General features: G+C 70.5%; 107 protein-coding genes and 3 pseudogenes (1 of these 110 cut by a window edge). 71 read left to right on the top strand and 39 right to left on the bottom strand.

What is annotated here, in order from left to right:
- The first annotated feature begins 43 nt into the window (after positions 1-43).
- Entirely contained in the window at positions 44-1,213 is a 1,170-nt protein-coding gene (locus tag OHB21_RS32920; protein WP_067513892.1) for a phosphotransferase family protein, read from the top strand.
- Positions 1,214-1,399: 186 nt separating this feature from the next.
- Here the strand turns inward: OHB21_RS32920 and OHB21_RS32915 are convergent, their stop codons facing one another.
- A complete protein-coding gene (locus OHB21_RS32915) occupies positions 1,400-3,064 on the bottom strand; it encodes an alkaline phosphatase D family protein (RefSeq protein ID WP_324191864.1) in 1,665 nt (554 codons plus the stop codon).
- A 174-nt stretch (positions 3,065-3,238) separates the two neighbouring features.
- Here OHB21_RS32915 and OHB21_RS32910 point away from each other — a divergent pair, with 174 nt between their 5' ends.
- The 6 genes from OHB21_RS32910 to OHB21_RS32885 all read left to right on the top strand — a co-directional run bounded on the left by OHB21_RS32910 (position 3,239) and on the right by OHB21_RS32885 (position 10,723).
- Positions 3,239-4,585: a replication-associated recombination protein A gene (locus OHB21_RS32910; protein WP_195124486.1), complete on the top strand. Its 1,347-nt coding sequence runs from the start codon at positions 3,239-3,241 to the stop codon at positions 4,583-4,585.
- Between the two features lie 56 nt (positions 4,586-4,641).
- Entirely contained in the window at positions 4,642-7,308 is a 2,667-nt protein-coding gene (alaS, locus tag OHB21_RS32905) for an alanine--tRNA ligase (RefSeq protein WP_195124485.1), read from the top strand.
- Positions 7,308-7,865 (top strand): Holliday junction resolvase RuvX, encoded by a 558-nt coding sequence (gene ruvX, locus OHB21_RS32900; protein ID WP_195124484.1) that lies wholly within the window; start codon positions 7,308-7,310, stop codon positions 7,863-7,865. The genes alaS and ruvX overlap by 1 nt, the downstream gene beginning before the upstream one ends.
- Positions 7,862-9,379: an endolytic transglycosylase MltG gene (locus OHB21_RS32895; protein ID WP_328436203.1), complete on the top strand. Its 1,518-nt coding sequence runs from the start codon at positions 7,862-7,864 to the stop codon at positions 9,377-9,379. Before ruvX ends, OHB21_RS32895 begins: the two co-directional genes overlap by 4 nt.
- Entirely contained in the window at positions 9,369-10,190 is an 822-nt protein-coding gene (locus OHB21_RS32890) for a shikimate dehydrogenase (protein WP_067509674.1), read from the top strand. Before OHB21_RS32895 ends, OHB21_RS32890 begins: the two co-directional genes overlap by 11 nt.
- A 77-nt stretch (positions 10,191-10,267) precedes the next feature.
- Entirely contained in the window at positions 10,268-10,723 is a 456-nt protein-coding gene (locus OHB21_RS32885) for a B-4DMT family transporter (RefSeq protein ID WP_067509673.1), read from the top strand.
- 72 nt (positions 10,724-10,795) lie between these two features.
- Here OHB21_RS32885 and OHB21_RS32880 read toward each other — a convergent pair whose 3' ends face one another.
- Both OHB21_RS32880 and OHB21_RS32875 read right to left on the bottom strand, forming a co-directional pair.
- Entirely contained in the window at positions 10,796-11,455 is a 660-nt protein-coding gene (locus OHB21_RS32880; protein WP_067509671.1) for a response regulator, read from the bottom strand.
- On the bottom strand, positions 11,452-12,642 hold the full coding sequence (locus OHB21_RS32875; protein ID WP_084537706.1) for a sensor histidine kinase: 1,191 nt from the start codon (positions 12,640-12,642) through the stop codon (positions 11,452-11,454). The genes OHB21_RS32880 and OHB21_RS32875 overlap by 4 nt, the downstream gene beginning before the upstream one ends.
- Before the next feature lie 413 nt (positions 12,643-13,055).
- Between OHB21_RS32875 and OHB21_RS32870 the strand changes: the two genes are divergently transcribed.
- On the top strand, positions 13,056-13,337 hold the full coding sequence (locus tag OHB21_RS32870) for a hypothetical protein (protein WP_067509669.1): 282 nt from the start codon (positions 13,056-13,058) through the stop codon (positions 13,335-13,337).
- Positions 13,338-13,349: 12 nt separating this feature from the next.
- Here OHB21_RS32870 and OHB21_RS32865 read toward each other — a convergent pair whose 3' ends face one another.
- From OHB21_RS32865 to OHB21_RS32830, 8 genes and pseudogenes are all read right to left on the bottom strand, one after another.
- On the bottom strand, positions 13,350-13,817 hold the full coding sequence (locus OHB21_RS32865; RefSeq protein WP_195124483.1) for a hypothetical protein: 468 nt from the start codon (positions 13,815-13,817) through the stop codon (positions 13,350-13,352).
- Entirely contained in the window at positions 13,814-14,314 is a 501-nt protein-coding gene (locus OHB21_RS32860; RefSeq protein ID WP_067509664.1) for a DUF1772 domain-containing protein, read from the bottom strand. Before OHB21_RS32860 ends, OHB21_RS32865 begins: the two co-directional genes overlap by 4 nt.
- Before the next feature lie 252 nt (positions 14,315-14,566).
- Positions 14,567-15,688, bottom strand: a complete 1,122-nt coding sequence (gene aroB, locus OHB21_RS32855) for a 3-dehydroquinate synthase (RefSeq protein WP_067509662.1) — start codon at positions 15,686-15,688, stop codon at positions 14,567-14,569.
- 1,136 nt (positions 15,689-16,824) lie between these two features.
- Positions 16,825-17,343: pseudogene (locus OHB21_RS32850) on the bottom strand (shikimate kinase); the annotation flags it as partial.
- Positions 17,340-18,548 carry a chorismate synthase gene (gene aroC, locus OHB21_RS32845; RefSeq protein WP_067509660.1) on the bottom strand — a complete coding sequence of 403 codons (1,209 nt, stop codon included), beginning with the start codon at positions 18,546-18,548 and terminating at the stop codon, positions 17,340-17,342. The pseudogene OHB21_RS32850 and the gene aroC, both read right to left, overlap by 4 nt.
- A 524-nt stretch (positions 18,549-19,072) precedes the next feature.
- Entirely contained in the window at positions 19,073-19,519 is a 447-nt protein-coding gene (locus OHB21_RS32840) for a prepilin peptidase (RefSeq protein WP_067509659.1), read from the bottom strand.
- 548 nt (positions 19,520-20,067) lie between these two features.
- Positions 20,068-20,682: an acyl-CoA-like ligand-binding transcription factor gene (locus tag OHB21_RS32835; RefSeq protein ID WP_067509657.1), complete on the bottom strand. Its 615-nt coding sequence runs from the start codon at positions 20,680-20,682 to the stop codon at positions 20,068-20,070.
- A 16-nt stretch (positions 20,683-20,698) separates the two neighbouring features.
- Positions 20,699-22,870 (bottom strand): MMPL family transporter, encoded by a 2,172-nt coding sequence (locus OHB21_RS32830; protein ID WP_195124482.1) that lies wholly within the window; start codon positions 22,868-22,870, stop codon positions 20,699-20,701.
- Positions 22,871-22,970: 100 nt separating this feature from the next.
- Here OHB21_RS32830 and OHB21_RS32825 point away from each other — a divergent pair, with 100 nt between their 5' ends.
- The 4 genes from OHB21_RS32825 (at position 22,971) to OHB21_RS32810 (ending at position 25,532) form a co-directional block, all read left to right on the top strand.
- Complete coding sequence (locus OHB21_RS32825) at positions 22,971-24,092, top strand: M24 family metallopeptidase (protein WP_228788483.1); 1,122 nt, start codon at positions 22,971-22,973, stop codon at positions 24,090-24,092.
- A gap of 33 nt (positions 24,093-24,125) precedes the next feature.
- The gene (efp, locus tag OHB21_RS32820; RefSeq protein ID WP_067509651.1) at positions 24,126-24,689 is read left to right on the top strand and encodes an elongation factor P; all 564 of its coding nucleotides are present in this window, start codon (positions 24,126-24,128) and stop codon (positions 24,687-24,689) included.
- Between the two features lie 73 nt (positions 24,690-24,762).
- Complete coding sequence (nusB, locus tag OHB21_RS32815; protein ID WP_195124481.1) at positions 24,763-25,272, top strand: transcription antitermination factor NusB; 510 nt, start codon at positions 24,763-24,765, stop codon at positions 25,270-25,272.
- Positions 25,269-25,532: a YciI family protein gene (locus OHB21_RS32810; RefSeq protein ID WP_113974906.1), complete on the top strand. Its 264-nt coding sequence runs from the start codon at positions 25,269-25,271 to the stop codon at positions 25,530-25,532. Before nusB ends, OHB21_RS32810 begins: the two co-directional genes overlap by 4 nt.
- Before the next feature lie 182 nt (positions 25,533-25,714).
- On the opposite strand, the pseudogene OHB21_RS32805 reads toward OHB21_RS32810, so the two are convergent.
- Positions 25,715-25,927, bottom strand: a pseudogene (locus tag OHB21_RS32805) (S16 family serine protease); the annotation flags it as partial.
- Between the two features lie 92 nt (positions 25,928-26,019).
- Between OHB21_RS32805 and OHB21_RS32800 the strand changes: the two are divergent.
- Positions 26,020-26,571 (top strand): DUF4334 domain-containing protein, encoded by a 552-nt coding sequence (locus OHB21_RS32800; protein WP_195124480.1) that lies wholly within the window; start codon positions 26,020-26,022, stop codon positions 26,569-26,571.
- Positions 26,572-27,491: 920 nt separating this feature from the next.
- Here the strand turns inward: OHB21_RS32800 and OHB21_RS32795 are convergent.
- The 3 genes from OHB21_RS32795 to OHB21_RS32785 form a co-directional block, all read right to left on the bottom strand.
- Positions 27,492-28,397, bottom strand: coding sequence for an NAD(P)-dependent oxidoreductase (locus OHB21_RS32795; RefSeq protein ID WP_195124479.1), 906 nt, complete (start codon positions 28,395-28,397; stop codon positions 27,492-27,494).
- Between the two features lie 652 nt (positions 28,398-29,049).
- Positions 29,050-29,751 carry an HD domain-containing protein gene (locus tag OHB21_RS32790; RefSeq protein WP_228788482.1) on the bottom strand — a complete coding sequence of 234 codons (702 nt, stop codon included), beginning with the start codon at positions 29,749-29,751 and terminating at the stop codon, positions 29,050-29,052.
- A gap of 500 nt (positions 29,752-30,251) precedes the next feature.
- The gene (locus OHB21_RS32785) at positions 30,252-30,878 is read right to left on the bottom strand and encodes an alpha-ketoglutarate-dependent dioxygenase AlkB (protein ID WP_067509645.1); all 627 of its coding nucleotides are present in this window, start codon (positions 30,876-30,878) and stop codon (positions 30,252-30,254) included.
- Positions 30,879-30,977: 99 nt separating this feature from the next.
- Between OHB21_RS32785 and OHB21_RS32780 the strand changes: the two genes are divergently transcribed.
- The 5 genes from OHB21_RS32780 to OHB21_RS32760 all read left to right on the top strand — a co-directional run bounded on the left by OHB21_RS32780 (position 30,978) and on the right by OHB21_RS32760 (position 34,771).
- Positions 30,978-31,577 carry a chloramphenicol phosphotransferase CPT family protein gene (locus tag OHB21_RS32780; RefSeq protein WP_195124478.1) on the top strand — a complete coding sequence of 200 codons (600 nt, stop codon included), beginning with the start codon at positions 30,978-30,980 and terminating at the stop codon, positions 31,575-31,577.
- A gap of 734 nt (positions 31,578-32,311) precedes the next feature.
- Positions 32,312-32,770, top strand: a complete 459-nt coding sequence (locus OHB21_RS32775) for a VOC family protein (protein ID WP_228788481.1) — start codon at positions 32,312-32,314, stop codon at positions 32,768-32,770.
- Between the two features lie 63 nt (positions 32,771-32,833).
- On the top strand, positions 32,834-33,043 hold the full coding sequence (locus OHB21_RS32770) for a hypothetical protein (RefSeq protein WP_067509643.1): 210 nt from the start codon (positions 32,834-32,836) through the stop codon (positions 33,041-33,043).
- A 215-nt stretch (positions 33,044-33,258) separates the two neighbouring features.
- Positions 33,259-34,260: a CPBP family intramembrane glutamic endopeptidase gene (locus OHB21_RS32765; protein WP_195124477.1), complete on the top strand. Its 1,002-nt coding sequence runs from the start codon at positions 33,259-33,261 to the stop codon at positions 34,258-34,260.
- Between the two features lie 73 nt (positions 34,261-34,333).
- A complete protein-coding gene (locus tag OHB21_RS32760) occupies positions 34,334-34,771 on the top strand; it encodes a VOC family protein (RefSeq protein ID WP_067509639.1) in 438 nt (145 codons plus the stop codon).
- 219 nt (positions 34,772-34,990) lie between these two features.
- On the opposite strand, the gene OHB21_RS32755 is transcribed toward OHB21_RS32760, so the two are convergent.
- On the bottom strand, positions 34,991-35,806 hold the full coding sequence (locus OHB21_RS32755) for an aminotransferase class IV family protein (RefSeq protein WP_067509637.1): 816 nt from the start codon (positions 35,804-35,806) through the stop codon (positions 34,991-34,993).
- 64 nt (positions 35,807-35,870) lie between these two features.
- Between OHB21_RS32755 and OHB21_RS32750 the strand changes: the two genes are divergently transcribed.
- The 14 genes from OHB21_RS32750 to OHB21_RS32685 all read left to right on the top strand — a co-directional run bounded on the left by OHB21_RS32750 (position 35,871) and on the right by OHB21_RS32685 (position 52,444).
- The gene (locus OHB21_RS32750) at positions 35,871-36,224 is read left to right on the top strand and encodes a MerR family transcriptional regulator (RefSeq protein ID WP_067509634.1); all 354 of its coding nucleotides are present in this window, start codon (positions 35,871-35,873) and stop codon (positions 36,222-36,224) included.
- A gap of 182 nt (positions 36,225-36,406) precedes the next feature.
- On the top strand, positions 36,407-37,045 hold the full coding sequence (gene pyrR, locus OHB21_RS32745; RefSeq protein WP_228788480.1) for a bifunctional pyr operon transcriptional regulator/uracil phosphoribosyltransferase PyrR: 639 nt from the start codon (positions 36,407-36,409) through the stop codon (positions 37,043-37,045).
- 44 nt (positions 37,046-37,089) lie between these two features.
- Positions 37,090-38,046 (top strand): aspartate carbamoyltransferase catalytic subunit, encoded by a 957-nt coding sequence (locus OHB21_RS32740; RefSeq protein ID WP_067509632.1) that lies wholly within the window; start codon positions 37,090-37,092, stop codon positions 38,044-38,046.
- A 31-nt stretch (positions 38,047-38,077) separates the two neighbouring features.
- Entirely contained in the window at positions 38,078-39,385 is a 1,308-nt protein-coding gene (locus OHB21_RS32735; protein ID WP_067509630.1) for a dihydroorotase, read from the top strand.
- A gap of 63 nt (positions 39,386-39,448) precedes the next feature.
- Positions 39,449-39,946, top strand: coding sequence for a PH-like domain-containing protein (locus OHB21_RS32730; RefSeq protein ID WP_067509628.1), 498 nt, complete (start codon positions 39,449-39,451; stop codon positions 39,944-39,946).
- Entirely contained in the window at positions 39,943-41,055 is a 1,113-nt protein-coding gene (carA, locus tag OHB21_RS32725) for a glutamine-hydrolyzing carbamoyl-phosphate synthase small subunit (RefSeq protein ID WP_067509626.1), read from the top strand. The genes OHB21_RS32730 and carA overlap by 4 nt, the downstream gene beginning before the upstream one ends.
- Complete coding sequence (carB, locus tag OHB21_RS32720; RefSeq protein ID WP_067509624.1) at positions 41,055-44,387, top strand: carbamoyl-phosphate synthase large subunit; 3,333 nt, start codon at positions 41,055-41,057, stop codon at positions 44,385-44,387. The genes carA and carB overlap by 1 nt, the downstream gene beginning before the upstream one ends.
- Complete coding sequence (gene pyrF, locus OHB21_RS32715) at positions 44,384-45,208, top strand: orotidine-5'-phosphate decarboxylase (RefSeq protein ID WP_067509622.1); 825 nt, start codon at positions 44,384-44,386, stop codon at positions 45,206-45,208. Before carB ends, pyrF begins: the two co-directional genes overlap by 4 nt.
- A gap of 611 nt (positions 45,209-45,819) precedes the next feature.
- Entirely contained in the window at positions 45,820-46,140 is a 321-nt protein-coding gene (gene mihF, locus OHB21_RS32710) for an integration host factor, actinobacterial type (RefSeq protein WP_011210150.1), read from the top strand.
- An 8-nt stretch (positions 46,141-46,148) separates the two neighbouring features.
- Entirely contained in the window at positions 46,149-46,730 is a 582-nt protein-coding gene (gene gmk, locus OHB21_RS32705; protein ID WP_067509620.1) for a guanylate kinase, read from the top strand.
- A gap of 102 nt (positions 46,731-46,832) precedes the next feature.
- Positions 46,833-47,108 (top strand): DNA-directed RNA polymerase subunit omega, encoded by a 276-nt coding sequence (gene rpoZ / locus OHB21_RS32700; RefSeq protein WP_067509618.1) that lies wholly within the window; start codon positions 46,833-46,835, stop codon positions 47,106-47,108.
- Between the two features lie 81 nt (positions 47,109-47,189).
- Complete coding sequence (gene coaBC, locus OHB21_RS32695) at positions 47,190-48,419, top strand: bifunctional phosphopantothenoylcysteine decarboxylase/phosphopantothenate--cysteine ligase CoaBC (protein WP_328436202.1); 1,230 nt, start codon at positions 47,190-47,192, stop codon at positions 48,417-48,419.
- Positions 48,420-48,654: 235 nt separating this feature from the next.
- The gene (gene metK / locus OHB21_RS32690; RefSeq protein ID WP_067509613.1) at positions 48,655-49,866 is read left to right on the top strand and encodes a methionine adenosyltransferase; all 1,212 of its coding nucleotides are present in this window, start codon (positions 48,655-48,657) and stop codon (positions 49,864-49,866) included.
- A 67-nt stretch (positions 49,867-49,933) separates the two neighbouring features.
- Positions 49,934-52,444, top strand: coding sequence for a primosomal protein N' (locus OHB21_RS32685; protein WP_324191866.1), 2,511 nt, complete (start codon positions 49,934-49,936; stop codon positions 52,442-52,444).
- A gap of 390 nt (positions 52,445-52,834) precedes the next feature.
- Here the strand turns inward: OHB21_RS32685 and OHB21_RS32680 are convergent, their stop codons facing one another.
- Positions 52,835-53,032, bottom strand: a complete 198-nt coding sequence (locus OHB21_RS32680) for a hypothetical protein (RefSeq protein WP_067509611.1) — start codon at positions 53,030-53,032, stop codon at positions 52,835-52,837.
- Between the two features lie 39 nt (positions 53,033-53,071).
- Here OHB21_RS32680 and OHB21_RS32675 point away from each other — a divergent pair, with 39 nt between their 5' ends.
- From OHB21_RS32675 to OHB21_RS32640, 8 genes and pseudogenes are all read left to right on the top strand, one after another.
- The gene (locus OHB21_RS32675) at positions 53,072-53,188 is read left to right on the top strand and encodes a TetR family transcriptional regulator (RefSeq protein WP_228788479.1); all 117 of its coding nucleotides are present in this window, start codon (positions 53,072-53,074) and stop codon (positions 53,186-53,188) included.
- Positions 53,189-53,227: 39 nt separating this feature from the next.
- Positions 53,228-53,608 carry a TetR family transcriptional regulator C-terminal domain-containing protein gene (locus tag OHB21_RS32670; RefSeq protein ID WP_084537700.1) on the top strand — a complete coding sequence of 127 codons (381 nt, stop codon included), beginning with the start codon at positions 53,228-53,230 and terminating at the stop codon, positions 53,606-53,608.
- Between the two features lie 155 nt (positions 53,609-53,763).
- Positions 53,764-54,435, top strand: coding sequence for a PadR family transcriptional regulator (locus tag OHB21_RS32665; RefSeq protein WP_067509609.1), 672 nt, complete (start codon positions 53,764-53,766; stop codon positions 54,433-54,435).
- 104 nt (positions 54,436-54,539) lie between these two features.
- Positions 54,540-55,538 (top strand): esterase/lipase family protein, encoded by a 999-nt coding sequence (locus OHB21_RS32660; RefSeq protein ID WP_067509685.1) that lies wholly within the window; start codon positions 54,540-54,542, stop codon positions 55,536-55,538.
- Positions 55,539-55,621: 83 nt separating this feature from the next.
- Complete coding sequence (gene def, locus OHB21_RS32655) at positions 55,622-56,179, top strand: peptide deformylase (RefSeq protein ID WP_067509607.1); 558 nt, start codon at positions 55,622-55,624, stop codon at positions 56,177-56,179.
- Positions 56,179-57,102 carry a methionyl-tRNA formyltransferase gene (gene fmt / locus OHB21_RS32650; protein ID WP_195124475.1) on the top strand — a complete coding sequence of 308 codons (924 nt, stop codon included), beginning with the start codon at positions 56,179-56,181 and terminating at the stop codon, positions 57,100-57,102. The genes def and fmt overlap by 1 nt, the downstream gene beginning before the upstream one ends.
- Positions 57,103-57,868: 766 nt before the next feature.
- Positions 57,869-59,293: pseudogene (locus OHB21_RS32645) on the top strand (RsmB/NOP family class I SAM-dependent RNA methyltransferase); the annotation flags it as partial.
- Positions 59,294-59,396: 103 nt separating this feature from the next.
- Entirely contained in the window at positions 59,397-60,236 is an 840-nt protein-coding gene (locus OHB21_RS32640; RefSeq protein ID WP_195124474.1) for a DUF4253 domain-containing protein, read from the top strand.
- A gap of 24 nt (positions 60,237-60,260) precedes the next feature.
- Here OHB21_RS32640 and OHB21_RS32635 read toward each other — a convergent pair whose 3' ends face one another.
- Complete coding sequence (locus tag OHB21_RS32635; RefSeq protein WP_198161748.1) at positions 60,261-60,851, bottom strand: TetR/AcrR family transcriptional regulator; 591 nt, start codon at positions 60,849-60,851, stop codon at positions 60,261-60,263.
- A gap of 83 nt (positions 60,852-60,934) precedes the next feature.
- Between OHB21_RS32635 and OHB21_RS32630 the strand changes: the two genes are divergently transcribed.
- Together OHB21_RS32630 and OHB21_RS32625 are read left to right on the top strand one after the other, a co-directional pair.
- Positions 60,935-61,639: an alpha/beta fold hydrolase gene (locus tag OHB21_RS32630; protein WP_195124473.1), complete on the top strand. Its 705-nt coding sequence runs from the start codon at positions 60,935-60,937 to the stop codon at positions 61,637-61,639.
- 85 nt (positions 61,640-61,724) lie between these two features.
- Positions 61,725-62,072: an MmcQ/YjbR family DNA-binding protein gene (locus tag OHB21_RS32625; RefSeq protein ID WP_195124472.1), complete on the top strand. Its 348-nt coding sequence runs from the start codon at positions 61,725-61,727 to the stop codon at positions 62,070-62,072.
- Here OHB21_RS32625 and OHB21_RS32620 read toward each other — a convergent pair.
- Both OHB21_RS32620 and OHB21_RS32615 read right to left on the bottom strand, forming a co-directional pair.
- A complete protein-coding gene (locus tag OHB21_RS32620; RefSeq protein ID WP_084537698.1) occupies positions 62,069-62,941 on the bottom strand; it encodes an RNA polymerase sigma factor SigF in 873 nt (290 codons plus the stop codon). The genes OHB21_RS32625 and OHB21_RS32620 overlap by 4 nt on opposite strands.
- Positions 62,941-63,363 (bottom strand): ATP-binding protein, encoded by a 423-nt coding sequence (locus OHB21_RS32615; RefSeq protein WP_067509595.1) that lies wholly within the window; start codon positions 63,361-63,363, stop codon positions 62,941-62,943. Before OHB21_RS32615 ends, OHB21_RS32620 begins: the two co-directional genes overlap by 1 nt.
- 113 nt (positions 63,364-63,476) lie before the next feature.
- Here OHB21_RS32615 and rpe point away from each other — a divergent pair, with 113 nt between their 5' ends.
- On the top strand, positions 63,477-64,130 hold the full coding sequence (gene rpe, locus OHB21_RS32610; RefSeq protein WP_067509679.1) for a ribulose-phosphate 3-epimerase: 654 nt from the start codon (positions 63,477-63,479) through the stop codon (positions 64,128-64,130).
- Positions 64,131-64,191: 61 nt separating this feature from the next.
- Here rpe and OHB21_RS32605 read toward each other — a convergent pair whose 3' ends face one another.
- Complete coding sequence (locus OHB21_RS32605) at positions 64,192-64,662, bottom strand: hypothetical protein (protein ID WP_195124471.1); 471 nt, start codon at positions 64,660-64,662, stop codon at positions 64,192-64,194.
- Positions 64,663-65,323: 661 nt separating this feature from the next.
- Here OHB21_RS32605 and OHB21_RS32600 point away from each other — a divergent pair.
- The 5 genes from OHB21_RS32600 to OHB21_RS32580 all read left to right on the top strand — a co-directional run bounded on the left by OHB21_RS32600 (position 65,324) and on the right by OHB21_RS32580 (position 68,873).
- Positions 65,324-65,947 carry a riboflavin synthase gene (locus tag OHB21_RS32600; protein ID WP_067509591.1) on the top strand — a complete coding sequence of 208 codons (624 nt, stop codon included), beginning with the start codon at positions 65,324-65,326 and terminating at the stop codon, positions 65,945-65,947.
- A gap of 83 nt (positions 65,948-66,030) precedes the next feature.
- Complete coding sequence (locus tag OHB21_RS32595; RefSeq protein ID WP_067509589.1) at positions 66,031-67,275, top strand: bifunctional 3,4-dihydroxy-2-butanone-4-phosphate synthase/GTP cyclohydrolase II; 1,245 nt, start codon at positions 66,031-66,033, stop codon at positions 67,273-67,275.
- Between the two features lie 28 nt (positions 67,276-67,303).
- Positions 67,304-67,783, top strand: coding sequence for a 6,7-dimethyl-8-ribityllumazine synthase (ribH, locus tag OHB21_RS32590; RefSeq protein WP_067509587.1), 480 nt, complete (start codon positions 67,304-67,306; stop codon positions 67,781-67,783).
- A 3-nt stretch (positions 67,784-67,786) separates the two neighbouring features.
- Positions 67,787-68,296, top strand: a complete 510-nt coding sequence (locus OHB21_RS32585) for a PH domain-containing protein (RefSeq protein ID WP_067509585.1) — start codon at positions 67,787-67,789, stop codon at positions 68,294-68,296.
- 37 nt (positions 68,297-68,333) lie between these two features.
- Positions 68,334-68,873, top strand: coding sequence for a GNAT family N-acetyltransferase (locus OHB21_RS32580; RefSeq protein WP_067509583.1), 540 nt, complete (start codon positions 68,334-68,336; stop codon positions 68,871-68,873).
- A 50-nt stretch (positions 68,874-68,923) separates the two neighbouring features.
- On the opposite strand, the gene OHB21_RS32575 is transcribed toward OHB21_RS32580, so the two are convergent.
- Positions 68,924-70,876 carry a gamma-glutamyltransferase family protein gene (locus OHB21_RS32575; protein WP_067509581.1) on the bottom strand — a complete coding sequence of 651 codons (1,953 nt, stop codon included), beginning with the start codon at positions 70,874-70,876 and terminating at the stop codon, positions 68,924-68,926.
- A 227-nt stretch (positions 70,877-71,103) separates the two neighbouring features.
- On the opposite strand from OHB21_RS32575, the gene OHB21_RS32570 reads away from it, so the two are divergent.
- From OHB21_RS32570 to whiA, 6 genes are all read left to right on the top strand, one after another.
- Positions 71,104-72,315, top strand: a complete 1,212-nt coding sequence (locus OHB21_RS32570; RefSeq protein ID WP_147265717.1) for a WD40/YVTN/BNR-like repeat-containing protein — start codon at positions 71,104-71,106, stop codon at positions 72,313-72,315.
- A gap of 10 nt (positions 72,316-72,325) precedes the next feature.
- The gene (locus OHB21_RS32565; protein ID WP_067509677.1) at positions 72,326-73,021 is read left to right on the top strand and encodes an HAD family hydrolase; all 696 of its coding nucleotides are present in this window, start codon (positions 72,326-72,328) and stop codon (positions 73,019-73,021) included.
- Between the two features lie 49 nt (positions 73,022-73,070).
- Positions 73,071-75,098, top strand: coding sequence for an excinuclease ABC subunit UvrC (gene uvrC, locus OHB21_RS32560; protein WP_067509578.1), 2,028 nt, complete (start codon positions 73,071-73,073; stop codon positions 75,096-75,098).
- Positions 75,099-75,214: 116 nt separating this feature from the next.
- Positions 75,215-76,141: an RNase adapter RapZ gene (rapZ, locus tag OHB21_RS32555; protein WP_067509576.1), complete on the top strand. Its 927-nt coding sequence runs from the start codon at positions 75,215-75,217 to the stop codon at positions 76,139-76,141.
- The gene (locus OHB21_RS32550; protein WP_067509573.1) at positions 76,138-77,184 is read left to right on the top strand and encodes a gluconeogenesis factor YvcK family protein; all 1,047 of its coding nucleotides are present in this window, start codon (positions 76,138-76,140) and stop codon (positions 77,182-77,184) included. Before rapZ ends, OHB21_RS32550 begins: the two co-directional genes overlap by 4 nt.
- Positions 77,175-78,158: a DNA-binding protein WhiA gene (gene whiA, locus OHB21_RS32545; protein ID WP_067509571.1), complete on the top strand. Its 984-nt coding sequence runs from the start codon at positions 77,175-77,177 to the stop codon at positions 78,156-78,158. Before OHB21_RS32550 ends, whiA begins: the two co-directional genes overlap by 10 nt.
- A gap of 39 nt (positions 78,159-78,197) precedes the next feature.
- Here the strand turns inward: whiA and OHB21_RS32540 are convergent, their stop codons facing one another.
- A complete protein-coding gene (locus OHB21_RS32540; protein ID WP_067509569.1) occupies positions 78,198-78,917 on the bottom strand; it encodes a class I SAM-dependent DNA methyltransferase in 720 nt (239 codons plus the stop codon).
- Positions 78,918-79,232: 315 nt separating this feature from the next.
- Here OHB21_RS32540 and gap point away from each other — a divergent pair, with 315 nt between their 5' ends.
- Genes gap through tpiA form a run of 3 tightly spaced genes read left to right on the top strand, consistent with a single transcriptional unit; the run spans position 79,233 to position 82,258 of the window.
- Positions 79,233-80,249 carry a type I glyceraldehyde-3-phosphate dehydrogenase gene (gene gap, locus OHB21_RS32535; RefSeq protein WP_113974904.1) on the top strand — a complete coding sequence of 339 codons (1,017 nt, stop codon included), beginning with the start codon at positions 79,233-79,235 and terminating at the stop codon, positions 80,247-80,249.
- A 5-nt stretch (positions 80,250-80,254) separates the two neighbouring features.
- Entirely contained in the window at positions 80,255-81,469 is a 1,215-nt protein-coding gene (locus OHB21_RS32530; protein WP_195126420.1) for a phosphoglycerate kinase, read from the top strand.
- Between the two features lie 3 nt (positions 81,470-81,472).
- The gene (gene tpiA / locus OHB21_RS32525; protein ID WP_067509551.1) at positions 81,473-82,258 is read left to right on the top strand and encodes a triose-phosphate isomerase; all 786 of its coding nucleotides are present in this window, start codon (positions 81,473-81,475) and stop codon (positions 82,256-82,258) included.
- Positions 82,259-82,325: 67 nt separating this feature from the next.
- Here tpiA and OHB21_RS32520 read toward each other — a convergent pair whose 3' ends face one another.
- Positions 82,326-83,123: an META domain-containing protein gene (locus OHB21_RS32520; RefSeq protein WP_067509549.1), complete on the bottom strand. Its 798-nt coding sequence runs from the start codon at positions 83,121-83,123 to the stop codon at positions 82,326-82,328.
- A 460-nt stretch (positions 83,124-83,583) separates the two neighbouring features.
- Between OHB21_RS32520 and OHB21_RS32515 the strand changes: the two genes are divergently transcribed.
- On the top strand, positions 83,584-84,102 hold the full coding sequence (locus OHB21_RS32515; RefSeq protein WP_232331757.1) for a hypothetical protein: 519 nt from the start codon (positions 83,584-83,586) through the stop codon (positions 84,100-84,102).
- 591 nt (positions 84,103-84,693) lie between these two features.
- Here OHB21_RS32515 and OHB21_RS32510 read toward each other — a convergent pair.
- Complete coding sequence (locus OHB21_RS32510) at positions 84,694-86,853, bottom strand: protein kinase domain-containing protein (protein WP_195124470.1); 2,160 nt, start codon at positions 86,851-86,853, stop codon at positions 84,694-84,696.
- A 521-nt stretch (positions 86,854-87,374) separates the two neighbouring features.
- Between OHB21_RS32510 and OHB21_RS32505 the strand changes: the two genes are divergently transcribed.
- From OHB21_RS32505 to OHB21_RS32495, 3 genes are all read left to right on the top strand, one after another.
- Entirely contained in the window at positions 87,375-88,973 is a 1,599-nt protein-coding gene (locus OHB21_RS32505; RefSeq protein ID WP_228788474.1) for an MFS transporter, read from the top strand.
- Positions 88,974-89,042: 69 nt separating this feature from the next.
- Entirely contained in the window at positions 89,043-89,276 is a 234-nt protein-coding gene (gene secG, locus OHB21_RS32500; RefSeq protein WP_067509540.1) for a preprotein translocase subunit SecG, read from the top strand.
- A 101-nt stretch (positions 89,277-89,377) separates the two neighbouring features.
- The gene (locus OHB21_RS32495; protein WP_067509538.1) at positions 89,378-90,352 is read left to right on the top strand and encodes a LysR family transcriptional regulator; all 975 of its coding nucleotides are present in this window, start codon (positions 89,378-89,380) and stop codon (positions 90,350-90,352) included.
- On the opposite strand, the gene OHB21_RS32490 is transcribed toward OHB21_RS32495, so the two are convergent.
- Genes OHB21_RS32490 through OHB21_RS32470 form a run of 5 tightly spaced genes read right to left on the bottom strand, consistent with a single transcriptional unit; the run spans position 90,287 to position 95,418 of the window.
- Positions 90,287-91,111 (bottom strand): carbohydrate ABC transporter permease, encoded by an 825-nt coding sequence (locus OHB21_RS32490; protein WP_067509536.1) that lies wholly within the window; start codon positions 91,109-91,111, stop codon positions 90,287-90,289. The two genes, OHB21_RS32495 and OHB21_RS32490, sit on opposite strands and share 66 nt — an antisense overlap.
- Complete coding sequence (locus OHB21_RS32485; RefSeq protein WP_084537688.1) at positions 91,101-92,045, bottom strand: carbohydrate ABC transporter permease; 945 nt, start codon at positions 92,043-92,045, stop codon at positions 91,101-91,103. Before OHB21_RS32485 ends, OHB21_RS32490 begins: the two co-directional genes overlap by 11 nt.
- A 4-nt stretch (positions 92,046-92,049) precedes the next feature.
- On the bottom strand, positions 92,050-92,898 hold the full coding sequence (locus tag OHB21_RS32480; RefSeq protein WP_067509534.1) for a metallophosphoesterase: 849 nt from the start codon (positions 92,896-92,898) through the stop codon (positions 92,050-92,052).
- Positions 92,895-94,268, bottom strand: a complete 1,374-nt coding sequence (locus tag OHB21_RS32475) for an ABC transporter substrate-binding protein (protein WP_067509532.1) — start codon at positions 94,266-94,268, stop codon at positions 92,895-92,897. Before OHB21_RS32475 ends, OHB21_RS32480 begins: the two co-directional genes overlap by 4 nt.
- Before the next feature lie 46 nt (positions 94,269-94,314).
- Positions 94,315-95,418, bottom strand: a complete 1,104-nt coding sequence (locus OHB21_RS32470) for an ABC transporter ATP-binding protein (protein ID WP_067509530.1) — start codon at positions 95,416-95,418, stop codon at positions 94,315-94,317.
- Between the two features lie 191 nt (positions 95,419-95,609).
- Between OHB21_RS32470 and OHB21_RS32465 the strand changes: the two genes are divergently transcribed.
- Entirely contained in the window at positions 95,610-96,302 is a 693-nt protein-coding gene (locus tag OHB21_RS32465; RefSeq protein ID WP_067509528.1) for a hypothetical protein, read from the top strand.
- Between the two features lie 99 nt (positions 96,303-96,401).
- The gene (locus OHB21_RS32460) at positions 96,402-97,253 is read left to right on the top strand and encodes a LysR family transcriptional regulator (RefSeq protein WP_067509526.1); all 852 of its coding nucleotides are present in this window, start codon (positions 96,402-96,404) and stop codon (positions 97,251-97,253) included.
- 1 nt (position 97,254) lies between these two features.
- On the opposite strand, the gene OHB21_RS32455 is transcribed toward OHB21_RS32460, so the two are convergent.
- Positions 97,255-98,103 (bottom strand): SDR family NAD(P)-dependent oxidoreductase, encoded by an 849-nt coding sequence (locus tag OHB21_RS32455; protein ID WP_067509524.1) that lies wholly within the window; start codon positions 98,101-98,103, stop codon positions 97,255-97,257.
- 53 nt (positions 98,104-98,156) lie between these two features.
- Between OHB21_RS32455 and OHB21_RS32450 the strand changes: the two genes are divergently transcribed.
- Positions 98,157-99,143: an alpha/beta fold hydrolase gene (locus tag OHB21_RS32450; protein ID WP_067509522.1), complete on the top strand. Its 987-nt coding sequence runs from the start codon at positions 98,157-98,159 to the stop codon at positions 99,141-99,143.
- 7 nt (positions 99,144-99,150) lie between these two features.
- Here the strand turns inward: OHB21_RS32450 and OHB21_RS32445 are convergent, their stop codons facing one another.
- The gene (locus OHB21_RS32445; RefSeq protein ID WP_067509520.1) at positions 99,151-100,299 is read right to left on the bottom strand and encodes an acyl-CoA dehydrogenase family protein; all 1,149 of its coding nucleotides are present in this window, start codon (positions 100,297-100,299) and stop codon (positions 99,151-99,153) included.
- 284 nt (positions 100,300-100,583) lie between these two features.
- On the opposite strand from OHB21_RS32445, the gene OHB21_RS32440 reads away from it, so the two are divergent.
- Genes OHB21_RS32440 through OHB21_RS32410 form a run of 7 tightly spaced genes read left to right on the top strand, consistent with a single transcriptional unit; the run spans position 100,584 to position 107,089 of the window.
- Complete coding sequence (locus tag OHB21_RS32440; protein WP_067509518.1) at positions 100,584-101,558, top strand: LLM class flavin-dependent oxidoreductase; 975 nt, start codon at positions 100,584-100,586, stop codon at positions 101,556-101,558.
- A gap of 29 nt (positions 101,559-101,587) precedes the next feature.
- Positions 101,588-102,118, top strand: coding sequence for a cupin domain-containing protein (locus OHB21_RS32435; RefSeq protein WP_067509516.1), 531 nt, complete (start codon positions 101,588-101,590; stop codon positions 102,116-102,118).
- Positions 102,118-102,546, top strand: coding sequence for a Zn-ribbon domain-containing OB-fold protein (locus OHB21_RS32430; protein ID WP_195124468.1), 429 nt, complete (start codon positions 102,118-102,120; stop codon positions 102,544-102,546). The genes OHB21_RS32435 and OHB21_RS32430 overlap by 1 nt, the downstream gene beginning before the upstream one ends.
- 4 nt (positions 102,547-102,550) lie before the next feature.
- Positions 102,551-103,714, top strand: coding sequence for a thiolase family protein (locus OHB21_RS32425; protein ID WP_195124467.1), 1,164 nt, complete (start codon positions 102,551-102,553; stop codon positions 103,712-103,714).
- Entirely contained in the window at positions 103,693-105,297 is a 1,605-nt protein-coding gene (locus OHB21_RS32420) for a long-chain-fatty-acid--CoA ligase (protein ID WP_324191870.1), read from the top strand. The genes OHB21_RS32425 and OHB21_RS32420 overlap by 22 nt, the downstream gene beginning before the upstream one ends.
- Positions 105,294-106,502, top strand: a complete 1,209-nt coding sequence (locus OHB21_RS32415) for a TetR/AcrR family transcriptional regulator (RefSeq protein WP_067509509.1) — start codon at positions 105,294-105,296, stop codon at positions 106,500-106,502. The genes OHB21_RS32420 and OHB21_RS32415 overlap by 4 nt, the downstream gene beginning before the upstream one ends.
- Before the next feature lie 23 nt (positions 106,503-106,525).
- Positions 106,526-107,089: a hypothetical protein gene (locus OHB21_RS32410; protein WP_113974902.1), complete on the top strand. Its 564-nt coding sequence runs from the start codon at positions 106,526-106,528 to the stop codon at positions 107,087-107,089.
- On the opposite strand, the gene OHB21_RS32405 is transcribed toward OHB21_RS32410, so the two are convergent.
- The 7 genes from OHB21_RS32405 to tkt all read right to left on the bottom strand — a co-directional run.
- A complete protein-coding gene (locus OHB21_RS32405; RefSeq protein ID WP_067509505.1) occupies positions 107,086-107,562 on the bottom strand; it encodes an SRPBCC family protein in 477 nt (158 codons plus the stop codon). The genes OHB21_RS32410 and OHB21_RS32405 overlap by 4 nt on opposite strands.
- A gap of 150 nt (positions 107,563-107,712) precedes the next feature.
- Positions 107,713-109,992 carry a thiamine pyrophosphate-dependent enzyme gene (locus OHB21_RS32400; RefSeq protein ID WP_195124465.1) on the bottom strand — a complete coding sequence of 760 codons (2,280 nt, stop codon included), beginning with the start codon at positions 109,990-109,992 and terminating at the stop codon, positions 107,713-107,715.
- Between the two features lie 43 nt (positions 109,993-110,035).
- On the bottom strand, positions 110,036-110,824 hold the full coding sequence (pgl, locus tag OHB21_RS32395) for a 6-phosphogluconolactonase (RefSeq protein WP_084537686.1): 789 nt from the start codon (positions 110,822-110,824) through the stop codon (positions 110,036-110,038).
- Positions 110,817-111,725 (bottom strand): glucose-6-phosphate dehydrogenase assembly protein OpcA, encoded by a 909-nt coding sequence (gene opcA, locus OHB21_RS32390; protein ID WP_195124544.1) that lies wholly within the window; start codon positions 111,723-111,725, stop codon positions 110,817-110,819. Before opcA ends, pgl begins: the two co-directional genes overlap by 8 nt.
- Positions 111,722-113,290, bottom strand: a complete 1,569-nt coding sequence (gene zwf / locus OHB21_RS32385) for a glucose-6-phosphate dehydrogenase (protein WP_067509498.1) — start codon at positions 113,288-113,290, stop codon at positions 111,722-111,724. The genes opcA and zwf overlap by 4 nt, the downstream gene beginning before the upstream one ends.
- Positions 113,291-113,294: 4 nt before the next feature.
- Positions 113,295-114,428 carry a transaldolase gene (gene tal, locus OHB21_RS32380; RefSeq protein ID WP_067509496.1) on the bottom strand — a complete coding sequence of 378 codons (1,134 nt, stop codon included), beginning with the start codon at positions 114,426-114,428 and terminating at the stop codon, positions 113,295-113,297.
- Between the two features lie 4 nt (positions 114,429-114,432).
- Positions 114,433-115,343, bottom strand: partial view of a transketolase gene (gene tkt, locus OHB21_RS32375; protein ID WP_067509494.1) — the 3' end only. 1,231 nt of this gene lie beyond the right edge of the window; the window shows 911 of its 2,142 coding nt (coding positions 1,232-2,142); its start codon lies off the right edge, out of view; it ends in the stop codon at positions 114,433-114,435.

Here is a 115,343-nt window from a genome sequence, read left to right as displayed (position 1 = left end):
ACCGCTCGCTAGAAGTGACCAGATGCGAGTAGCTTGAGAGGCGATGACCGCACTATTGGCCGAACGCGCCGCCGAAGTCGTGTCCGCAGCACAACAGTTGCTCACAAAGCGAATGGGTGCTCCGGTGAAGCTGAGCGATCCGATGGAACTCAGCGGTAGTGGTAGGACGACAGTCCTGCGTGTCCGTGTCGCGGAGAACGCCTTCTCGCTACCGCGCACCCTGATCGTGAAGCAGGTCCGCGGGGCCGACAAGGACCGCCGCGAGGCCGGCCCGGCGCCGGGCGTCGCCAGCATCGACTCGGCGTTCCTGCGCGAGGCGGTCTCCTACCAGTTCACCACCGCGCTCAGCCGCGAGCAGCGGCCCGGTGCGTACCTCATCGCCTACAGCCTGCCCGAGCGCCTGCTGATCCTCTCCGACCTCGGCGAGAACACCCGGATGACCGACGTGCTGAGCTCCGGCGCGGAACCCGCCACCCGCCACGCGCTGATGGCGTTCGCGCAGGCGATGGGCCGCATGCACGCCGCCACCGTGGGTCGCGAGGCCGATTTCGTCGCCCTGCTGCGCCGGGTGGAGGTGGTGCACCGGGTCGACGGCATCGCCCAGCAGGCCGAGACCGCCATCGCCGAGGTGCCGGGCCTGTTGCGGCGCGAGCTGGGCATCGAGGTGCCCGGTGAGATCGCCGAGCGCATCGTGCGCGGCAACCGGCTGTTCGCCTCGGGCCGCTTCCGCGCCTTCAGCCCGTCGGATCTGTGCCCCGACAATGTCATACTCAACGAGGAGGGCGCCCGCTTCCTCGACTACGAGTGGGGCGGTTTCCGCGACGCCACCCTCGACATCGCCTACGCGCTGGTCTCGTTCCCGGGCTGCCTGTGCGATATGGAGCTCTCGCGCGAGCGCGCCAAGCAGATGGTGGAGGCGTGGCGCTCCGAGGTGGTCGGGGTGTTCCCGGCGCTGGCCGACGACGACGTGCTCGCCGAACGCATCCTCGAGGCGCGGCTCATCTGGGTCTGGCTGTCGACCTACTGGTTCCTGCCCGCCGACCACGCCCGCATCGCCGCCGCCCGCGAACACGGCCTCTCGGTCCCGCGCTCGGCCGCCCTCATCAACCGCTGGGCCGCCCTCGGCGAGGACGCCCGCTGCACCGGCGACGACGCCATCGGCGATTTCGCCGAACAGGTGTCGGCGCTGCTCGAGGAGCGCTGGGCGGAGTAGTCGCGCCATGCCCGCCGTCGCCGGGCCGGCGACGGCGGGCGAGCAGGCAGTCGGTGTGGGTCGATACCGCGCCGAACTGGAGGACGAGACCCGGGCGCGTGAGATGCGTCCGCGCATCCACGCTCGCCATCGCGGACCTAGAAGCCGCGCCCGCACGGTCCGCCGACGCGATCGTCGAGCCCCGGATCAGGCGGGTGGGCGGGGTTCCAGGCGTCCGCCGCTGCGCACCGCGAACGCCGCACCGTGGCGCACACCGGTGTTCGGGTCCTCCACGTCGAGCACGTAGAACCAGTCCATGCGGGTCTCGGCCTCGGTCACCTCGAGCACGCCGTAGCCGTGGGACTCCACCTCCACGTAGCGCAAGTGGTGGTTGAACGCCTTGATGGACTCCTCGACGGGCACCGCGGCCGTGCGGGGCGGGGCCTTCAGAAGTTCGCCGATGCTGGCCGAGGTGATCGAGGGGACCACGAACTCCGCGCCCACGGTGGGTCCGCCCGGGTAGTTCGCGGGGTTGACCGGCAGGTCCGCCGCCCATGAGGAGTGGATGTCGCCGGTCAGGAACACCACGTCGCCGACCTGCCCGTCAGTGATCGCGCGGAACAGGCGCTGCCGGTCGGCGGTGTACCCGTCCCACTGGTCGGCGTTGGCGGGCGCGCCCGCCTGCGGTACGCCGAGCACCCCGGTGATCGCGGCGGTGGTCGCCGGCTCGAGCGGCGGGAACACCAGCGGCGCGATCATCACCGAATTGCCCACCAGCTTCCATCGCACCGGCGCGGACTCCAGGCCGGCGGTCAGCCACTCCATCTGCGCCTTGCCTGTCAGCGTGCGGTCCGGATCGTCGATCTCGCGCCAGTGCGCGCCCGGCGCGACCTCCTCGTCGCGGTAGCTGCGCAGATCCAGCATGGACAGTTCCGCGAGCGTGCCGAACCGCAGCCGCCGGTAGATCCGCACGTCGGCGCCCGAACCCGCCGCGCGCACCGGCATCCACTCCAGGTAGGCGCGGGCCGAGGCGGCGCGGCGATCCGCCCAGCTGCCTCGCGCCGCCGGGTCGTGGTACTTCGACCCACCCGACCAGGAGTTGTCGGCGGATTCGTGATCGTCCCAGGTGCAGATGAACGGCACCAGCGCGTGCAGGGCCGCCAGATCGGGATCGGTCTTGTACTGGGCGTGCCGGATGCGGTAGTCGGCCAGGCTGACGATCTCGTGCGGCGGATCGTGCGGCCGGACGGTGCCGGTGCGCCCGCCGTACTCGCCGCGCCCGTACTCGTAGATGTAGTCGCCCAGGTGGATGACCGCGTCCAGATCCCCGCGCGCCGCGAGATGCCGGTAGGCACCGAAATACCCGGCCTCCCAGTTGGAGCAGGACACCACGCCGAAGCGCAGGCGGTCGGGGGAGTCGCCGGGCGCGGGCGCGGTGCGGGTGCGCCCGACCGGCGAATCCTGGCCGAACGCGGTGAACCGATACCGGTACTCGCGGCCGGGATGCAACCCGGTGACGTCGATCTTGACGGTGTGATCCGAGTCGGCCGACGTGGTCACCGTGCCCGACGCCGCGACATCCTCGAACTCCGCGTCGGCCGCGATCTCCCAGTGGACCGCCGCGGGTGCGCCGAGCCCGGAGCCGGGTGCGGCCTCGTCGGACACGGTCACGCGCGTCCAGAGCACGATGCCGGTCGGCAGCGGATCACCCGAGGCCACCCCGTGCCGGAACACCGGACCCGAGGCCCGCGCGGGCGCGCCCGCCGTGAGCAGCGCGGTCGCCGTCGCCGCCGCGGCGCCGCCCTTCAACAGGGCGCGCCTGCCGATCGATTCGGCGCGGACGGCATCTGAAACGACCTCGTTTGCAGCCACGGGAGATGATCTCAGCACCACCGCGCGGGGCTGGCAAATCGACGCGGCACTCGTACCCGATCCGTGACCCGCGCGGGCTTGTCGGACGGGCGCGGTACGGTCGGAAACGATGAATCCCTGTGGTGAGCGCACCCCTCCGGGCGAGGGTTCGGTGCGGCGCGGCGAGGCCCGCCGATGACCGACGGACTGTTCGAGGTCGCCGGGGCCGACCCGGAACCGTCGAGCGCGAACGTCGATTTCCGCGGCCCCGGCGACGCCGCGCCGCTTGCCGTGCGCATGCGTCCCGCCTCGCTGGACGAGGTCGTCGGCCAGCGCCACCTGCTCGGGCCCGGTTCCCCGCTGCGACGGCTGATCGAGGGCTCGGGCGCCGCCTCGGTGCTGCTGTACGGGCCGCCCGGCACCGGCAAGACCACCCTCGCCTCGCTCATCTCGCGCGCCACCGGCCGCCGCTTCGAGGCGCTCTCGGCGCTCTCGGCGGGCGTCAAAGAGGTGCGCGCGGTCATCGACCTGGCCCGCAGGCGCCTCACGCACGGTGAACGCACGGTCCTGTTCATCGACGAGGTACACCGCTTCTCCAAGACCCAGCAGGACGCGCTGCTGGCCGCCGTGGAGAACCGCATCGTGCTGCTCGTCGGCGCCACCACGGAGAACCCGTCGTTCTCGGTGGTCTCGCCGCTGCTGTCGCGCTCGCTGGTGCTGCAACTGCAATCGCTGACCGACGACGACATCCGCGAGGTGCTCGGCCGCGCGCTCACCGACCCGCGCGGTTACGACGGCGCCTACACCGTCACGGAGGAGGCGATGGCGCACCTCGTCCGCATCGCGGGCGGCGACGCGCGCCGCGCCCTCACCGCGCTGGAGGCCTCGGCCGAGTCCTCCCTGGACGGCACCGTCGACCTCGCGCTGGTCGAGGCGAGCGTGGACCGCGCCGCCGTGCGCTACGACCGCGCGGGCGACCAGCACTACGACGTGGTGAGCGCGTTCATCAAGTCGATCCGCGGCTCCGATGTCGACGCCGCCCTGCACTACCTGGCCCGCATGCTGAGCGCGGGGGAGGATCCGCGATTCATCGCCCGCAGGCTCGTCATCTCGGCCAGCGAGGACATCGGCTTGGCCGATCCGATGGCGTTGCAGACCGCCGTCGCGGCCGCCCACACCGTGCAGCTCATCGGCATGCCGGAGGCGCAGCTCACCCTCACTCACGCCACCATCCACCTGGCCACCGCCCCCAAATCGGGCGCGGTCCCGGCCGCGCTCGGCGCGGCCATGGCCGACATCTCGGCGGGCAAGGCGGGCGCGGTGCCCGCGCACCTGCGCGACGGTCACTACGCTGGCGCGGCGAAACTCGGCAACGCGCAGGGCTACAAGTACCCGCACGACGATCCCGACGGCGTGCTGGCCCAGCAGTACCCGCCCGACGAACTGGTCGGCGCGGATTACTACCGGCCCACCGACCACGGCTACGAACGCGAGGTCGGGCCACGCGTGGACCGGCTGCGGCGCATCGTGCGCGGGAAGTGACGCGTCGGGGCGGGCGATGAAAAACCGGGTGCGCCGCACCGGTAGGCTGGATACCTGTGCAGACCCACGAGATTCGACGGCGTTTCCTGGACCATTTCGTCCGTGCCGGACACACCGAGGTGCCCAGCGCCTCGCTGATCCTGGCCGACCCCAACCTGCTGTTCGTCAACGCGGGCATGGTCCAGTTCAAGCCGTACTTCCTGGGCCAGGAGGCGCCGCCGTACCCGCGCGCGACCAGCGTGCAGAAGTGCGTGCGCACCGGTGACATCGAAGAGGTCGGCGTCACCACCCGGCACAACACCTTCTTCCAGATGGCGGGCAACTTCTCCTTCGGCGACTACTTCAAGGAAGGCGCCATCACCTTCGCGTGGGAGCTGATCACCAAGTCGCAGGAGGACGGCGGCTATGGGTTCGATCCGGAGCGGATCTGGGTCACCGCTTACGAATCCGATCCCGAGGCGGCCGAGATCTGGCACCGCGTCGCGGGAATTCCCAAGGAGCGCATCCAGTTCCGCGACGGCAAGGACAACTACTGGGACATGGGCGTGCCCGGTCCCGGCGGCCCGTGCTCGGAGATCTACTACGACCGCGGCCCCGAATACGGCAAGGAGGGCGGGCCCGTCGCCGACGAGGACCGCTACCTCGAGATCTGGAATCTCGTCTTCATGCAGGACATCCGCGGCGAGCTGAGCCCCAAGCAGGGCCACCCGCCGGTCGGGTCGCTGCCGAAGAAGAACATCGACACCGGCATGGGCGTGGAGCGCGTCGCGCTGCTGCTCCAAGGCGTGGACAACGTCTACGAGACCGATCTCATGCGCCCGATCATCGACAAGGCCGAGGAGCTCACCGGCCGCTCCTACGGCGTCGAGCACGCCGACGACGTGCGCTTCCGCGTGATCGCCGACCACGCCCGCACCGCCGCCATGCTCATCTCCGACGGCGTCAACCCCGGCAACGACGGCCGCGGGTACGTGCTGCGCCGCCTGCTGCGCCGCATCGTGCGCTCGGCCCGCCTGCTCGGCGCCGAGAAGCCGGTGATGGCCGAGCTGATCAAGGTCGTCAGCGACCTGATGGCGCCCTCCTATCCGGAGCTGGCCACCGATTTCCGCCGCATCGAGACCGTCGCGGTGGGCGAGGAGACGGCCTTCCTCAAGACGCTGAACACCGGCTCCACCCTGTTCGACAACACCGCCGCGGCCGTGAAGGCCAAGGGCGGCAAGACGATCGCCGGGTCGGACGCGTTCACCCTGCACGACACCTACGGCTTCCCGATCGACCTCACCCTGGAGATGGCCGCCGAGGCGGGCCTGTCGGTGGACGAGGACGGCTTCCGCTCGCTGATGGCCGAACAGCGCCAGCGCGCCAAGGAGGACGCGGCCGCCCGCAAGCACGCCCACGCCGACCTGAGCATCTACAAGGAGCTGGTCGACCGCGGCGCCACCGAGTTCACCGGCTTCGACGAGCTCACCTCCGAGGCGCACGTGCTCGCCCTCATCGCCGACGGCGTGCGCGTCCCGGCCGCGACCGCGGGCCAGGACGTCGAGGTGATCCTCGACCGCAGCCCCCTCTACGCCGAGTCGGGCGGCCAGATCGCCGACCGCGGGTCCATCACCGCGTCGGGTGTGAAGCTGCGCGTCAACGACGTGCAGAAGATCGCCAAGAAGCTGTGGGTGCACAAGACCACCGTCGAACAGGGCCAGATCACCGAGGGCGACGTGGTGCTCGCCCAGGCCGATCCGGCCTGGCGGCGCGGCGCCACCCAGGGCCACTCCGGCACGCACATGGTGCACGCCGCGCTGCGGCAGGTGCTCGGCCCCAACGCCGTGCAGGCGGGTTCGCTGAACAAGCCCGGCTACCTGCGCTTCGACTTCAACTGGCAGGGCCAGCTCAGCGAGCAGCAGAAGGCCGATATCGAGGCCGTGTCCAACGACGCGGTGGGCGCCGACTTCCCGGTCAACACGTTCGTCACCGATCTGCCGAAGGCCAAGCAGATGGGCGCCCTGGCGCTGTTCGGCGAGAACTACGGCGACGCGGTGCGCGTGGTCGAGATCGGGGGCCCGTTCTCGATGGAGCTGTGCGGTGGCACGCACGTGCAGCACTCCTCGCAGATCGGCCCCATCACCGTGCTCGGCGAGTCGTCGGTGGGGTCGGGCATCCGGCGCGTCGAGGCGTTCGTCGGCCTGGACTCCTACAAGTACCTGGCGAAGGAGCGCGCGCTGCTGGCCGGCGTCGCGTCGTCGCTGAAGGTGCCCTCGGAGGAGGTGCCCGCGCGCGTCGAGCAGCTGGTGGAGCGACTGAAGGTGGCCGAGAAGGAACTCGAGCGCACCAAGATCGCCGCCGTGCTCTCCTCGGCGGGCACGTTCGTCGAGCAGGCCGAACGGGTCGGCGGGGTGCTGCTGGTCGCGGCCGCCGCGCCCGAGGGCGTGTCGGCGGGTGATCTGCGCACGCTGGCCACCGACATCCGCGGCCGTTTCGGCAGCGAACCCGCCGTGGTGGTGCTGCTCGGCAACGCCGACGGCAAGGTGCCGTTCGTCGTCACAGTGAACAAGGGCGCCCAGGAGCTCGGCTTCAAGGCCGGTGACCTGGTCGGCAGCTTCGGCCCGAGCATCTCCGGCCGCGGCGGCGGCAAGCCCGAGATGGCGCAGGGCGCCGGCAGCGATCCCTCGGGTATCGCGGCCGGTCTGGCCGCGGTCCGCGCGCGGGTGGCCGAAATCGCCGGGTGATGCGCGACTCGGAGAGTTCGCCCGTGACGGGACGGCCGCACACCGCGGACCGTCCCGATCCGGCGGCCGACCCCGGACGGGGCAGGCGCCTGGGCATCGACGTCGGTAGCGTCCGCATCGGCGTCGCCTCCAGCGACCCCGACGGCATCCTCGCCACGCCGGTCGAAACGGTGGCGCGCGCGGCCCGAAAGGGCCCCGCCACCGACATCGCCAGAATTGCCGAGATTGTGCGGGAGTATGAAGCCGTGGAGGTCGTCGTCGGCCTGCCACGCACGTTACGCGGGGAAAAGGGCAGTTCTGCCGAGGCCGCCATCGCGTTCGCTGAACGTTTGCAAGCGCAAATCGCCCCGGTGCCGATCCGCCTTTCCGACGAACGTTTGACTACGGTGTCTGCTGCACGTGCATTGCGGGACAGCGGAGTTCGCGCGCGTGGCCGGCGGCAGGTGATCGATCAGGCGGCGGCCGTGTCGATCCTGCAAGGATGGTTGGACGAACGGAGTGCTGTGTTGAAGTCAGCGGAAGCGGCGCGCGACGCGTCGTCCGGGGGCGATGCATGACCGACCGATGGGCGCGGGCCGAGGAACGTTACCGACAGCGGGAGGCCGATCGGCGCTACCGCCGCGACGACAGCGCGTGGGGCAGGGATGGCCGCGCGCCGGGCCAGGACGACGAGTGGGACGACTACGACGACGACACCACCGTCATCCCGCGCTACACCGACGACGAGCCGCTCTACGACGGCCCGCCGATGTACGCCGCCGCCGACGACTACGACGAGGAGCCGTCCGAGCCCGCGTCGCCGCCGCGCGCGCAGCGGCCCGCCCGCGGTCAGGCCAAAGCGGCCGCGAAGGGGCGCGGTGGGGGGCAGCGCCCGCCGCGCGGCAAGGGCAAGCGGTCGCGGGTCGCCTCGCGCAAGGCCGCCGAACGCAAGCGCAAGCGGCGCACCATGCTGATCGTCGGCGGCGTGCTGGCGATCGTGCTGGTCGCCGCCGTGGCCTTCGCGGTCAAGAAGCTCATCACGCAGTTCGAGCCGCCCGCCGACTACGCGGGCCCGGCCGGGCCTCCGGTCGTGGTGCAGGTGCACCCCGGTGACACCGCCACCCAGATCGCGCAGGAGATGCGCGACAAGGACGTGGTGGCCAGCACCGGCGCGTTCTACGAGGCGGCGGTGCGCAATTCGGGCATGAACGCGGTGCAGCCCGGCTTCTATCAGATTCCCAGCCAGAGCCCGGCCGAGGACGCGGTCGCCGCGCTGCTGACACCCGGTTCGCGGGTCGGCAACGTCGTCATCTCCGAGGGGCGTCAACTCCACGACCAGCACGACGTGAACACCGGCGCGCCCACGGAGGGCATCTACACGAAGATCGCCGCCGCCAGTTGCGTCGGCGCCGAGGGCGCGAAGAAGTGCGTCACCTACGAGGAACTCTCCGCGGCGGGCGCGGGCACCGACCTGGCGGCGCTGGGCGTGCCGTCCTGGGCGCAGGAGGAGGTGCGCGCCGCCCCCGACCGGGTGCGCCAGCTCGATGGCCTGATCGCCGCGGGCACCTTGGATTTCGATCCGAGTGGCAGCGCGCAGGAGATCCTGCGGCAGCTGATCACCACGAGCGCCGCACGCTACGAGGAGACCGGTCTGCTGACCTCCGGCGCCAATAACGGGCTCACCCCGTACGAGACGCTGATCGCGGCCTCCCTGGTGGAACGTGAAGCGCTGCCGCAGGACATGCCGAAGGTGGCGCGGGTGATCGTGAACCGCCTCGAGGTGGAGCAGCCGTTGCAGTTCGATTCGACGGTCAACTACGCCCTCGACACCACCGAGGTCGCCACCACCGACGCCGACCGCGCCAAGCGCACGCCGTGGAACACCTACGCCATGCCCGGCCTGCCCGCCAACCCCATCGCCTCGCCGTCGATCGCGGCGCTGAAGGCGATGGAGAATCCGGAACCGGGCAACTGGTTGTACTTCGTGACGATCGACATGAAGGGCACCACCCTGTTCACCGACTCCTACTCCCAGCACCTGCGCAATATCGAAAAGGCCATGGAGAGCGGGATTCTCAACAGTGGGCGGTGAGGTGAGCGCGGTCCGCAGGGCGGCGGTGCTCGGCAAGCCCATCGCGCACTCCCGCTCACCGCAACTGCACCTGGCGGCCTACCGCGCGCTCGGGCTGGACTGGATCTACGAGCGCATCGAATGCGCCGCCGACGAATTGCCCGGTCTGGTCGACGGTTTGGGGCCCGAATGGGTCGGCCTGTCGGTCACCATGCCCGGCAAGGAGGCGGCGCTCGCCTACGCGGACGAGCGAACCGACCGCGCCGTGCTGGTGGGCTCGGCGAACACGTTGGTGCGCACCGAGACCGGGTGGCGGGCCGACTGCACCGACGTGGACGGCGTGCTCGGCGCGCTGAGCGGCGGGGGAGTGGACCGCGTCGAGGAGGCGGTGGTGCTCGGTGCGGGCGGTACCGCCCGGCCCGCCCTGTTGGCCTTCGCCGAGCTCGGGGCCAGCGCGGTGACGGTGGTCGCGCGCGACGCCGGACGGGCGCGCAGCGCGCTGGAACTGGCGCAGCGACTCGGCCTCGAGGCGACGGTGTCGGGGTTCGACGCCGACGCCGTGCGCGAGGTGTGCGCGCGGGCGGATGCGGTGGTGAGCACGATTCCGTCCGACGCGGCGGCTCTTGTCGCGGAGGCGGTCGCGGCCGCACCCGTCGTGCTGGACGCGATCTACAACCCGTGGCCGACCCCGCTCGCCGAAGCCGTGGGGCGGGCCGGGCACACGGTGGTGAGCGGGCTGCAGATGCTGCTGAACCAGGCGTACGGGCAGGTCGAGCAGTTCACCGGCCGTCCGGCGCCGCGGGCGGAGATGGCCGCCGCGCTGGACGCGTGAGTGCGTCGGGAACTCTGCCCAATTTCTGATACCGGTTCTAGTTCTGTTCCGCGGACCAGCGGGTTAAGGTGTGAGCCATGAACGCTTGGGTAGTGCGGGCCGTGCTGCTCGGTGCGCTGGTCGTCGCACTGCGCACTCTGCTCGGCTTCACGATGGTGTACTGGCCGACGCAGGGCGTGTGGTGGCGGGCGCTGTGCCTGCTCGTCCTCCTGGCCGCCATCGTGAGCTGGGGTGTGCTGGACGGTCGCCGCGACCGCGAGGCCCACGCCGACCCGGAACGCGGCTCCGACCTCACCGTCCTGTGGTTGCAGGTCGCCGTCGCCGCGGGCGTCGGCAGCGGCGCCGCCGCCTGGCTCCTCGACTTCCTCCCGCGCTTCGACCTCGGCGACAACGGACCGCTGTTCGAACTCACCGCCGGCGCCTCGTTCATCGTCCTGCTGGTCTTTCTCGGCGGGCTGCTGGGTATCGCGCTGGGGCGCTACCTCGCGGGGCGGAACGCGGGGAAGAAGGTGTCGGAGCCGGTCGCGGCGTAGGGATTCGGTTCCCAGGTGCCGGAGTACGCGTGTTGCCTCCTCGGTCGGCCGCGTGATCAGCGACTCGGCGGATTATCGGCCGCCCGGAGTGATCAATCCGGTTTCGTAGGCGAGGCGCACGAGTTGGGCGCGGTCGCGGGCGTCGAGTTTCGTCAGCAGGCGGCCGACGTGGGTGCGGGCGGTGGCCGGGCTGATCGACAGGGTGGCCGCTATCTCGGCGTTGGAGTGCCCGGCGCCGACTTCGGCGAGGACTTCGCGTTCGCGGCCGGTCAGCCGGTCGAGGAGGTGCGCGGAGCGGGGGTTCGGTGCGGTGGCGGCGGCGCGCATCACCCGGCGGGTCACGGCGGGGGAGAGCAGCGCGTCACCGCCCGCGACGATCCGCACGGCGGCGCGCAGGTCGTCGGGATCGGTGTCCTTGAGCAGAAATCCCGCCGCGCCCGCGCGCATCGCCGCCAGGACGTTGTCGTCGGTGTCGAAGGTGGTGAGCACCACCACCTGCACGTGTCGCAGATCCTCGTGCGCGACAATGCGTTTCGTCGCCTCGATCCCGTCGCCGCCCGGCATCCGGATATCCATCAGCACCACATCGGGTCGCAGGCGGCCGACGAGCGCGACGGCGGCCGCCCCACCGCCCGCGTCGCCGACCACCTCGATGTCCTCGGCGCGCTGGAGCAACGCGCGCAGCCCCTCCCGGACCAGCGGCTGATCGTCGACCAGCACCACACGGATCATCGCCTGCCCCGCAGGGGAATTCGCGCCTCCACTCGGAACCCTCCCTCTCGCCGGTGTCCCGCGTCCAAGGTTCCGCCCAGCAACGTCACCCGTTCACGCATGCCGATGATCCCCCATCCGGCGCCGGGATTCGGGGAGGTGTTGCGGTCGGTGGCGTGAGGTTGGTCGGCGGAACCCGGGGAAACGGTGCCGTCGTCGGTCACTCGCACGACGAGATCGGTGTCGTCCCGGTCGATTTCGAGGTGCACCGTGCCCGCGTCCGAATGCCGGAGAATGTTGCTCAGCGACTCCTGAATCACCCGGTAGGCGGTGAGGTCGACGATCGCGGGCAGTTCGGTGGTCGACGGGGAACGCTCGATCGTCACGGTGCGGCCCGCCGTTTCGGCGGGGGCGACCAACTCCGCGAGGCGGCGCAGGTCCGGCGCGGGCGGGGCGGTGGCGCCGGAGGCGCGCAGGGCGTCGACGGTGGCGCGCAGTTCGCGCCCGGCGTCCCGGCAGGCGGTGCGGGCGGCGGTGAGGGAGCGTTCCGCCGTCGCGGGATCTTCTCGGAGGGATTCCCGCGCCACGTCGGTGTGCAGCGCGATCACCGAGACCGTGTGCGCGAGCAGATCGTGCAGATCCCGCGCCACCCGCAGGCGCTCCTGTTCGAGCCGCCCGGCCAGCTCGAGTTCGTGTTCGGCGGTGACGGCCCGCTCCCGCGCCGCGCTCTCGGCGCGCCAACCCCGGCGCGCGCGCACGCTGTCGCCGAGCGCGATCATGGCGGCCATCAGCCCGGCCGAAGTCGGCAACTCCAACCCGAGCACGAACCCCAGATTGTCGCCCTGCCCGACGCGGACCGCCGTCGAGATACCCAGCAGCGCGAGCGCGGTGCCGATGGCCCACGACAGCCGCCCGCGCTCGGCCGCCGAGAACAAGGCGGCAGCGACCGGCAGGGCCAGCCCGATCGGCGGGTAGTCGAGCATGTAGTAGCCCAGCAGCGCCACCCCCGACACCAGCAGCGTCCCCACCGGCCACCGCCGCCGCACCAGCATCAGCCCGCCGAACAGCGCCCCGAACAGGTAGGCGGTCGGATTCACCTCGCCCGCACCGACATTCGCGGTGATCGCGGTGCCCACCACCACAAGCGTGGTCATCGCCAGGGCGAGGTCGACGGCTTGATTGCGCCGCATGGGTTCGGTGTCGCTCACGGTCGGTCCCTCCGATTCGGGAAGGTCTGCGTGGTGCCCGGTTCGCTGTGTTCCCCGGGACACGTGGTCGCCGTGGGTGTGGCGGTCGCGCTCTCGGGGCGTAGGCGCGTGCCGGTCGCATCCTCGGGCGCATCGTCGGATGTGCTGATTCTGGCAGCGTTCGAATACCACGACCGGCGCTTCGGTCGGGCTGCGGCCGTGTTCTGGCGCCCGAGGGGCTGCGCTGTGCCCTGGCATCCGTCGGCCCCACCCTCGGAACTTCCGCCGACAGCCGGATGAGTCGGCGGGCTGTTCACCCGGCGGGCAGCCCGCGTCGTCGGCTTGTCGCACACTCCGGCTCTGCCACACGCCCGTTCGGAGAGTGCGGGTGCGGGATGTGTTGACGCGGCGTCGCTGCCGAGGTTCGGCGCACGTTGTCCGGCGTCGACGCCGAACGATCGCCGCACCCCGATGCGCTGCACCACGAAGACATCTGCCGCGTGTCGGTTGTGATGCTCGCCGGACTCGTAGACAGGGAGAGGGGGCGACACGCCGACAGCGCCGCGAGCGTGAGGTTCCACCACGACCACGGTGCCACGAAGTGCACGAAGTCGACCTTGAACGTGGTCATGTCCGCGTCTATGGCCGGGGCGAGCGCGTCGCGGTCGGAGGGCGCGGTGGGGCGGTGCTGCGCCGAGTTCGGCGTCACCCGGTGACCTGCGGACCCGCTACTCGACACTGCCACGTCCCTGCTCGGTCGCCGTGCTGCCGCGGGTGACGCGGGCGAGTCCCCACGCGAACGCCCCGGTGATCGCACCGAGCAGTAACCCGGTGACCAGGCTGCTCCCGACGGAAAATACCCGCAGCGCAACCTCTTCCGCGCCCGGGGAAAGCCGCCCTTCGAGATTCCCGCCGAGCCTGGGCGGATCCTCGAACGCGGCGTCCCACAGGATCTGGTGCGTGAGCGCGAGCAGTGTGCCGTAGACGACGCCGACCGCGAGCAGGGTGAGGAACGGGTTGGGCACGCGCCGCCACAGCACGTATCCGATCCACACCGCGATCGGCGCGAACACGAGCACGGCGTTGACCGCCGGACCGACCAGGTCGAGATCGTGCGCGATCACGCGCGGCACCCCGAGCGATGCCAGGATGCCGACCACCGCCGGCGAAACTCCGAGCCTCCGTGCGGGATTCATCGCACACCCACCCGGTCCCGGTACAGCCGCAGAAACCCGAGGAATGCGAGCGTCGCCGTCACCGCGCTCATCGCCAGCCGCCCCCAGTGCCCGGTCTCGAATTCGGTCGCGGTCCGGCGCAGCGTCTCCGTCGAATGGACCGCCGCCCCTTCATCGAACATGATCTCGTTGCGCGGCCAGAAGTACAGCACCGAGAACAGGAACTCCCCGAGCACCAGCGTCCCGAGACTGCCCGCGACCCACCACCGCGCCGGCGTCCGCCACACCAGCACGGTGCTCACCACGGCCGCCAGCACCGTCGCCGCCCCCATCGGCGGGAAGAAGTCGGCGGGACCGGTGATCTCGAAGAACGCCGAAGCCTCGGCGAGCGAAGCGGGCACATCGTGAAAGACGTTGGGGTAGATGACGATCGTCTCCACTGCGATCCCGCCGAACGCCACCATCGCGATCCACACGTACAGGCCCGGTACCCCGAGCGAAAACCATTGCCGTCTCATGGGAACGACGGTATTTCCGCAGGTGGGTGCCGCGCGTCCGCCGAGACGCGCGACTTCCGTACGTATCTCGACGTAGGGTCGCGGTCGACTCGGCCGCGACGGTCCTGGGCGAGGACGCGTCGGTGCGGATGGGTCGCCGCCGTCGGCGTGTCCGGCGGTCCGATGCGGAGCGGGCAGCAGTCGACGCGCCCGGAAGGAAGCCGTCCGCCGCGAGACCGAGGCCGGGCGTCCCGTGGCCACCCGGCCCAGAGCTCAGAGCAAGATCGCGCCGCCGCCCTGGTTCTCCTCGCGGGCGATGGCCGAGTAGGCGGCGGCGAGGAGGCTGGGGTCGGGGCCCTCGAGGCGGCCGGGCTTGGCGAGTCCGTCGAGCACGACGAAGCGGAGCACGCCGGAGCGGGTCTTCTTGTCGGTCTGCATGGCGTCGAGCAGCTGTGGCAGCGCGTCGGCGTCGTAGCCCACCGGCAGGCCGATGCTGGACAGGATCGCGCGATGCCGGTCGGCGGTCTCGTCGTCGAGCCGGCCCGCGAGGCGGCCCAGCTCGGCGGCGAACACCAGGCCGACGGAGACCGCCGCGCCGTGGCGCCACCGGTAGCGCTCGCGGCGCTCGATGGCGTGGCCCAGGGTGTGGCCGTAGTTGAGGATCTCGCGCAGGCTCGACTCTTTGAGGTCGGCGGCGACCACGTCGGCCTTGACCTGGATGGCGCGGCGGATGAGTTCCGGCAGCACCTCGCCCGTCGGGTCGAGCGCGGCCTCCGGGTCGCGTTCCACCAGGTCGAGGATCACCGGGTCGGCGATGAAACCGGCCTTGATGATCTCGGCCATGCCCGCGACGATCTCGTTGCGCGGCACCGTCTCCAGCGTCGCCAGGTCCACCAGCACGGCGGTGGGCTCGTGGAAGGAACCGACGAGGTTCTTGCCCGCCTCGGTGTTGATGCCGGTCTTGCCGCCGACGGCGGCGTCCACCATGGCCAGCAGCGTGGTCGGCACGTGCACGATCCGCACGCCGCGCATCCAGGTCGCGGCGACGAACCCGGCGAGGTCGGTCGCCGCACCGCCGCCGAGGCTCACCACGACGTCGTTGCGGGTCAGGCCGATACGGCCGAGCACCTCCCAGCAGAAGCCGGCGACCGCGAGGTCCTTGCCCGCCTCGGCGTCGGGGATCTCGACTCGATGCGCGTCGATGCCGGTGTCGGCGAGCGCTTTGCGCACCACCTCGGCGGTCTCGGCCAGCGGCGGCTGATGGAAGATCGCGACGGTACGCACACCGGTGGTCGCGCCGGTGACCGACTCGACGAGTTCGCCGAGCAACCCGCGCCCGATGATCACCGGATACGGGTCGGCGGTGCGGACCTGGATACGCGTCGGCTCTGTCACTGCTGCTCCGATTCTGTTCGTGCCGTCTGCTCGAGTGCGCGCCCCCGCGGTCGGCGTGCGCGCCTGCGCCGGCTGCGGCCGGCGACCTGTTCCGCCGTCGCCCACCCGACGGCCTTTCCGGATTCCCCCGTGGTGGATTCGGGTGCGGCGCCCGAATGTTCTTGTGCGCCAGGCGCGGAACCGTTCAGCGTGTCAGCGGGGCCGCCCGGTTGGGCCGATGTGGCCCCCGGGGGAGTTCCGTTCTGCGCGTCACCGATCCGTGTCGGCAGGTTGCCGGACTGGTCTGCGGTGCCGCGCGGGACGCCAGCCGAGGGTGCCGCGTCCGGGTGCGTTTCGGCGCGTGCGCTACCGATCGGTGCGGGCAGGCCGCCGGGAGCAGCGGGCAGGTCCGCGGTGTCGCGCGGTACTTCGGCCGATACGGCTCGGGCGTCCGGGTGAGATCCGGCTGGTGCACCGGTGGTCCGTGGCGGTGAGGTGCGGGGTTCATCGGCCGGGCTGTGCCTGTTCCCGGAGGGGGCGACGTTCGCAAGTCGAGAGTGTTGCGCGTGTGCTGTGTCCGGCTCGAGGGTGCCGTTGGCGATCGAGATGTCCACTGGCTCAGCCGCTGACGTCGCGCTCTGTCCGGCGGATTCTGTTGCGGCGCTGCTTGTTTGCGTCGAAGTGGGTGCGCCGACACTCCGGGCCGCACGTCGGCGGCCCCGCCGCTTGGATGGGCCGGTGGACGAAGGGGACACAGCCGACCGTTCGCCGGATTCCGGTGCGGGGGTAGCGGTCGGGTGCTCGGTGTGTGCGACTTGTGGCGAGCCGTGGGCCTCGGCCGACGTGGTGGACTTCTGCCGATCGACTGCGGAATCCGAAGGGGGCGTAGCGGATTCCGGAAGGCCGGCGCTCACGGTGGCGCTCGACGAGCGCCTGCGTCGGGACCGGCGGCGGCGCACCCCCGCAGTCGTCGAGGCCGGGGCGGGTGCGGGTTGTTCGGGGGGCGTGACGATTTCCCCGTTGGCCGCGGCGGCGCGGCGGGCGGCGGCGCGGGCTCGGGCGCGGCGGCGCGCGCGAGATCGGCTGCTGCCCTGCGGGTTCGGCGTCGACTCCGGGGCCGGCTGTGCCGTGGGTTCGGGCGCGACGGGTTCGACGCCGAGCTTGTCGAGGATCATCTTGACGACCCGGCCCGGACTACGTCCGTCGGTGCGCACCCGCACCGACGCGACCTCGCGGTACAGCGGCCGCCGTTTGCGCATGAGTTCCCGGTATTTGGCGCCGGGGTCGTCGCCGGTCAGCAGCGGGCGCTGGTTGCTGGAGCCGGTGCGGCGCAGCCCTTCGCCCACGCTGATCTCCAAGTACACGACCGTGCGTCCGCGCAGCAACGCCCGCGTGTTCTCCGAGAGCACGGCGCCGCCGCCGAGCGAGACGACTCCGCGTTCGGCGAGGATGGCGCGCCGCACCACCCGCTCCTCGATGCGGCGGAACTCCGGTTCGCCGTCGGCGGCGAAGATCTCCGGGATGGTGCGCCCGGTCTCGCGTTCGATACCCGCGTCCGTGTCGTACAGGTCGACGCCGAGCTCCTTGGCGAGCTTGCGGCCGATCGTCGACTTCCCCGCTCCCGGCGGTCCGACCAGCACCACGCGCGGGGCGCGCGGATCGGTCTGCACGATCATTGCGGCCGACTGTCCGCCGGGACGTGCGGGCGGACGCCGATCCGCTTGACGTAACCGGTGATATTGCCGATCGTCTCGTCCAGCGAATCACCGCCGAACTTCTCCAGCGCGGCTTGGGCCACCACCAGCGCCACCATGGCCTCGGCGACGACGCCCGCGGCGGGCACCGCGCACACGTCGGAGCGCTGGTGGATGGCCACGGCCTCCTCGCCGGTGCTCATGTCGACGGTGGACAGCGCGCGCGGCACCGTGGAGATCGGCTTCATCGCGGCACGCACGCGCAGCGGCTCGCCGTTGGTCATGCCGCCCTCGAGGCCGCCCGCGCGGTTGGTGGAGCGCAGCACGCCGTCGGGGCCGGGGCGCATCTCGTCGTGCGCCTGGCTGCCGCGGCGTCGCGCGGTCTCGAAACCGTCGCCCACCTCGACGCCCTTGATGGCCTGGATGCCCATGAGCGCACCCGCGAGGCGCGAGTCGAGGCGGTCGGCGCCGCTGATGAACGAGCCGAGCCCGACCGGCAGGCCGTCGACCACGACCTCGACGACGCCGCCGAGGGTGTCGCCGTCCTTCTTGGCGGCCTCGATCTCGGCGATCATCGCGGCCTCGGCCTCGGCGTCGAACGCGCGCACGGGGCTGGCGTCGATCGCGGCCAGATCGGCGGCGGTGGGGATGTGCCCGGTGGTGTTGGCGGCGGTGCCGATGGAGACCACGTGCGAGACGACCTCCACACCGAACGCCTGGCGCAGGAAGTTGCGCGCCACGGTGCCCGCCGCCACGCGCGCGGCGGTCTCGCGGGCGCTGGCGCGCTCGAGCACGTTGCGGGCGTCGTCGAACCCGTACTTGAGCATGCCGGAGTAGTCGGCGTGGCCGGGGCGGGGGCGGGTGAGCGGCGCGTTGCGCGCGAGATCGGCCAGTTCGGCCTCGTCGACCGGGTCGGCGGACATGACCGTCGTCCACTTGGGCCACTCGGAGTTGGCCACCTCGATGGCGACCGGCCCGCCCATGGTGCGACCGTGGCGGACGCCGCCGATCATCGTGACCTTGTCGGCCTCGAACTTCATCCGCGCACCGCGCCCGTAGCCGAGCCGGCGGCGCGCGAGCTGGGCGGAGATGTCCTCGGACGTCACTTCGACACCCGCGACCATCCCCTCGAGGATCGCGACGAGGGCGGGACCATGGGATTCTCCGGCAGTTATCCAGCGCAGCACGATTCCTATCCTTCCATGTCGAGGCCTCGACCTCAGCATCCGGTCGCCAGTGATCACCGGCACGTCGCCACCCCCGAACCCACCCCGGCACACCCCACCCCACCGGTCGCCCACCTGTTGCGGAGCCCGGCGCATCCGTCGCGCACTAATCAGTTGCCCCAACCGATTGCCGACCCTCGCCCCGCATCAGGTCTCTCCCGCGCAGAACCCACCCGAGCCATCCCGACAATCGCTAGAGCCACCGCCCAGACACAGCGTGTGCCCCCGCCCACTGTCAGTTCTCGGGCGACACCCACTCCGCACAACCCGCTGCCCGTGCGGCGGCAGGTCGAGACCATGGGCTACGCGCCGGAACAGAGCAGGCTGCTGGGCCGAGTCGCCTCCGGTGACGTGCCGGCCCTCGACACGTTCGCGTCTCGCTGCCCACCGGCTCTCCAGCGGACCTCACTCGCCGCACCCCGGCCCAGCTTCTGAGGCCACGAGCACACGTGGACGGCTCGTGCGTGCATCGCGGCCACTCGCGTTCACCCGTCCGGCACCACCATCGCCACCAGCGTCGCAGCACACATCGACGGCCCATGTGGCACGGTCACGCGCCACGCATCACGGCCGAATCTCCGTGCCGCGACGCAGATCAATCCGAGCGCGCCCGTGAGGATCGGCGCGCCGAGCGCCGCCCACACCCAGGTCTGGGCGCCGTCCAGCGCGCCGGCCGCTCCGAGCCCAGCGGCCAGCTTCACATCACCCGCCCCCAAAGCGGCCGGTGCGAGAAGGTGCAGCACCAGGTAGGGGAGTACCAAGACGACGGCGCCGATCGTCGCGGCGATGAATTCCGTTGTGAGCAGGGCGTATCCGAAGATCGCCACCGCGCCGCACCCGGTGAGGAGATTGGGGAGCCGCTGCTCCCGGATATCGATGACGGAGAGCGCGGCGCACCACACGGCGAGCAGAACGAAGGCTGGGACGGTCATGACTCCAGCCTCGCGATCGACGCCCCGCTCCGGGGTCCGCGCGACGAGAATGTGGAGAACTCCGCCCCTGTGGAAAACCGCCGATGACCTCACGACCAAGTGTCGAGTTCGTATGCGGGCCGTTGGCCGGCCGTTACAGCGGAGGTGCGGCGGTCGGAAGCATTGATCCAATCCGCCCGACCGCGATGGATCGCAGCCTGGCCGATCCAGGTGGAGGCGCTACCGCTACCCCTCATCGGTCAGCCGGCCATTGATCTGGTCGGTGCCGACAGCTCGGGCGTTGCGATTCGGGTCGTTGGCCGGGGCGTCGGCGCCTCTTCGCGTTCGGGGCTGCTGCGAGGGAGAGGCCTCGGGCGACGGGCCTCAACACCGATCCGGCCGCGGCGCCGCAGATCAGGCGGTCCTCAACCGATCCTGGTTGCGGCCGCAGCTCGTGCTGAGACCAGGTGCGCGCCGAGCGACCGCTGCCCACGGCCTCGTAGTTCCTGTCCGGGCGATGTCATCGTCGAACCGCGGGATCACCGGGACGTGCGGCGACCCGCACGAACTCAGAACGGCATCCCCACCTTCAACTGATTCAGCGAATACTCGACCATCCCCACCGCCGCACTCACATCCGACTCCTCGATGCACCGCCGCATGGTCAACAGCACGATCCCGATCAGCACGCTGGTGAACCACCGCACGTCGGCGTCGTCGGCGGTGCGCCCGGTGCGCTCGGCCACGCACCCGGCCAGCACGTCCTCGATGGTCAACAGGCTGGTCAGCATCGCGCCGCGCAGCGCGGGCTCGGTGAGCATCAACCGGGTGCGCTGCACGCCCAGCGTCAGGTCCTCCGGCGGCACCAGCGCGACCACCTCGCGCATCGCCGCCAGCAAGGCGTCGATCACGGGCTCGTCGGCGGGCCGCTCCCGGAACCGCTCGACGAAGACGTAGTCGTACTCGTCGTTGACGACCAGGTCCTCTTTGGTCGGGAAGTACCGGTAGACGGTGCTCGGCGCCACCTCCGCCGCGGCCGCGACCGCTTCGACGGTGGTGGCGCCGTACCCGTTCTCGTGGAAGAGGCGCATCGCGTGGCGCTGGATGGCGGCCGTCGTCCTGGCCTTCTTCAGCTGGCGCAGGCCCCCGGACGAAGCCTGCTGCCGTTGCGCGGCCGAAGTCACGTTGCGCCCCTTCCCGTCAGCTCCTGATCGGCGACATCTCCGATTCTGCCGCACCGCCCGCGGCCACCTCGGCGCGGTCGTCGAGCTTGCTGCCTTCCACATCGACCTCCGGCAGGATCCGGTCCAACCAGCCCGGCAGCCACCAGCCGGCCTTCCCCAGCAGCGACATCGCCGCGGGCACCAGCGTCATCCGCACGATGAACGCGTCGAAGAACACCGCCGCGGCCAGCGCGAAACCGACCGACTGCACCATCGGCATCGGCGAGAGCAGGAATCCGGCGAACACGCTGATCATGATCAGCGCCGCCGCGGTCACCACCCGCGCGCTGACCGCGAAACCCTCGACCACCGCGGCGTCGGTGCTCGCGCCGCGCTGGTGCTCCTCGCGCATCCGCGTCACCAGGAACACCTGGTAGTCCATCGCCAGCCCGAACACCAGGCCGATCAGCACCACCGGCAACAGATTGACGATGATCCCGGACGATTCCAGCCCAAGCACCGCACCGAACCACCCCCACTGGAACACCGCGACCACCACGCCGAACGTGGCCGCGACACTGAGCAGGAAGCCCACTGCGGCGACCAGCGGCACCAGCAGCGACCGGAACACGAGCACCAGCAGCACGAACGCCAACCCGCCGACCACTGCGAGATATGGGATCATCGCCGCTCCCAGCTTGTCCGAGGCGTCGATGTCGAGGGCGGTCTGGCCCGTCACCAGCACCTTCATCCCGGGCAGGCTCGCGGCGGCGGCGCGGATGTCGTGGATCAACGCCTCGGTGTCGGTGGTCGTCGGACCGGTCTCCGGGATCACGCCGAGCAGCGCGGTGCGCCCCGACGCGTCCAGCACGGGCGGCGCGACGCCCGCGACGGGACCGGCCGCGTGGATCAGTTCGGTGGCACGCGCGGCGGCGGCTTCCGCGTCACCGGCGGGTGCGTCCACCAGGATGGTCAGCGGTCCGTTGTGGCCGGGGCCGAAGCTGTCGGAGATCAGGTCGTAGGCGCGGCGCTGGGTGGTGTCGGCCGGCGCGGTCCCGTCGTCGGGGAAGCCGAGGCGCAGGTCCAGGGCGGGCAGCGCCGCGAGCAGCAGCACCAGCGCGCCGCCCACCAGCACCGGAATGCGATGGGAGAGAATCCATTCCGCCCACCGCCGACCGGGCGCCCTGGTCACCGTCCGGCGATTAACACCGCGCAGCACCCGCGCGCCGGCGAATCCGAGCAGCGCGGGGAGCAGGGTCAACGCGGCGGGCACCGCCATCGCCACGGCGAAGGCCGCCGCCAACCCCACCTGGGTGAGCGCCGGGATGCCGACCACCGTGAGTCCCGCCAGCGCGACCACCACGGTCATGCCGGCGAAGAACACCGCCGTGCCCGCCCGCCCCATCGCCTGGCCCGCGGCTTCCTCCGGCGCGTAGCCATCGGCCGCGAGCTGGCGGTAGCGCAGGATGATGAACAGCGAGTAGTCGATCGCCACGGCGGTGCCGAGCATCAGCGCCAGCATGCTGGAATCGCCCGCCATTTCGGTGAATCCGCTGGCCGCGGCGATACCGGACAGTGCGACGGCGAGCGCGCCGCCCGCCACCACGAGCGGCATACCGGCCGCCACCAGCGAGCCGAGCGTGATCAGCAGCACCACCGCCGCGACCACGATGCCCAGGACCTCGCCCACGCCCTCCTCGGGCGCCGCCACCGCCGGGCCGCCCACTTCCGCGGTGAGTCCCGCGTCGCGCGCCAGGGTGAGCGCGTCGGTCAGCGCCTTGCGGTCGCCATCGGTCAGTTCGGTCGGGCCGTCCCGATAGGAGACGGTCACCAGACCCATGCGCTCATCGGGCGTCACCGCCGAGGTGAACGGGTCGCCCACGTCCACGATCGACGGTTCGGACGCCAGGCGTTCGCGCACCCGCTCGACGGTCGCGCGATGTTCGCTCTCGGTCAGCCGCGCGCCCTCGGGCGCCGCCAGCACCACCGTCGCGGTCGCCCCGCCCGCCGACAGTTCGGGGAATCGCTCGGCGGCCAGATCGACGGCTTCCTGCGCCTCCGTGCCGGGCACGGTGAACGAATCCGAGGTCGGGCCGGAGAGGGTGGCCGCCGCCACGCCGGCTAGCGCGATCACGGCCAGCCAGCCGAACACCGTGAGGCCTCTGCGCCGGAAACACCAGCGTCCGAGCCGGTGGAGCAGGACCGACATGACAGTCTCCTATCAAATGGGAGTGAAATGTGAAATCGGAGTGTACTCCCAAATTTGGATCACAGGTAGAGGGCGGCCCGCTCGGCGGTAGCTTTGACCCATGTCTGCTGTTGAGGTGGCACCCGACTACGCGGGCCGGCGCGGCGCCCTGCGGAGTTTGCTCGTGGAGAACGAGATCGACGGACTGCTGGTCACCGACCTGGTCAATATCCGGTACCTGACCGGTTTCACCGGTTCCAACGCCGTGCTGCTCGTGCACGCGTGGGACTCGCGCAACGCCGAGGACCGCACGGTCATCGGCACCGACGGCCGCTACCGCAGTCAGGTCGCCGAACAGGTCCCCGATCTGCGGTCCGAGATCGCACGCGCCACCGCGCTGCGCATCGTGGCGCTGGCGGGGGAGTGGCAGTTCGGCCGGCTCGGCTACGAGAGTCACGTGGTGACCGTCGACGAGCACCGCCTCTACGCCGAGCAGCGCACCGGGCTCGAACTGGTCGCGGCGCCCGGCCTGGTGGAGCAGTTGCGCATGGTCAAGGACGCTTACGAGGTCGAGCAGCTGCGCCGGGCCTGCAAGGCGGGCGACGCCGGCCTGTCCGCGCTCCTCGAACGCGGCGCGCTGCGACCCGGCCGCACCGAACGCGAAGTCGCCCGGGATCTCGAATGGGCGATGTTCGAGCACGGTTCGGAGGCGGTCTCCTTCGAGACCATCGTCGCCACCGGCGCCAATTCCGCGATCCCGCACCACCGTCCGACCGGCGCCGTGCTCGCCGCCGGAGATTTCGTGAAGCTCGATTTCGGCGCGGTGGTGGGCGGCTACCACTCCGATATGACGCGCACGTTCGTACTCGGCCCGCCCAGAGAGTGGCAGCGCGAGGTATACGCGCTGGTCCAGGAGTCGCAGCGGGCCGGATGCAAGGCGCTGCGGCCGGGCGCGAAGACGGGCGACGTGGACGCTGCGGCCCGCGCGGTGATCGAGGCCGCCGGGCACGGGAGCCTGTTCGTGCACAGCCTCGGCCACGGCGTCGGGCTGCGCATCCACGAAGCGCCGGGAGTCGCGAAAAACGGAACCGGTACACTGCTACCCGGCGTGGCGGTGACCGTCGAACCAGGTGTGTACTTCCCCGGCCGCGGCGGCGTCCGGATCGAGGACACGCTCGTGGTGCGCGAAGGGGGTCCCGAGCTGCTCACCCACACCGGCAAAGACCTGACCGTCGTCGAATGACGCCGGTTACCTGAGACAGGAGATCCGAAGACAGTGGCGGACACCAGCGACTTCAAGAACGGCCTCGTGCTGAAGATCGACGGTCAGCTCCAGCAGATCGTCGAATTCCAGCACGTGAAGCCGGGTAAGGGCCCCGCGTTCGTGCGGACCAAGCTGAAGAACGTCGTGTCCGGCAAGGTCGTCGACAAGACCTTCAACGCCGGTGTCAAGGTCGAGACCGCGAACGTCGACCGCCGCGACATGACCTACCTGTACCACGACGGCACCGACTACGTCTTCATGGACGGCGAGACCTTCGACCAGCTCTCCATCTCCGAGGGCACCATCGGCGCGGGCGCCCGCTTCCTGCTGGAGAACATGACCGTGCAGGTCGCCACCCATGAGGGCGAGCCCCTCTACGTCGAGCTCCCCGTCTCGGTCGAGCTCGAGGTCACCCACACCGATATCGGCCTGCAGGGCGACCGCTCCACCGGTGGCACGAAGCCCGCCACCCTGGAGACCGGCGCCGAGGTCCAGGTGCCGCTGTTCATCAACACCGGCGACAAGCTGCGCATCGACTCGCGCGACGGCAGCTACCTCGGCCGGGTCAACGCCTGATCGCCGGTCGCTCGCGGCGGGTGGGCCGACCCGTCCGCCGCACCGGAACTCCAACGACGGGGATGATGTGACCGTGGCGGAACAGCCCGCAGACAAGAAATCCGCGTACAAGAAGCTGGGCGCCCGGCACAAGGCGCGCCGCCGCGCCGTGGACCTGCTGTTCGAGGCCGAGGCACGCGATGTCGACGCCGGCGACCTGATCGACGAACGCGTCGAGCTGTCCGCCAAGGACCAGTCCGTCGCGCCCGTGCACGCCTACACCCGCACGCTGGTCGAAGGCGTCGCCGACGACCTGGACCGCGTGGACGGCACCATCGAGTCCTACCTCCAGGACTGGACGCTCGAGCGCCTGCCCGCCGTGGACCGCGCCATCCTGCGCATCGCGGTGTGGGAGTTGTTCCACGCCAACGATGTTCCGCCCGTCGTCGCGGTGGACGAGGCCGTGGAACTGGCCAAGGAACTGTCGACCGACGATTCGCCGTCGTTCGTGAACGGCGTGCTCGGCCAGGTCGTGCAGGTCGCGCCGCAAGTGCGCGCCGCCGCGGCCGCCACTCGCGCCCCGCGTCCGGAGCCCGAGGCGTGACCAAGTACCTCGTGATGGCGATGCGCACGCCGCGCTTCGATTCGTCCGTGGTCGAACCGCACAAGCGGTACCTCGACGAGTTGCTCGCGCAGGGGCGGCTGGTGGAGAGCGGACGGTTCACCGACGGCACCGGCGGCGCCTACGTGGTGCTGGCCGAGGATCTGGAGTCCGCGCGCGCCCTCGCCTTCGCCGATCCGCTGCACACCACCGGCGCTTCGGAACTCACCGTCTACGAGTGGGAGATCACCGTCTCGGCGTGAGCGCTCCCGCCGGTGGGTGTACGGGGAACCGGCGGGAGCGCCCGGGGTGATCCCCGGATCTAGCGGTGCTCCCGGTTTTCGCCGCGAGCACGGAATGATCTTGGAACCTCGAGTGCTGTTGAGGTCAAGGGGCGTGTGAGTGGTGCCACTCGAACTTCCCGGCGGCCCGGTCGGCCGAAGTGCAGTCCGGCGCGCTGGGCGGCGAGAAGCTTCTTCCTGACGCCGCCGATGGGCAGGACGCGGCCGTTGAGGGTGACCTCGCCTGCCGATGCTGTGCTCGCCGAGCGATTGCGCACCGTCGCTGTACGGGTCCGAGCCCGGTCGTGGTCCTGCGATGCGGGCGTGGTCCTCCACGCGGTTGGCCGAACTTTGTTGTACGACTGTTGGGGCCCCACCGGAACGGTCGTGACGGTGGCCAAAACTCCCGATCGGATTCAGTGAGAGAGAATTAGGTTGATTCTCGCATCATCGTGACGAGGAGGTTGGGATGTCCACCGAAGGTTCACCCGCGACCGCGCGACTGGAGAGTCTGCGTGCCGGCTCCACCATCGACGAGGCGAGCGCGTTGTTCGACAGTTTGCCGGGAGTGCGGGTCGAGGACATCGTCACTGGTCTCTGGAAGGGATCGGAACTCGCCACCGGCCACCCCCTCGACGGCGTGCTGACCGCGAGTGGCTGGTATGGAAAGCGTTTCGACAGCGCCGATTTCGTGCACCCGCTTGTCTTCGCCGACGACGCGGGCAACCTGTTTCCGGTCGATCCCCGACGCGTACCTCTGAGCCTGGCAGGGCGTATTCCGCTACCCGCCGTCCAAGCCGGTCGAAAACTCCTCCCTGTCCTGCGCCCAGCGCTGCGCACCGACAGGCCGACGGCGCGTCTCCGGAACATCGGGTACCGGGGAATTGTCAGTGCCGCAATGGTTTACGATCACTTGCCGATCATCGACCATTTCCGCAGGGTGGACGGGGCGACACTGCTGGGAGTCATGGACCTGAGAGGTCTGGCGGAGCCGTATTTCTTTGTGCTGCAACAAGCCTGACATCTCTCACCGGTGGGAGTGTCTCGACGGCTGGGCCTGATCATCTGTAACCACGGTCATCCCACGATTCGGGGGGTCGACCCACCTCGTGCCCGGCCTGCTCCGGGAAGGACACCATCCCCACGTGCGCGGGGAGCACGATCACCCCGGCCATTTCGTGGCCTTGGACCGCGGACCATCCCCACGTGCGTGGGGAGCGCCTCACCCACCCGTGGCACTTCGGCCTCCAGGTCGGACCATCCCCACGTGCGTGGGGAGCACATGCCCTAGCCCAGTATCGGCCGCATTGTCCACGGACCATCCCCACGTGCGTGGGAGCACCCGCCGGAGCGGGCCGTCACGAGGCTGCGGGCCGGACCATCCCCACGTGCGTGGGGAGCACACACCTGGACTTGTCGCCAGCACCGCCCCGGCAGGACCATCCCCACGTGCGTGGGGAGCACTTCACGTCGATGACGCTGCGCCAGTTCGCGAACGGACCATCCCCACGTGCGTGGGGAGCACTAGCGCGCCATCCACTCGTAACCGATGGTGCCGGGACCATCCCCACGTGCGTGGGGAGCACACTTCCTGACCAGGAATTCTACCGGTCGGTAACCAGATTTTCGACCACTGAGTGCGGCGAGGAGGAGGCGTGCCGTGCGACATCGCCGAGGTAGGTGAACGGCGACGGTGGGGCGATAGTCCGCGCGACTTCTTGCCCCTGTCCTAGCGAACCGGCAGCCGAGATCGCCTGCGGGATCCTGACTGTTCGCCCGGCCGAGCAACTGATACGCACATGGACGACCTCCGTGACTAATCGCCTGACCGCTGAATGCTCGACCGGTCGATCCGCCGCACTGACGCAGACAGGTTTCGACGTCGCGGATCCCCGCCGGCAATAGCGCGCATTCTGCCGCACCGGGCGGACATCTCGGACTTCACTGACTGGTGAGTTGTGCAGTCGACTCTCGATCCAGAGAAGTGGCCAGTAACTCGATCAGCGCCGTAATGCTCTGCTCCCCAAGCCCTTCCGCGACTGCTCGACGCAGCAGGTCGTGCATCGGAGCGTGCCATGACAAGTCGACCCCGGACTCCTTCGCCAACTGCGCGTCGTCTCCGGCGGCGGTCTCGAACAGCGCGACCGACGAACCGAGCCGCGTGTAATCGCGATCATCGATCTCCCCGGCCAAAACCGGAAGCAGCGATTCGATCATCTGCAACCACTTCGTCGAGTACGGCACCATCGAGGCGGCATCGATCCCGCGCGCACGGAGCACGGCAGCGCCCTCGAGGAACCCGAGGAGCGTGGGCAGAAGCGTTGCGCCGACGGCGGATTCGTACAGCGCGGCCAAATCTGGATCATCGCCCAAGTGGACGAGATCCCCACCCAGCACCCGCAGCGTTTCGGCGTGCTTGTCGAAGACCGCTCGCTCACCACCGAAGTACAACAGCGTGTCCGGGCTCCCCATGGCCGAGGGCACATTCTTGATCGCCCCACCGAGAAAGCGTGCACCCCGCTGGGTCGTCCACTGTGCGAATTCCCTTGCATCGAAGGGGGTTCCGCTGTTCAGCGTGACGATATCGCGCCCTTTCAGGTCCGTACCCTCCATGCTCTCGCGACTTGCTCGAAACGTGGCCAGAATCCCAACTGTCACCGGGCTCGCCGCCACCGCATCGGCGACCGACATCTCCTGTCGCGCACCTATCCTCACCAGCGGTTCCACCCGCTCCGGACTGCGGTTCCACACCGTCGTCGGATGCCCTGCCGCAAGCAGCGCACCCACGATCGCGGACCCCATCGACCCGGCACCGAGCACGGTCACCGGCGGCTTCTGGTCAGACATCGAAGTTCCAATCATCATCGGCACCCACGAGATTCACGGTCTCGCGCATCGACACAAACCTTCCGCTGACGCCGGTTCGCCGACAAGTACCTACTTCGCCTTGGAGTAACCAACGCAGAGGTAAGCAGCGAGGTCATGGCGCACTTCGGGAGGCGCGATATGACAGCGGTCACCGAACGTCAGACGTCGGCAGCCCGATACACTGCCCGCCGCTGGCCGGAAACCCGATCTTCGCGCGACCTCCGCACTCCGGGCAGCGCCCGCACACTTGTGAAACCCCCGCGCGCGAACCGAACCTGGTTGCCGCCTGAATGCCCAACTGCTCGGAGTGGCGGCGAGGTCGACGAGGGATGCCTCGTTTGTGTGGGGAGCACGATCTCGGCCCGTTCGCGGCGTCGGCGGCATCGGGACCATCCCCGTGCGTGGGGAGCACATCGCCGCCAACCTGCGCCGCCGTGGGGTCGGGGGACCATCCCCACGTACGTGGGGAGCACACTTCCTGACCAGGCACTCTACCGGCCGGTAACCGAATTCGGTCAGTACTGTGTGCTGTGATGGTCAGTGGAGCCGGGAGCTGACCGATCGGTGACATTCCTTGCTTCTCGGCGTTGGCGATGGCGGTGTTCGAACGTCGGACTGTATCCGCGTCGGATCAATCGTTCGCGAGGATGGCGTCGAAACGCCGAGCGGCGCTGTCGAGTTGGGTGAGGAGGTGTTGTTTGACGGCGTCGGAGAGTGGGGTGTCGGGGCGCTTCACCAGGTCGCGGTACACCGCGATGAGAGGGCGGTACTTGGCGGCGAGTTTGGTCATGGTGGGGGCTTCGGCGTAGAGGATGCCGACGCCGTTGTCGGTGAAGTCTGACAACTTCACAATGCGGGCCCACGGGGAGTTTTCGAGTTCGGCGGCGACATGACGGCGGTACTGGGCATGGCGGTCGACCGCTGGTAGCGGAGCTGGGTTCGTCACGGCGGCAACGAGTTCGGCCACTCTGGGGCCGAATCGTTCGCCGAGTTCGGCGAGCGCGGCCTCGGTAGGTGAGCCCTGGCAGGTGCCTGCGAGTTCAGTGGGGTGGTCCTCGACGGAGTCGTGCAGGAGGCCGGCGATCACGATGTCCGGGTCGCGCACCTCGTAGTGCGAGGCGATGCGGATCGCGACGCGCAAGAGGTGGTTGATGTATGGCTCGTCGCCGTAGCCGTCGTTGCGGTGTAGCTCGGTGGCGAGGGCCAGAGCGTCGGTGAGGCGGTCACGATCCGGCAGGTCCTCGATTTCGAGAAGGAACCTCTCGCGCAGGCCATCCTCGCCGAACACCTGGGTGATGGTGTGCAGCGGCATGACAGTCAGCGCGTGCGTCATGTTGATCAACCTATCGGCATCCGAGCACTGGCACGAGCACAGTGCTGCATGTTCGTCTGCTCGCTCCCGAGAGTCCATGCGCTCGTCCGAAATCGGCGTAGAACGAACCGCGTCGATGCGGTGGGTTCGTTGAGACCTGCTTGGACGCGGGAAGTTGGGATCCTCCCTACGTGCGTAGGGAGCACTGATCCGACCAGCCGGTGCCGATCGGATAGCCCGGGCCATCCCCACATGCGTGGGGAGCGCGAGGCGGCGCGATGGCTGGTGCACACTCACGCCGGATCATCCCCACGTGCGTGGGGAGCACCTGTTTACCGAGCCCCGACGCAGCTTGGCGAGGGACCATCCCCACGTGCGTGGGGAGCACACTTCCTGACCAGGCACTCTACCGGCGGGTAACCAGTTTTTCGACCACTCCGGCTCGCGTTGTGATGTCCGATAGCGGAGTGTGCCCGGTCGTAGCCGAGCGCCATACGTCAACTGTACGGGCCCTGGAGGCTTCACCTGACGTTTCGCGGCCGGAACTGAACGCTGATCCGTGGCCCAGTCGCCCGACGCGTCTTCGGTACCGCGTGTTCCCAGGTGCGTTGACAGGAGCCGCCCATGACGAGGAGGTCGCCGTGGCCGACGGGGAAGCGGAGGCTGGGGCCGCCGCCTCGGGGGCGGAGGGCGAGGGTGCGGGGTGCGCCGACGGAGAGGATGGCGACCATGGTGTCGTGGGTGGCGCCGCGGCCGAAGGTGTCGCCGTGCCAGGCGACGCTGTCGCGGCCGTCGCGGTAGTAGCAGAGGCCTGCGGTGGTGAACGGTTCGCCGAGTTCTGTTGCGTAATAACGGGACAGGGTGTCGCGGGCTTCGGTGAGGACTGGGTCCGGTAGGGGAGTGTGCTCGTCGTAGAAGCGGAGGAGACGTGGGACGTCGACTACACGGTCATACATCGGGCGTCGCTCGGCCTGCCACGGAACGTCGCGCGCGAGGCGATCGAACAGGGTGTCCGCGCCCGCGAGCCAAGCCGGGCGGAGGTCGACCCAGGCGCCGTCGCCGAGGTGCGTCCGGCGGATGTCGTCGAGCGAGCCGAGGCTCGGCTCATCGAATTGGTCGAGCAGCGATCCCTGCAACCATGCCGTCACGCCGACCAGCGTACCTCGAGTTCGAACGTATGTTCGCTAACGTCTCTCGTCGGCAGCTTCTGATGCCGGACTTGCACGTGACTGGATACCGTGGCGGGGGTGCGCAGTGCGGAGCTTCCTCCCCAGGTGATCTTCCTCAACGGGACGTCCAGCGCCGGCAAGACGGCATTGGCCCGTGCGATTCAGGACGAAAGCGAAGTCCCGTTCGTCTACTGGGGGATCGACACGCTGTTCGGGTTGGTGCCGCCGACTTGGGGTGGTGGACGGGACGGTCCGCTCAGTCGCGACGGATTCTGGTACGACCGCACCAGCCGCGACGAGGATGGTCGGCCACGGGTCGTCATCCGTTATGGCGATGTGGGAAGGCGGATGCTGCGGTCCGGTTGTGCGGCGGCCGCCGCGTTCGCGCGCGGCGGTGATCATCTGGTGATCGACGAGATGCTGTTGACGCCGGATCTTATGCCGATGTGGATGGAGGCGCTGGCCGGTCTGGGCGTTCACTTGGTCTGCGTCAACTGTCCCCTCGCTGTCGCCGAGCAACGAGAGTTGGCCCGTCGTCGCACTGAAATCGGTTTGGCGCGTGGGCATTTCGACATAGTGCACGATCATGGATGCCCCTACGACGCGGTCGTCGATACGACTACGGGAACCGCAGCGGAATTGGCCCGCCGTGTGCTGAGCCAGGCTTCGTTGCGGTGACTTCGATGATCGGATTGTGGATGGTTCGGTCGTGTTCGAGCTCGTGTCATTCGATTCATCCGGCAGTTTCGACGGGCGAGCCCAGCGAAATTAACTTGTGCAGGTTTGAAACCTGATGCGGACAAGCCGTATTCGCCATGATCGTGCGCCCACTCAACAGGTGGTCATCCGCTACGGCGGTGTCGGCCGCGGATGCAGCGGTCTGGGTGTGCCGCGGCTGCGGCGTTCATCGACTAGGCACGGATCATCCCCACGTGCGTGGGGAGCACCTCGACATCGAGCTGAATCCCGAGGTCACCGAGGGGTCATCCCCACGTGCGTGGGGAGCATGTCACTGCGCACCTGCATATGTCCGGCGAATGCGGACCATCCCCACGTGCGTGGGGAGCACGATCTGCGGTGAACAGCGATCTCGCACAATACCGGACCATCCCCACGTGCGTGGGGAGCACGTCGCCGCACCTACGAGCGGCTGGAGGCGGGCCGGACCATCCCCACGTGCGTGGGGAGCACACTTCCTGAACAGGCAGTCTACCGGCTGGTAACCACTTTTTCGACCACTCCTGGGACGGGCTCAGTCGGCCGTCGAGTGATGCGCGGCTGCGTGGGCATGCGGTGCGACGCGAACACCGGGCAGCGATAGATGAGGCAGGTCGACGCCCTGGGTCGATATGCGGCTGTCTCGTCTGCGTGCGTCGGGGGCGCGATCGGTCAGGAATCGAGAAGCATGGTTGATGGCCGTGCGGGAAGAATCGAGACCGGCGCGAATCCGGCGTCGCGAACGAATCGATCAACCACGAAGCGAGGGCAGCGATATGGCGATTCAGGTGAGTGTGATCATGCTCGGTGTCGCGGATGTGGATCGCGCGAGAAAGTTCTATTCAGCGCTGGGAGCTGAAGTGACCCAAGGCTTTCCGGGTTTCGTCCGGTGCAAACTCGGGACGGGTTCGGAATTGGCGTTGACCGAGTGGGAAGCAGCGGCTGAGGACGCTGGGGTGCCGGGGGAGGGGGCGGGGTTTCGGGGTGTGTCGCTGCACTATCTGACCGAGACCACCGAGGAAGTGGATGAGGTCATGGGGAAGGCGATCGCGGCGGGTGGATCGGAGGTTCGGGCGGCGGTTGCGCAGGACTGGGGGTACTCCGGATATTTCAGTGATCCGGATGGTTACTTGTGGAAGGTCGCCACCGGCTGACGAGAGCGGGCGCGCGGGTCTCGCTTACGGCGGCGCCGTGGTGATCTGGATTACTGTGGCGGCGTGGGATTCACCGAGTATTGGCCTGGCGATGTTGTCCATTTCCCGGAGGGGCCGTTCCTGGGGGTGTGCGGTGTGGTGCGGGAAGTCGACAGCGGTCGCGGCAGGATGCGCGTGGATTTCGCCGAAGGCGTCGCGCACCGCGAGGGCGGGGTGTTGCGGGCTCGGCACCACAGCCTGACCGTGAGTTTCGACGAGGTCGAACTCGCGTAGCGTGATCTGTGATCGCGCCGCCACCACGGGCTCGATCGCTGGTACGGCGGCTTGCCGGGTTGTGAGCGGCCGAGTGGGCCGAACGCGCGGTGGACGCTGAGCGCATCGTTCGCGATGTGCGCCCGGCGCGGTCCAGCGAGGTGGTGCCAGCACCACCCTCGAAACGGGTGTTCGCTCGGTCGTCCGGCGCCACCCGCGCTGGTGGACTAGGGAACATGCATTCGGAATCCGTTCTCCCGCAGCGTTCGTCACGTGTGCGCGGCATCTGGTGGTTTCTGGTCCTGGCGTTCGTGCCCGCGTGGGCGGCGTGGATCGGAGTCGGGGTGGCGGGCGGCAGCATGGACGATCCCGTCACCCAGTTGGCGACCGCCGCGTTCGGGCCCGCGCTCGCGGCAATTGTGGTGCGCGCGTGGATAACTCGGGAAGGATTCGCCGACGCCGGGATGGCGCCGAGGCTCCGGCGGAGTTGGCGGACCTACCTGGTGGCGCTGGCACTGCCGCCGGGGATGCTCGCGGTCTGCCTGTTGCTGGCATGGGCGGCGGGCTACTGGGATCCCGCCGCGACAGTGTGGGCGGATCACGCGCTGTTCCTGCTGCTCATCCCGGTGATCCCGATCGTGGCGATGCCGATCTTCTGGGGTGAGGAGTTCGGGTGGACGGCGTATCTGCGCGATCGCCTGCTTCCTGGCCGTCCGGTGGCGACCACGTTCGCGACCGGATTCATCTGGGGCGTGTGGCACTGGCCGCTGCCGTGGGTCGGGTATTTCGGTGCGGGCGTGGAGTTCTGGGACGCGTTCGTCGGGATGTTGCTGTGGATTCCGCTGTCGGTGCTGCTGGAGTTCCTGATCGGGTTCGTCTGGGGGCAGAGCCGGTCGGTGTGGCCGGCGACGATCGTGCACGGCGGTGGGAATCTGGTGGTGTCGTTCGGGTTGGACGACCTCACCGGCGCGAGCATGTCGGTCACGGCGTCGACGCTCGTCTACTGCGTGGCGATGGTGCCGTTCGTCATCGCCGCGATCGTGTGGACCGTCCGTCGTCGAGCCCAGCCGCTCGCGCCGGCCGGTCCCGATCCGTCGGCCGGGCCGCTCGCCGCGCCCACGTCGGTCCGTCCCGGACCGCCGGCCGATACGGCACGCACTTCGCACCAGCGCGACCGAGTCACGCCGCCACCGCCCGCCGAACATACCTACCCGGTAGGGAAGTGGCCGACGAGATAGTTCCCGGATGTCCAAAAGGATTGATCTCTCGGATTCCCGGCTCATCGACCGTCCGATGGGTAGCGTGAGGCGCATGCCCATCAAGTTCGAGAACGTCGGCATCACCGTCCGCGATCTCGACGCGACGATCGCGTTCTTCACCGACCTCGGCCTCACGGTCGCCGCCCGCGCCACGGTCAGCGGTGAGTGGGCCGACACCGCGGTCGGCCTCGACGGCAACCACGCGCACATCGCGATACTCCAGACGCCCGACGGCCAGGGGCGGCTGGAGTTGTTCGAGTACATCCATCCCGACGCGATCGAGCCGGAACCCGTGCGCCCCAACGAGATCGGCATGCACCGCGTCGCGTTCTCGGTCGACGACATCGACGAGGCCCTCGCGATCGCCGCGCGGCACGGCTGCCATCCGCTGCGCGGCGTGGCGACCTACGAGGACGTCTACAAGCTCACGTACCTCCGCGGTCCCAGCGGCATACTCGTGATGTTCGCCGAGGACCTGACGAAGAGCTGACGGCCGATCGGTGTGGCCGGGACCATCGCCGCTGTCTCGAACCCGACCCGCCTCCATACCAACCGGAGCCGTCGCCGTGCGAAACGTGATCGCCGACGTGCCGAACGCGACTTGCCGGACGTGATCGGGGCGTCCAACGACCGGACCGCGAGCCGATGAGGGCACTGCGGCCACCGGAACCCCAGGGGATCGGACATCCCGCCGCCAGCGCTCCGCCGATCACGGCACCACCCACGGCTCCCGCTCGAACGCGGCGTGCGCGACACGCACCAGCTCCTCGGACGCGTCGAACTCCACGTCCCCGATCCGGGGCACCGCGATCCCCGGCGTCCACGAATTCATCACCACCGCACCGCGGAAGCGCCCGAGATCGGCGGGCCGCACGGGCTCGGTGCGCTGTGGAATCCCGTCGAGCCTGCGCCGCACGATGCCCATCGTCGTGCCGGTGAGGATCTCGGCCTCGGGCCACACGACCTGCTCCCCGTCCCAGAAGGCGAGGTTCCAGATGGACGCTTCGCTCAGCCGCCCCTGCCGGTCCATGAAGGCCGCGTCGTCGAAGCCCGCGGCGCGCGCCCGGCGCATGTAGTAGGTCTTCGCGCCCTCGCCGACGTGCTTGATCTCGGGCAGGAACCGCTCGTGCCCGACGATGTCCAATGCCAGCGGGCCGGCCGGGCCAGTCGCAGGGGATGCGGTTCTGATCAGGGTGCGCAGGGTGCGTTCGCCGGGCTCGTTGGTGAACTCGCCGTCGGCATCGAAGACGGTGAGGGTCAGCGACAGATCGGCGGGCGCGTCGTGCAACGCGGCGCGCAGATCGTCGCGGAACCGCTCCGGCGACGGGCTCGCGCCGAAGAGCCGCCGCGACGCTGTGACCAGGCGCTCCAGGTGCAGGTCCAGCCCGCGCACGCGGCCGCCGCGCACCTGCATGGCGGTGAAGTGGGCGAAGCCGGCGAACGCGAGGGCGTCGATCGGTTCGCGGGCGGGCTGCCCGTCGAGCAGAGTGGGGAAGGTGGTGGTGGGCGCGGTCGTTGTGCTCATGGCGGCCAACGTAAACCTTGACGTCGGCGTGAAGGTCAAGCCCGCGCATCGGAAGGAACGAAAAATGCTGATCGGAGAGCTTTCCCGGCGCACAGGGGTGTCGCCGCGCGCGCTGCGGTACTACGAGGAGCAGGGTCTGCTGGACGTCACGCGCAAGGCCAACGGCTACCGCACCTACTCGCCGGACGCGGCGACCGTGGTGGTCCGGATCCGGCGGCTGCTCGACTCCGGCCTCAACTCCGACACCATCCGCAAGCTGCTGCCCTGCATCCACGGCGACGACCCGGGCGTGGAGCTGTGCGCGGAGGTGGATGACCTGTTGCGCAACGAGATTCGCGACATCCGCGCCGAGATCGAGGAACTGACCCGCCGCCACGACGCACTCACCCAGCTGCTCGAGAGTTCCGACGCTCCCTGAGACGGGTTCGCCCCCCGCCGCTCCACCTCACACTCCCACCCCCGTGGCCCCCTTCACACCCCCACGGTGCCCCAGCTCACAGCCCCGAGACCTGGTGAGAACGCCCCGCGCGGCGCTGTTACGCTGCTACCCGTAAGACATCCTTTAACGGACCGTCCCGTGAGGCGGGGAAGGAGGTCGGCATGGCTGTGCCCGGAGATCGGGCCGCCGAGTCCGGCGCTGCCGAGAAGACGCATTCTCAGCGGCACACACCCGAATGGGTGTCGGCGGGGCGGGAGCTGTTGTCGGCTTCCGATGTCGGACGCACCATCGCGCGCATCGCGCACCAGATCATCGAGAAGACCGCCCTGGACGCGGGTGAAGCCGGCGCGCCCCGCGTGGTGCTGATCGGGATCCCCACCCGGGGCACCACCCTGGCGGCGCGGCTCACCGACAAGATCGAGGAGTTCTCCGGCGTCCGCCCGGCGCTCGGCTCCCTCGACATCACGCTCTATCGCGACGATCTGCGCAGCAGGCCGCACCGCCCGCTGGAACGCACCTCGGTGCCCGACGGCGGGATCGAGGACGCGCTGGTGGTGCTCGTCGACGACGTGCTGTTCTCCGGTCGCACCGTGCGCTCCGCGCTGGACGGCCTGCGCGATCTGGGCCGCCCGCGCGCCGTGCAGCTGGCGGTGCTCATCGACCGCGGCCACCGCGAACTCCCCATCCGCGCCGACTACGTGGGCAAGAACGTGCCCACCTCGCGCTCGGAGGACATTTCCGTACTGCTCACCGAACACGACGGCCGCGACGGCGTGTACCTGCACCAGGAGGAGGCGTAGATGGGCCGGGCTCCGGTGACCCGCCCGAGGCGGGAGGCGCGCGCGTGAGGCATCTGCTGAGCGTCACCGATCTGGACCGCGCCGCCGCGACCGGTCTGCTGGACGAAGCCGAGCGCTTCGAGCAGGCGCTGCTCGGGCGCGAGGTGCACAAGCTGCCGACCCTGCGCGGCCGCACCGTGATGACCGTGTTCTACGAGAACTCCACCCGCACCCGGGTGTCCTTCGAGGTCGCGGGCAAGTGGATGAGCGCCGACGTGATCAACGTCAGCGCGAGCAGTTCGTCGGTCTCCAAGGGCGAATCGCTGCGCGACACCGCGCTGACCCTGCACGCCGCCGGCGCCGACGCGCTGATCGTGCGGCACCCGGCCTCGGGCGCGGCGCACCAGATCGCCCGCTGGATGGACGGGTGGGCGCGCGAGTCGGGCCGCCCCGGCCCGGCCGTGATCAACGCGGGCGACGGCACCCACCAGCACCCCACGCAGGCGCTGCTGGACGCCTTGACCCTGCGCCAGCGCCTCGGCGACATCGAGGGCAAGCGTGTGGTGATCGTCGGCGACATCCTGCACAGCCGGGTGGCGCGCTCGAACGTCTTCCTGCTGAACACGCTCGGCGCGGAAGTGGTGCTCGTCGCACCGCGCACGCTGCTGCCGATCGGCGTGGACAGCTGGCCCGCCCGCATCGCGCACTCGCTGGACGCCGAACTGCCCGGCGCCGACGCGGTGCTGATGCTGCGCGTGCAGGCCGAGCGGATGAACGGCGGGTTCTTCCCGTCGGCGCGTGAGTACGCGGTGAACTACGGACTGTCCGAGCGCAGGCTCGCGCTGCTCGACGAGCACGCGGTGGTCCTGCACCCCGGCCCGATGCTGCGCGGGATGGAGATCGCCTACTCCGTGGCGGATTCGCCGAAGGCCGCGATCCTGCAACAGGTCACCAACGGCGTGCACCTGCGCATGGCGGTGCTGTTCCGGCTGCTGGTCGGCACGCAGGAGGCGGTCGCATGACAACGAACACGAACCGAAAGGCGGCGACGGCATGAGTGGGCTGTTGATCAAGGGGGCCTTGATCTACGGCGAGGGTGAACCGGTCGACGTGTTCGTCACCGACGGGGAGATCCGCCAGATCGGCACCGACCTGGGGATCGTGGACGCGGAGATCATCGAGGCGAACGGCCAGATCCTGCTGCCGGGCTTCGTGGACCTGCACACCCACCTGCGCGAGCCGGGCCGCGAGGACACCGAGACCATCGAAACCGGTTCCGCCGCGGCCGCTCTCGGCGGATACACCGCCGTGTTCGCGATGGCCAACACCAACCCCGTCGCCGATTCGGTGGTCGTCACCGACCACGTGTGGCGGCGCGGGCAGGAAGTCGGCCTGGTGGACGTGTTCCCGGTCGGCGCGGTCACGGTGGGGCTCGAGGGCAAGCAGCTCGCCGAGATGGGCACCATGGCCGCGGGCGCCGGGGCGGTGCGGATGTTCTCCGACGACGGGCATTGCGTCTACGACCCGCTGATCATGCGCCGCGCGCTGGAGTACGCCAACTCCCTCGGCGTGCTCATCGCGCAGCACGCGGAGGAGCCGCGACTCACCAAAGGCGCTGTCGCGCACGAGGGTCCGAACGCGGCCCGCCTGGGCTTGGCGGGGTGGCCGCGCGCGGCCGAGGAGTCGATCGTGGCCCGCGACGCGCTGCTGGCCCGCGACGCCAACGCCCGCGTGCACATCTGCCACGCCTCCACCGCGGGCACCGTGGAATTGGTGAAATGGGCCAAGTCCCAAGGCATCTCGATCACGGCCGAGGTCACGCCGCACCACCTGCTGCTCGATGACTCGCGCCTGGAGACCTACGACGCGGTCAACAAGGTCAACCCGCCGCTGCGCGAGGCCTCCGACGCGCAGGCGTTGCGGCGGGCGCTGGCCGAGGGTGTCATCGACTGCGTCGCCACCGACCACGCCCCGCACGCCGAACAGGACAAGTGCTGCGAGTTCTCCGCCGCGCGCCCCGGCATGCTGGGCCTGGAGACGGCGCTGTCGATCGTGGTGGAGACCATGGTGCGCCCCGGCCTGCTGGACTGGCGCGGCGTGGCGAAGGTGATGAGCGAGAACCCCGCGCGGATCGTCGGCCTCGACGATCACGGGCGCCCGCTCGAGGTGGGCGAGCCCGCCAACCTCACGCTGGTCGACCCGGACGCCACCTGGACGGTGCGCGCCACGGAGCTGGCCAGCATCTCGAACAACACCCCGTTCGAGGCCATGACGTTCCCGGCCAAGGTGACCGCGACGGTGTTGCGGGGCCGGGTGACCGCCCGCGAGGGCAGGGCGGTGGGCACGCGTGCCGAGGTGTAGTTGAGCGGGTGCACCGCTCGGCTGCCCCTGGTGCGGGTCCCGCAGGACACAGGAGGTCCGTAAGTGGAAAGAACGCTGTGGGTGATCGGGGCGCTCGCGCTGTTCGCGCTGGGTGTCTGGCTGATGTACCGGGGCTGGCGCAACCGCGCGGCGCGGCAGGCCGAGCGGATCGGGGAACTGCCCGCGGTGCCCGCCGAGCTGGGCGCCCAGGTGCTCGAGCCGACGACCGGGCTGTATCTCGGGAGCACGATCGCGCCGAGCTGGCAGGACCGGATCGCGGTCGGCGACCTCGGCTTCCGGGCCACGGCGGAACTCACGCGGTTCGAGCGGGGGATCCTGCTCGAGCGCAGCGGCGCCACGGTGATCTGGATTCCGCAGGAATCGATCACGGCCGTGCGGACCGAACGGGGCCACGCGGGCAAGGTGATGACGGAAGATGGTGTGCTGGTAATTCGCTGGAAGCTGCCGACCGGAACCGAGATCGATACCGGTTTCCGAGGTGACGACAAGACGGTGTACCCGGCGTGGGCCAGGACGATGACGGGAGATGAAACGAAATGAGCGAGGCGGCTGCGCTGGTGCTCGAAGACGGCCGGGTGTTCCGCGGCACGGCGTACGGCGCCGTCGGCGAAACGCTCGGTGAGGCGGTGTTCTGCACCGCGATGACCGGGTATCAGGAGACCCTGACCGACCCCAGCTACCACCGCCAGATCGTGGTGGCGGCGGCGCCGCAGATCGGCAACACCGGCTGGAACGACGAGGACGACGAGTCGGCCAAGATCTGGGTCGCCGGCTACGTGGTGCGCGACCCCGCGCGCCGCGCCTCCAACTGGCGCGCCACCACCACCCTGCCCGACGCGCTGGAGCGCCAGCACATCGTCGGCATCGCGGGCGTGGACACCCGCGCGCTGGTGCGCCACCTGCGCACCCGCGGGTCCATGAAGGCGGGCATCTTCTCCGGTGCGGCACTGGCCGACGCCGAGGAGTTGCTGGCCCGGGTCACCGGTCAGCCCTCGATGCTGGGCGCCGACCTGGCCGAACAGGTGAGCACCGATTCGCTCTACACCATCGAGCCCACGGGCGAGCACCGGTTCACCGTGGTCGCGGTGGATCTCGGCATCAAGACCAACACCCCGCGCATGTTCGCCGAGCGCGGCATGCGGGTGCACGTGGTGCCCTCCACCGTCACCCTGGACCAGGTTCTGGAGCTGAACCCCGACGGCGTGTTCCTCTCCAACGGCCCCGGCGACCCGGCCACCCAGAACGGCGCGGTCGCGCTCACCCAGGGCGTGCTGGAGAAGGGGCTGCCGCTGTTCGGCATCTGCTTCGGCAACCAGATCCTGGGCCGGGCGTTCGGGCGCTCCACCTACAAGATGAAGTTCGGCCACCGCGGCATCAACATCCCGGTCGTCGAACACGAGACCGGGCGCGTCGCGATCACCGCCCAGAACCACGGTTTCGCCCTGGAGGGTGAGGCGGGGGAGCAGTTCGACACCCCCTTCGGCAAGGCCGAGGTGAGCCACGTCTGCGCCAACGACGGCACCGTCGAGGGCGTGCGCCTGGTGAACGGCCGCGCGTTCTCCGTCCAGTACCACCCGGAGGCCGCCGCCGGACCCCACGACGCCGCGTACCTGTTCGACCGTTTCGCCGGTCTCATGGAAGGAGCCTGATGCCTCGCCGCGAGGATCTGAAGCACATCCTGGTGATCGGCTCGGGCCCGATCGTCATCGGCCAGGCGTGCGAATTCGACTATTCCGGCACCCAGGCGTGCCGGGTGCTGCGGTCCGAGGGCCTGCGCGTGTCGCTGGTCAACTCGAACCCGGCGACCATCATGACCGACCCCGAGTTCGCCGACTCCACCTACGTGGAGCCGATCACCCCGGAGTTCGTCGAGAAGGTCATCGCCAAGGAACGTCCCGACGCCATCCTGGCCACCCTCGGCGGGCAGACCGCGCTGAACACCGCGGTCGCCCTGCACGAGCGCGGCGTGCTGGAGAAGTACGACGTGGAGCTGATCGGCGCCGACTTCGATGCCATCCAGCGCGGTGAGGACCGGCAGAAGTTCAAGGACATCGTCGCCAAGGTCGGCGGCGAGAGCGCCCGCTCGCGGGTCTGCTTCACCATGGACGAGGTCCGCGACACGGTCGCCGAGCTCGGCTTCCCCGTGGTCGTGCGGCCGTCGTTCACGATGGGCGGCCTCGGCTCCGGCATGGCCTACAACGACGAGGATCTCGATCGCATCGCCGGCGGCGGCCTGGCCGCCTCGCCCACCGCGAACGTCCTCATCGAGGAGTCGATCCTCGGCTGGAAGGAATACGAGCTCGAGCTCATGCGCGACGGCCGCGACAACGTCGTGGTGGTCTGCTCGATCGAGAACGTGGACCCGATGGGCGTGCACACCGGCGACTCCATGACGGTCGCGCCCGCCATGACGCTCACCGACCGCGAGTACCAGAAGCTGCGCGATCTGGGCATCGCGATCCTGCGCGAGGTCGGCGTCGACACCGGCGGCTGCAATATCCAGTTCGCGGTGAACCCGCGCGACGGTCGCCTGATCGTCATCGAGATGAACCCGCGCGTGTCGCGGTCCTCGGCGCTGGCGTCGAAGGCCACCGGTTTCCCGATCGCCAAGATCGCGGCCAAGCTGGCCATCGGCTACACCCTCGACGAGATCGTCAACGACATCACCAAGGAGACGCCCGCCTGTTTCGAGCCGACGCTCGACTACGTCGTGGTCAAGGCTCCGCGCTTCGCGTTCGAGAAGTTCCCCGGCGCCGACCCCACGCTGACCACCACCATGAAGTCGGTGGGCGAGGCGATGTCGCTGGGCCGCAACTTCTCCGAGGCCCTCGGCAAGGTGCTGCGTTCGCTGGAGACCAAGTCGACCGGTTTCTGGACCACCGAGGACGGGCCCTGGGCGCCGGTCGACGGTGATGTGCGCGGCGCGATCGAGCGCATCCTCGAGGACCTGCGCACCCCCACCGAGGGACGCATCTACCAGGTGGAACGGGCGCTGCGCTTCGGCGCGAGCATCGAGGAGGTGGCCGAGGCCTCCGGCGTCGATCCGTGGTTCGTGGCCGAGGTCGCCGGACTGGTCGAGCTGCGCCGGGAGATCTTGGACGCGCCCGTGCTGGACGAGCCGCTGCTGCGCCGCGCCAAGCACTACGGCCTGTCCGACCGTCAGCTCGCCGCGCTGCGGCCCGAGCTGGCCGGCGAGTCGGGGGTGCGCGCGCTGCGCCACCGGCTCGGCATCCGCCCGGTGTTCAAGACCGTCGACACCTGCGCCGCCGAATTCGAGGCCAAGACGCCCTACCACTACTCGGCCTACGAGCTGGACCCGGCCGCCGAGTCGGAGGTGGCGCCGCAGCGCGAGCGCGCGAAGGTGATCATCCTCGGCTCCGGCCCGAACCGCATCGGCCAGGGCATCGAGTTCGACTACTCGTGCGTGCACGCGGCGCAGACGCTGTCGCAGGCCGGGTACGAGACGGTGATGGTCAACTGCAACCCGGAAACCGTCTCCACCGACTACGACACCGCCGACCGCCTCTACTTCGAGCCGCTCACCTTCGAGGACGTGCTCGAGGTGTATCACGCCGAAACCGAGTCGGGCACCGTCGCGGGCGTCATCGTGCAGCTGGGCGGGCAGACGCCGCTGGGCCTGGCCAAGCGGCTCACCGACGCGGGCGTGCCCGTCGTCGGCACCAGCGCCGCCGCCATCGACCTGGCCGAGGACCGCGGCGAATTCGGCGATGTGCTGGTGGCCGCGGGGCTGCCCGCGCCGAAGTACGGCACCGCCACCACCGTCGAGCAGGCCAAGAAGATCGCGGCGGGCATCGGCTACCCGGTGCTGGTGCGCCCGTCCTACGTGCTCGGCGGGCGCGGCATGGAGATCGTCTACGACGAGAAGTCCCTGGAGGGCTACATCTCCCGCGCCACCGAACTCAACCCCGAGCACCCGGTGCTGGTGGACCGGTTCCTGGAGGACGCGATCGAGATCGACGTCGACGCGCTGTGCGACGGCGAAGAGGTCTACCTCGGCGGCGTGATGGAACACATCGAGGAGGCCGGTATCCACTCCGGCGACTCGGCCTGCGCGCTGCCCCCGATCACGCTGGGCCGCAGCGATATCGAGGCCGTGCGGCGCTCCACCATCGCGCTGGCCAAGGGCATCGGCGTCAAGGGCCTGCTCAACGTGCAGTACGCGCTCAAGGACGACGTGCTCTACGTGCTCGAGGCCAATCCCCGTGCGAGCCGGACGGTTCCGTTCGTGTCCAAGGCCACGGCGGTGCCGCTGGCGAAGGCCTGCGCGCGGGTCATGCTGGGCGCCACCATCGCCGAGCTGCGCAAGGAGGGCATGCTCCCGGCCGAGGGCGACGGCGGGCACGTGCCGCTGGACGCGCCGGTCGCGGTGAAAGAGGCCGTGCTGCCCTTCCACCGGTTCCGTCGCGCCGACGGCAGCGGTGTGGATTCGCTGCTCTCGCCGGAGATGAAGTCCACCGGCGAGGTGATGGGCATCGACGCCGATTTCGGCACCGCGTTCGCCAAGAGCCAGTCCGCGGCCTACGGTTCGCTGCCCACCGAGGGCACCGTGTTCGTCTCGATCGCCAACCGCGACAAGCGCGCCATGGTGTTCCCGGTCAAGCGCCTGCACGACCTGGGCTTCCGCATCCTGGCCACCGAGGGCACCGCGGAGATGTTGCGCCGCAACGGCATTCCGTGCGAGCGGGTGCGCAAGCACTCCGAGGACGGTCCCGCCGACGAGCCCACCATCGTGGAGCAGATCCGCGACGGCGAGGTCGACATGGTGTTCAACACCCCGTACGGCAATTCGGGCCCGCGCGTGGACGGCTACGAGATCCGCACCGCCGCGGTGGGTGTGAACATCCCGTGCATCACCACGGTGCAGGGCGCGGCCGCGGCCGTGCAGGGCATCGAGGCCAGCATCAACGGCGGCATCGGCGTGCGCTCTTTGCAGGAACTGCACTCCTCCCTCCGCGGATGAAGACGTTCGGGGCGCGGCTGCGGCACGCGATGCACCATTTCGGGCCGGTGTGCGTGGGCATCGATCCGCATCCGGGCCTGCTGGAGGCGTGGGGCCTGCCGCGCGACGCCGAGGGCGTCGAGCAGTTCGCCGAGATCTGCGTGGAGGCCTTCGACGGCACCGTGGCGCTGGTGAAGCCGCAGGTCGCGTTCTTCGAGACCTACGGGTCGGCCGGAATCGCGGTGCTGGAGCGCACCATCGAGGTGCTGCGCGCCTCGGGCACGCTGGTGCTGGCCGACGCCAAACGCGGCGACATCGGCTCCACGATGGACGCGTACGCGCACAGCTGGCTCGGTGACGGCCCGCTGGGCTCGGACGCGGTGACGGTGTCGCCGTACCTCGGATTCGGTTCGCTCGCACCGGCTCTGGAGCTGGCGCACGCCAACCACCGCGGCGTGTTCGTGCTCGCGGCCACCTCGAATCCCGAAGGGGCGCAGGTGCAGCGGGCCGCGACCGCCGACGGGCGCACCGTCGCGCAGGCGATGGTGGACGAGGCCGCGGCGCACAACGTGGGCGCGCACCTCGGGTCGGTGGGTGTGGTGATCGGCGCCACCCTCACCGAGGGCCCCGACCTCGCCGCGCTGAACGGGCCGATCCTGCTGCCCGGCGTCGGCGCGCAGGGCGGGGGACCGGCGTCGGTGCGCGCGCTGCTGCCCGAGTCCGCGTACCACGCGGCCGTGCCGAACGTCTCGCGCGAGGTGCTGGCCGAGGGGCCGTCGGTCTCCGCGCTGCGCGCCAAGGTGAGCGCACTCCAGGAGGATTTCGCCTTCCTGCGTCACTGAAACGATTCGCGATCGTCCCTCTGCACGCGACCGCTCGAGGTTCGCCCGCCGTGGCGGTGCCCGAAGCCACCGGTGGACGCGGTCCTGCCGCCCGTGCGCGCGACCGACGCATCCGAACATGGGTTCGGGTGCGCGCGCCCGCAGACGGGCGTACAGCGGCTCCGCGCGCCCGACGACGCGCGCGTGCCGACCACACCGCCAGCCCCCGGCGCACCCGCGCCGGGGGCTCGTCGTCGTGCCGGGGAACGGGCACAGATGTTCGATCCGACACGCGGGCAGATGCGGCGACACGCGGGAAATTTCCAGAAAGTTCCTGGTCGGACGCTCGCGGGGTTGCCAGGCGATCGCGAGCCGCCACCGCAACTATCCGGCTAACGCCGATTCGGCCGGAAAACCCGCTGGTAGCAGCGCGTTTACCGAATTCGGCGGTACCATCACCGGCAGGGGCGCCGCGCGCCGCGCATCCGGGCGCGCCCGCCCTTACGGCATCGGCGAATCATGCGCTGACCTGGGGGGTGGGTTCGCAATCGGCGGGCGTCGTGGGTACGGTCGCTGAGACCACCGGGTTTACCGGCGGTGATTGATGCAATGAACGATGAGACGGAGGAACCGTGGCCCTTCCCCAGCTGACTGACGAGCAGCGCGCCGCTGCTTTGGAGAAGGCGGCTGCCGCTCGCCGCGCTCGGGCGGAGCTCAAGGAGCGCTTGAAGCGTGGCGGCACCGACCTGAAGAGCGTCCTCGCCGATGCCGAGACCGATGAGATCCTCGGCAAGATGAAGGTTTCGGCGCTGCTGGAGGCCCTGCCCAAGGTCGGCAAGGTCAAGGCGGCCGAGATCATGAGCGAGCTGGAGATCGCCCCCACCCGCCGCCTGCGCGGACTCGGCGATCGGCAGCGCAAGGCGCTGCTGGCCCGGTTCGACTTCGACGCCTGACGACGAGGGTGGTCGAACACACGCGGAAGGGTCGGCTGGTAGTACTGGTCGGCCCCTCGGCCGTGGGCAAGTCCACGGTCGTTCGATGTGTGCGGGAACGCCTGCCGGAACTGGTCTTCAGCGTGTCGGCGACCACCAGGGCCCCCCGGCCCGGCGAGGTCGACGGCCGCGACTACCGGTTCGTCACCCGTGAGCAGTTCGACGCCATGATCGCGGCGGACGAACTGCTCGAATGGGCCGACATCCACGGCGGCCTGCAGCGTTCGGGCACCCCCGCCGCACCGGTGCGTGCGGCGATGGCCGCGGGCAAGCCCGTGCTGGTCGAGGTCGACCTCGAGGGCGCGCGGTCCGTGCGCCGGGCCATCCCGGAGGCCCTCCTGGTCTTCCTGGCCCCGCCCAGCTGGGATGAGCTGGTCACCCGGCTCCGGTCCCGCGGCACCGAATCCCCCGAGGTCATCGAGCGCAGGCTCGCGACCGCGCGGGTCGAATTGGCGGCCTGTGACGAGTTCGACATCGTCATCGTGAACGACGAGGTGACCAGCGCCTGCGAGCAGTTGGTATCGTTGTTCGTTAGCACAAATTCGAGGTAGCCGCCGTATCGTGGAGGCCCGGCCCGCAGGCCGGGGCTCCGCTCGCGCCGCGGCGGCCCCGATCCGCCGATCCTTCCACGACAACCCGCAGGAGCCTCACCAGTGAGCGACACCCAGACCGCGCCCGCGTACGACACCCCGATCGGCCTCACCAACCCGCCGATCGACGAGCTGCTCGAGCGCACGTCGTCCAAGTACGCGCTGGTCATCTACGCGGCCAAGCGGGCGCGCCAGATCAACGACTACTACAACCAGCTCGGCGACGGCATCCTCGAGTACGTCGGCCCGCTGGTCGAGCCGGGCCTGCAGGAGAAGCCGCTGTCGGTGGCCATGCGCGAGATCCACTCCGATCTGCTCGAGCACTCCGAAGGCGAATAACGCCGCACGGCGTGCCCGTCGCGTGAAGCCGCACCCCAGAACTCCCCCCGTGCGCGGGGACCAGCCCCACACGGAGGCGCAGTGACCACTCGCATCGTCGTCGGCGTGGGCGGCGGGATCGCCGCCTACAAGGCCTGCGCTCTCGTGCGGCGTTTCACCGAGACCGGGCACCACGTCCGGGTCATCCCGACGGCCTCGGCGCTGGAGTTCGTCGGCAAGGCCACCTTCGAGGCGCTGTCCGGCAATCCCGTGCACACCGACGTCTTCACCGATGTGCCGGAGGTGCCGCACGTGCGGCTGGGGCAGGAAGCCGATCTGGTGGTCATCGCCCCGGCCACCGCCGACCTGATGGCCCGCACCGCGCAGGGCCGCGCCGACGACCTGCTCACCGCCACCCTGCTGACGGCGCGATGTCCCGTACTGTTCGCGCCCGCGATGCACACCGAGATGTGGGAGCACCCCGCCACCGTCGCGAACGTCGAGACGCTGCGCGCGCACGGCGCGACCGTCATGGAACCCGCGCACGGCCGCCTCACCGGCACCGACACCGGCCCCGGCCGGCTGCCCGAGCCCGAGGAGATCTTCGGTCTGGCCTCGCTGCTGCTCGAACGCGCCGACGCCATCCCGCGCGATCTCGAGGGCCGCCGCCTGGTGATCACGGCGGGCGGCACGCGGGAACCGCTGGATCCGGTGCGCTTCCTCGGCAATCGCAGCTCCGGCAAGCAGGGGTACGCGCTGGCCAGGGTCGCCGCCCAGCGCGGCGCGCAGGTCACGCTGATCGCGGGCAACACCATCGAGATGGCCGCGCCCGCCGCCGTCGACCTGGTGCACATCACCACCGCCGAACAGCTCGAGACCGCCGTCGAGAAGCACGCCGTCGGCGCCGACGCGGTGATCATGGCCGCGGCCGTCGCCGATTTCCGGCCCTCCACCATGGCCGCCACCAAGATCAAGAAGGGCGCCGGTGAGCCCGACTCCATCGCGCTCACCAAGAACCCCGACATCCTGGCCGGGTTGGTGCAGGCGCGACGCGACGGGCAGCTCACCGGCACCGCGATCGTCGGTTTCGCCGCCGAGACCGGGGACGAGCACGGCGACGTGCTCACCCACGCCCGCGCCAAACTGGCCCGCAAGGGCTGCGATCTGCTGGTCGTGAACGCGGTCGGCGAGGGCAAGGCGTTCGAGGTGGACACCAACGACGGCTGGCTGCTCGGCGCCGACGGCACCGAACAGGCCCTCGACCACGGGTCGAAGGCCCTGCTGGCCAGCCGGGTGCTCGACGCGCTCGGCCCGCTGCTGCGCGACCGGTAGCGTGCCCGCCCGGTGAATTGCGTTGCGACGCCGGATCATCGGCGCGTCCGACACGATGCGCCGAACCGCGCCACCGCGGCCATCCGCCGGGATAGGCTGGGCGGCGGGGAGCAGCGGCCGCGCCGCGTCCAGCGTTTGGAATAGTCTGAGATGAAGGGTTGCGCGACCGCGACATGGCGTTACTGTCGCTGTGGCCATCCGATACGAGAAACCCGTTGAGGGAGAGGGAACAACTGTGCGCACGACTGGCAGCCGCCTATTCACCAGTGAGTCCGTGACCGAGGGTCATCCGGACAAGATCTGTGACGCCATCAGCGATTCCATCCTCGACGCGTTGCTGACGGAGGACCCGCGCAGCCGGGTCGCGGTGGAGACCCTGGTCACCACCGGACAGGTGCACGTCGCCGGTGAGGTGACCACCTCCGCCTACGCCGACATCCCGCGCATCGTCCGCGAGAAGGTGCTCGAGATCGGATACGACTCGTCCGCAAAGGGTTTCGACGGCAACTCCTGCGGTGTGAACATCGCGATCGGCGCCCAGTCGCCCGATATCGCCCAGGGCGTGGACACCTCGCACGAGGCGCGCGTCGGCGGCGAGGACGACGAGATCGCCAAGCAGGGCGCGGGCGACCAGGGCCTGATGTTCGGCTACGCCACCACCGACACCCCCGAGCTCATGCCGCTGCCGATCGCGCTGGCGCACCGCCTCTCGCGCCGCCTCACCGAGGTGCGCAAGACCGGCGTGCTGCCCTACCTGCGCCCGGACGGCAAGACCCAGGTCACCATCGAATACGAGGGCGACCGCCCGGTGCGGCTGGACACGGTGGTCGTCTCCACCCAGCACGCCGCCGATATCGACCTGGACAACCTGCTGGCCCCCGACATCCGCGAGAAGGTCGTGGAGGCCGTGGTCGGCGAGCTGAACCTGCCCACGCTGGACACCTCCGACATCCGCCTGCTGGTCAACCCCACCGGCAAGTTCGTGCTCGGCGGCCCGATGGGCGACGCGGGCCTCACCGGCCGCAAGATCATCGTCGACACCTACGGCGGCATGGCCCGCCACGGCGGCGGCGCCTTCTCCGGCAAGGACCCGTCGAAGGTGGACCGCTCCGCCGCCTACGCCATGCGCTGGGTCGCCAAGAACGTGGTCGCGGCCGGCCTGTCGGACCGCGTCGAGGTGCAGGTCGCCTACGCCATCGGCAAGGCGGCCCCGGTCGGCCTGTTCGTGGAGACCTTCGGCACCGAGAAGGTGGACCCGGCCCGCATCTCCTCGGCCATCACCGAGGTGTTCGACCTGCGTCCCGGCGCGATCATCCGCGACCTGGACCTGTTGCGTCCCATCTACGCGCCGACCGCCGCGTACGGCCACTTCGGCCGCACCGACATCGACCTGCCGTGGGAGCGCACCGACCGCGCCGAGAAGTTGCGCGCGGCCGCCGGACTGTAGTCCGGCCGGGGCGGGAGTGAGCCGACCCGGGGCGGATACTCCCGCCACCGCCACGGAAGATGGGTCCGTGGCCTCGAGCGAGACGACGACAGCGGAGCGCCCGGTAGCCCGGGTGCTCCCCTTGTTGACGCCGGCCCACCTCGACCGCGACTTCGACTACCTCGTGCCCCCGGCGTTGGACGAGATCGCCCAGCCCGGTGTGCGCGTGCGCGTGCGGTTCTCGGGGCGGTTGGTCGACGGGTACCTGCTGGCGCGGCTCGAACGCAGCGACCACAGCGGGAAACTGGCCGAACTGGATCGGGTGGTGTCGGCCGAACGGGTGCTCACCCCCGAGGTGCTGGATCTCGTCACGGCCGTGGCCGCCCGGTACGCGGGCACCCGCGCTGATGTTCTTCGCCTGGCGATCCCACCCCGTCACGCGCGGACGGAGAACGGGGGGAAGAAGGGTGGTGAAACAACAACGGCGGCAGGGGGTTCCGATTCCGCTGCTGGGGATGGTGATCCAGCGGTTCTCGCGGACAACCGTGTCGAACGGGTCGAGCCCCTCGGCGTGGATGTGACCGGTGGCGGGTCGTTCGACGCATCTGGTGGCCAGGTGCCGGAGTTCGAGTCCGCGACGCCCGGCGGGGGTGAGTCCAGTGGAGGCGCGATCGAGGCGGAGACCGGTACGCCGCCCTCTGGCAGCCGAACGGCCCCGGCCGGTTCCCCGAGTTCGACCGGTCGGGACCAGGCAGTGGCGGTGGGCGACCCCGAATCTGCGGACGGAGTCATCGGCCGCGGTGCGAGTGACGGCCAGGTGGACGCGTCGCGTCGGAGTGATCAGGCCGCCGGGGACGAGACCGAGTCCGGGGGAAGCGAGGCCGAAGCGAGCGAGCCGCGCCGGTCGGCGTCCGGCTCGGCCGATGACGTAAACGACGAGGGCGCAGGCGATTCCAGCTCGGGAGGGGAGGCCGGGTCCTCGGGTGAGACCGATCTCCCATTCGATCCGGCGCCCTGGGAGCGATACGTGCACGGGAGTGCGTTCCTCTCGGCCCTGCGGCAGGGGAAGGGGGTGCGGGCGGCGTGGCAGGCATTGCCCGGGGAGGATTGGGCGCGGCGGTTGGCGGAGCTGGCGGCGACGGTGGTCGCGGCCGGGCGCAGCGCGATCCTGATGGTGCCCGATCAGCGCGATCTCGACCGCGTGCTGGCGGAATGCACTCGGCTGGTGGGGGATTCGGCCGTCGGTCTGGCCGCCGGGTTGGGGCCCGCCGCCCGGTACCGGCGCTGGCTCGCGGTGCTGCGGGGGACGGCGCGGGTGGTGGTCGGCACCCGCAGCGCGGTGTTCGCGCCCGCCCACGATCTGGGCCTGCTCGTCCTCTGGGACGACGGCGACGACACCTACGCCGAACCCCGCGCCCCCTACCCGCACGCGCGGGAGGTCGCCATGCTGCGCGCCCACGAGACCGGCGCCGCGTTCGTGGCGGCCGGATTCGCCCGCACCGCCGAGATCCAGGCGGTGGTCGACTCGGGCTGGGCGCACGACCTCGTCGCCGACCGTGCGGTGCTGCGCGCGGCGGCCCCCCGCATCAGCGCGCCCGGCGACAGCGACCACGCGCTGGCGCGCGATCCGGTCGCGCGGGCGGTGCGCATCCCGGGCGTCGCCTTCGAAGCGGCTCGTGCGGCGCTGAAAGAGGGCGCGTCCGTGCTGGTTCAGGTGCCGCGTCGCGGTTACGTCCCAGCGCTGGCCTGCGCGAAATGCCGCACGCCCGCGCGCTGCCGCCGCTGCAACGGGCCGCTGGCACTACCCGTCGAACGCCCCGGCGACAACGAGGCGCACAGCCCGAGCTGCCGGTGGTGCGGCATCACCGAACCCGCGTTCCGGTGCGCGACGTGCGGGTCCCGCGCGCTGCGCGCCGTCGTGATCGGCGCGGCGCGCACCGCCGAGGAACTGGGCCGCGCGTTTCCCGGCGTGCCGATCCGCGGGTCCGGTGGGGGAGCGGTCCTCGATTCGGTGGAGCCCGGCCCGCAGGTGGTGGTGGCGACCGTCGGGGCGGAACCGATCGTGCGCGGCGGCTACGGCGTGGCGCTGCTGCTGGACGGGTGGGCGCTGCTCGGCCGTGCCGACTTGCGCGCGAGCGAGGACGCGCTGCGCCGCTGGATGGCCGCCGCCGCCCTGGTCCGCGCGCACGGCCGCGTCATCGTGATGGCCGAACCGTCCTTGCCGACGGTGCAGGCGCTGGTCCGCTGGGATCCGATCGGCCACGCCCGCGCCGAAGTGGAGGCGCGCGCCGAAGTCGGCTTCCCGCCCGCGGTCCGCATGGCCGCCGTCGACGGGGCCTCCGACGCGATCACCGAATTGCTGGCCGCCGCAAAGCTTCCCGATACCGCCCAAGTGCTCGGCCCGGTCCCACTTCCCCCGGGCGCCCGCAAACCGTTCGCCGGCGATTCACCCGCCGAGGTCGAACGCATGATCCTGCGCGTCCCCCGCCGCGACGGCCAAGCCCTCGCCCGCTCCCTCACCGCCGCGCAAGCCGTGCGCAGCACCCACCGCACCGACGCCCCCCTCCGCGTCCAGATCGACCCGGTCGACATCGGCTGAGCGGGAAAACGACCCGCGCCACGGCAGCCGCAGCGGGCGCGACCGCCGCAGCCGCCGCGGATGCGAGCGGGCCGACAGCCGGCGACGACCGATCGGCTCGCTGTGCTTGCGCAGCCAGCCGGGCATGGGCGGACCACTGGCCTGCTGCACCAGGCCGACATCGCCCGACGTCCGACAGCCTTCCTGCCCCAGCGGGTGCTCGACTTCCCACCCGATAGCGGCTCGCTGCCGACGGTCGCCCAGTTCACGTCGGCGGCGGGGGAATCCGGAACACCGGCGCTACCGACGAGGCTGCTTCGGTACCGCACTCGGTGGTTCGAATCCGGACGAATCCCATTGCGCGGGTACCGATATCGGGTCATGGCATGCCAGCACAGCACCGGCCGGCCCTCAGCCGAAGGCGGCGATGTGCGCGTGCGCCCACTCCTCGAAGGGCCGCGCGGCCCGTCCGAGGACGTTCGCGATGTCCGGGCTGACCCGGCGTTCGTCCTCGGTCGGCGCCCCGAGGATGTCGAGGGTGGTCTCGGCGACGGGTTCCGGCATGACCGCGAGCAACTGCGCTTTCGCCTCCGCGCGCGTCTGCTCCACGAAGCGGATCGGTTCGCCGAGAGCGGCGGCCAGCGCCGAGTGGGAACGGCTCGCCGACGCCGCGGTCCGCGTTTCTACGAGCGGGGCGTGGAGAAGACCTCGATCGCCGACATCGCCAAGGTGGCCGACGTGCCCGTCGGCAACGTCTACTACTAGTTCAAGACCAAGGATCAGCTGATCGAGGCCGCGATCGGCGTGCACGCGCGCGGGCTGGGCGAACTCCTCGCCTCGCTCGACGCGCTGCCGACGCCCCGCGAACGGTTGATCGCGCTCGTCGAGGGCTGGGTGGGGGAGCGCGAGATGGCGGCCCGCCACGGCTGCCCGTTCGGTTCGCTCACCGCCGAACTGCACAAGCGCGACGACCCCCTCGACGGCCGCGCGGCCGAGGTGATGGGGGTGCTGATCGACTGGGCGCAGCGGCAGTTCGCCGTGCCCGGCCGCGCCGACGCGCGCGAACTCGCGGTCGCGCTCATCGCGGCCTATCAGGGAATCGCCATGCTCACCAACACTTTTCGCGATCCGGAACTGATGGTCGCGGAGGGGCGCCGACTGGTCGGGTGGATCGAGGCGATGTAGCGAACCGGCAGCGGGCGCGTCCGGGCATCGAACGATGCGCGGACGCGCCCTTCGTGTTTCCGGGGCGGGAATGTGACGGGGACTGCTTGCGTTGGATGCATTGTCGATATATCGTCGATAACAACTAAGAACATCCAAGCCCGAGGAGGCTCATCATGGAGAACAAGGAACACAGGCATCGCGAGTTCGCGCGGCGCGGCGGCCGCTGGGGTGGTTTCGACCCCGAGCACGGTCCCGTGCGGGGCCAGGAACACCGCCGCGGCGGGCGGCACGGATTCGGCCCCGAGTTCGGGCCGGGGTTCGGCCCCGGTTTCGGTCCGGGATTCGGCGGACCGCCCTTCGGCCGCGGCCGTGGCCGCGGCGGCCGCGGCAGGCGCGGTGACGTGCGCGCCGCCGTCCTGCTGCTACTCACCGAACGCCCGATGCACGGCTACGAACTCATCCAGCAGATCCGCGAGCGCAGCGACGACATCTGGCGCCCCAGCCCCGGCTCGATCTACCCGGCGCTCGCGCAGCTCGAGGACGAGGGACTGGTGCTCATCGAGAAGGTCGCCGGCCGCAAGACGGCGAAGCTCACCGACACGGGCACCGCCTACGTCGAGGAACACCGCGAAGAACTCGGTGACCCGTGGGCCCAGGTCAAGGAGGACGTCGGCACGCAGGCCATCGACCTGCGCGAACTGGCCGGCCAGCTGATGGGCGCCGTCGCCCAGGTGGCCGCGGTCGGCACCCCCGAGCAGGCGGCCAAGGCGGCCGAGGTGCTCACCGACGCGCGGCGCGCGCTGTACCGGATCCTCGCCGAGGACGACTCCGCCACCCAAAAGTAACCATCACGAAACCCTCCGGGGGAGTGCGCATTTGAGCCATCTCAGGCCATGATTGTGAGATGGAACAGCCATCTGGTGCGTGGGGTTGGGGAATTTCACGAATGCTGCGGCTCGTCGCGGCATTCGCGCTGGTCGCGGGAGTCGTGGTCGGTTCGCTCGCCGGCGGTGGGGGTCCCGCCGGCGCGGAGCCCGCAGAGGTCGCCGAAGCGGAGCCGATCCGTCCGCCCGCCGTGCCGACCCACACGGCGCCGCCGCAGCCCGACCATCTCGCCGCCGCACAGTATCTGAAGACCCACCGCGACGCGGCCCCGGTGGGCACCAACGATTTCGGCTGCCGCCCGAGCGCGGCGCACCCCCGGCCCGTCGTGCTCGCGCACGGCACCGATTCGACCGCCTACTCCGACTGGTCGGCGATCGGCCCGCAACTCGCGGCGGCCGGGTTCTGCGTCTTCGCGCTCAACTACGGCGGCGCGCCCGGCGCCGACACCTACGGCACCGAGGACCTGCGCGACAGCGCCCGCCAGATCGGCTGGTTCGTCGATCGAGTGCTGGCCGAGACCGGCGCAGAACAGGTGGACCTCGTCGGATTCTCGCAGGGCGCGAACGTGACCCGGCTCTACGTCAACAAGATGGGCGGCGCCCCGAAGGTGGGCACCTGGGTCGGCCTGGCCTCGCCCAGCTACGGCGGGGTCATGTACGGGCTGGTGCCCGTCGCGCAGGCGATCCCGGGCGCGCTCGAGGTCTTCGCCCGCGTCACCTCGCTCGCGGCGGTGCAGCAGGCGCAGGGGTCGCCGATCATGACCGAGCTCAACGCGGGCGGCGACACCGTGCCCGGCGTGCGCTACGTGACGATCGGCAGTCGGGTGGACGAGATGATCCAGCCGTTCGCCAATATTCCGTTGCGCGGGCCGGGTGCGGAGAACCTCACCGTGCAGGACCTGTGCCCCGGAAACCTGACCGGCCACTTCCACATGGTGTACGACCCGTTCGTGCAGCAACTGCTGCGGCAGGTGCTCGATCCCGAGCACGCGCCCGCGCCGGTGTGCGCGGCGGTGCCGCTCGGGACCGGTATTCCGCAGGTGATCATCGCGGGCAATTCCTGAGGGGTCGCGCGCGGTGCGGGGGTGACCGGGGTCGCTCACTAGAATGAGTCGACCGTGATTCCGTTCGCCCCCGGGGAGCCGCCGTGACCATTCAGCCAGTTCGCCTGTTCGGCGATCCGATTCTGCGCGCCCGCGCCGCGGAGGTCACCGAATTCGATCGTGAGCTGCGCCAGCTGGTCGCCGACCTCGTCGACACCATGCACGACGACGGCGGGGTCGGGATGGCCGCCCCGCAGATCGGTGTGGGGTTGCGGGTGTTCGTCTACGACACCGGTGACGCGGCCGGGCACCTGGTGAACCCGGTCTACACCGTGGTGGGCGACGAGGAACAGGTCGGGACCGAGGGGTGCCTGTCCATCCCCGGCGTGCACTACGACACGCGCCGGGCGCTGCGGGTGCGCGCCTCGGGCGTCGACATGCACGGCGCGCCCGTGGAATTCGCGGCCGAAGGGCTGCTCGCGCGCTGCGTGCAGCACGAGACCGACCACCTCGACGGGGTGCTGTTCATCGACCGGCTCGACCCGGCGTCGCGCAAGGAGGCGATGCGCACCATCCGCACCTCGGACTGGTTCACCGCGGGCATCACGGTGCGCGAATCGCGCGGCTCGGGCCAGCCGGGGCCGTTCGGGCGGAGCCGCTGATGCGCCTCGTCTTCGCGGGTACGCCCGAACCGGCCGTGCCGTCGCTGCGCGCGCTGATCGAGTCGGCGCGCCACGAGGTGGTCGCGGTCGTCACCCGTCCCGACGCCGTCGCGGGGCGCGGGCGCAAGGTGAGCCGGTCGCCGGTGGCACTGCTCGCCGACGAGCACGGCATCCCGGTGCTCACGCCGCGCAAACCGTCCGAACCCGAATTCCTCGCGCAGCTGGCCGATTTCGCGCCGGACTGCTGTCCTGTCGTCGCCTACGGCGCGCTGCTGCCGCGCGCGGCGCTCGACGTGCCGCGCCACGGGTGGGTCAACCTGCACTTCTCGCTGCTGCCCGCCTGGCGCGGTGCGGCGCCGGTGCAGGCGGCGATCGACGCGGGGGACGAGATCACGGGCGCGTCCACGTTTCTCATCGAGGAAGGGCTCGATACCGGGCCGGTGTTCGGGGTGGTCACCGAGCGGATATCGGTCGCCGACACCGCGGGTGAACTGCTGGCGCGGCTCGCCGAAACCGGTGCGCGCCTGCTGGCGTCGACCATGGACGGCATCGAAGACGGTGTGCTGCAAGCGGTTCCGCAGCCCACCGACGGTGTCTCCTACGCGCACAAGGTGACCGCCGAGGACGCGCACATCCGCTGGGATCAGCCCGCGCTCGCCATCAGCAGGCGCGTGCGCGCCGTCACCCCCGCGCCCGGCGCGTGGACCGAGGTCGACGGCACCCGCCTCAAGATCGGGCCGGTGGAGATGGTCGAGGAATCGCTGCCCGAACGCGCCATCGAGGTGCGCAAGACCGGCGTGTACGTCGGTACCGCGACCACCGCGGTGCGCCTGAATCAGGTGCAGCCGCAGGGGAAGCGGATGATGGCCGCGCTCGATTGGGCCCGCGGCGCCCGGCTCGCGCCGGGCGCGGTGGTCGGATGAGTGCGGGATGCTGTCGTGGCGCCGGACGCTCCGTCCGGCGTTCCTGGTCGCGACCGGGTGCGTCGCGGCGAAGTGCGGTGGGGGTTGTGAGCGTTGCGTCGACGGTGCGCCGAGGGGCGCGCGGACGCCGAATGGTTGGTGAGGTGCGGGTATGAGCGAGCGGGACGTCGACGGCGGATGGGCCAAGCGGGCCGCTCGCGAGAGCGAATCGCGGAAGGATCGGGGCAAGCCGGGTGGGAAATCCGGCGGGGAAGATGCTGGGGCACAACGGAAGAAGCCGCAGGGTGAGCGGTGGGGGTCGCGCGGGAGTCGCGACTCCGATGCGGGGCGGTTCGGTGGGCGTGGTGCGCAGCGAACCGGTGGACAAGGGGACGCACGGTCGGCCGGGTGGTCGAGTGGGCGTGGTGACGAGCGGTTCGGCGGTCGTGACGAGGGACGATCCGGCGGTCGGGACGACGCACGGTCGAGCGGACGTGGTGCGGCATGGTCCGGTGGGCGTGACGCGGGACGGTCCGGCTGGGAGTCGGATTCGCGCCGATCGGGCGACTCCCGTTCCCGGAGTGGGGGATTCGGAGACGGCCGGCCCGGTCGGCGGGAAGGTGGCCGGTCGGGGAGTGGAACCGATTCTCGCGGGGGGAAGTTCGGTGGAGGCTCCAGTGCGCGGAGTGATCGCGGTGAGTCCGCACGCACTGGTTCGGCACGCGGTCGGAGCGGGGCGGAGTCCGCGGATCGCCGCTCCGGTGACGCCGAGTCGTTCCGCGGCGGGAAGTCCGCCCGAGGAAACGATCGTTCATCCGGTCCGAAACGTGGTGCGGCTGAAGGTGATCGGGGTTCCGGTCGGCGCGGTGCCGACCGAGTCGATCCGCCGCGTGAGGCGGCGCTCGAAGTCCTGCGCGCCGTCCGCGAGCGCGACGCGTACGCCAACCTCGTGCTGCCCGCACTTCTGCGCGAGCGCCGCATCGACGGACGCGACGCCGCGCTCGCCACGGAACTCACCTACGGCGCGTGCCGCACCCAGGGGCTGCTGGACGCGGTGATCGCCGAATGCGCGGGCAGGCCGGTCGCCGAGATCGACGGCCCGCTGCTCGACATCCTGCGCCTGGGCGGCTACCAGCTGCTGCGCACCCGGATCGGCGCGCACGCGGCCGTGGACACCTCCGTCGAACTCGCCAGGGCCGAATTCGGCCAGGGCCGTTCGGGATTCGTGAACGCCGTGCTGCGCCGGGCGGGCGAGCGCACCGCCGAGGAGTGGGTCGAGGCGCTGGCGCCTGCCGATCCGGTGGGTCGGCTCGCGTTCGAGTACGCGCACCCCACCTGGATCGCCCAGGCCTTCGCCGACGCGCTCGGCGCGCACGCGGGCGAACTGCGCGACCTGCTCGCCGCCGACGACGAACGCCCGATCGTGCACCTGGTCGCGCGGCCCGGCGAAATCACCGCCGAAGAACTGGCCCTGGTCACCGGCGGCGAAGAAGGGCGCTGGTCGCCCTACGCGGTGTACCTGGAGGGCGGCGATCCCGGCAAGCTCGAGCCCGTGCGCGAGGGCATGGCGGCCGTGCAGGACGAGGGCAGTCAGCTGGTCGCGCTGAGCCTCAGCCGCGCCGAACTCGTCGGCCCCGACGGCGGCCGCTGGCTCGATCTGTGCGCGGGCCCCGGCGGCAAGGCCGCGCTGCTCGGCGCGCTCGCCGCCATCGACCGCTTCCACGTGGACGCGGTGGAACCGGCCGAGCACCGCGCCGAACTGGTCCGCAAGGCCACCCGCGACCTGCCGGTCGAGGTGCACGTGGTCGACGGCCGCACGAGCGGGCTCACCCCCGGCTACGACCGCGTGCTGGTCGACGCGCCGTGCACCGGACTCGGCGCGCTGCGCCGCCGCCCCGAATCGCGCTGGCGCCGCACTCCCGCCGACGTCCGTGAGCTCGTCGCCCTGCAACGCGAATTGCTTGCTGCCGCATGGGATCTGGTGCGTCCGGGCGGTGTCGTCGTCTACTCCACGTGCTCCCCGCACCTGGCCGAGACCGTCGCCGTCGTCGCCGACCACGTCCGCCGCACCGGCGCCGTCGAACTCGACACCCGCCCCCTCCTACCGGGCGTCACCGATATCGGCGACGGCCCCGGCGCCCAACTGTGGCCGCACCGCCACGGCACCGACGCCATGTTCATGGCGGCCTTGCGCAAACCGGTCGAGGGGTAGACGTGCCGCGTCGGGTCGGCGGCGCCGCAACGGACACCTCCCTGTCGGACCGCACCGGTACGCTCCGTGCGTCATCGACGGACCGAACGAGGGAATACCAACCGTGGGAGTGGAATTCGAGGTTCCGGCCATCGCGCCCGACCGGATCGGGGCGTGGGAGCCGGTGGAGCCTTGGGTGGGGGAGGACCCGGCGGTCCTCGTCGCCGATGTCGAAAGTGCCGCCGGCACGGTGCGTTTCGCGCCGCAGCCGGATCTGGATCTGGATGGTACGCGGGTGTGGGTCACGCCGGTCGAGCCCGGATATCGGGCCGCCGACCTGTGGACGACGTTCCGGCAGCGGTACGCGAGCACCGGATTGTGGCCGGTCCTGACCAATTCCTACACCTGGAGTACCTGCGCGCTCGCCGGCCCACCCGCGCTCGCCGACGTGGACGCGCAGCGCTGGCTCGCCGCCGAACTCGACGCCCGGCACGCCGAGGCCGAGGCCGAGGAAGACGATGACGACCCGATCCCGCGCGACGACCGCGTCACCTTCTCCGCGGACGACCTGACCCCCGACCGCCACCTCGGATTCGACTGGTCCGACGTGTGGAGCATCGTCGGCGACGAGCTCGACCAGCTCGCCCTCGTCCCGGTCCGCTACCCCTGGGACGTGCCCGGCCGCCTGGCCTGGGACGGCGCCTGCAATCACGACATCGACGCGGGCGCGCACGCCGCCGTCCTGCGCCGCTGGACGTTCCACTGGGACACCGAACTCGTCGCCCTCGAGCTCGGCACCATGTGGTTGCGCACCGGCCGCGCGATCACCACCCGCGACGAGGCCCTCACCGCCGCCCTGGAAGCCTTCGCCTACTGCTCCGACAGCGTCTACCAGGACCACGACACCCTCGACGCCCTCGCCCACCGCCTCCTCCAGCCGGTCTGGCGCCTCTGGTGGGACTGAGCACCAGGGGCTCGATGAAGCCTGCTATTTCAATCCGAGCGCACTGCTGAGATAGTTTGTCCACCAGTCGATTTGGGCGTCGGATGTGGTCTCGTCGGAGAGCCCCGCGCTGCGGCGGAACACCGAGCCGTAGACAGGATCGGTGGCGATGGCCTGGTGCAGGGCGGCGACCGCCAGCCGCGTGTCCTCGACGGTCGCCCCGGGGTCGGCGCGGCGCGCGTGGATCGCCGCCACGATCGGGTCGAGCATCCCCGCGCCCTCGTCGCGCCATCCGGCGGCGTGCAGCGCGACGGCCAACTCGCCGTAGCCCTGCCGGTAGAAGGCGGCCAGCGTCTCGACCAGTTCGCCGAGGTCGGTCGCTCGGCCGAGCCAGGAGTCCAGTACCGCGGCCACGCCGGCGCGGAGCTTGCGGCCGCCGTGGCGCAGCAAGGCTTCGAGGAGGCGGTCGCGACCGCCGAAGTGATGGTTCACCCCCGCGTCGGTCATACCGGCTCGGGCCGCGACGGCCCGGACCTGGACGGCGGCCACGCCGCCCTCGATCAGCAGTCGTTCGGCGGTGTCGAGAATGAGACGCCGTGCGTCTTCCGGCGTGCGCCGCACTCGCGAAGTGGTCACGCGGCGCACTCTACCTTGACCACTCAAAGTATCAGCACTACCCTTTGCTTTGATTGGTCAAGGTAGGAGAGGCGGTGCCACCCATGGGCGACCGGTGTCTCGACCGCCCCGGCGCGATGCTCCGGGGCGAGGAAGCCGGCGCGGGCCCCACGGTTCTGCTGCTCCACGCGGGTGGCGAGCGCCGTTCGGTCTGGCGGCCGGTGATCGATGTGCTTACTGCGGCCGGATTCCGTTGTGTCGCTTACGATCAGCGCGGTCACGGCGACAGCGGCGGTGCGGCACGTGCGCTCGCGCCGTGTGCCGGCGATGTCGCCGCCATGGTGGTGGCCGAGCCGGCGGGCTGCGTGCTCGTCGGCGCTTCGCTGGGCGGTCTCGCCACGATTGCCGCGCTCCGAGACCCGGCCGTGCGAGCCCGGGTGGCGGGCCTCGCACTGGTGGATGTGGTCCCCGATGCCGACCCCGACCGGGTCCGCGAATTCCTCAGCGAGGCAAGGGGATACGGCCGATACCGCGAGATCGTCGACGATATCTTCGCACAGCTGCCGCGACTGCGGGCGACCGCCGTGGAGCTGGACCTGCCCGTCCTGCTCATCCGCGCGGGCGGTGCCTCACCGCTCACGGACGGGGATACCGCCCGATTCCTGCGCGCGGTGCCGCACGCCGCGGTGACCACGATCGAGGATGCCGGCCACCTCGTGGCCCGTGAGCAACCGGTGGCGCTCGCCGAGGTGCTCTCGGCGGCCCTTTCGGAGTGGACGCTGCCGACGGAGTGCCCCGCCACGCGATAGCGAGAAGACCGGACGGCTCCGGCCCGGGAGGCGTGTCGTTCCATTCGTCCAAGCGCGGCCGCGGCCGAGCGCTCAGACTGAATCCATGACCTTGACGTGGCAGGACGTGGTGGGGATGGCGACCGAACTTCCCGCGGTCGAGGAGTCGACCTGGTGGCGCAGCCCCGCGCTGAAAGTGGGCGGGAAGGGGTTCGCGCGGTTGCGGTCGGAGGCCGAGGGCGGGCTGGTGTTGCAGTGCGAGATGGCCGAGAAGGAGGCGCTGCTCGCCTCGGGGGATCCCGCATTCTACACCACACCCCACTACGACGGCTACCCGTACATTCTCATCGACCTGGACCGGGTCGCGCCCGACCAGCTGCGCGAACTGATCGACGCGGCCTGGTGGCTCGCCGCACCCGCGAAGATCCGCAAGCAACGGGAGCGGGCGGTCTAGTCCCTACTGGACAGTTCCCGCAGCCGCGCAAGGGTTTTGGCGAGAATCCGGGACACGTGCATCTGCGAGATCCCCATCTGCTGGGCGATCTGCGTCTGGGTCATGGATTCGAAGAACCGCATGGTGAGAATCCGCCGCTCGCGCTCGGGCAGCCCCGCCAGCAGCGGACGGATCGCCACGTATTCCTCCACCCGGTCGAACTGCGACTCCTCCTCGCCGAGGGTGTCCAGCAGCGACGCGTCGGTGTCGCGGCCCAGCGCGGCCGCGTCGATGGAACTCGGCTGGTAGGCGTTGCCCGCGATGACGGCCTGGGTCACCTCGTCGGGATCGACGTCGAGTTCGGCGGCGATCTCCTTGGCCGTGGGGGAGCGGCCGAGGGTCTGGGAGAGCGTGTCGATGGCCGAACCGATGCGCAGGTGCGTTTCCTTGACGCGGCGCGGCACGCGCATCGCCCAGGTGTTGTCGCGGAAGTAGCGGCGGACCTCACCCATGATGGTCGGCACCGCGAAGGACAGGAAGTTGGAGCCGCGGCTCACGTCGAACCGGTCCACCGCGTGCACCAAGCCGACGCGCGCCACCTGCGTCAGATCGTCGAACGGTTCGCCGCGGCCGCTGAACTTGCGGGCGATGTGGTCGGCCAGCGGGATGCAGCGGCTGATCAGCTCGTCGCGCACCGCCGCGTGCTCGGGGGTGCCGGGCTCACGGGCGGAGAGTTTCTCGAACAGCGCGCCGACATCGTCGTATCCGGAGGATTTGCGCGCTTCGGCGACGAGTTCGGCGTCCTCCTCCGCCACGGTGACGGCGTGCTCGGTGGCGTCGGCGGGTGCCTTCGCGCGCCGGGGGTCGAACACGGCGTCCTCGTCCGCCACTACGCCTTCCCCCGGACCCGACGGAACTCGACCGCTGTCGGATATCCGGATGCCGCGGCGTCGAAGGCGTCCTGCGTGGCCTCCACCGTGTCGGTCAGGGTGCGCAGCACGTGCCAGCCGAAACTGCGCTGATCGGGGAGTCCCTCGGCCGCCGCGATGCCGGTGACCCGCACCACCAATTCGGTCTCGCCGATGGTGAACTTGCAGTCCAGGCTGGTGCCGGGCGCGGCGAGCGCGATGAGCGTCGAGCAGACCTCGTCGACGGCCAACCGGATGTCGGCCACCTCGTCCAGGGTGAAATCGCTGAGTAGCACCAGGGTTTCGGCGAGCCCGCGCACAATGGGCAGCTGTGTGACCGACGCGGCCACCCGAATCTCCACCGGGGTGCTGAAGAGCCCCTGTTCCGCCGAAATGTTGATCACTCTGCACAGGCTACCCATTGACGGACGTGGGCAATCACCGATTGCCCCCGGCGGGGCGCGCGCCGGGCTCGGTACACTCCCGCGTTGTGACGTTCACCCGCCCGGCCCAGCCGATGATCGCCCCGTCCATCCTGTCCGCCGACTTCGCGAATCTGGCCGCCGAGGCCCGCCGTGTGGAGGGCTCGGACTGGTTGCACGTCGATGTGATGGACGCCCATTTCGTGCCCAACCTGACCCTCGGCCTGCCGGTGGTGGAGAGCCTGCTGAAGGCCACCGACATCCCGCTGGATTGCCACCTGATGATCGAGGATCCGGGTCGCTGGGCGCCGCCGTACGCGGAGGCGGGCGCCTACAACGTGACCTTCCACGCCGAGGCCACCGACGATCCGGTGGCGGTGGCTCGCGACATCCGCGCGGCCGGCGCGAAGGCGGGGCTCTCGGTGAAGCCCAACACCCCGATCGAGCCCTATCTGGAGATCCTGCGCGATTTCGACACCCTGCTGGTGATGAGCGTCGAGCCGGGTTTCGGTGGACAGTCGTTCATCCCGCAGGTGCTGGAGAAGGCGCGCGTCGTCCGCAGGCTGGTGGACTCGGGCGAGCTGCGCCTGGTGGTGGAGATCGACGGCGGGATCAACGCCGACACCATCGAGCAGGCCGCCGAGGCCGGGATCGACTGCTTCGTCGCGGGTTCGGCCGTCTACAACACCGCCGACCCGGGCGCGACCGTCGAAGCGCTGCGCAGGCGAGCGGCCGCCGTCCGGGTTTGAATCGCGCACGCCGGAACGGGTCGGCGCTCGTTGGCCGACCCGTCAGGAGGCGCGAATCCTTCTACAGCAGGCGCGCTTTCGGCGATCCGATCGCCCGCGTGGCCTCGACGACCGTGCCGAGCGGCGGGAGGGCCGTCGCGTTCTGCGGCGGTTCGATCCAGGTGCGGTAGCCGGTGCGCTCGTCGTCGGGGGAGGGGAGCACCACCTGGCTGCCGGTGCACGCGACGGTGGCGTAGAGCCGGAACAGTTCGGCCGAGACCGCGGTGGTGAGGGTGTCGGGCAGGCACGGGCCGGTGATGAAGGTCCAGCGCCGGGCGCGCGGGTGGTGCACGACGGGTGCGGCGATGCGGGCCTGCGCGAGCTTCTGCCGGACGCGCTCGCCGAGATCGGCGGGCATCGTGATGGCACCGTAGTGGGTGCCGATGTGCAGGAGGATGCGGCGTGACGTGGGATCGATCGACGCGGGCATGTGGAACTCGCGCCGGTACTGCACGCAGCGCACCTCCAGCGTGGAATCGAGCAGAGTGGTCACGCGGCACCCCCAACTGTGTCGAACTCGTGTGGACCCACGATGTCGGTCCTGCTTCCTCGAGTGATGGAATTCTTCGGTCGGCGTGGTGATCTCGAAAAGGCGGTCATCGGTGTCGGAAGTTGAACGTCAGGAATCGGCTACATAGCAATATTGCGTCCATTTCGACTCTTGCGCAAGAAGGTGGTGTAAGCGTGTTTCCGCTGGGTATCAGGGTCTGTCGGCCCGGCGTGCTCGACACTACGCCGGACCGGTGAATTTCCGAGGCCGGCGACCGGAAATCCGGCTGAACCGGTTCCTGCGGGCCGGGAACAGCGAAATTACAGAAAGACCGGACGGAATTTTCCACCCGATCGGCCCGAACGTCCTGAAGCGGTGCCGGAAAGAGCCGAGCGGTCGGATTTCCCGGTGGGTCGCGGGCACGGATTCCGAATTCTGGGCGACCGGCCCCCGTGAGCCGCCGACTCGACCGGGCCGTGGCGGCTCACACCGGCCGCGCGACGACACCGCACCAACGACCGGACCGCCGCTCGCCACGCGCCGACGCTGGACAACCGCCGTCGCCGCCCGCCCATTAGGCTGAGGGCGGCTCCGGGCACCGGGAATAGCGGCCGGGGTCCCGGCTGTTCGGTCAACCGTACGTACACGCGACAGGGAGTCACGCATGTTCACTGGCATCGTCGAGGAGTTGGGCGAGATCGTCGCCACCGAGCAGTTGGCCGACGCCGCCCGCCTCACGATCCGGGGCAAGCTCGTGACCTCCGATGCGGGCCACGGCGATTCGATCGCCGTCAACGGCGTCTGCCTCACCGTCGTCGAGGTCGTGGACGGCGACTCCTTCACCGTCGACGTGATGCAGGAGACTCTGGACCGCTCCAGCATCGGCGGGCTCGGCTCCGGCGACCGGGTGAACCTGGAGCGCGCCGCCGCGCTCAACAGCCGCCTCGGCGGGCATCTGGTGCAGGGCCACGTCGACGGCACCGGCACCGTGCTGGCGCGCACCCCCTCGGAGAACTGGGAGGTCGTGCGGATCTCGCTGCCCGACGCGATCGCCCGCTACGTGGTGGAGAAGGGCTCGATCACCGTCGACGGCATCTCGCTCACCGTCTCCGGCCTCGGCCGCGCCGACGAACCCGCAGCCGACGGCACCCGCGACTGGTTCGAGGTCTCGCTCATCCCCACCACGCTCTCGCTGACCAATCTCGGCGCGGCGGGCGTGGGCACCACCGTGAACCTCGAGGTCGACGTGATCGCCAAGTACGTCGAACGCCTCCAGCAGCGCGGCTGACCCTCGCGCGGGTGCGCCGCCGAGAGCGCACGGGCCAGGCCTTACTGTAGTGAGGCACCTAATTCGAGATGGAGCACAGCAGAGTGACGAGGTTCGACAGCATCGAGCGCGCCGTCGCCGACATCGCCGCCGGTAAGGCGGTCGTGGTCGTCGACGACGAGGACCGCGAGAACGAGGGCGACCTCATCTTCGCGGCGGAGAAGGCCACCCCCGAGCTGGTCGCGTTCATGATCCGCTACACCTCCGGCTACATCTGCGTGCCGCTCACCGGCGACGACTGCGACCGCCTCGGCCTGCCGCCGATGTTCGCGACCAACCAGGACAAGCACGGCACCGCCTACACCGTCTCGGTGGATGCGCGCGAGGGCATCACCACCGGCATCTCCGCCGCCGACCGCGCCACCACCATGCGGCTGCTCGCCGACCCCGACGCCAAGGCCGACGACCTGACCCGCCCCGGGCACGTGGTGCCGCTGCGCGCGAAAGACGGCGGCGTGCTGCGCCGGCCCGGCCACACCGAGGCCGCGGTGGACCTGTCGCGCATGGCCGGGCTGCGTCCGGCGGGCGTGATCTGCGAGATCGTCAGCCAGAAGGACGAGGGCCACATGGCCCGCACCGAGGAGCTGCGGGTCTTCGCCGACGAGCACGAGCTGGCGCTGATCTCCATCGCCGACATGATCGCCTGGCGGCGCAAGCACGAGAAGCAGGTGGTGCGGGTCGCCGAGGCGCGCATCCCCACCGCGCACGGCGATTTCACCGCCGTCGGCTACCAGAGCATCTACGACGAGGTGGAGCACGTCGCGCTGGTGCGCGGCGACATCACCGACGGCGAGGACGTGCTGGTGCGCGTGCACTCCGAATGTCTCACCGGCGACGTCTTCGGCTCGCTGCGCTGCGACTGCGGCCCGCAGCTGGACGCGGCGCTGGAGATGGTGGACCAGGAAGGCCGCGGCATCGTGCTGTACATGCGCGGGCACGAGGGGCGCGGTATCGGCCTCATGCACAAGTTGCAGGCCTACCAGTTGCAGGACTCCGGGCACGACACCGTCGACGCGAACCTCGAGCTGGGCCTGCCCGCCGACGCGCGCGACTACGGCACCGGCGCGCAGATTCTCGTGGACCTCGGCGTGCGCTCCATGCGGTTGCTGACGAACAACCCGGCCAAGCGCGTCGGCCTCGACGGCTACGGTCTGCGCATCACCGACCGGGTGCCGATGCCGTTGCGCGCCAACGCCGAGAACCTGCGCTACCTGCGCACCAAGCGGGACCGGATGGGCCACGACCTGATCGGGCTGGACGACCTCGACCTCGGCGAGACCGCGCAGTGAGCCACCTCCCGCGAAAGGACGGAATGCGATGAGCGGCACCGGCGTACCCAGTTTCGCGCTGGCGGATGCCAAGGACCTGAAACTCGGGATCGTCGCCTCGCGGTGGCACACCGAGATCTGCGACACGCTGGTGGCCAACGCCGAGCGCGTCGCGAAGGAGGCCGGGGTGCGCGAGGTCACGGTGGTGCGCTGCGCCGGCGCGATGGAATTGCCGGTCGTGGCGCAGGAATTGGCGCGCACCCATGACGCGGTGGTCGCGCTGGGTGTGGTGATCCGCGGTGGCACACCGCATTTCGAATACGTCTGCGACGCGGTGACGGCCGGTCTGACGCGGGTGTCGCTGGACGCCGCCACGCCGGTCACCAACGGCGTGCTCACCACCAACACCGAGGAACAGGCGCGCGACCGCGCCGGGCTGCCCGGTTCGGCCGAGGACAAGGGCGAGCAGGCGGCCGCGGCCGCGCTCGACGCCGCGCTCACCCTGCGCGCGCTGCGGCAGTCCGCGTAAGCCATGCCGGTCGTTCGCATCTGGCGCCGCGCCGAGACACCCGAGGTCGCCGAGGAGTGGGACTTCGAGGTGCGGCCGCGCCGCGCGCGGATCACCGCGAGCATCGTCGCGGTGGTGCTGGTGATCGTGTTCGCCATCGGCGGCATCTGGCTGCGCAGCGGCTCGACGGGCGTGAACTTCCGCTTCGTGGACCAGTTCGCGATGGTGGGCATCGGCCTGCTGCTCGCGGGTGGCGTGCTCATGCTCACCCGCCCTCGCGTACGGGTGGGTCCACGCGGCGTGTCGGTGCGGAACATCCTGGGCGACAACGAATTCGCGTGGCGGAACATCGTCGGTGTGGCGTTCCCGGACCGGAAGTCCTGGGCCCGGCTGGAACTGACGAACGACGACTACGTCCCCATGCTCGCGATCCGCTCGAACGACAAGGAACACGCTGCCCGCGCCATGGACCGGCTCCGTGAACTGGGCGCGAAGTACACCGGCGCGACGGATACGAATCAGCGGGGATCGTAAGCTTCCCGGCGCGACTCGCGGCCGCTAGCGTCGCCGTGTGACCCAGGCCTCGCACGTCCTCGCCGCCGCCTTCGCCGACGACCCGTTCATCAGTTATTTCTGGCCCGATCCGGCGCGGCGGCGCAAGGCCCTACCCGGGTTCTGGGCCTCGCGCATAGCGTCGCGCGAGCGGCACGGGCTGGTGGATGTGGCGCGCGATCCGTCGGGCGACATCGCGGCCGTGGCCCTGTGGGAACCCGAAGGGGTGACTTCCGCACCGATCGCGCGGCCCTACTCGTTGATCCGCGCCCTCGGCACGGCGCTGCCCCGCGCACTATCGGCCTCGCATCGGGTGGACGCGACCCGGCCGTCGGCGGATCACCTGTATCTCGCGGTGATCGGCACTCGGCCCGACGTGCGCGGCCAGGGCTACGCGCGACAGCTGCTCGAACCCCGGCTCGCCGAGGCCGATCTCGCGTTCCTGGTCGCCACCGACTTCGCCAACGTGCCGTTCTACGAACGCCTCGGCTTCCGGCGTGACGCGGACCTGGCGATCCCCGGCGGTCCGGTGCTGTATCCGATGCGCCGGACCGCCTGAGGGACATCCTCGACCCACTCGCGCCGAACATCGGCGGCGACGCCGAGGACCTACTTCGTATCGCCGAGTACCGCCCCTTCACGGCGGGGGTCCGCGCCGCCGATCCAGCCGGTGCCGTCGCGTTCCAGCGCGCTCAACCCGCTGGACTGCGGCGCGACCGAAACCTGGTGGCCGAGTTCGCGCAACCGCTGGACCAGCGGGTCGTTGTCGCCGCTGTTCGCGGCGTCGATCGCCGGATGCTCACCGCCCACGCCCGTGGTCGGCGTATTGGCCGCGCCGAACGAGACCGCCGACACCGCCTGCTGCGGGTCCAGGCCCCAATCCAGCACGCCGATCAGGGTTTTCACGACGAACTGGATGATCACCGACCCGCCGGGCGATCCGGTGACCAGCGTGAGGTCGCCGCGCGCGCCGTCGGGGGTGCGGTCGAACACCAGGGTCGGCGCCATCGAGCTGCGGGGCCGCTTGCCCGGTTCCAGCCGGTTCGCGACGGGCGCGCCGTCGGTGCCGAGCGGGTCGGCGGCGAAATCGGTGAGCTGGTTGTTCAGCAGGAAGCCGTCGACCATGTGGAACGACCCGAACGCCGACTCCACCGTGGTGGTCATCGCCGCGGCGTTGCCGTAGCTGTCGACCACCGAGATGTGGCTGGTGCCGTGCTCGGGCGGCTGCGGGCCGACGCCGACCGGCGCGGGACCGAACTCGCCGGGCTGCGCGGTGCCCATGCTGCGGGCCGGGTCGATCAGCGCCGAGCGCATCGCCAGGTACTCCGGATTCACCAGCGTCTGCGGCGAATCACCCGGCGGCGGCACGAAATCCGGGTCCGCCATGTACTTGTCGCGGTCGGCGTAGGCGAGGCGCTGCGCCTCGGAGATCAGGTGCACCGCCTCCGGGCGCGGCTTACCGCCGTTGCGGTCCACGTCGGTGGGGGCCAGCGCGGCGAGGTCGAAGTTGGCGAGGATGCCCAGCGTGGCCGCGACGGTGCTGCCGCCCGACGACGGGCCCGGCATCCCGCAGATCTCGTTCTCGCGGTACACCGTGCACAGTGCGGTGCGCTTCTTCGGCTGGTAGCCGGCCAGATCGTCGGCGGTGATCAGGCTCGGGGTGCGCCCGCCGGTCCCGGCGGTGGCGGCCGCGACGATGTTCTCCGCGATCGCGCCGGTGTAGAAGGCGTCGGCGCCGTCGGACGCGATCGCGCCGAGCGTCTTGGCCATGGCGGGGTTGGTCAGCACCGTGCCTTCGCGCTTCGGGGACCCGTCGGGCTCCAGGAAGTACGCCTTGGCGGCCTCGTCGCCCGCGAGCTGGGCGGCGGAGTCGGCGATCTGGCCCGCCAGGCGCGGGCTGATGGCGAAGCCTTCGTCGGCCAGCGCGACGGCGGGATCGAACAGTTCCCGCCACCCGGTCTTGCCGTGCTCCTGATGCGCGAGTTCCAGCATGCGCACCACGCCGGGCACGCCGATGGAGCGGCCGCTGGCCCGCGCGTCGGGTTGCGGTTCGGCGCGGTCGGTGTCGCTGATCCAGCGCAGGTAGTTCTCGGTGGCGGCGGCCGGCGCGGTCTCGCGGCCGTCGTAGGCCTCGATGGTCTTGGCGGTCGCGTCGTAGTAGAGCAGGAACGCGCCGCCGCCGATGCCCGAGGCCTGCGGCTCCACCAGGCCGAGCACCGCCTGCGCGGTGATCAACGCGTCCGCGGCCGTGCCGCCGTCGCGCAGCACCTCGCAGGCCGCTTCGGTGGCGATCGGGTTCGCGGTGGAGACGGCGTAGGTCTCGGTGCGCACCGCGGTCATGCCGTCGCGGTAGCCGGAGGCGATCTCCGGGTTGGTGGACAGGTTCTGGGTGGTGGCCGCACCGGGTTCGGTGGTGGGCGCGGCCGTGATCGGTGTCCCGTTGGGCGGGCTCGCACAGTCGGCGGAAGCGGTGTCGTCGTCGGTGCCGGAGCAGCCGGTCAGCAAGCCGACCGTGAGCAGCGTGGCCGCGGCTCCGCTCCAGAAGTGTCGCGCGCGCGTCATCCCAGGACTGTAACCCGCACGGACGACACCCACCGGGCTTTCTCGTCACCTGCCCCGCTGTCGCCGGGACCCCGGGTCGAGCCGGCACGGCACCCCGGTGGAAATCGTCGGGCGCGCAACGGCTTCTGCTGATTGTCCAGCCGTTCGCACCTGGCACGCGGATTCCGGCCTCCGCTACCCTGAGCGGTACGGTTCGCGCTGGATCGATCGGGGGGCACGTGGGCTGGTTGAGGGATACGACGTGGCAACTGCCCGCCGTGGTTGTCGCGGTGGGCGCGCTGTTCTGGATGATCGTCATCGTGGTCGACGAGCCGCGCCCCTCTGACCCGGTCGAATTCGCTCCGCTCTCGGTCACTTTCGTGGCACCCGAGCGGGGGTGGGCACTGGGCCTGCTCGACCCGTGCCCCGCGGAGGGTGCGTGTGCGCGGGTCCTGCAGACCGAGGACGGTGGGCGGACGTGGGTGGTCGCGCAGTCTGTCACGGTGCCGGAGAACGCCTCGGCACTGCGCTACGTGAGCCCCGCGGTCGGGTGGATGTGTTCCGACGGCCGGGAACTCTGGACGACGCGGGACGGCGGGGTGACGTGGACGGAGCGTGCCGCGCCGGGAGGGGAGCGTCCTTGCGAGCGCCTGATCATCGGCGGGGATGCCGTCCGTCTGGTCGCGACCGGTCCCGAGGGCGATCTCGCCGTCTACGACGAGCCCGATTCGGCGGGAGCCTGGCCCGTCCGGGCGACCTTCGCCGTGGACAGCGAGAACATCGTCGAATCGCGGCGCCGGATCGTGATGGACTCGCACGGTGATACGGCGTGGATCGCGGTCGTGGATCGCCGGCGCGCCCCGGGAACGCCGTCGCGCGAGGACGCCGACACCACCGCGACAGCCACCGGCGCGATGCTCGTCGGCGATCGGCTGGTCCCGTGGCGAACGCCGTGCACGGGCCCCGGGGAGTACCCGTCGGCGATCGCGGCGGCGTCGGACACTCGCGTCTTCGTGGCCTGCGTGACGGAGGCGCCCGGACGCGCACCCGGCGAGACGGTGGTCACCCGGCACCGGCAGTTCGTCTCCGACGACGGCGGCACCGGGTTCACCGCCGTGCACGACGCGGCGCGGGCTCGTCCGCCCCACATCGTCGCGACGACGCCGTCTGAGACCGTCGGTGATCTGGATGGGCAGCTGGTCCACTCCGGCGACGGTGCGTGGACCTGGACGGACTCGAGTGTGCGCCGGCCCGAGGGACAGTCGGTCCTGTCCTACACCGCGGAGCCCGGATTCCTCACGCCGATCGACGGATTCGTGCTCCGCACGACCGTCTCCCTGTCGAACGGGTACGACCGGTCGGGCCGGCGGCATCGCGCCCTGCTCGCCACGCACGATGCCGGGCGCACGTGGAGCGAGGTCGTGTTCGCTGTCGGCGAACCCGGTGGCGGGGATCGGTAGGCTGGGCCGCGTGCAGATCGAAGCGGTGTTGTTCGACTTCTCCGGCACGATATTCCGGCTGGAGGAGGACGAGTCCTGGGGTGACGAGCTGGTCGGCGCCGACGGCGCGGCGTTCGGCGTGGAGGCCAAGGCGGAGATCCTGCGCCGCATGACGGCGCCCGTCGAGCAGTTCATGACCTTCGACGCGCAGGGCCAGCACGCCTGGGACAACCGGGATCTCGACCCGGCGCTGCACCGCCACGCCTACCTCGAGGTGCTGCGGCACTCGGGTGTGCCCAGCGAGGAACAGGCCGTGCGACTCTACGGCAGGCTCATCGACCCGCTCGCCTGGACGCCCTACCCCGACACCGGCGCCGTGCTGGAGTTCCTTGCCGCGCAGGGCATTCCGGTCGGCATCGTGAGCAATATCGCGTTCGACCTGCGGCCCGCCCTCGCCGCGCGCGGCTGGGACCGGCTGATCGACGCGGTCGCCCTCTCCTACGAGGTGGGCGCCATCAAACCCGACGCGAAGATCTTCCACGCCGCCCTCGACAAGCTGGGCGTCGCGCCCGGCGCGGCCCTGATGATCGGCGACAGCGCCGAGGCCGACGGCGGCGCGCTGACCATCGGCGCGCGGTTCGCGCAGGTCGCGCCGCTGCCCACCGAGGAACGCCCGGACGCCCTGATCGACGCCCTGCGCGCGCACGGGCTGGCCGTGCCCAGGTGAACCCCGCCTGACCGGCGAGCTTGTCGGACGCCGTCGTTAGGCTGATCGGGTGGCAGATCCAGCGACGTACCGGCCCGCGCCGGGCACGATCCCCGTCGAACCAGGGGTCTACAAGTTCCGGGACGCACACGGCCGGGTCATCTACGTCGGCAAGGCCAAGAGCCTGCGCAGCCGCCTCAATTCGTACTTCGCCGATGTGGCGTCGCTGCATCCGCGCACCAAGCAGATGGTCACCACGGCGGCGAGCGTCGAGTGGACCGTCGTCTCCACCGAGGTGGAGGCGCTGCAACTGGAATACAACTGGATCAAGGAGTTCGATCCGCGCTTCAACGTCCGCTACCGGGACGACAAGTCCTACCCGGTGCTCGCGGTCACGCTGAACGAGGAGTATCCGCGCCTGTTCGTGTACCGGGGCGCACGGCGCAAGGGGGTGCGCTACTTCGGCCCGTACGCGCACGCCTGGGCCATCCGCGAGACCCTGGACCTGCTGCTGCGCGTGTTCCCCGCCCGCACCTGTTCGGCGGGAGTCTTCAAGCGGCACAACCAGATCGGGCGCCCCTGCCTGCTCGGCTACATCGACAAGTGCTCCGCGCCCTGCGTCGGGCGGGTCAGCGCCGACGAACACCGCCGCATCGTCGAGGACTTCTGCGATTTTCTCGCGGGCCGCACCGACCGCATGGTCCGCGAACTGGAACGCCGCATGCACGCGGCCGCCGAGGACCTCGACTTCGAGACCGCCGCCCGCCTGCGCGACGACGTGCAGGCGTTGCGCCGCGCGCTGGAGAAGCAGGCCGTGGTGTTGGGCACCGGCACCGACGCCGACGTGATCGCCTTCGCCACCGACCCGTTGGAGGTGGCCGTGCAGATCTTCCACGTCCGCGACGGACGGGTGCGCGGCCAGCGCGGCTGGGTGGTCGACAAATCCGGCGACGCGATCGACACCGTCGAATCCGGCGGCGAGATGCGCGCGCTGGTGGAGCAGTTCCTCACTCAGTTCTACGGCGAACAGGCCGCCTACGCCGATCAGAGTCCCGAGGAGCAGCCCGCCGGGGTGGTGCCGCGCGAGGTGCTCGTCCCCGAACTGCCCGCCGACCACGAGCAGATCCAGGAGTGGCTGAGCACGCTGCGCGGCTCGGCGGTGCGGCTGCGGGTGCCCCAGCGCGGGGACAAGAAGGCCCTCGCAGAGACCGTGCAGCGCAACGCGCTCGAGGCGCTGGCCCAGCACAAGCTCAAGCGCGCGGGCGATCTCACCTCGCGCTCGGCGGCGCTGCAGGACATCCAGGACGCGCTCGATCTGGATTCGGCGCCGTTGCGCATCGAATGCGTCGACATCAGCCACGTGCAGGGCACCGACGTGGTGGCCTCGCTGGTGGTGTTCGAAGACGGACTGCCGCGCAAGTCCGAGTACCGGCACTACGCCATCAAGGAGGCCGCGGGGGAGGGCCGCTCCGACGACGTGGGCAGCATTGCCGAGGTCACCCGGCGCCGGTTCGCCCGGCTGCGGCGCGAACGCGACGAGGTGGAGTCGGCCGAACTCGGCGGCCCGGTGCCCGCGGGGGAGCCGCTGGTCGACGCGGAGGACGAGGACCTGGGTTCGCGTCCCGGGATCGATCCGCGCACCGGCCGTCCGCGCAAGTTCGCCTACCCGCCGAACCTGTACGTGGTGGACGGCGGCGCGCCGCAGGTCGCGGCCGCCGCGGAGGTGCTGGACGAACTCGGCATCACCGACGTGGCGGTGATCGGCCTGGCCAAACGCCTCGAGGAGGTGTGGGTGCCGGGCGAATCCGATCCGGTGATCATGCCCCGCAACAGCGAGGCCCTGTTCCTGCTGCAACGGGTGCGCGACGAGGCGCACCGCTTCGCCATCACCTTCCACCGCAGCAAGCGGTCGCGCCGGATGACGGCCTCGGCGCTGGATTCGGTGCGCGGGCTGGGCGCGGCGCGCCGGACGGCGCTGGTCACTCATTTCGGGTCGGTCGCCAAACTCAAACAGGCCACCGTGGAGGAGATCACCGAGGTCCCCGGCATCGGCGTGGCCACCGCGAAAGCGGTGCTCGCGGCCCTGCGGGAGGAGTAGCGCCCGCGCGGGCGCGCACCCGGCGCGCCGGATTCGCGTACGTTGAGTGTCTGCGCCCGGCACCGAGGCCGGTGCGGGATGATCGAGAGGTAACTGGACACGGACTCCGGTAGGACATGACACGCGTCGATACGAACAACAATGCGGGCGGCCTGCTGCGGCAGCAGGTCGAGGTCGTCATCGTGACCGGGCTCTCCGGGGCGGGCCGCGGCACCGCCGCGCGCGTGCTGGAGGACCTCGGCTGGTATGTCGCCGACAATTTGCCGCCCGAGCTGATCGGGCGGCTGGTGGAGCTGGGCGCCTCGGCGCAGCCGCCGATCCGCAGGCTCGCTCTGGTGATGGACGTGCGCAGCCGGTTCTTCACCGGTGACCTGTCGGTGGTCACCGAGCAACTGCGCGACCTCGGCGTGCGCACCCGCGTGTTGTTCCTCGAGGCGTCCGACGACGTGCTGATCCGCCGGTTCGGCTTCGCGCGCCGCCGCCACCCCTTGCAGAGCGAGAGCGCCGACGGCACGCTGTCGGCGGGCATCGCCGCCGAACGGGTGGCGCTGGGCGCGGTGAAGGCGGCCGCCGACCTGGTGATCGACACGACCGAACTGTCCATCCACCAGCTGCACCGCAAGCTGGAGGAGGCCTACGGTGTGGGCGCGCCGGCCGCCCTGCAACTGACCGTGCAGTCGTTCGGCTTCAAGTACGGGGTTCCACTGGACGCCGACATGGTGTTGGATGTGCGTTTTCTACCCAATCCACATTGGATACCGGAATTGCGGGAACACACGGGGCAGGAGGCCGTGGTCAGCGAGTACGTGCTGTCGCGCCCCGGCGCCGACGACTACCTGCACACGTGCCGCCACCTGGTCGATCTGACGACGAACGGTTACCGCCAAGAGGGGAAGCGATACATGACGGTGGCAGTGGGCTGCACGGGGGGCAAGCACCGCAGCGTGGCGATCGCCGAGGCGATCGGCGAACTCATCGGGGCGGAGTCCGACGGCTCCGCCGACGTCGTGCGCGTCGTCCACCGGGACCTGGGGCGCGAATGACGGGGTGGGAATCGAATCCCGCCATCGTCGCTCTGGGTGGTGGGCACGGCCTGTACGCGACGCTGACCGCGGTGCGGCGGCTGACCAGGAAGATCTGCGCGGTGGTGACCGTCGCCGACGACGGCGGCTCCTCGGGCAGGCTGCGCGCGGAACTGGGGGTGCCCCCGCCGGGCGATCTGCGCATGGCGCTGGCGGCGCTCTCGGCCGATCCCGAGGGCGTGTGGGCGCGCACGGTGCAGCACCGCTTCGGCGGCACCGGCGCGCTGGCGGGGCATTCGGTCGGGAATCTGATCCTCGCCGGGCTGACCGAGGTCCTCGGCGACCCGGTCGCGGCGCTGGACGAGGTCGCCAGAATGTTGCGGACCACCGGACGGGTGTTGCCGATGTCGCCCATCGCGCTCGATATCGAGGCCGACGTGTCCGGCTTGGAGGCCGATCCCCGGGTGAGCCGGTGCATCCGCGGGCAGGTGGCGGTGGCCACCACGCCGGGCAAGGTGCGCCGGGTGCGGCTGATCCCCTCCGATCCGCCCGCCAGCCCCGAGGCCACCTCCGCCATCGAGCATGCCGACGTGGTGGTGCTCGGTCCGGGATCGTGGTTCACCAGCGTGATTCCGCACGTCCTCGTGCCCGAGCTGCGCGACGCCCTGGTGTACACCAGGGCCAGGAAGATCCTGGTGCTCAACCTCGCGGCCGAGCCCGGCGAGACGGCCGGGTTCTCCGCGGAACGCCATCTGCATGTATTGTCCCAGCACGCACCGGAATTCGTCGTCGACGAGGTTCTCGTCGATTCGGGGTCGGTGCCGGAAGGCCGGGAGCGCGAACATGTGGCCAGGGCTGCCGAACAGTTGCGGGCACGGGTAACCTTCTCCGATGTCGCCGAAGCGGGGACGGACCGGCATCACCCCGGAAAGCTCGCCGCCGCACTGGATCAGCTGATCCGGCAGCCTCGGGCGCACATGGCAGGGCTTCGAGTCGAGGGACGGCACATGGGCGCGGATGTGCGGTCCGGGTTGGGTGGAAAGGAGCGCGTCTCGTGGCGATGACATCCGAAGTGAAGGACGAGCTGAGCAGGCTCACGGTGTCGCAGGTGAGTTCCCGCAAGGCGGAGCTGTCGGCTCTGCTGCGTTTCGCGGGCGGCCTGCACATCGTCGGGGGGCGGGTGATCGTCGAGGCCGAGGTGGACATGGGATCCATCGCCCGCAGGCTGCGCCGCGAGATCTTCGAGCTCTACGGATACGGCTCCGATGTGCACGTGCTCGGCGCGGGCGGATTGCGCAAGACCTCCCGGTATGTCGTGCGGGTGTCGAAGGAGGGCGAGGCGCTGGCGCGCCAGACCGGACTGCTCGACGTGCGCGGCCGCCCGGTGCGCGGACTGCCGGCCCAGGTGGTCGGCGGCAGCATCGCCGACGCCGAAGCCGCTTGGCGCGGAGCGTTTCTCGCGCACGGCTCGCTCACCGAACCGGGCCGGTCCTCGGCGCTCGAAGTGAGCTGCCCCGGCCCCGAGGCGGCGCTGGCGCTGGTCGGCGCGGCGCGGCGGCTCGGCATCACCGCCAAGGCGCGCGAGGTGCGCGGCACCGACCGCGTGGTGGTGCGCGACGGCGAGGCCATCGGCGCGCTGCTCACCCGGATGGGCGCGCAGGACACGCGCCTGACCTGGGAGGAGCGCCGGATGCGGCGCGAGGTGCGCGCCACCGCCAACCGGCTCGCCAACTTCGACGACGCCAACCTGCGCCGTTCGGCGCGCGCCGCGGTGGCCGCGGCCGCCCGTGTGGAGCGCGCCCTCGAGATCCTGGCCGACGAGGTGCCCGATCATTTGGCCGCGGCGGGCAAGCTGCGCGTGCAGCACCGCCAGGCCTCTCTGGAGGAACTCGGCCAGCTGGCCGAACCGCCGATGACGAAAGACGCTGTGGCGGGCCGCATCCGGCGCCTGCTCTCGATGGCCGACCGGCGCGCCAAGGAACTCGGTGTCCCCGACACCGAATCCGCCGTCACCGCCGAACTCCTCGACGACGCCTGAGCGTCCCCGGCCCCGTCGCGCTCGCGCGGCGGGGCCGAATCACGCTGCGCGCCAGACGTAAGCGGCGGAGACGGGGTGGCCGCGGAAGCGTTCCCACTTCGGTTTGGCCGTGATCCAGTGGTCGTCGACGAGGCTTTCGACCATGTCGGTGAGGGTCCAGCCGTTGGCCAGTCCCGCGCGGATCTGGTCGCCGACCGGATGCACGTGGGTGGTGATCGCGACGGATTCGCCCGAGTCGTCGGTGTAGTGCGTCGGCATGCCCGAGGCCATCGCGAAGTGCGGGTGATAGGACGCCAGCAGGAACGTCCCGCCCGGCCGGACCAGCCTGCGGGCCTCGGCGTAGAACGGTCCCAGATCGGGCAGGTGCTCGTCGATGAGCGAGGAGACCACCAGGTCGTAGACCCCGGTGGGCAGGCCGGTGTCGCGCACATCGCCTTCGGTGAGCGTGGTGTGCGCGCCCCGTTCGCTCGCCCGCGCCAGCATGCCGGGGCTCAGGTCGACGCCGTCGATCTCGCCGGTCACGCCCCGCGCGCGCAACCACGCGGCGGTACGTCCGGTTCCGCAGCCCAGGTCGGCCACGCGGCGGGCCGCGGCCGGGTGGGGTGGTGCGAGCGGGTCCGGCGGCAGGAGACGGTCGAGCACCGCGAGGTCCATCGCGTCCGGCACCGAGTCCTCGTAGGTGTCCGACCAGCTGTCGTAACCGGTGACCACGTCGACCGTGCGGTAGTGGCGGGTGTCGTAGGCGGCGAAGTCGGGCACGGGTCGAGTGTGGCCCGCGCGGCCATCGCTCGCCAATGATTTTGCGGCAGGCCACCGTTCGTGAAGGGCGGTTCGCCCGGATTCCGTCAATCGCCATTGGCGCCGGGCCGGTCGGTTCGCGCTGGGATTTCGCCGGGGCCGTCGCGGGCCTGCCCACGGACGGTTGCCCAGGTGGGCGGCGGTGGACCGCGCGGGCCGGTCGCGGTGGGCGCGGCGTCCGCACTATCCAGAGGTACGTGTCGGTGAGGTAGCGGCGAAGCATTAGTGTGAAGAAGGCATCGGAATGAATCCGCTTGAAAGCTGAGGAGCGATAACGTGACTGTCCGGGTAGGCATCAACGGCTTCGGTCGTATCGGACGTAACTTCTTCCGGGCGGTGGAGGCGCAGAAGGCGCTGGGCACCACCGACATCGAGATCGTCGCGGTCAACGACCTCACCGACATCAACACCCTGGCGACGCTGCTGAAGTACGACTCGATCCTGGGCCGGCTGCCCCAGGACGTATCCGTGGACGGTGACACCATCGTGGTCGGCGACCAGCGGATCAAGGCGCTGGCCATCAAGGAGGGCCCGGCGGCCCTGCCGTGGGGCGACCTGGGCGTCGACGTCGTCGTCGAGTCCACCGGCATCTTCACCGACGCCGCCAAGGCCAAGGGCCACCTGGCCGCGGGCGCCAAGAAGGTCATCATCTCCGCGCCGGCCTCCGGCGAGGACATCACCATCGTGGTCGGCGTCAACGACGACAAGTACGACGGCAGCCAGAACATCATCTCCAACGCCTCGTGCACCACGAACTGCCTCGGCCCGCTGGCCAAGGTGCTCAACGACGAGTTCGGCATCGAGCGCGGCCTGATGACCACCATCCACGCGTACACCCAGGACCAGAACCTGCAGGACGCGCCGCACAAGGATCTGCGCCGCGCCCGCGCCGCCGCCCTGAACATCGTGCCCACCGGCACCGGCGCCGCCAAGGCCATCGGCCTGGTGCTGCCCGAACTGCAGGGCAAGCTGGACGGCTACGCGCTGCGCGTGCCGGTCCCCACGGGCTCGGTCACCGACCTCACCGCCACGCTGGCCAAGTCCGCCTCGATCGACGAGATCAACGCCGCGTTCAAGGCCGCCGCCGAGGGCCCGCTGCAGGGCATCCTGAAGTACAACGTCGACCCGATCGTCTCCAGCGACATCGTCACCGACCCGCACTCCTCGATCTACGACGCGCCGCTGACCAAGGTCATCGACAACCAGGTGAAGGTCGTGTCCTGGTACGACAACGAGTGGGGCTACTCCAACCGCCTCGCCGACCTCATCGGCATCGTCGGCAAGTCCCTCTGAGCCGCATGACCGTCAAGACACTCCAGGATCTGCTGGGCGACGGAGTCGAGGGCCGGGGCGTGCTGGTGCGCTCCGACCTGAACGTCCCCCTCGACGACAACGGCGAGATCACCGACCCGGGGCGCATCATCGCGTCCGTGCCGACCATCAACGCGCTGGTGGAAGCCGGCGCGAAGGTGGTCGTCACCGCGCACCTGGGCCGCCCCAAGGGCGAGCCGGACCCGAAGTTCTCCCTCGCGCCGGTGGCGGCGAAGCTGGCCGAACTGCTCGGCCGCAACGTGCAGCTGGCCGGTGACGTGGTGGGCTACGACGCGCTCTCGCGCTCGGAGGGCCTCACCGACGGCGATGTGCTGCTGCTGGAGAACGTGCGTTTCGACGCGCGCGAGACCAGCAAGGACGACGCCGAGCGCGGCAAGCTGGCCGCCGCCCTGGTGGAGCTGGTGGGCGAGGACGGCGCGTTCGTCTCCGACGGCTTCGGTGTGGTGCACCGCAAGCAGGCGTCGGTGTACGACGTGGCGAAGCTGCTGCCGCACTACGCGGGCACGCTGGTCGCCGCCGAGGTCGACGTGCTGGCCAAGCTGACCGAGACGTCCGAGCGGCCGTACGCGGTGGTGCTCGGCGGGTCGAAGGTGTCCGACAAGCTGGCCGTCATCGAGGCGCTGGCCCCCAAGGTCGACACCCTGGTGATCGGCGGCGGCATGTGCTTCACCTTCCTCGCCGCGCAGGGCCTGTCCGTGGGCGCCTCGCTGCTCCAGGACGAGATGATCGAGACCTGCAAGGGTCTGCTCGAGCGCTATGCCGACGTCATTCACCTGCCCTACGACATCGTCGTCGCCGACAAGTTCGCGGCCGATGCCGAGTCGAAGGTGGTGCCCGCCAACGAGATTCCCGAGGGCTGGCTGGGCCTGGACATCGGTCCGGAGTCCGTGGACCGGTTCACGGCGCTGCTCACCGAGGCGAAGACGGTGTTCTGGAACGGCCCGATGGGCGTGTTCGAGTTCGAGAAGTTCGCCGCGGGCACCCGCGGGGTGGCCGAGGCCATCGTGACCGCCACCGGCAAGGGGGCGTTCACCGTGGTCGGCGGCGGCGACTCGGCCGCGGCCGTGCGCGCGCTCGGGCTGCCCGAGGACGGTTTCTCGCACATCTCCACCGGCGGCGGCGCGTCGCTGGAGTACCTGGAGGGCAAGGAACTGCCCGGTATCGCGGTGTTGGAGGACTGAACCATGGCACGCAAACCGCTCATCGCGGGCAACTGGAAGATGAACCTCAACCACCTCGAGGCCATCGCCCTGGTGCAGAAGATCGCGTTCGCGCTGCCGGAGAAGTACTTCGAGAAGGTGGACGTGGCGGTCATCCCGCCGTTCACCGACATCCGCAGCGTGCAGACCCTCATCGAGGGCGACAAGCTCCTGCTCACCTACGGTGCGCAGGACGTGTCCACCCACGACGCGGGCGCCTACACCGGTGAGATCAGCGGCGCCATGCTCGCCAAGCTGGGCTGCGCTTTCGTGGTGGTCGGCCACTCCGAGCGGCGGCAGTACCACGGCGAGGACGACGCCACCGTGCTGGCCAAGGCCAAGCAGGCGCTCGGGCACGGGATCACCCCGATCGTGTGCATCGGCGAAGGGCTCAACGTCCGCGAGGCCGGCACGCACGTCGAGTACAACCTCGAGCAGCTGCGCGGTTCGCTGAAAGGCCTGACGGCCGAGGAGATCTCGAAGGTCGTCATCGCCTACGAGCCCGTGTGGGCCATCGGCACCGGCAAGGTCGCCACCCCGGCCGACGCGCAGGAGGTGTGCGGCGCGATCCGCGCCGAGCTGGGCGAACTGGCCTCCCCGGAGGTCGCCCAGACCGTGCGGGTGCTCTACGGCGGTTCGGTGAACGCCAAGAACGTCGGCGAACTGGTCGGACAGGCCGATGTCGACGGCGCGCTCGTCGGTGGTGCGTCGCTCAAGGGTGACGAGTTCGCCACCCTGTCCGCGATCGCCGCGGGCGGACCGATGCTGTAGGTCTCGCGGAAGTCGCTGGGCCCGCCGGGGTTTCGATCCCGGCGGGCTTTTGCGTTCGGGGGTTCGGTTACTGCGCGGTGAGTGTCAGCCCGTGACCGTTGTCGTTGCGGAGGGTGAGCTGGTTCGCGTCGACGGTGGCGGTGGTGCGGCCGTCGAGGGCTCGCAGCACGGCGGTTTCGACCTCCATGACCTCCGGTGCGCACATCATCTTGGTGGTGCCCGCGCGGAAGGTGATCACGGTCGAGTCGGGGCCGGGCTCCACGGTGGCCGTGCCCATGACGCGGTTGCAGCCCGCCGTGCCGGTGAGGCCGCCGTCCTCGGCGATGGTGAGCGTGGGTTTCGCGTCGTCGAGCGCCTGGGAGCGGATGTGCGCGTCGGGGGTGCTGAGGCCCGTGACGACCCAGGTGGTGCCCTGGATGGGTCGGTCGGGGTCGGCGACCTTCTTGTCGAGCAGGGTGACGGTCTGGTCGGCGCTGGTCAGCGTGAGCGTGTCGCCGTCGAGCCGCCAGGTGGGGTTCGCACTCAGGAGGGTGTCCACCCACTGGTCGGCGCCCGCCGTATCGCCGGTACAGCCCATCAGGGTGCTGGCCAGCTGACCGACCCGCATCACATCGCCCTCGAACGTCACCGTGCCCGACGCGGTGTTGCATCCGGCATTGGCGCTGATCCGGTCGGTGCCGAACGTCAACGTCAGCGGTCCGCCACCGGGAATCGGCGCACCCTCCACCTCGGTGGACAGGAAGGTGCGGTCGTGCGGGGGCGTGGTGGCGGCGGGTTCACCCGTGTCGTCCCCACCACCCGAGCAGGCGGCGGCGCCGAACACGAGCAGCAACAGCGGGGCGAATCGGACGAGTGAACGTGGCATACCGGCGATGCTACCGACGCGCGGCGCCGGAGCTGACGAACGGGCAGGTCCGAGCGTGTGATGGGTTCGTCGTGCGGGGGTTCGGTGTGCCCGGTGGTTGCGGGTCGTGTGCCTTGGTTCGGCGGTTGGCGTGGTCGATCGATGGGATGCCGTTGCTGGGTATGGTGTTCCGTCGGCGATCTGAGCACTTGTCCGTCAGCCGGCGCACGGCGCGGGCGGCATCCCTACCGAGTTCGATTCGGGTCGGCGCCGTCTGGCCTGGGCGATGCCGCTGAGTCGCTCGCGGACTCGGCTGAGAGCGGGTTGATCGACCGGTGGCGATCCGGGCGCGGCGATATTAGGTGGCGTGGGGCGCGTAGTCGTGAGAGGTTGACGCGTGGAGTGCGGCGAGCAGCCGTGCGGGTCGAAGGGTGGGGCAGTGCGACTGTGGACGCTGCAATCTCCGAAAGTTGTTGCGGCTGTGGCGGAGAACGGGATCTACCGCGCGTCTTGGGATCGCGTGACGGTGAATTGGCGGCCCGCCTATCGGGCGATGGTCGCGGAGATGGAGCGCCGGAGCATCGCCTGCCACGGCGCACCGCCGGTGTGGTGCTGGCCGGGCCGGGCCTGGCGGCGGGGGCCGGTGCGCATGACAGCCGAGCTACTGCTCGGCGACCATGAATGGGCGCGCGGCGTGTGCCTGGTTCGCCTCTCCGTACCTCGCGCGCTCACCCTCACGACGTCGTACGCGGAGTGGAACGACTACCTCGGCGTCACGATGGCGTTGCTGGCGCAGGACGGCCGCACCGACGGCCCGGCCTTCGACGCGGCCGACGCCCCGATGGACTGGTCGGGCGCACCGACCCACGATCACGACGGCCACCAGATCGTCATCCCCGAGCTTCGGCGCGAATGGATCGTCGACTCCCGGCGGTATGCGCCGAGCCCGGACATCGCCGCCCGCATCGCCGCCGACCCCGCTCTGCGCGACTACGTATGAGGGGACGATGATGCGTTGACGTCGCCCGCACGTGCCATCCGAGTGCGGCGCGGACTGCGTCGAGTTGGGTGAGTTCGCTCGTGGCGTGCTGGGCGTCAGGACGAACGCTGGCGTTCTCGATACACGTAAGCCGAGCGGCAAGGCCTTTCGGGTGCTGGCGATCCCACTCGCGAAGAGCGGCTGGCCGCCGTGCGGCACCGTGAAAGATTCGCGCCGCCGGTCGCGGCAAGGGCAGTCGCACGCCCGGCGCCTACCGGTTCGGCACCTTCCTGTTCGCGGCGCTGACGGTCGCGCACTTCGTCGCCAACGAGAGCTGGTTCGGCAAGATCGCGGGCACGGTGATGTTCGCGGCGGGCGCCCTCGGCCGCGCGGTGGGATGGTCCTCGGCCGCCGAGAGGCTGCGGATTACGCAGCGCCGGCGGTCGACCCGGTCGAGCGGTCCTCGCCCCGCCGAACCGGTGTGACCCGCGCCGAGGTGGGTGCGAGCCGAGCTGGGTGCGCGTGCTCGCCCTCGACGCGCCGACCTGGGTCGAGAACCACTCGTAGTCAGGAGGTTTCGAATCGGCCGGAAGCTGATCGGCCCGCGCCCGTTCAGCTGACGGTCGCCTGTTCGATGATCACCGGTGTGACCGGACGCCCGTCGTCGGGTCCGTTGGTGCCGTCGGTGCCCACCGCCGCGATCTTGTCCAGGGTGGACAGGCTCTCGTCGGACAGGGTGCCGAAGATGGTGTAGCTCGGGGGCAGCGCCGAATCGCCCCAGACGAGGAAGAACTGGCTGCCGTTGGTGCCGGGCCCGGCGTTGGCCATCGCGACCGTGCCGCGCGCGTAGGTGACCATGGCGGACGTGTCGCCCGCGTACTCGTCGATAGGGTACTCGTCGTCGAAGCTGTAACCGGGGCCGCCGGTTCCGATGCCACTGGGGTCGCCGCATTGCAGCACGCGCAGATTCTCGTTGGTGGTGATGCGGTGGCAGGAGGTGTCGTCGTAGTAGCCCTGTTCGACCAAGCTGACGAAATTATTTACCGTGCACGGGGATTGGGCGGAGGCCAGAGTGAGTCGCAGCGGGCCTTGCGAGGTGTTCAGGTCCGCCGTGACCGTCGGACCCGCCGTGTACCGGCTTTCGGGTGGGCGCACCGGTTTCGCGGCGGGACTGTTCGAGGCGGGGTAAGAGCATTCCACCGCACCGGATTTCGGTGTTCCGGGGCGGGGTTCGTCACCGGAGACGGGGTTGGCGTTCGCGGTCGTGGGCGTGCTGGTGGTTCCGGCGGCCGGGGTGCCCGGATCCGACGAACGGGATACGGTATAGGCGACCGCCGCGACGACGGCGATCAGTACGATCGCCGCCGCGCCCACGGTGAGGGCGGTGACGGTCGAATTCCTTTTGGCAGGTGAGGAATTCGGAGGGCTGACGGGTTGCCCGTAGGCGTTCCAGTCGGCGCCGGGCGCGCCAGGGAATCCGCTCTGCGGGCCCGGGAATCCGGGTTGCGAGCTTGGCGGTCCGGGTTGCGAGCCGGGGAGTCGTGGGTGCCTGCTGGGGGAGGCCGGTTGTGCGCTGGGGAGTCCAGGTTGGGAGCCGAGGCGTCCGGGGTGCGCGCCAGCGGATTCGGGTCGTGAGTCCGCGGATTCGGGGTGCGTGTCATGGGAGTCGTAATGGGGCGCACCGGAATCGGCGGCTCGCCCGCCGGACACGGTCGGCGGGGCGCCCGAGAAACCCCAGTCGGGTCCGGACCGCTGGAACTCCGGCGGCGTCGAAGTCGATTCCGCACCGGGACCTTTCCCGAGCGACAGCGGGGTGTCTTGCGCCGGAACGCTTTCCGAGCCTGCCGCAGCGGATCCAGACACCGGTCCGCCGAACCCGGACGCCGCACCCGCCGGAAAGTAGCCCAGCGCGGTGGGCGGCGCGTGCCCCACCTGGGGCGCACCGGCGAGCGCGTCCCTGGCCGCGTCGGCGAACTCCGCGCAGGTGGTGAAGCGGTCCCCGGGCTCTTTCGCCAGCGCCCGGGCCAGCACGGCGTCCAGCGCGGGCGGTAGGTCGGGGCGACGACTACTCAGCGGCGGGGGCTGGTGGTGCAGGTGCCCGGCGATGACGGCTGTCGCGCTGTCGGCGTCGAACGGCGGCGCGCCGGTGAGGAGGGTGTAGAGCGTGCAGGCGAGCGAGTACTGGTCGGACTTGGCGTCCAGCGGCAGCGCCGAAAGCTGTTCCGGCGAGGCGTAGGTGAGCGTGGCGTGGAAGGTTCCGGTGCGGGTGAGGTTTTTGGTGTCGTCGCGCAGGCGGGCGATCCCGAAGTCGGTGAGCAGGATTCGTTCCCCGTGGCCCGGTTCGGGGCGCGCCATCAGGATGTTGCCCGGTTTCACGTCGCGGTGCAGGACGCCCACGGCGTGCGCGTAGTCCAGCGCCCGCGCCGTCTCGGTGACGACGAGGACCGACTGCTGCGGGGTGAGGCTGTGCGGCGGGATCTGCGACAGGTCGACACCGTCCACGTACCGCATCGCGATCCACAGCCGATCGTCCTCGACGCCCCGGTCGTACACGGCGACGATGTTCGGGTGATCGAGCCGCGCGACCACCTCGCCTTCCCGCTCGAACCGCGCGCGTTCCTCCGAATCCGCCCCCATCCCCGCCGCGAGCACCTTCAACGCTACGAGACGCGGCAGTCGCGGATGCCGCGCCAGATACACCACGCCCATCCCGCCCTGGCCGAGCACCCGCTCCACCTGGAATCCGGCGAACACCCCACCGGGCCGCACCATGAATCAACCTCCCCGACTGCCGAGACCCCGAACCATACAGCGGAAACACGATCCGGCCCGAGCAAGGCCCAGCCGCACTCACTCCCCACCGCTAGGGCCGGTCGGATAGCACCTGCACGCATCGGCCCCAGCACGACGGCTGTGGACGTGCTCGCCACGCGGAATCACCTCGCTCGCCGGTCGCCCAGCGGCTCGGTCGTTGGTTGCGTGTCCGACGATGATCGGGCGTCCGTTGTCGGTTCCCCTGATGCGGTCGGAACCGGCCCCCGCCCTTTCATCGAGCGCGGAGAGGTTCGGCTCGCGACCGTGCCGAAACGGTGAAGTACGGGGGAATTCGGAGTCGCCGCATACGAAGAAGAATCGGTCGTCGTCGCCCGTCGTGGCGGCGTGGCGCGGAGAGCGGATCGACGGATCGGCTATCTCGGATGACGGCCACGCGAATCCTGCGGCTTCCCCGCAGTGCGGGAAACCGGTTCGTTGCTGGGCGCGACTAGAGCGCGGGTCGAACTATGCTCGACCGAATGACCACCGCCGACGCGACGACTCCGCTGTCCACGTGGGCCCCCTTGCGGTCGCCGATCTATCGGGCGTTGTGGGTGGCGCAGCTCGTCTCGAATCTCGGGACGTGGATGCAGACGGTGGGTGCGCAGTGGTTGCTGGTGGACGAGCCGAACGCGGCGACGCTGGTGTCGCTGGTGCAGACGGCGATCACGTTGCCGGTGATGTTGCTGTCGATCCCGTCGGGTGTGCTGGCGGATCTGGTGGACCGGCGGCGGCTGCTGCTCGGCGCGCAGGCGACCATGGCGGTGATAGCGGCGGTGCTGGCGGTTTCGACCGCGCTCGGCAACACGACGCCCGCCGTGCTGCTGACCCTGCTGTTCTTGCTCGGCTGCGGGCAGGCGCTCACCGCGCCCGCGTGGCAGGCGATCCAGCCGGAACTCGTTCCCCGCGAACAGATCCCGTCGGCGGCGGCGCTGGGCAGCATGAACATCAATATCGGGCGCGCGGTGGGTCCGGCGGTGGCGGGCGTGCTGGTCTCGCTGTCCGGGCCGACGCTGGTCTTCGCGCTGAACGCGCTGTCCTTCGGCGGGATCGTCGCGGTTCTGGCGTTCTGGCGGCGCCCCGTGAACGGCAGCACCCTGCCGTCGGAACGCCCGCTGGCCGCCCTGCAAGCGGGCACCCGGTTCATCCGCGCGGCACCGGCGATCCGGCGCGTCCTGCTCCGCTCGATTCTGTTCATCGCCCCCGCGAGCGCGCTGTGGGCGTTGCTGCCGGTGATCGCCCGCGATTCGCTCGACATGTCCGCCTCCGGTTACGGCCTGCTGCTCGGCGCGCTGGGCCTCGGCGCGGTGCTGGGCGCGGTGAGCCTGACCCGCATCCGCACCCTGCTCACCCCCACCCAGCGGCTCACCGTGGCGGCGGTGCTGTTCGGGCTGGGATCGGCGGGCGCGGCACTGGTGCCGAACGCGGCGGTGGTGCTGATCCTGCTGCTCGGCGCCGGCCTGGCCTGGCTGCTGGCCATGTCGACCATGAACGCGACCATGCAATTGCTGTTGCCCGCGTGGGTGCGGGCGCGCGGCCTGTCGGTGTACATGCTGGTGTTCATGGGCGGCCAGGCCATCGGGTCGCTGGTGTGGGGCCTGGTCGCGGGCGCGATCGGCGCGGTCGGTGCGCTGCTCATCGCGGCGGCGCTGCTGGCGGCGAGCGCGCTGAGCAGCGTGTGGTTGCCGATCCGCGACGACGCCGAGATCCTCGACCTCACGCCCTCCGCGTTCTGGCCGGAACCGCAGTTGGTCGAGGAACCCGCGCCCGACGACGGTCCCGTCCTCGTGCTGCGCGACTACGACGTCCCGGCCGACCGGGTGGAGGAGTTCCTGGCCGCGATGGTGTTCGTCGGCCGCTCCCGCCAGCGGACCGGCGCGATGGAATGGCGGCTCTACCGTGACGTGGGCGTGGTCGACCGCTACGTGGAGGCGTTCGTGGTGCGCTCCTGGGCCGAGCACATGCAGCAACATCAGGTGCGGCTCACAGCCCAGGATCAGCTGCGCGAACGCGCGGTCGTGGAGTTCTCGGCGGGGGAGGACCGGATCACCCACCTGGTCGCCGTGCAGCGGCTGTGAACGCCTGTTCGCCCAGGGCGTGCGCCCCCGTTTCGCCGGATGCGCGACCCACCCCATAGACTTGCCCGCATGCGGATGTTCCTGGATATCCTCCTGATCATCACCAGCGTGCTGCTGGTGCTGCTGGTGCTGCTGCACCGCGCCAAGGGCGGAGGTCTGTCCAGCCTGTTCGGTGGCGGTGTGCAGTCGAGCCTGTCCGGCTCCACCGTGGCGGAGAAGAACCTGGACCGCGTCACCATCTTCGTCGGCGTCATCTGGCTGATCGCCATCCTCGGCATCGGACTCGAGATCAAGTTCTCCTGAGCGGCCACGGCCCGGCCACCCGGGCTGTCGCCGATGTTCGCTCGCGATTCATTCCCGGTTACTCGACACCGCTACGGTGACGGGCACGGGAAGGAGTCGGCATGGAGCTGCGGCATCTCGTTTCGTTTCTCGCCCTGGCCGAGGAGTTGCATTTCGGCCGCGCCGCCGGGCGCCTGCACCTCACCCAGCCCAGCCTGAGCGCCCAGTTGCAGAAACTGGAGCGGTCTCTCGGCGTCCAGCTGGTGGTCCGCAACTCCCACGAGGTGCGGCTCACCGCCGCCGGGCGGGAGTTCGAGGGCCAGGCCCGCGCCATCGTCGCCCAGCTCGACCGCGCCGCGGCCGTCACGAAGCTCGCGGCGGCGGGGCACTCCGGCAGCCTGAGCGTCGGCTACAACCTGCCCGCGAGCAAGCACGTGCTCCCGGACGTGCTCGCCCACCTGGCGCGCGAGCATCCGCACATCACCGTGTCGCTGTGGGAGAAGCGGACCGGTCCGCAGCTGGCGGCACTCGCCGACGGCACCCTCGACCTCGCCCTGGTCTACGGGCACCCCAGCACCGCCGCGTTCCGCTACCGCCCGCTGCTGCGCCGCATCCCGCTGGTCGCGGTGGTGGGCCGGACGCATCGCTGGGCCGGGCGCACCGGGGTGCGGTTCGCCGAACTGGCCGAGCAGCGGTGCGTGCTGTTCGCCCGCGACCAGTGCCCGGCCATGTACGACTCGATCTTCCGCGCGGCCGCCGACAACCGCATCGGCCTCGACGTCGCCCAGACCGCCGACGATCCCGGCGCGACCGCGCACATGGTGTCGGTGCGCCCGTTCGTCGGCTTCGCCTCCCTGCCCCGCGCCCGGTCGATGAATATGGGCGCGCCCGACAGCGGGGCGGTGGCGGTCAAACTGCTCGACCCCGTGCCGACGCTGGACCTGTTCGCCGTGTGGCGCGCCGAGGAGCACAATCCGGCGGTCGAGCTGTTCCTCGACGCGATCACCGCCACCCGCGTCGACGCGGCGCCGTCACTTCAACCCCGAGCGCACGAACGCGTGGACGATCTGGCGCTGGAGCACCAGATACAGCAGTAGCACCGGCAGGCACGCCAGCCCGGCCACCGCCATCATCGGCCCCCAGTCGTCGCCCTCGGTGCCCATGAAGCTGCGCAAGCCGAGTTGCAGCACGCCGTTGGACCGGCGCAGCACCACGGCGGGCCAGAAGTACTCGTTCCACGCGTTCACGAACAGCAGGATGCTCAGCGCCGCGAGCGCGGGCCGCAGGTTGGGCACCACCACGGTCCACAGGATCGACCACGACGAGCGGCCGTCGAGGCGCGCGGCGTCGATCAGCTCGCGGGGGAACGCGGCCATGTGCTGGCGCAACAGCAGCACCGCCAGTGCGGAGCACACCGTCGGCAGGATCACGCCCAGCAAGGTGTCGATGAGCCCGAACTGGTTGAGCAGCACGTAGTTCGGCAGCATCGTCACCTGGAACGGCACCAGCCACGCGCCCACGAACGCCAGGAACAGCACCCGCCGCAGCGGGAAGGTGTAGACGGCGAACGCGTAGGCCGCGAGCAGCGCGACCAGCAGTTGCGCCGCCGCCGAGACCGACGCCACGACGGTGGTGTTCACGAAAAGCTGTGCCAGATCGACCTTCCGAGCCGCGTCGGCGAAGTTCGCCACCGAGAGCGGCCAGGGCACCGGCGACAGCGACATCACGTCTTCGGGCCGCCGCAACGCCGTCGCGAACAACCAGTACACGGGAAACACGCAGATCAGCGCGATGATCCCGAGGACCAGGTGGCTGCCGAACCGCGCCGCGAACGCGCCGATTCGCTCAATCGTCATGGAACGACACCTTTTCCGAGAGCCGGACGAGCACCCCGGCGATCACGGCGAATCCGCCGAAGAGCAGAACACCCGCCGCCGCGCCGAGCCCGGCGTCGAAGCTGTGGAAGGCATAGTCCCACAACAGGTAGTAGACGTTCGTGGTCGCCTGCGCGGGGCCGCCCTGGGTCATCGCATCGATGAGCGGGAAGGTGAGCGTCGGGGTGAGCAGCACGGTGGTGAGCACCAGGAACAGCAGCGTGGGGGTGAGCAGCGGCAGCGTGATCCAGCGCCGGATCTGTCCGGAACTCGCCCCGTCGACGCGGGCGGCCTCGTCGTAATCCGGGTTGATCCCGGCCAATCCGGCCGCGACGACGAGCGTGGCGAAGCCCAGCAGTTGCCACCCGGTGATCGCGATGATGACCGGGTGCGCGGTGGTGGCGTCGTACACCCAGTTGCGCCCGGAGCCCAGCAGCCGGTCGACAGCGCCGCCGCCGGGATGCAGCAGCCACCGCCACACGGCCGCCGCGGCGACCGGCGCGACGAGGAACGGCGTGAAGATCAGCGCCTGATAGACGGTTCGGGCGCGGGCACCGACGCGCCGCCCGAGCAGCGCGAGCGCGAGGGGGAGCAGCACGGTGAACGGCAGCAGCCCGCCGATCAGGACGGCCGTGCGAACCAGCGAGTCGCGGAACGACGGAAGCTCCAGCAGCCGACGGTAATTCGCCGTGCCGACGGGTTCGGCGGGTGAGGTGGGCAGCAGGTTCCACGAATACATCGACAGCTCGACCGCCTGCACCAGCGGCCGGTAGGTCCACACCACCAGGAAGGCGAGCGCGGGCAGCAGGTAGAGGTAGGGCACGGCCGCCCGGCCCGCGCGCCGCAGCCGAGGCCGCGACGCCGGTGTGGCGCTCGGTGAATCCGGCTGCGCCGGTGGTGCTTCGAGGACGAACACCGGCTCACTCCCGCCCGGAACCGAGCGCGGCGAGTTGGTCGAGAACGACGCGCTCGTCGCGGTCGTAGACGGCGCGGGCGGGCGTGGCGTCGACCGCCGTCACCACCGCGGCCTCTTCCGTCACGTCGATGCGGCTGAAACCGCTCGCCGCGAAACCCCGGTGCCGTCCGGCGGGCGCGAAGGTGTCGATGCCGTAGGACAGCGCCGGACCGACCCACACGGGAACACCGGCCAGCGCTCCGGTGGCGGTGGCGTGGTTGTGCCCGCACACGATCAGCCGCACATCCGAGCCCGCGAGCACCCCGCCGAGGCCCTCGGGATCGCGCAGGCGCAGCAGGTCGGGCCCGGTGATCGGCGAGGGGATCGGCGGGTGGTGCAGCACCAGCAGCGTGCCGCGCGGTGCCGGGACGCGCAGTTCGGCGGCGAGCCGCGCGAGCTGTCCGGGGAGCAACCGCCCGTGGTGCAGGCCGGGAATCGTGCTGTCCAGCACGATGATCCGCAGGCCGCGGACCTCCGCCACGCTGTCGATCGGGGAGTCGGTGTGGGTTTCGCGGTCCAGCAGTTCCGCCGCGAACGCGACCCGCTCGTCGTGATTTCCCATGGCGTAGAGGACCTTCGCGCCGAGTTCGGCGGCGGCGGGCTCGATCAGCGCGCGCAGCCGCCGATACGCCTCGGGTGCGCCGTCGTCGGCCAGATCGCCCGAGAGCACCAGCGCGTCCACGGGTCTGCGGGCGGCCACCAGGCGGTGCAGGACGCGCCGCAGGGTGGCGTGGGTGTCGACCGCGCCGTGCACCAGTTCGCCCTCGCGGCGCAGGTGCGTGTCGGTGAGCTGGACGACCGTGACGGCGTTCATGCGGCCGGCAGCAGTGTCGCGCCCCGCACCTGGGCGGCGGTCAGCGTGGACTTCGGATCGGCGCCCTGGAAGACGACCGCTTCGACGGCCTCCATCATGCCGTCCCGGATCTGGAGATAGTTGTTGCCCGGCATGGAGATCCACGGCTCCATGGTCGCCAGCTGCGCGACATTCGGGGCCAGCAGCGGGTTGCGCGCCGCCCAGTCCCGCAGTCCCTCGGGGTCGTCGAGCAACCCGGTGCGCAGCGGCAGGTACCCGATGCCCTGCGAGATCCGCACGTACGCCCGCTCACTGGTGAGGAACGTGATCAGTTCCCACGCCGCGCGTTGCTTGGCCGCGTCCTCCGCCAGGACATACAGCGACGCACCGGAATTGGTGGGCACCGTCGGCTTGCCGCCGAAGCTCGGCATCGGCGCGGACCGCAGATCCCAGCGGTCCTTCGCCCCGGTGACGAATTGACCCTGGACGGCGCTGGTTTCGAGGATCATGCCGATCTCACCGCGCCCGAACGCCTCGTAGCCCTGCTTCTGGTTGAGCGCGGGCATCGCGCCGGAACGCACGAGATCCTGTGCCATGGCGGCGACTTCGACGGCGGCGTCGTCGGCGTAGGTGAGGGTGGTGCGGTCCTCGGAGATCACGCGTCCGCCGTTGGAGCGCACCAGCGACTGGAAGCACCAATCCTTGGCCGCCTTGGTGAGGCAGTCGATGTAGACGCCGTCCTTGCCGGTGCCCGCGGCGATCGCGGCGGCCGCGTCGGCCACCTCCTGCCAGGTCGCGGGCGGGCGGGACGGATCGAGGCCGGCCTCGGCGAACAGCGTGGCGTTGTAGTACAGCACCGGCGTCGAGAACACGAACGGCACACCGTAGGTCTTGCCGTCCCAATCCGCCAGCGTGCGGGCGGTGTCGGCGTAGGGGTGGCGTGCGCCGTCGAAGTTGCGCTGCACGGCCTCGGTGCCGAACAGCGTGTCCAAGGGCTTGGCGCGCAACTGGTTCACGGTGAAGTCGAGATCGCTGAACCCGAGCTGCGCGACGTCGGGCGGTGCGCCCGCGACGATCTGGCTCTGGATGCTGGAGATGGTGTCGGTGGCCGGATTGGGGCTGTTGCCCTGCGGTTTCCGCGGCGTCACCGTGATATTCGGGTGCGCGGCGTGGAATTCGTCGATCAGGGCGTCGAAGGTGTCGGTCCACGCGCCGGCCATGCCGTAGTTGTAGGACTCGAAGACGATCGAAACCTGCTGGTCCGGTGCGAGTTCGGGGATCGGGGCCGTCGCGTCGGCGGATTCGCCCGCGGTGGCGCCGAATCCGCCGCAGGCGCCCACCAGCAGCGCGGTCGCCAGGGCCAGGCCCGCGAGGGAGGCTGGACGTTTCACGGGAAGGTATCTCCTCGGTGTCGGAAAAACTTGGGGCAGTGAAGGTTCAGGCCACGGACAGGGCCGGGGATTCGGTGTCGATCCACTCCAGGCGCAGCCCGGATCCGGGATCGAACAGGTGCAGGTCGGCGGGCTCGGCGTCGAGCTGGACGAGGTCGCCCGCGCGCGGGCCCGCGGGACGCGGTGCGCGTGCGCAGATCCGGCGTCCGCCGCCGAGATCCACGTGCAGCAGTTCCTCGCTGCCGAGGTTCTCCACCAGCGTCACCCGTCCGCGCAACGCGCCCGCCGCGACCAGGCGCAGCCGCTCGGGGCGCACGCCCACGGTGACGGTTCTCGCCCGCTGCGCGCCCGTGATGCCGAGGGCGGCGTCGAATCCGTCCGCGACAGCGCGCAGTTCACCGTCGCGTTCCACGACAGTGGCGGCCAGCAGGTTCATCGGTGGCGCGCCGAGGAAACCGGCCACGAAAGTGGATCGCGGACGGTCGTACAGCTCGGTGGGCGAACCGATCTGGGCGAGGCGCCCGGCGTCGAGCAGGGCGATGCGGTTCGCCATCGTCATGGCCTCCACCTGGTCGTGCGTGACGTAGAGGAAGGTCGCGCCGAGGCGGTCGTGCAGGTCGATGAGACCGGCGCGCGTCGCGCCCCGCAGCTTCGCGTCCAGGTTCGACAGCGGCTCGTCCATGAGGAACGCGCCGGGTTCGCGCACCATGGCGCGCGCCAGCGCCACGCGCTGCCGCTGGCCGCCCGACAGCTGCGCGGGCCTGCGGCGCAGCAGCGGGGTGAGGTCGAGCGCATCGGCCGCACGGGCGACGCGGTCGGCGATCTCCGCGCGGGAGTGGCGCCGGGCGCGCAACGGGAAGGCGATATTGCGTTCGACCGTCAGGTGCGGGTAGAGGGCGTAGCTCTGGAACACCATGGCGAGGTCGCGGCGCTGCGGCGCGGTCTCGGTGATGTCGTTGTCGTCCAGGAGAACTCGGCCCGAGGTGGGCGTCTCCAGTCCGGCGACCAGCCGCAGCAGTGTCGATTTGCCGCAGCCGCTCGGGCCCAGCAGCACCAGGAACTCGCCGTCGGCGACGTCGAGCGACACCCCCGACACCACCTCGGCCTCGCCGTATCGCTTCGACACCGCGTCGATCCGCAGCCGCGCCATCCGCGTCCTCCTCGCTTGTTCGTCGAGTCGAGTTTCGGGGAGCGACGGGTAATCGCGGCGTGGCGATAGGCGTTGTCGATCGTGCGACAGACAAAGGCCGTGCCGACGCGCCGACCGCGGAGATCTTCGCGACGGTCTTCTCGCCGAGGCCGGTGGATCCGCACCGGCCGGTAGGGATGAGGAGTACCGAAATGAGAAGAAGTCTGGCCGCGACCTGCGCACTGCTGGTCACAGCGCTCGGCGTGGGAGCGGGCGCGGCGGGCGCCGCGCCGGAGCCCGAGGGCGTCGCGTTCACCGCGTCGGCCGCGGAGGGTGCGACCGTGATCACCACCGATGCAGGCTCGCTGATCGTCGAGGACGGCACGTTCAAAGTCCTCGCGGACGACGGGACTGTGCTGGCGGGCGCCGAATTGTCCTTCCGCGTAGACGACTTCGTATTTCCGATCGCCGCGGACATCAGCGGGCGGACCGCGACCCTGACGCCGGAGTTCGGCGTGGCGCACGCGCGGTACCACCCGGTGGCTCTGCCGTACGAGGACCAGGCGCCGTGGAAGTCGGAATACGAACGTGAGCAGGCCGCGTGGAGTCGCCTGACGTCCACCATCTCCATGGGGGCGGCGGTCGGCACACTCGTCGGCGGGCTCGGGGGCGCCGCCGTGGGCTGCGTGCTCGGCGGCATCGTCGGCGCTACCGTCGCCTCGGCCACTATCGTCGGCCTGTTCGGGCCGTTCATTCCCGCGGCTGCTGTCGGCTGCCTGGGGGGCGTTCTCGCCGTAGGCGCTCTGGGCACCGTCGCGGGGCAGATTCTGGTCACCGCGCCCGTCGCGATCATGGCAGCCGCCCAGTATTTCACCACGATCAACAGTCCGTTCCCACGGAAGTGAGCGCATTCGCGCGGTAACGGCTGCCCGGAGGGGGCGGCTGGGCAGCCCGGCCACCCCCTCCAGGAAATGCCTCTTGCGCACCATGTATACGCTGAATGCATGGATATCGAGCTGCGGCATCTGCGCGCATTCCTCGTGCTGTGCGAGGAGGCGAACTACACGAGGGCCGCCGCTCGCCTGCACATGAGCCAGCCCGCGCTCACCAGGACCGTCCAGCAGCTCGAACGGCTCGTGGAATGCCGTCTGGTCGAACGCACTTCGCGCCGCTTCGGCCTCACCGACGAAGGGGCCACGCTGCTCGAGCACGCCCGGCGCATCGTCGCCGACATCGATGCGGTGCGCGCCGAACTGCTGCGCCGCTCGGCGGTGGAGATCGGTTTCGCCTGGCTGCTGCCCGACGCCTGGTTCGCGGCGGTGCGCGAACGGTACGAGGCGCGCGGCGGGCGGCTGCGCCCGCGCCGGGTGGAGGACCCGATCGCCGCGCTGGACGCCCGCACCATCGATATCGCGGTGTACCGCAGGCATATTCGGTTGCCGAGCCGGTTCGCCTCGCGGGTGATCGCGACCGAACGCCGGGTGCTCGCGGTCTCGGCGTCTTCCGCGCTGGCGACCGGCGAACCCCGCACGTGGGCCGGTCTGGCCCACTGGCCGCTGGTGGTCAACACGGTCTCCGGCACCACCGACGCCGCGTCCTGGCCCGAGTCCGACCCCGTGCGCGAGGTCGTCACCTGCACCAACTTCGACGAATGGCTGGAGCTGGTCGCCGCCGGGCGCGGCATCGGCGTGGTGCCCGAACTCGCCCGCGTCCGCGCGCCGCATCCGGGCGTCGTCTACCGCGAGATTCCCGACGCGCCGCCGTCGCGCGTCCTGCTCGCCTGGCGCGCGAAACCCGAACCGCCCCGGCCGGTCCGGGATTTCCTCGGCGTGGTCGACGCCGTCTGCGCCGGATAGCTCAGCCGGAGCGCGGGATTCGCCCGTCCACGTCGGTGAATCCGTAGGTGTCGGCGAGATCGGCGACGCGCCAAGCCTTTCCGGTGCGGGATAGTCGATCCGGGTCGGCCGCCAACGCGGCGACCGCGCGCCCCGGGAAGTGCGGGGACTCGGCGGCGGCCAGATCGAAGGTGCCCTCGCCGGGCAGTGTGACCAGTCGGCGTCCCTGCGCGTCGGCCGGAACCATTTGCAGCAGTTCGGTGTTCACGATGCCGGGCCACAGGGAGACGGCGGTGACGCCGGTGCCGGTGAGGTCGTGGGCGAGGTCGGCCGTGAGCCGGTCCAGCGCGGTCTTGGCGACGCCGTAGACGGCGTTGTGCATATAGCGCTGCGAACCGGGGGAGGAGATGTTCACCAGCAGCCCGCGCGAGGCGATCAGCAGTGGCGCGGCGAAACACGCTGCCGCGTAATGGGATCGGACGCCCACGTCGAAGGTCTCGTCCCACGCCGAGGGCGGCACCTCCCAGAACGGCTTGCCGAGCCAGCGCGCGGCGGCGGGGGAGTTGTAGACGTTGTTCACCAGTACGTCGAGGCGGCCGCGCTCCTCGCGCACGCGCTCGAACAGGCGTTGGACCGCGTCGTCGTCGCGGTGGTCGCAGACGAACGGCACCCCGGTGCCGCCCAGCGCGTCGATCTCCTCCGCCGTCGCGTGCACCGTGCCCGGCAGCCGTCCGGCGGCGGCGGACCGGCCGGTGACGTACACCGTGGCGCCCGCCGCGCCCAGTTCCAGCGCGATGCCCTTGCCGATGCCGCGGCTCGCGCCGGTGACGACCGCGACCCGGCCGTGCAGATTCCCAGGTATTCCGCTCACAACTCCGGGACACTACCGTGAATGTAGAACAGGTTCTAGATTTGGAGGCACCGGTGGAACTGACGCATCGGATCGTGGAGACCAACGGCATCCGGCTGCACGTGGCGGAGCAGGGCACGGGGCATCCGGTGGTTTTCTGCCACGGGTTCCCGCACACCTGGTTCATGTGGCACCGCCAACTCGCCGCCGTCGCGGCCGCCGGGTACCGCGCGCTGGCCCCCGATCTGCGCGGATATGGTCGCACCGAATGCCCCGACGACGTGTCGGCGTTCACCAACGCCGCCGTCATCGGTGACCTGCTCGGCCTGCTGGACGACCTGGGGGAGCCGCGCGCGGTGTTCGTGGGGCTGGATTTCGGCGCGGCCCTGGTGTGGGAGCTGGCGCTGCGCGCGCCCGAGCGGGTCGCGGGCCTGATCGTGCTGAACAACCCGTACGCGCCGCGCCCGCCCCGCGCGCCGTCGCAGTTGTGGGCGAAGGCGGCGCAGCGCCACTTCCTGCACCTCGACTATTTCCAGCGTCCGGGCGTGGCGGATGCGGAGCTCGGTGCGCGGCCTCGGGAGTTCCTCGCCCGGGTCTACCATTCGCTGAGCGCCGACTACCACTACCTCGATACCTGGCGGTTTCCCGCCGAGGGCACCGGCTACCTCGACGTGCTGCCGGACGCGCCCGCGCTACCGTGGCGCTGGCTCTCGGAGTCCGAATTCGACACGCTGGCCACCGAATTCGAACGCACCGGCTTCACCGGCGGCCTGAACTGGTATCGCAACCTGGACCGCAACTGGGAACTCACCGCCGACTTCGCCGACGCGAAGATCACCGTCCCCACCTACTTCCTCTACGGCGACCGCGACCCCGACATGGAAGGCTTCAGCGGCCGCGACCCCCTCGGCACCCTCCGCGCCCACGTCCCCGGCCTGCGCGCGGTCACCAAGATCGCCGACGCGGGCCACCTCGTCCAACTGGAACGTACCGACGAGGTGAACCACCTCCTCCGCACCCACCTCGCCGACCTCGTCCCGGTCGCCGACCGGACCGCCTGACGGCGGGCTACAGCGACCGCGCGATCAGTTCCTTCATCACCTCGTTGGCGCCGCCGTAGATCCGCTGGGCGCGGGCGTCGGCGTACATCCGCGCGATCGGATACTCGAGCGTGAACCCGTAGCCGCCGAACAGTTGCAGGCAGCGGTCCAGGACCTCACCCTGCACTTCGGTGGCGTGCGCCTTCGCCATCGACGCCGAGGCGGTGTCGAGCTCGCCGCGCAACCAGTCCATGACGCAGGCGTCGACGAAGGCACGGGTGGTGCGGGTGAGCGTCGCGCAGCGCGCCAGCTCGAAGCGGGTGTTCTGCATCGCGAACAGCGGCGCGCCGAAGATGTGGCGTTCCTTGGTGTAGCGGACGGTGAGGGTGAGCGCCTCCTCGGCCACCGCGAGCGCGCTGTCGGCGAGCAGCAGCCGTTCCCTGGCGAGCTGGGTCATGACGTAGCCGAAGCCGCGATCGGGTTCGCCGAGCAGATTCGCGGCGGGCACCCGCATCGCGTCGAAGAACAGCTCCGCCGTGTCCTGGGCGTGCAAGCCGATCTTGTCGAGGCGGCGGCCGACCCGGAATCCCGCGGTGCTCCCGGTCTCGACCAGCAGCAGCGAGATGCCCTTCGCGCCCGCGCCCTGCCGGGTCTTGGCCAGCACGATCACCAGGTCGGCCTGGGTTCCGTTGCTGATGAACGTCTTCGCGCCGTCCACGAGGAAGTGGTCGCCGTCGCGGACCGCGCGGGTGCGCAGCCGCTGGAGATCCGAGCCGCCGTCCGGTTCGGTCATCGCGATCGCGCCGATCGCGGTGCCGGCCGCCATACCCGGCAACCAGCGTCGTTTCTGTTCCTCGTTGCCGTAGGCCAGCAGGTAGTGCGCCACGACGCCGCTGTGCACCGCGTTGCCGATGCCGAATCCCGTTTCGGTCAGTTGCAGGGGCGCGCGGAACACCGCCAGGTCGTGGGCGAGGGTGCCGCCGCCACCGCCGTACTCCTCCGGAATCGACGCGCACAGCAGCCCGGCCGCGCCCGCGCGCTGCCAGAATTCGCGGTCGACGTGGCCCTGGTCGAGCCAGCGCTGCCGATGCGGCAGCGCCTCGCGGGTGATGAAACGCCGGGCCATCTCCGCGAGCGCGGCGACTTCGTCGTCCACCCAGGGCGAACGGTGCTGCATGGTGAACCTCCAGCCTGTCGGGTGTGGTCGACGCTCTCCGAAGCGCGGTTGTAGTCATTCTAGTCACCATTGACTTTCACCCCTGGGACGCTAGTTGTCCAGCCCCGCTTTCCAGCTCATGCGCCAGTAAGTGCGGTGATCCCTGCGGATTCGGCTCTTCAAGTCGACCTAGCAACCATTGCCCACCGCGGGGAGTCGGTGCTACGGTATGACCTACGACATATCTAGTCTTCATGGACTTCGCTGCTCGGCGAGTCCGCAGACCGCGCCTTGGGAGATCCCCGATGACACTCACCCTGTCGTGTTCGCTGACCAGTTCGCTGGCCAGCCACGAACACGCGCGGGTGGCCGAACGACTCGGCTACGCGCGCGCCTGGTTCTACGATTCGCCCGCCCTCTACGCCGACGTCTGGGTCCAGCTGTGCCGCGCCGCCGAGCGCACCGAGCGCATCGGACTGGGGCCCGGCGTGCTCGTCCCCTCGCTACGACACCCGATGGTGACCGCCGCGGCGATCGCCGAACTGGTGTCCCTCGCCGGCGCCGATCGCGTCGCGGTCGGCGTCGGGACCGGATTCACCGGCCGGGTCAGCATGGGGCAGCGACCGTCGCGCTGGCGCGATGTCGCCGGCTACATCGAAGCCGTCAAAGCCCTGCTGGCCGGTGAGCAGGTCGAGTGGGAGGGCGCGCCGATGCGGATGCTGCACGAGGCGCCGTTCGCCCCGGCCCGCCCCGTCACTGTGCCGTGGGTGGTGGCCGCCGAGGGGCCGAAAGGGATCGAGGTGGCGCGCAAGCACGCCGACGGTGTGCTCGCCGTGACCAAACCGATCCCCGGCTTCGCGTGGAGCTCCCAGGTCGTGTTCGGCACCGTCCTCGACGACGGCGAGGACCCGGGCTCCGAGCGCGCGATCGCGGCCGCCGGACACGGCGCGAGCGTATTGCTGCACGTGGCCAGCGAATTCGGCATGTTCGACCTGATCCCGGGCGCACGCGAGTGGGCCGAGACCGCGTATCGCGACGTCCCCGAACGCGAACGCCACCTCGCCCTGCACGAGGGGCACCTGCACTCGGTGAACGACCGGGACCGGCCGTTCGTCACCGCCGAGCTGATGGCGGCCACCGGCGTCGCCCTCGACCCGGCCCGCTGGCGGGACCGGCTGGCCGAACTCGCCGAGGCGGGCACCACCGAGATCGTCTACCAGCCGGCCGGGCCGGACATCCCGCGCGAACTCGAAGCGTTCGCCGCCGCCTTCCCGCACTGACCGCACCCTGTCGAAAGAGGTTCACCCCCATGAAGAATCGCCGGATCGTCCTCGGTACCGCCGCGAACGGAGACACCGTCGTGCTCGACGACGGCCCCGTCGAACCGGTGACCGCGACCCTGCTGCCCGGCGTGGAGATCTACCGCGTCTGGGAGACGGACAAGCCCGCGCTGCCGGTCGCCGCCGCGTCCGACGGTGACCGCAAGGCCCCGTTCTATCCCGCCCCGCCCGGGGTTCGGTTCGGATTCCTGTGTATCCCACCGGGAATCGACTACATTCCGCCGCCCGGTGCCGACCTGGCGGCGGCCGCCGCGGAGATGGAGGCGGCGCTGCCCGGCGCGGCCGAGACCTTCTCCACCGAACGGGCGGGCGAGCACACCACCCGGACCGTCGACTACGTCGTCGTGCTCAGCGGGCACGGCACGATGCGCGGCCCCGGCGTGGAAGTCGCCGTCGCCCCGGGGGATTGCCTGGTGCAGAACGGCACACCGCACGGGTGGTTCAACGACGGCGACGAAACCCTCGTGCTCGCCTACGCACTCATCGGCGCGGAGGGCTGATGCCGGACGTTCTCGCTCCCCTCGCCGCGCACCTGTTCACCGGCGAGCCGGACGCGCCGCGCCTGCTCGGCAGCCGTTGCGCGCCTTGCGATGTCACGACCTTCCCCGTTCAGTCGACCTGCCCGCGCTGCGGTCTCGGCGATCTGCTCGAGACGGAGTATCGCGAGACCGGCACGCTGTGGACTTTCACGATCCAGAACTTCCCGCCGAAATCACCGCCGTACGCGGGGGTGGGCGAATTCGTCCCCTACGCCGTGGGATACGTCGAGTTCGCGGGTCAGGGGTTGGTCGAAGGCCGGATCGACTGCGCGGACCCGGAGTCGCTGGCGATCGGAATGCCGATGCGGGTGCGGTTGTGCGCGTTCGAGAGTGCGGGCGGCGCGCGGTCGATCCACTGTTTCCGCCCCCTGGCCGAGGACGGGGGGTGACCGCATGGACACCGCGATCGTCGGCATCGGGCTGTATCCGTTCGGCAGGCATCCGGGGGTGTCCGCGGTGGCGATGGGCGCGCTGGCGGCGCGTGCCGCACTGCGCGACGCGGGAGTCGAGTGGCGTGACATAGATTTCGCTTTCGGCGGGTCCTACGGCGCCAACACCGCCGCGGGCGAGGGCACGACGGCCGACTCCCTGGTGCGGTGGATGGGATTGACCGGCCTGCCGTTCGTGAACGTGTCCAACGGATGCGCCACGGCGGGCAGCGCGGTGGCGATGGCCTGCAACGCCGTCGCCGCCGGGCAGGGCGGCCTGGGACTGGTCGTCGGATTCGACAAACACGCGCGCGGCGCCTTCGACGTGAACCCCGCCCTGTTCGGGCTCGAATCCTGGTACGGCGACACGGGTCTCATGCTCACCACCCAGTTCTTCGCCATGAAGATCAACCGCTACCTGCACGACCACGGCATCGATCCGTTCCTGCTCGCCGAGATCGCGGCCAAGAGCTACCGCAACGGTGCGCGGACCCCGACCGCGTGGCGCCGGGAGCCGTTCACCGCCGAACAGATCGCCGCCGCGCCCATGCTGAACCACCCGCTCACCAAGTACATGTTCTGCGCGCCCAGCGAGGGTGCGGCCGCGCTGGTGGTGTGCCCGGCCGAGCACGCCCACCGCTACACCGACACTCCGGTCTACATCCGCGGAATCTCGGTGCGCACCAGGCAGTTCGGCTCGTTCGAGGTCTTCTCGACCTCGCTGCCCGCCGAGCGTGCCCCCGCCCCGACGGTCGCCGCCGCGGCCGCCTGCTTCGACATGGCGGGCATCGGGCCCGACGAAGTGCGGGTGGCTCAGCTCCAGGATTCCGAGGCGGGCGCCGAGCTGATGCATATGGCGGAGAACGGATTCTGCGCCGACGGCGAACAGGAGCGGCTCGTCCGGTCCGGCGCCACCGCCCTCGACGGCCGCCTCGCGATCAACACCGACGGCGGGCTGCTCTGCAACGGCGAACCCATCGGCGCGTCCGGGCTGCGCCAGATCCACGAGATCTGCGTGCAGTTGCGCGGACAGGCCGGGGCGCGGCAGGTGCCCGGCACGCCGCGGGTCGGCTACACCCAGGTCTACGGCGCACCCGGCGTGGCGGCGTGCGTCCTGCTGACCACCTGACCGCGAACCGCCACGAGAACCAGGACAGCGTCATGTATCTCACGCAGGGACTGCACCGGGCACTGGCCGCCCACCCCGACCGCGTCGCCTCCGTCTACGGCGACCGCACCCGCACGTTCGCCGAACAGGCCGAGCGCGTGCGCCGTTTCGCCGGCGGATTGCGCGCGCTCGGCCTGCGCGCCGACGACCGGGTCGGCATGCTCTCCCTCAATTCCGACCGCTACCTCGACTATCTGCTCGCCACCTGCTGGGCCGACGGCGTGCTCAACACCGTCAACATCCGGTGGAGCGTGCCGGAGATCGCCGCGTCGCTGAACGACTGCGACACCAAGATCCTCTGTGTCGGAGACGAATTCGCCGAGACGGCCGCTGCGGTCCGCGCGCGGTGTCCGGGCCTGGCCGAGCTCGTCTGGTGCGGCGACGGACCCGCGCCCGAGGGCATGCTGCCGGTCGAGGAATTGATCGCGGGCGCAGATCCGGTCGAGGACAGCAGGCGTGGCGGAGACAGTCTCGCCGCCCTGTTCTACACCGGGGGCACCACCGGCCGCGCCAAGGGCGTGATGCTCAGCCACGACAACCTGATGACCTCCGCGCTCGGCGCCATGGCCACCTGCGGGTTCGCCACCCCCGGCGGGTCGATGCTGCACGCCGCGCCCATGTTCCACCTCGGTGACCTGGCGGGGTGGGTCGCGCACACGACGCTCGGCAACACCCAGGTGGTGATCCCCAGGTTCGAGCCGGGCGAGGTGCTGCGGGCCGTGGCCGCGCACGGAGTCACCGACCTGCTGCTGGTGGCCACCATGGTGCGCATGGTGTTCGAGCACCCGGACTGCGACGACACCGATCTGAGCAGTCTGCGGCGCCTCGTCTACGGGGCCGCGCCGATCCCGACGACCGTGCTCGAGCGTGTGCTCGCGAAGGTGCCGAGCCTCGAGTGCGTGCAGACCTACGGCATGACCGAACTCTCCCCGGTGGCGACCATGCTCACCCCGGCCGACCACCGGCCCGGATCGGATCGGCTGCGGTCGGTCGGGCGGCCCGCCGTGCACTGCGAGCTGCGCGTGGTCGACCGCGAGGAGCGTCCGGTCGGTGCCGGCGTCGTCGGCGAGGTGGTGGTGCGCGGGGACGGCGTGATGCGGGGCTACTGGAACCTGCCCGACACCACCGCCGAGGCGCTGCGCGGCGGCTGGATGCACACCGGCGACGGCGGCTATCTCGACGCGGACGGCTATCTTTTCCTGGTCGACCGGATCAAGGACATGATCATCACGGGAGGGGAGAACGTGTATTCCATGGAAGTGGAGAACGCGGTGACCGGTCACCCTGACGTGGCCGCGTGCGCGGTGGTCGGCGTGCCCGACGACCGGTACGGCGAACGCGTGCACGCGGTGGTGGTGCCGCGCGCGGGGACGCGGCCCGGCGTCGAGGACATCCGCGCGTTCACCAAGCAGATGATCGCCGGGTACAAGGTGCCGCGATCGGTCAGTTTCGCCGACGAACTGCCGCTGTCGGCGGCTGGAAAGGTGCTCAAACACGTGCTGCGCGAACAACTCTCCGCGGTGACCGCCGCCGGAGATCGATGACCGCGACCGCCGGCGACGCCGCATCAGGGCGCAGGCCGCGCGACCGCAGGCTGTCCGTGGCGAAGGAAGCGGCGGACATGTTCGCGGCGCGGGGGTTCGCCGCGGTGCGGATGGAGGACATCGCCCGGTCGGTCGGGGTGACCGCCCGAGCCCTGTACCGGCACTACCGCAACAAGAACGAGCTGCTGTACGCGGTGGCGCTGGCGTCCCAGGACCCCTACAACGTCGCGCTGGACGAGGCGGCGGCGCAGTCCACACCGCGCGCGCGGTTCCGCTCGGCGATCGCGGCGCTGGTCGAGGTCACCCTCGACGGCCGGTCCCACGCGGTGCTCTGGCAACGGGAGGCCCGGCACCTGCGGCCGGAGGAACGCGCGGTCGTCCGCACCCGGCTCACCGCGATCGCGCGCCGCATCGCCGATCTCATCGCGGACTATCGCGGCGGGCCCGACGGCGCCGGTTCGCCCACGGTCGAACTGCTCGCGTGGGCGGTGCTGTCGGTGGTGGCCAGCACCGGTCACCACACGCGGACATTGCCGCGACCGGAGTCCGACCGGATTCTGCTGGCGGCGGCCGAGGCGATCGCATTGCTGGATCCGCCCGAACCGGCCGGGGCGGCCCCCGCGGTCGTGCCTCTCACCTCCCGGCGCGAGCAGATCCTCGAGCACTCGGCGCGGCTGTTCGCCGAACGCGGGTACCCGGCGGTGTCGGTGGAGGACATCGGCGAGGCGGCCGGCATTCTGGGACCCAGTGTGTACCACTACTTTCCGAGCAAGGAACTGGTGCTCGGCGCCCTGATCAACCGGGTGAACGAGTGGATGACGCTGGGCTTGTTCACCGCCAAGGGTGCCGCCACGCGCCCCGCCGACGCCCTGGCGCGGATGACCGAGTACTACGTGTCCTTCGCCATCCGGTTCCCGGACCTGGCGGGCATCGCCGTGACCGAACGCCTGTACCTGGGCGACCCGGCCGCCGACACCGCCCGCCGCGTGCGCAACGAGCTGGTCGCCGAATGGGCCGCCGTCCTCGCCGAACACCGCCCGGAGCTCTCGCCTTTGGCGGCGACCCTGCTGACCGAGGTCGTGATCGCACTGGTCGACGACCTCGCTCGCACCCCGCACCTGCGCAAGCCGGGCATGGCCACCCAAGTGACAGCACTCGCCGAGGCGGTGTACGCCGTCGCCCTTCCGGCCACCGACGACACCTGATTCCCGGCCGGTACGGTGGCGTGATGCGTGATGGGGGTGAAGAGCGGGCCGGCGGGATGCCGGCGTGGTGGATGGTGTGGGCGCTGACGACGGGGTCCGTCGCGGTGCTCTGCTGCGGGTTGGCGATCTGGCGGCAACTGGTCGACGGTGACGCGACGTACACGCTCCTCGCCGGTGGTGGTCTGGTGCTGGCGGGGCTGTCGTGGTTGTTCTGCACGTTGAGCGGGATGTTTCTGCGCAGGCGCGGCAATCTGCTGAGCCTCGTGGCGCCGGCGGTGGTGCTCGCGTCGTGGTCGCTGCTGTGGTCGGGCGGGCCCGAGCGTCTCGGCTGGTGGCTGTCCGAGGGCGCCATGAACTCGGCGGCCGCCGAATGTGTGCCGACGAACGATCAGTCCCGGTTCGGGGTGTACACCATCACGCGGGTGGACCGGTATTCCGGCGGATGCCTGTTCCACAACAGCAGTTCGCTGATCGGCACCGCCGGGTTCGCGCACTTCGAGCACGAACCGCCCGTGCCGTCCCCCGGCGACAGTGTCGCCTACCGGTTCACCCACTTCGACGGCGACTGGTACCGCTTCCTGCGCTAGCGGTACTCCTCGGTGAGGGGTGGGTAGTCCGACCAGGTGGGGAGGGGTTTGTAGTCGAGGTAGGCGGTGAGGCGGTCGAGGAGGTACTGCCAGCGGGGGCCGACGGCGGGGGCGTCGGCGTGGCAGAGGTGGCGGCGGGTGAGTTCGAGGTTGGTGAGCACGCCGACGCGGCCGAGATGGAGTTCGAGGATGCAGCCGTCGATGTGGATCACCAGTTCGTGCGGGGCCGCGCAGTGGTCCACGCGCACCGCGACCGGGCCGGGGATGGGGCCGTCCAGCAGTTCGATGGTGAAGTTGCCGCCACCGCCGGACACCTTGCCCAGCCAGCGTTCGAGCTGGGCGGGCGCGGTGCACGCCGACCAGACCTCGAGGACGGGCTGGCGGTACGAGCGCAGGTAGTGCAGCAGGACGCGGTCGTCGCCGGCGCCGGGATCGTGCTCGGGTCGCACCTCACCGAGGATGGACATCGTCATGGCCCTACCCTTTCGCCGCGGACTTCGTCGTCTGCTCCAGGGTATTTCCCGTAACCGCGCGCCGAATCCGGAACTCGCGGATCGGTCGCGATCCACGTGTAGTTCGGCTGTGGCGCCGACGATCCCCGCCTCGATTCCGTAACTCGCGGATCAGTGCCGATCCGCGAGTAGTTCCGCTGCGGCGGCGACGATCCCGGCCTCGTCCAGCAGCACGGCGTCGGCGGCGGGGCCGAGCGGGACGAAGCTGTCGGCGCTGGTGACCCGCGCGACGCGGCCGGTGAACCCGCCGTCCAGCAGCGCGGCGCAAACGGACTCGGACACCCCGCCGGAGCGTCGCGTCTCGTCGGCAACCAGCACCCGCCCGGTGGTGCGGGCGTGGGTGAGCAGATCCTCGACGGGCAGCGGCGCGAGCCAGCGCAGGTCGAGAACACGCGCGTGCGCACCGCGTGCGGCGAGCGTGTGCGTCGCGCGCAGGCTCATCGGGACGCCGTTGCCGAAGGTGACGATGGTCAGATCGGCGCCGTCCCCGTGGACGCGGGCGCGACCCACCGGAACATGCTCGGCGGCGGGCGGCGCGAGCCACGCGCCGTCGCCGGGATACAGGTCCTTGGTGTGGTACAGCGCGATCGGCTCGATGAACACGCACACCCGCCCGTCGACCCGCGCGGCGGACACACACGTGCGCAACAGGGCGTCGGCGTCGTCGGCGCGCGACGGCACCGCGAGGATCACGCCCGGGATATCCCGCAGCGCCGCAAGGGAATTGTCGTTGTGGAAGTGCCCGCCGAACCCCTTCTGATACGCCAGCCCGGCGATGCGCACCACCATCGGATTGCGGTAGCGGCCGTGCGAGAAGAACTGCAAAGTCGCCGCCTCGCCGCGCACTTGGTCCGCGGCGTTGTGCAGGTAGGCGAGGTACTGGATCTCCGGGATCGGCACGAAACCCGCCAGCGCCGTACCGAGGGCGGTGCCGAGCACGCTCTGCTCGTCCAGCAGCGTGTCGAATACCCGCCGCGCGCCGAACTGTTTCTGCAACCCCTTGGTGACGCCGTAGACGCCACCCTTGCGCCCGACGTCCTCGCCGAAGACCAGCACATCCGAGTCGCGGGCGAGTAGGTCGGCGAGGGTGCGGTTGACGGCCTGGGCGAGCGTGAGTGGTTCGGAACGGGTTGTGGGCGTGGTGATTGCGAATGTGGAATCGAGCTGCGTGCCGGACCGCTCCGCTACGCTCCCGTTCGTGTCGTCGGGCTCGGAGCCGCCGAAGCGCGAATGATCCGCCCCCGAACGCGATGCCGGGAGGACCGCCGAGGTGATGACGTCGGCGCGGACGGCGTCGGGCCGCAGCGGCGCGAGCGGTGCCGTCACCGCGGCCGCCGTGGTGAGTTTCGGCTCGCGCCAGACCAATTCGGCCATCGTCGCCACGCGGTGGGCGATGTCGTCGTAGCGGGCCAGCACCTCGGACGGTTTCGTGATCCCCGAGGTGACCAGCAGGCGCCCGGTCGCCAGCACGGGATCGCGGCGCAGATCGGCGGCGATATCGGCGGCGCGGCGATAGGCGGACTCCACGTCGGACCCCGCGTGCCCGAGCAGACGCACCGTGCGCAGCCGCAGGAATGCGGGTGCGCGGTGTTCGCGCACCCAGTCGGCGGCCCGGCGGGCGGTGGCGAGCGCGTCGAGCGGATCGCATCCGTCGGCGGTGAAGTAGGTCAGGCCGGGCCGCGCGCCGTAGGCGTGCTCGATCCAGTCCGGGGGAGTGGGCACGCTGATGCCGATCCCGTTGTCCTCGCACACGAACAGGATCGGCACCGGAATCCCTTGGTGTGCCGTATGAATCGCGGTGTTGATGGCCCCGGTAGCGGTGGAGTGGTTGGCCGACGCGTCGCCGAACGTGCACAGCACCACCGCGTCGGCAGGCCACTCCGTCGCCCGGCCCAGCCGCGCCGCGCGCTCGATCCCGAACGCCAGCCCCACCGCGCGCGGCAGATGCGAGGCGATGGTCGAGGTCTGCGGGATCACGTGCGCGGCTTTGCTGCCGAACACCTTGTGCCTGCCGCCGGAGATGGGGTCGACCGCCGCGGCCACCACCCCGAGCAGCACGTCCCGGATCGGGTCGAGACCCGGCACCCGCCGCGCCCGGTGCACGAAGAACGCGCCCGAACGATAGTGCAGCAGAGCGGGATCGGTGACCCGCAGCGCCGCCGACACCGCGGCGTTGCCCTCGTGCCCCGACGACCCGATGCTGTAGTACCCGCGCCGCGCGACACCCAGTGCGCGCGCGGCGAAGTCGAGATGCCTACTGGTGGCCTGGGCTTCGAACAGCTCCCACAACTGCGCCGCGTCGAGCTCGGAGTTCGCGGCGGGCGCGGTGGGGAGTTCGGTGATCTCGGCTCGGAAGAGCTCGTCGAGCGTCCGGCCCGCGTCGGCGCTCACGTGCCGGCCCCGGACGCCGCACGGCTGCGCACGCGGCCGGGCCTCAGCTCAGACCCGCCGCGGCGTCCTGATCCAGCAGCCACGTCGTGGACTCGCTGCCGCGCGCCCCGGCGGCCGGAATGTCGACCGGGTCCGCGCCGCCGAGCGCGGCGGCGACCGCCTCCGCCTTGGCCGCGCCGCCCACCACGAGCACCACGTGGCGGGAGCGGCGCACCGCCGGCAGCGTGAGGGTGACCCGCACCGGTGGCGGCTTCGGCGAATCCGTCACCGCGACAACGAGTTCGTGCTCCTCGCGCACCGCGTCGGTGTGCGGGAACAGCGAATTCACGTGTCCCTCACCGCCCATGCCGAGCAGATGCAGATCGAACGCCCCGTGCTCGGCCAGATACGCGTGCACGGCGGTGGAGTACTCGGCGGCCGCCTCGACCGGATCGGGGTACTCGCCGTCGGACGTGGCGACCGGGTGGACGCGCGCGTGATCGACCGGCACGTGATCCAGCAGCGCCTGCCTGGCCTGCAATTCGTTGCGCTCCGCGTCGCCCGCCGGGACGAAACGCTCGTCGCCCCAGAAGAGATCGAGCTTCGCCCAGTCGATGTCGCCGGGCGCCTGGCGCACCTTCTCCAGCAGCGCGACACCGGACCCGCCGCCGGTGAGCACCACCGACGCCGATCCGCGCGCGGCCTGCGCGGCGACCACCACCTGCACGAAACGCGCCGCCGCCGCGGCGATCAACTCGGCGTTGCCCGGATGCACTTCGACGGTGTTCGCGGGGAAACCGCTGTCGATGCGCCGATCCTGATCGGCGTACTGCTGAGCGGGGGTCTCACTCATAGGTCACCTTCTCGATTCCGGCGAGGGCCTCGACGTAGATGTCGTCGGCGTCGAGCCTGCGCAGTTCCTCGGCCAGGCAGTCGCGGGTCTCCCTGCGCGCCAACGCGATCCGCTGATCGGGATCGCCGGTCCTGGTGAGCGTGGCGGTGCGCCCGGTCTGCGGCCGCTCGATGGCGATGGACACCGTGGGCCGGTGCACCTCCACCCGCAGCGGTCCCGTGCGCCGGTGCACCGGGCAGTTCAGCCGCGCCGCCAACCAGCCCGCCAGGATGTCCAGCGCCGGCTCCTCGCGCAGGCCCGACACCGTGACCGAGTCGACCGGCTCGAACGGCGGCTCGTCGAGCGAGGCCGCCAGCAGCGCCCGCCAGTACGTGATCCGGCTCCACGCCAGATCGGTATCGCCGGGAGCGTAGGAGTTCAGGCGGTTCTTGATGGTGGCCTGCGGATCGCGGGCGAAGGTGGCGTCGGTGATGCGCCGGGTGGCCAGCTTGCCCACCGAATCCCGGGACGGGAACTCCGGCGCGCCCCGCGGCCACCACGCCACCACGGGCGTGTCGGGCAGCAGGAACGGGATCACCACGCTGCTCTCGTGATTCACCAGCTGTCCCTGCAACCGCAGCACGATCACCTCGGCCGCGCCCGCGTCGCCGCCGACGCGGATCTGCGCGTCCAATTTGGTCTCGGCGTCCCGGTCGCCGCGCGCGAGAACCACCACGCGGCAAGGGTGTTCGCGACTGGCGTCGTTGGCCGCATCGATGGCGTCCTCGGCCTCGGAGCTGTCCAGCGTGCACACCACCAGGGTGAGCACCCGGCCCATGGTGATGACGCCGTTGGTCTCGCGCAGCTGGATGAGGCGCTTGGTCACCGCGCCGGTCGTGGTGTCGGGCAGGTCGATGATCACGGTCGCCGCCATTCCCGGCCGGTGCGGGCCAGCATCTCGTCGGCCGAGTCCGGGCCCCAGGTGCCCGCCTCGTACGGTTCGGGCCTGCCGTCGGCCGCCCAGTGCTCGAGCACGGGATCCAGGATGCGCCAGGACAATTCGACCTCGGCGTTCACCGGGAACAGCGAGGGCACGCCCAGCAGCACGTCCAGGATCAGGCGCTCGTAGGCCTCGGGGGAGGATTCGGTGAACGCCTCGCCGTAGCTGAAGTCCATGTTGACGTCGCGGACCTCCATGCCCGATCCGGGCACCTTGGAGCCGAACCGCATGGTGATGCCCTCGTCGGGCTGCACCCGGATCACCAGCGCGTTCTGGCCGAGTTCCTCGGTCATGGTCTGGTCGAAGGGCAGGTGCGGCGCGCGCTTGAACACCACCGCGATCTCGGTCACCCGGCGCCCCAGGCGTTTTCCGGTGCGCAGGTAGAACGGCACCCCGGCCCAGCGGCGGGTGTCGACCTCGAGGGTGATGGCCGCGTAGGTCTCGGTGCGCGAGTTCGGGTCGAAACCCTCTTCGTCGAGCAGGCCCACCACGTGCTCGCCGCCCTGCCAGCCCTCGGCGTACTGGCCGCGCGCGGTGGTCTCGTCCAGCGGCTCCACCAGTTTGGTGGCGGAGAGCACCTTGATCTTCTCGGTCTGCAATTGCTTGGGCTCGAAGCTGATCGGCTCCTCCATGGCGGTGAGCGCGAGCAGCTGCAACAGGTGGTTCTGGATGACGTCGCGCGCCGCGCCGATGCCGTCGTAGTAGCCGGCGCGCCCGCCCAGGCCGATGTCCTCGGCCATGGTGATCTGCACGTGGTCGACGTAGTTGGCGTTCCAGATCGGGTCGAACAGCTGGTTGGCGAAGCGCAGCGCCAGCACGTTCTGCACCGTCTCCTTGCCGAGATAGTGGTCGATGCGGAACACCGTCTCCTCCGGGAACACCCGGTTGACCAGCGCGTTCAGCTCCACCGCGCTGTCCAGGTCGTGCCCGAACGGCTTCTCGATCACCACCCGCCGCCACGGTTTGCGGCCCGCCGCGTCGGTGGTGGAGGGCTCGGCGAGCTTGTGCTCGGAGAGCTGGTCCAGCACCACCGGGAACATGTCCGGCGGAATCGACAGGTAGAAGGCGTGATTGCCGCCCGTGCCGCGTTCGGCGTCGAGCCGGGCCAAGGTGTCGGCGAGGGTCGCGAAGGCCGCGTCGTCGTCGAAGGTGCCCTGCACGAACCGGATCCCCTCCGCCAGGTGGTCCCAGACCTCCTGGCGGAAGGGCGTGCGGGCGTGGGACTTCACCGCGTCGAGCACGACTTGCGCGAAGTCCTCGTCGGCGTAGTCACGCCGGGCGAAGCCGACCAGGGCGAAACCGGGGGGCAGCAGCCCCCGGTTCGCCAGGTCGTAGATGGCGGGCATCAGTTTCTTGCGGGACAGGTCGCCGGTGACGCCGAAGATCACCAGGCTGCACGGGCCCGCGATCCGCGGTACCCGCTTGTCCCGCTCGTCGCGCAGTGGGTTCTGCCATCCGGTCGACGGGCGAGTGGCTGTGCCTGCCATGGGGTCAGTTGCCCCCGGACGCGGCGCCGAGTTCGGCGGTGGTGGCCGTCAGCAGTTCCTCCCAGGACTTCTCGAACTTCTCCACGCCTTCGCGCTCGAGCAGCGCGAACACATCGTCCAGGTCGATGCCGACCTCGGCCAGCGCGTCGAACACCTGCCGCGCCTCGTCGGCGGTGCCGCTGATGGTGTCGCCGCGGATCTCGCCGTGGTCGGCGACGGCCTCGAGCGTCTTCTCCGGCAGCGTGTTGACTGTGTTCGGGGCGACCAGCTCGGTGACGTAGAGGGTGTCGGAGTAGTCCGGGTTCTTCACGCCCGTCGACGCCCACAGCGGGCGCTGCCGGTTGCCGCCCATCGCGGCCAGATGCTGATAGGTCGAGGTGTGCGCGCCGCCGTCGAAGACGTCCTGGTACTCGGCGTAGGCCAGGCGCGCGTTGGCCACGCCCGCCTTACCGCGCAGCGCGAGCGCCGCCTCGGTGCCGATGGCCTCGAGCCGCTTGTCGATCTCGGTGTCCACGCGGGACACGAAGAACGAGGCGACGGAATGGATCTTGGCCAGGTCGTGGCCGCCCGCCTTGGCCCTGCGCAGGCCGTCCAGGTAGGCGCCCATGACCGAGCGGTAGCGGGCCACCGAGAAGATCAGCGTGACGTTCACGCTGATGCCCTCCCCGATCACCGAGGTGATGGCGGGCAGGCCCGCCTCGGTGGCCGGGATCTTGATGAACAGGTTGGGCCGGTCCACCGTCTTCCACAGGTCGATGGCCTGCGCGACGGTCTTGTCCGCGTCGAACGCGAAGCGGGGGTCGACCTCGATGGAGACCCGGCCGTCCACGCCGCGGCTGGCCTCGTACACCCCGGCCAGCACGTCGCAGGCGGAGCGCACGTCGTCGGTGGTGATGGTGCGGATCGCCGCGTCGGCGTCGGCCCCTTGTGCCGCAAGGTCTTTCACCTGCGCGTCGTAGGCGTGACCCTGGCTGAGCGCACCCTGGAAGATGGTGGGGTTGGTGGTGACGCCGACGACGCTGCGCGTGGCGATCAGCTCGGCCAGGTTGCCCGAGTTGATCCGGTCGCGCGACAGATCGTCCAGCCACACCGATACACCGGCGGCGGACAGGGCCGCGAGGTTCTCGTTCTGTGCCATGCGCTTATCCCTTCACGTTGTCCAGCGAGCGCCGCGCCGCCGCGACGACCGCCTCTTCGGTGAAGCCGAACTCGCGGAACAGGGTCTTGTGATCGGCCGAGGCGCCGAAGTGCTCGATGGAGACGGTCTCGCCCGCGTCGCCGGTGAACCGGTGCCACGGCATGGCGATACCGGCCTCGACCGAGACGCGCGCCCGGACCGCCGGGGGGAGCACCTGGTCCCGGTAAGCCTTGTCCTGCGCGTCGAACCACTCCACACACGGCATCGAGACCACGCGGGTGCCGATGCCCTGCGCTTCCAGCGTAGTGCGCGCGGCCACCGCGAGGTGGAGCTCGGAGCCGGTGGCGATGAGGATCACCTGCGGGGTGGCGGTGGACGATTCGGCCAGGATGTAGCCGCCCTTGGCCACGCCCTCGTAGCTGGTGCCCTCCAGGATCGGCAGGTCCTGACGGGTCAGCGCCAGCGCCGACGGGCCGTCCTGGTGCGGCGGCTCCGACACCGAGAAGTGCGAGGTGTGCTCGCTGGAGTCGCGCTCCAGGATGGTGCGCCAGGCGTAGGTGGTCTCGTTGGCGTCGCCGGGGCGCACCACGTTCAGGCCCGGGATGGCGCGCAGCGCGGCCAGGTGCTCGATCGGCTGGTGGGTGGGGCCGTCCTCGCCCAGGCCGATGGAGTCGTGGGTCCACACGTAGATCGCGGGCACCCGCATGAGCGCGGCCAGGCGCACGGCCGGGCGCATGTAGTCGCTGAACACCAGGAAGGTGCCGCCGTACGGGCGGGTCGGCCCGTGCAGCGCGATGCCGTTGAGGATCGCGCCCATCGCGTGCTCGCGCACACCGAAGTGCAGGGTGCGCCCGTACGGGTTCGCCTTCCACATGCCGGTCGAGATCGACTCGGGGCCGAAGCTGGGCTGGCCCG

It is taken from the genome of Nocardia puris (genome assembly GCF_036051655.1).
Classification (GTDB): Bacteria; Actinomycetota; Actinomycetes; order Mycobacteriales; family Mycobacteriaceae; genus Nocardia; species Nocardia puris.
The sequence above is the reverse complement of the archived record's forward strand: the minus strand, read 5'-3'. Positions and strand labels throughout refer to the sequence as shown.

Coding starts and splice junctions, on each gene's coding strand:
- pyrR (WP_228788480.1), top strand. CDS start 36,407: ATGGCTGTGCCCGGAGATCGGGCCGCCGAGTCCGGCGCTGCCGAGAAG.
- OHB21_RS32830 (WP_195124482.1), bottom strand. CDS start 22,870: ATGTCGGTCCTGCTCCACCGGCTCGGACGCTGGTGTTTCCGGCGCAGA.
- OHB21_RS32405 (WP_067509505.1), bottom strand. CDS start 107,562: ATGACGATGTCCATCCTCGGTGAGGTGCGACCCGAGCACGATCCCGGC.
- secG (WP_067509540.1), top strand. CDS start 89,043: ATGCGGATGTTCCTGGATATCCTCCTGATCATCACCAGCGTGCTGCTG.
- OHB21_RS32750 (WP_067509634.1), top strand. CDS start 35,871: ATGCTGATCGGAGAGCTTTCCCGGCGCACAGGGGTGTCGCCGCGCGCG.
- ruvX (WP_195124484.1), top strand. CDS start 7,308: ATGCGCGACTCGGAGAGTTCGCCCGTGACGGGACGGCCGCACACCGCG.
- OHB21_RS32880 (WP_067509671.1), bottom strand. CDS start 11,455: ATGATCCGTGTGGTGCTGGTCGACGATCAGCCGCTGGTCCGGGAGGGG.
- OHB21_RS32465 (WP_067509528.1), top strand. CDS start 95,610: ATGAGAAGAAGTCTGGCCGCGACCTGCGCACTGCTGGTCACAGCGCTC.
- tal (WP_067509496.1), bottom strand. CDS start 114,428: ATGGCACAGAACGAGAACCTCGCGGCCCTGTCCGCCGCCGGTGTATCG.
- pgl (WP_084537686.1), bottom strand. CDS start 110,824: ATGAGTGAGACCCCCGCTCAGCAGTACGCCGATCAGGATCGGCGCATC.
- rapZ (WP_067509576.1), top strand. CDS start 75,215: ATGACACGCGTCGATACGAACAACAATGCGGGCGGCCTGCTGCGGCAG.
- OHB21_RS32460 (WP_067509526.1), top strand. CDS start 96,402: ATGGATATCGAGCTGCGGCATCTGCGCGCATTCCTCGTGCTGTGCGAG.
- OHB21_RS32625 (WP_195124472.1), top strand. CDS start 61,725: ATGACCTTGACGTGGCAGGACGTGGTGGGGATGGCGACCGAACTTCCC.
- OHB21_RS32550 (WP_067509573.1), top strand. CDS start 76,138: ATGACGGGGTGGGAATCGAATCCCGCCATCGTCGCTCTGGGTGGTGGG.
- fmt (WP_195124475.1), top strand. CDS start 56,179: ATGCGCCTCGTCTTCGCGGGTACGCCCGAACCGGCCGTGCCGTCGCTG.
- OHB21_RS32910 (WP_195124486.1), top strand. CDS start 3,239: ATGACCGACGGACTGTTCGAGGTCGCCGGGGCCGACCCGGAACCGTCG.
- OHB21_RS32735 (WP_067509630.1), top strand. CDS start 38,078: ATGAGTGGGCTGTTGATCAAGGGGGCCTTGATCTACGGCGAGGGTGAA.
- tpiA (WP_067509551.1), top strand. CDS start 81,473: ATGGCACGCAAACCGCTCATCGCGGGCAACTGGAAGATGAACCTCAAC.
- rpe (WP_067509679.1), top strand. CDS start 63,477: ATGATCGCCCCGTCCATCCTGTCCGCCGACTTCGCGAATCTGGCCGCC.
- OHB21_RS32760 (WP_067509639.1), top strand. CDS start 34,334: ATGCCCATCAAGTTCGAGAACGTCGGCATCACCGTCCGCGATCTCGAC.
- OHB21_RS32630 (WP_195124473.1), top strand. CDS start 60,935: ATGGGCGACCGGTGTCTCGACCGCCCCGGCGCGATGCTCCGGGGCGAG.
- OHB21_RS32480 (WP_067509534.1), bottom strand. CDS start 92,898: ATGAACGCCGTCACGGTCGTCCAGCTCACCGACACGCACCTGCGCCGC.
- OHB21_RS32765 (WP_195124477.1), top strand. CDS start 33,259: ATGCATTCGGAATCCGTTCTCCCGCAGCGTTCGTCACGTGTGCGCGGC.
- OHB21_RS32470 (WP_067509530.1), bottom strand. CDS start 95,418: ATGGCGCGGCTGCGGATCGACGCGGTGTCGAAGCGATACGGCGAGGCC.
- OHB21_RS32755 (WP_067509637.1), bottom strand. CDS start 35,806: ATGAGCACAACGACCGCGCCCACCACCACCTTCCCCACTCTGCTCGAC.
- OHB21_RS32435 (WP_067509516.1), top strand. CDS start 101,588: ATGAAGAATCGCCGGATCGTCCTCGGTACCGCCGCGAACGGAGACACC.
- OHB21_RS32790 (WP_228788482.1), bottom strand. CDS start 29,751: ATGACGCACGCGCTGACTGTCATGCCGCTGCACACCATCACCCAGGTG.
- OHB21_RS32795 (WP_195124479.1), bottom strand. CDS start 28,397: ATGTCTGACCAGAAGCCGCCGGTGACCGTGCTCGGTGCCGGGTCGATG.
- OHB21_RS32665 (WP_067509609.1), top strand. CDS start 53,764: ATGGAGAACAAGGAACACAGGCATCGCGAGTTCGCGCGGCGCGGCGGC.
- OHB21_RS32415 (WP_067509509.1), top strand. CDS start 105,294: ATGACCGCGACCGCCGGCGACGCCGCATCAGGGCGCAGGCCGCGCGAC.
- OHB21_RS32520 (WP_067509549.1), bottom strand. CDS start 83,123: ATGCCACGTTCACTCGTCCGATTCGCCCCGCTGTTGCTGCTCGTGTTC.
- OHB21_RS32920 (WP_067513892.1), top strand. CDS start 44: ATGACCGCACTATTGGCCGAACGCGCCGCCGAAGTCGTGTCCGCAGCA.
- OHB21_RS32440 (WP_067509518.1), top strand. CDS start 100,584: ATGACACTCACCCTGTCGTGTTCGCTGACCAGTTCGCTGGCCAGCCAC.
- OHB21_RS32865 (WP_195124483.1), bottom strand. CDS start 13,817: ATGAATCCCGCACGGAGGCTCGGAGTTTCGCCGGCGGTGGTCGGCATC.
- ribH (WP_067509587.1), top strand. CDS start 67,304: ATGAGCGGCACCGGCGTACCCAGTTTCGCGCTGGCGGATGCCAAGGAC.
- OHB21_RS32505 (WP_228788474.1), top strand. CDS start 87,375: ATGACCACCGCCGACGCGACGACTCCGCTGTCCACGTGGGCCCCCTTG.
- OHB21_RS32490 (WP_067509536.1), bottom strand. CDS start 91,111: ATGACGATTGAGCGAATCGGCGCGTTCGCGGCGCGGTTCGGCAGCCAC.
- OHB21_RS32530 (WP_195126420.1), top strand. CDS start 80,255: ATGACCGTCAAGACACTCCAGGATCTGCTGGGCGACGGAGTCGAGGGC.
- OHB21_RS32825 (WP_228788483.1), top strand. CDS start 22,971: ATGTCTGCTGTTGAGGTGGCACCCGACTACGCGGGCCGGCGCGGCGCC.
- carA (WP_067509626.1), top strand. CDS start 39,943: ATGAGCGAGGCGGCTGCGCTGGTGCTCGAAGACGGCCGGGTGTTCCGC.
- OHB21_RS32445 (WP_067509520.1), bottom strand. CDS start 100,299: ATGCAGCACCGTTCGCCCTGGGTGGACGACGAAGTCGCCGCGCTCGCG.
- OHB21_RS32860 (WP_067509664.1), bottom strand. CDS start 14,314: ATGAGACGGCAATGGTTTTCGCTCGGGGTACCGGGCCTGTACGTGTGG.
- OHB21_RS32510 (WP_195124470.1), bottom strand. CDS start 86,853: ATGGTGCGGCCCGGTGGGGTGTTCGCCGGATTCCAGGTGGAGCGGGTG.
- OHB21_RS32885 (WP_067509673.1), top strand. CDS start 10,268: ATGAACGCTTGGGTAGTGCGGGCCGTGCTGCTCGGTGCGCTGGTCGTC.
- zwf (WP_067509498.1), bottom strand. CDS start 113,290: ATGGCAGGCACAGCCACTCGCCCGTCGACCGGATGGCAGAACCCACTG.
- OHB21_RS32840 (WP_067509659.1), bottom strand. CDS start 19,519: ATGACCGTCCCAGCCTTCGTTCTGCTCGCCGTGTGGTGCGCCGCGCTC.
- OHB21_RS32575 (WP_067509581.1), bottom strand. CDS start 70,876: ATGACGCGCGCGCGACACTTCTGGAGCGGAGCCGCGGCCACGCTGCTC.
- OHB21_RS32895 (WP_328436203.1), top strand. CDS start 7,862: ATGACCGACCGATGGGCGCGGGCCGAGGAACGTTACCGACAGCGGGAG.
- OHB21_RS32430 (WP_195124468.1), top strand. CDS start 102,118: ATGCCGGACGTTCTCGCTCCCCTCGCCGCGCACCTGTTCACCGGCGAG.
- OHB21_RS32775 (WP_228788481.1), top strand. CDS start 32,312: ATGGCCGTGCGGGAAGAATCGAGACCGGCGCGAATCCGGCGTCGCGAA.
- carB (WP_067509624.1), top strand. CDS start 41,055: ATGCCTCGCCGCGAGGATCTGAAGCACATCCTGGTGATCGGCTCGGGC.
- OHB21_RS32425 (WP_195124467.1), top strand. CDS start 102,551: ATGGACACCGCGATCGTCGGCATCGGGCTGTATCCGTTCGGCAGGCAT.
- pyrF (WP_067509622.1), top strand. CDS start 44,384: ATGAAGACGTTCGGGGCGCGGCTGCGGCACGCGATGCACCATTTCGGG.
- OHB21_RS32410 (WP_113974902.1), top strand. CDS start 106,526: ATGCGTGATGGGGGTGAAGAGCGGGCCGGCGGGATGCCGGCGTGGTGG.
- OHB21_RS32585 (WP_067509585.1), top strand. CDS start 67,787: ATGCCGGTCGTTCGCATCTGGCGCCGCGCCGAGACACCCGAGGTCGCC.
- OHB21_RS32495 (WP_067509538.1), top strand. CDS start 89,378: ATGGAGCTGCGGCATCTCGTTTCGTTTCTCGCCCTGGCCGAGGAGTTG.
- OHB21_RS32800 (WP_195124480.1), top strand. CDS start 26,020: ATGTCCACCGAAGGTTCACCCGCGACCGCGCGACTGGAGAGTCTGCGT.
- OHB21_RS32600 (WP_067509591.1), top strand. CDS start 65,324: ATGTTCACTGGCATCGTCGAGGAGTTGGGCGAGATCGTCGCCACCGAG.